This is a genomic window from Bradyrhizobium sp. RP6, assembly GCF_003837805.1.
Classification (GTDB): Bacteria; Pseudomonadota; Alphaproteobacteria; order Rhizobiales; family Xanthobacteraceae; genus Bradyrhizobium.
The window spans coordinates 1-114,929 of the sequence record NZ_RQIT01000019.1 but is presented as its reverse complement, the minus strand read 5'-3'; the positions used below and the strand labels follow the sequence as shown (position 1 = coordinate 114,929).

The following is a 114,929-nucleotide window of genomic DNA, read 5'->3' as shown; positions in this document are numbered from 1 at the left end:
AATTAGCAGCCTCCCGGCCGATCCCGAATAGAAGCTGCGCTGGCGCGTTTCGCGATGCCCTAGATTCCAATTTCTAAAGAGATCTGTGCCAAGTGATCGGCTGGCTTGCTCGTCAGCAAGACGAGAGCCAATCCAAAGCTGCGAGCACGCGGCTTCGCAATCCTTGCATTTCACTCGTATCCTCAGTTGGCGTCGGGCGTGGCAATTTCTTGCGGGAGTGATAGCTCGGAATAAAGTAATCGAATATGAGACGGTTCACATGCCGCAGTTCTCGGAGCTCCAATCCAGTAACAACTTCAAGGCGACAAGTATTGCAACGTCGCGCACCTGTGAGCGCGGCAGCGGGCAACGGCGCTCAGTCAGCCAAGCCGTCCAGCGTTCGCCGACATCAGGCTTATGCGTTCGCCGTATCTCGTGTGCGTCAACTTATGAAGCTCGGCCGCATCAATCGAAACGCACCGTGCCTTCCCGCCTCAGGCCGACCATTCCTCGCCACAGACCTGGACGACGTGGCCGGGCGACACTTCGCGATAGTGCCGGCGAGGCGGCTGGTAATCCGCTGCGCGAACCGGGCTTCTGATCTCGTCGTTCGAGGCCTCGCGCCGGACGGCGCGAAGTGACGGATCGGGCACCGGCACGGCGGCCATCAGCTTCTTGGTATAAGGATGCTGCGGATTGCCAAACAATGCGGCGCGCGGGCCGATCTCGACGATCTCGCCGAGATACATCACCGCGACGCGGTGGCTCATGCGCTCGACCACCGCGATATCGTGCGAAATAAAGAGATAGGCGAGGCCCATGCTGGCCTGGAGGTCGAGCATCAGGTTGACGACCTGCGCCTTCACCGAGACGTCGAGCGCTGAGACCGCTTCGTCGGCGACGATCAGCTTCGGCCCGAGCGCGAGCGCGCGCGCGATGCAGATGCGCTGGCGCTGTCCGCCGGAGAACTCATGCGGAAAGCGCGCCGCCGTGTCGGCGGGCAGGCCGACGCGGACGAGCAGGTCGGCGACCTTGTCGCGGGCCTGCGCTGCCGTGGCAACGCCGTTGGCGAGCAGCGGGGCCGCGATCGCCGTTCCCACCGACATGCGCGGATTGAGGCTCGCGAACGGGTCCTGGAACACGATCTGCATCTGCTTGCGAAAATCGCGTAAAGCTCGGCCGTTCATGGCCAGCACGTCCTGGCCGTCGACCAGGACCGTGCCGCTGTCCGGCTTGAGCAGCCTCAGGATGGAACGGCCCGTCGTCGACTTGCCGCAGCCGGATTCGCCGACCAGCGCCAGCGTCTCGCCGGCGCGCAAGGTGAAGGAGATGTTCTCGACCGCGTGGACGCGGCCCGAGACCTTGCCGAACAATCCGGAGCGGATCGGAAAGCGCGTGGTGAGGCCCGCGACTTCGAGCAGCGGCCGCTCGGCCGTCGAAACGGTGTCGGGCGTTTCCACCGGCTCGTCCGAGGTGCCCGTCACCTTGTCGACGATCGGAAAGCGCATCGGCCGCGCGCGTCCGTCCATCGAGCCGAGGCGCGGCACGGCGGCGAGCAGCGCGCGGGTATAGGGATGCGACGGTGCGGCGAAAACGCGCGTGGTCGCGTCCGTCTCCACCGCCTGCCCACCATACATCACCACGGTCCTATCAGCGATCTCGGCGACCACACCCATGTCGTGTGTGATGAAGAGGATCGACATCCCCTCCTCCTGCTGAAGCTCCTTCAACAGCTCGAGGATCTGGGCCTGGATGGTGACGTCGAGCGCCGTGGTCGGCTCGTCGGCGATCAACAGCTTCGGCTTGCAGGCCAGTGCCATCGCGATCATCACGCGCTGGCGCATGCCGCCGGAGAAACGATGCGGATGCTCGTGGAAGCGGGATTTCGCTGCGGGGATGCGGACGCGATCGAGCAGGCGGATGGTCTCCGCCTCGGCGGCTGCACGCGACAGGCCGCGATGCTGAATCAGCGCTTCCGCAATCTGGAAGCCGACCGTGAGCACCGGGTTGAGGCTCGTCATCGGCTCCTGGAAGATCATGGCAATGTCATTGCCGCGAATGTTGGTCATGCTCGCCTCGGGCAGCGCGAGCAGGTCGCGGCCGGCCAACATGACGCGGCCCTCGACGCGACCGATCTCCTGCGGAATCAGCCGCATGATCGAGAGCGCGGAGACGCTCTTGCCCGAGCCGGACTCGCCGACGATCGCCACGGTCTCGCGCGGCGCGATATCGAACGAGACGTTGCGGACGACGGGAATCCATCGCCGCTCGAGCATGAAGGAGGTGGTGAGGCCGGCGACGGACAGCACGGGAGATTGTGCGCTGGCGGTGGCTTGGTTCGACGTGTTTGCCACGATGCTCATGCGAGGCCCCCGCCACCTGCCGCGAACAAGGTGCGCTTCCTCCCCCGCTTGCCGGGGAGGGTTGGGGAGAGGGTGTCTCGACAACGAAGGCTCCCCCAGAGGAGAGAGCCCTCACCCGGCGCTACGCGCCGACCCCTCCCGCAAGCGGGAGAGGTAAGAGCAGTTCGTGGCAGCACTGATGTCACCATCACCATTCCGCCCTCAGTACCCCCGCTTACGATCGACGAGCCCCGGCAGCTCCTCGCCGCGGCGGTGACGGGCGATGACGTCGAGCACGAAATCGACGGCGGTGTCGGGCGTCGTCATGCTGGCATTGTGCGGCGTCAGCAGGATGCGCGGATGGCTCCAGAACGGATGTCCTGCAGGCAGCGGCTCGGGATCGGCGACGTCGAGCACCGCGCCTGATAGCGCGCCGCTGTCGAGGGCAGCAAGGAAGTCGGCCTCGACGAGATGCGGGCCACGACCGACATTGACGAGCCCTGCCCCGTGCGGCAACCGCGCGAAAAGGTCGGCATCGAGAATCCCGCGCGTCTGGTCCGTCAGCGGCAGCAGGCAGACGAGAATGTCGGTCTGCGCCAGAAACTCCGGCAAAGTATCCCCGCCCGCGTAACAGGTGACGCCTTCGATCTCGCGCGGCGAACGATTCCAGCCCGATAGCGGAAAGCTGAACACCTTCAGCCGCTCGAGCACGGCCTGGCCGAGCTGGCCGAGGCCCATCACGCCGACACGCCGCCGCTTCGCCGGCGTGATCCGGATCTCACGCCAGACCTGCTGCTTCTGCTGGCTGATGAAGTGAAGGAGATCGCGATGCAGGCCGAGCACGGCCATGGTGACATATTCGACCATGGTCTCGGCGATGCCGGGCTCCAGCATGCGGACCAGCGGAATGTGCGGTGGAACTTTCGTGGTATCGAACTGATCGACGCCCGCGCCGACGGAGAAGACCAGTTCAAGATTGGGAAAGGTCGTCGCGATGTCGTCCGGCGGCACCCACGCCACCAGATGGCGGATTTCGGCGGGATCGCCGATGTCGGGCCAGAGCCGGAACGGCACATCCGGCGCGCGCTCCGCGAAGAAGCGCGCCCACTCGGCACCGCGAACCATGTTGGCCTTGTAGAGAACCGTCATGCCGTCCTCAGAACGGGCTGACCGGTGCGAGCCGGCGGCCGTCGATCATGCGCTTGTGGCTGTAGGCGGCGGGATCGACCAGCGGAGTCGCGCCGGTCACGATGTCGGCGGCGAGCTTGCCGGCCGCGGGGCCGATGCCAAAACCGTGGCCGGAAAATCCGGTGGCGAGGAAGAAGCCCGGCAGCGCATCGATCGCCGAAATGACGGGTATCGTATCCGGCGTGCAGTCGATCGTGCCGCCCCAGGCTTCCGCGATCTCGATGTCCTCCAACTCGGGATTCGCCTTGATCAAGGAGGCCAGCGCGGCATTGACCAGCGACATGTCGGGTGCGGGGTCGCGCACGCGCTCGGCCTCGAACGGCGACGGCTTGTCGAAGCTCCAATTCGTGCCGCGCACGATCTGGTCGAAGAACGACTTGCCAAACGACAGCTTCAGGCCGTTCTTGCGATGCTGATAAGTCGGCCAGAAGGTCCAGGCGTAACGCAACAGGTCCGGCGACAGCTCGACCGTGCCGCGGTTGCGCAGCGCCAGCGTGAAGCCGCCGTCGAGGCGGCGACGGATGCAGTAGAAATCGGTGCCGAGCGCGCCCGACGTGATCTCCGGCCCTGGCGTGGTCCGGCAGGCGGTGGCGTTGACGAGACCGATCGGAAGCTCGATGCCATGGCGGCGGCAGAACAGCGACGACCACGCGCCGCCCGACAGCAACACGGCTTGCGTGCGGATGGTGCCCTTCTCGGTGACGACGGCGCTGACGCGGCCGCCAGTCGTCTCCAGCCCGCGCGCCGCGCAGCCCTGATGGATGGTGACACCGTGCTTGCGTGCCGCGGCGGCGAGCGCGGGCACGGCCATCGACGGCTCCGCACGGCCGTCGCTCGGCGTGTGCAAGCCGCCGACCCATTTGTCGGTATTTCCTGGCATGCGCTCGGCGACCTCGGCCGGCGTCAGCACGGTCGAGTGGACCTGCATCTCGCGTGCGACCGCGGCCCAGCGCTCCCAGCTCGCGAGCTCGTCCTTGCTCTTGGTCAGGAACAGAACGCCGGTGCGGCGGAAGCCGGCATCGACGCCGGCGTCGTTCTGCATGTCTTCCCACAGCCGCAGCGCTTCGCGGGCGAGCGGGATCTCCTCGCGCGCGCGGCCCTGCTGCCGGCACCAGCCCCAATTGCGGCTCGACTGCTCGCCGCCGACATGCCCCTTCTCGACCAGGGCGACCGAAAGGCCCTTCCTCGCCAGATGATAGGCCGAGGAGACGCCGATGACGCCGCCGCCGATGACGACGACGTCCACCTGCGCCGGCAGGCGTTCATCGCTGTTGATACGGTTGAGCGGCGGGGACATGGGACACTCCTGGACTTCAGTTCGGACGAGACCTGGCTCGTCATGGGATATTCATTCGCGGATCGAGCGCATCGCGCAGGCCGTCGCCGAGGAAGTTGAAGCTGGTGACAGCCAGCGTGATGGCGAGGCCCGGCGCGATCGCAAGCCACGGCGCGCTCGTGAGATAGATCTGCGCGTTATTGAGCATGTTGCCCCAGCTCGCCGCCGGCGGCTGGATGCCGTAGCCGAGATAGCTGACATAGGATTCGAGCAGGATCGCTTTCGCCACGTTCAGCGTCGCCGCCACGACGATCGGCGCGATCGCATTGGGCACGAGCTCGCGGAACATGATCCGCAGGTTCGACGAGCCGAAGGCGAGCGCGGCGACCGCAAACTCACGCTCCCGCAACGACCGCACCTGGGCCTCGACGACGCGAGCGACAGCCATCCAGGCCGTCGCCGCGATCAGCACGGTTGTGGTGACGAGGCCGGGCTCGGTGAGCGCGGCCAGCGCAAGCAGGAGAAAGATCGTCGGGAAGCACAAGACGGCATCGACAAGCCGCATCAGGACCGCACCGACCAGGCCACCATAGAAGCCGGCGAAGGCGCCGACGGCAATTCCGACCGCCATTGCGATCACCATCGCGACGATGCCGATCGAGAGCGAGACGCGGCCGCCCATCATCAGCCGCGCCAGCACGTCGCGGCCGAGCTCGTCGGTGCCGAGGATATGCGCGCCGGACAGCGGCGGCGCAAACCGCTTCATAATGTCGATATAGGTGTCGTCGAACGGCAGCAGATAAGGACCGAACGCCGACCCGAGGACGAGAACGAGGATGATCACGGCGCCCGCGAGCGCGAGCCGGTGGCGACGAAAACGACGCCACGCGGCCTGGCCGGGCGCGAGGTGAACGGTGGAGATGGTCGCAGCCGTCATCGCTAGCCCACCCGAATGCGCGGATCGACGACGGCATAGAGGATGTCGGCGAGCAGCGAGCCGATCAGCACCATCGTCGCCGAGAACATCAGGATGCCCATCACCACGGGATAGTCGCGATAGCCGATGGAATCGAGGAACAGCCGGCCCATGCCGGGCCAGGTGAACACGGTCTCGGCGACCAGTGCGCCGCCGAGCAGCGTCGGAAACTGCAGGCCGGCCACCGTGATCATCGGCAGCAGCGCGTTGCGTAGCGCATGGACAGTGAGGATGCGCCATTCGGGCATGCCCTTGGCGCGCGCGGTGCGGATGTAGTCCTGGTTGATGACTTCGAGCATGGAGGAGCGCATGAAGCGGCCCCACATCGCGGTTTCGACCAGCGCCAGTACCATTGCCGGCGCGATCAGATGATGCAGCAGATCGAGGAAGGAGCCGTCGCCGATGGTCTGCCTGTTGCCGGCCGGCAGCCAGCCGAGCTTCACCGAGAAGATGTAGATGGTGACGAGACCGAACCAGAACGTCGGAATCGACAGCGCGACCATGGCGCCGGCGGTGGCCAGCGTGTCGAACAGCGAATAGCGGCGCAGCGCGCCCATCACGCCGATCCAGCAGCCGAGCAGCACCGCGATGACCGTCGCCGTCGCCATCAGCTCCAGCGTGGCGCCGAGATGCGAGGAAATCACCGACAGCACCGCCTCGCCGTCGCGATAGGAGTGTCCCCAGTCGCCTCGTACCGTGCGGCCGAACCAGTCGAGATACTGGATCGGCAGCGGGCGATCGAGCCCGAGCTGCCTGGTGACGCGGTCGAGATCCTCCTGCGTCATCTGTCCGGAGACGGCGAACTGCGACAGCGGACCGCCGGGCGCCAGATGCAGGATGGCGAAGCCGATCGCCGAGACGATCACCAGCAGCATGATCGCCTGCGCCAGGCGGTTGACGACGTATCGGGCCATCTCAGGCGATCCAGCGGGCCTGAGACATCATGCCCAGTACCATTCGCGGATATTCCAGCAGTTGATGGAGGTGTTGATGTTAGGACGGAAACCTTGCAGCCCTTCCTTCACGCCCTCGGCGATGAAGCCCTGGAACAACGGCAGGATCGCAAGGTCGTTGCGGATCAGCTTCTGCAGGTCGCCATAGGTCGTCTTGCGCTGGGCGAGACCGAACTGCCTGGCGCCGTCGGCGAGCAGGCGATCGGCCTCCGGGTTCTTGTACTGATAGGTGTTGTAGCCGCGGCCGCCCTTGGCGGGAATGGCGCCGGAGCCGAAGCGCGGCGTCACGTCGGGGTCGCTGCCCAGCATGAAGTTGACGGAGACCAGCACCGAATTGAACTTCGACTGCTGCCAGAAGTCGCCCCAGATCACGGCCGCCGGCATGTTGTTGACTCGCATCGCAGCCCCGATCGCGCGCCAGTCCTGGATCAGCAGCTGCTGGGTCTGCTCGCGCACCGCATTGCCCGACGTCGTCGAATTCGTGAATTCGAGCTTGACGCCGCCCTTCTCGCGCACGCCACCGGAGCCGCGAGCCCATCCGGCCGCATCGAGCAGCGCGTTGGCCTTGGCGGGATCGTATTTGTGCTGCGGCAGGCCCTGCTGAAACGACCAGGCCTGCTGCGGTACGAAACTCTCGGTCTGCGTCGGCAGACCGTAATAGAGCGCATCGATGATCGCCTGCTTGTTGATGGCGAGGTAGAGCGCCTCGCGCACGGCGCGGTCGGCGAAGGGACCGAACTCCAGATTGGGCGCGATATGCTCCACCGAGGAGGTCGAGGAGACGAAGACCTTGCGGCCCTTCAGCGTCTTCGCCTCCTGCACGAAGTTCGGCAAGATGCCTTGCAGGCCGGTGTAGTCGACCTGGCCGGTGCGGAACTGGGTGTAGAGCACGGTGAGGTCGGGAATGTACTTGAAGACCACGCGTTCGACGTAAGGTCCCTTGCCGTGATAGCCGGCGTGGGCATTCAGCAATATGTGGTCGCCGGGCACCCGCTCGCCCCAGCGGAATGGCCCGGTGCCGACGGGCGCGTTGTGGAACGGCGAGGCGTTCGGATCGGACACCTTCTCCAGGATGTGCTTCGGCACGATGAAGGTCAGCGATCCCAGGATCGACATGTAGGGCGAATAGGGCGCTTCCATGCGCCAATGGATCTCGTCGGGCGCGACGACCTTGATGTCCTTCACAAGGCTGTGGCCGACACGGCTGCGCGCGCGGAAATTGGGATCGTTGATCAGGTCGAGCGAGAACTTCACGTCCTCGGCCGTGAACGGCGTGCCGTCATGCCATTTCACGTCGTTGCGCAGCTTGATCTTCCAGATCAGGCCGTCGGCCGACAGGCCGCCATTCTCGATGGTCGGCACTTCGCGGGCGAGGTCGGGAACGAAATTGCCGGCGGGATCGATGAACCAGAGCAGCGAGAACACCTGCCACCAGATGCCCTGATCGACCTCGATACCCGGCATCAGCGGATGGAAGACGGTCGGCTCCTGCGACAGCGCCGCGATCACCTGGCCGCGCGGCTTGTCAGGCGGATTGGTGGGACGTTCGGTCTGCGCAAAGGCGCTGCCTGACAGCGTCCACCCTGCCGCGGCCCCCGCGCCGAGCTGGAAGAATTGACGGCGATTCGGAATGCCGAGATGCAGTGCCCCAACGCCGAGCTTGCCGGTGTCGCCTGCCATGACCCACTCTCCGTTTCCGCACACGGCACCGTTCTCCCGCGCCCCCGAGACCCCGGCGAAGGGACAGGAGTGGGCTTTAGTGCTTCTAAATTTTTCAGCCAAAATTTCATCATGACTAAATACGGCTGTCAATCGCATTGCTAGTATGCGCAACCTTTTCAGTCGTACTGAAGCCACGAGACCGATGCGGTCCGAGGTGAGATGATGCATGGGAGAGCGACATGGATGGTCGCGGCGATACGAACGGCACAAAGGACGCTCCGGCGATCGAAGCTGACGATGCGGTCGATCAGCGCCTCGGTGAAACCGTGCGGCTGCTGCGGCAGCGCGCCGGCCTCTCGATTCAGGACGTCGCCAACAAGACCGGGCTCTCCACCGGCATGATCAGCCAGCTCGAACGCGCGCGAGCCATGCCGTCGATCCGCACGCTGCGCCTGCTCAGCATCGCGCTCGACGTTCCCATCTCCTATTTCTTCGAGAGCAGCGATCCCGCCGACGTGCAGCGCTATATCGTGCGCAAGACCAACCGGCGGCTGCTGCGGCTCACTGCCAGCGGTGTCGTCAAGGAAGCGCTGACCCCGGCAGGCAAAGGCCAGCTCGAGCTTTACGAGCTCACGCTCAATCCCGGCGCCTCCTCCGGCACCGACTTCCTGCAGCACACCGGCGAAAAAGCGGGCTACATCCTCTCGGGCAGCCTGCGGCTGTGGCTCGACAACCAGGCCCACCTGCTGGAAGCCGGCGACAGCTTTCGTTTTCCGAGCATCATGCCGCACATGTTCGACAATCCGACCCAGCAGGTGGCGCGCGCGATCTGGGTGACGACGCTGCGCGAAGACCGCGGGGCGAAGTCGCAAGATCGGTAAGTCAGCACATCCTTCGCCGCAGCGTTGCCGATGGCGTCTCGCCGAATTTTTCGCGGTAGGCGCCGGCCATGCGGCCGAGATGGGTGAAGCCGAGGTCGAAGGCGAGGTCGGTGATTGAGACGCCGGCGGAAGCCTGCGCGAGGCGGGCGTGGAGGCCAGCGAGCCGCATGTCGAGCAGCATCTGCGAGATGGACACGCCGAAGTGACGGCGGAAGCCCAGCTGGAGCGCGCGGATGCCGATGCCCGACACACAGGCGAGTTGCGCGAGATCGAGCGGGTCGCCGGCATTGTCCGCAAGATGGTCGCGCGCGGCGCGGAGCGCACGCGGCAGGCGCTCGGCCTGTCCTGAGAATGTCCTGATCGCATCCGACAGGCCATGCCGCTGCCCGTTGAGGAGATGATCGATCAGCAGCTCGCGCCAATCGGCCATCGCGACCGGCGAAAGCCTGCCTGATGGCCCGAGACGCTCGGCGAGCGTCATCAGCCCGGCAAGGCTGGCCTGCAAGGCCCGCCCGGACGGCGCGTCCAGGTCAATCGCGGGATCGAACTCGACCACCCCGGCCGCCCTGCCCGACAGCGCCGCAGCGCGTTGCTCGACCATGCGGCGGTCGAGCAGCAGGATCGCTTGCGCGCAGTCGGCCCAGATCATCCGGGTCGGGACGGTCGGCGACAGCAGCGACGCCGTCCGGTCCGGCGCGACGTCGAGCTCGCTGCCGCCGGCACGAATGCGGGCGGAGCCCGCAAGCGGGACCTGCACCAGGAAGAAGCGCTCGAGGCAGCCGGGATCGATGCTGACCGATCCGCCATATGCGACGTAGTTGATGGAGAAGCCGTCGAAATCAGCGCAATTATGCCGGGCGGAGAAGCCGTCCGCCCGCGTCTGCGCCGGCTTGAGATCGTGCGGGCAGAAAATGCGCCCGATCTGCTCGGCCGCCTCGTCGACATCATCCGTGGTGACGCGGGCGAAGGCCGCAAGCCGCTCGGCTGCGGGTGCTCTTGCGTTCGTCTCCAGCACGGCTGCGGACATCATCGACCACGCTTCGCGTCACGGAATTGTTTTAAGCCTATAATGGTTCGTCGGGCGCGAAAAGGGCCGCGCCATGAAATCGCCGTGCTGCATGGCAACAGCCGTATCCGGATTCGTTTAGCGGATAGACAGGCGGCCCCTGGCCGGTCGAAGCTCCGTCCCCGCCGGTATCCATGAGGAGGTGAGCATGACTGCACTCGAAAAGGGCATTACTGCAAACGGCACGGGCTATGGCGGCAAGAGCTGGAACATCCTGGGCCAGGTCTATTTCCCCAAGGCCGTCACCGACTCCACCTTCGCTTTCGAGACCAACAGCGATCCCGGCCAGTTCGTGCCGGTGCACATCCACCCGACCCAGGACGAGTTCATCCTGGTGCAGGAAGGCACGCTCGACCTCAAGCTCGACGGTCAATGGGTCAAGGCCCATGCCGGCGACCTCGTGCGCATGCCGCGCGGCATTCCGCACGGCTATTTCAACAAGTCCGACAAGCCGTGCCGCGCACTGTTCTGGGTCTCGCCGATGCAGAAGCTGGAGGCGCTGTTCGAACAGCTCCACAATCTGACCGACCCTGCCGAAGTCGTCCGTATCTCGGCGCTGCATGAGGTCGACTTCCTGCCGCCCGAGGCCAACGACTAGCCGTCGCCACTTCCTCCGCTTACATCTGCTTGCAGCCCCGCCGGCCGCGCCTTGCGGCCGAACGCGGCCGCTTGCGCGAAACACACTGATTGCGAGCCATCCCATGGTCAGCCCCAAGCAAGTCTGCGTGATCGGCGCCGGCGTCTCCGGCCTTGCCGCCGCCAAAGCGTTCTCCACCCGAGGCCACCGCGTCACCATAATCGAGCGCAGCGCCGATCTCGGCGGCGTCTGGGAGCTGGCGCGCTCCTATCCTGACGTGCAGACGCAGAGCCCGAAGGAGCTCTACCGCTACACCGATCGGGCCATGCCGGACGCCTATCCGGAATGGCCAACCGGACCGCAGGTCCATGCCTACCTCGCCGACTACGCCAGGAGTTTTGGCCTCGACCACATGCTGCGCCTGAACACGGAGATCACCGGCATGGCGCGCCGCGCCGACGGCAAGCCGGGCTGGACGCTTACCCTGAAAGACAAGGCCGGCACGAGCACGAGCGAGACTTTCGATTTCGTCGCGGTCTGCACCGGGCAGTTCAACGAGCCACGTGAGCTGCATTGTCCCGGCGAGGACGCATTCCTGGCACACGGGGGCCAGATCCTGCATTCGTCGAAATACGGCGATCAGACGCTGGCGAAAGGACGCCGCGTCGTCGTGCTCGGCGGCTCGAAGTCCGCGACCGACATCGCGGTGAACGCGGTGAAGTCGGGCGCGCGCGAAGTGACGATCGTGATGCGCGAGCCGGTGTGGCGCATTCCCTATTTCATCGGCGGCCTCGTGAACTTCAAGCGCATCCTCTACATCCGCGCGCAGGAGGAGATGTTCCCGGGATGGGGCGCGAGCGCGATGGCGCGGCTCGCACATCGCATCGCCGCCCCCCTGGTCTGGGCGAACTGGCGCGGGCTCGAGAGCCTGTTGAAGGCGCAGCTCAAGCTTGCCCGGTGCAAGATGGTGCCGAAGGAGCGGATCGAGGACGGCATCAACTGCTCGGTACCGATCGCGACGCCGGGCTTCTACCCGATGGTCGCCGACGGCCGCATCAAGGCGGTGTTCGGCACGTTCGACCATTATGAAGGCGACAGCATCGTGATGAGCGGCGGCGAGCGCGTCAGTGCCGACGTCGCGGTGCTCGCGATCGGCTACAAGCTCGGCGTGCCGTTCCTTCCCGAGGCCTACAGGCAGAAGCTGGTCGATGCCGACGGACAGTACCGGCTCTATCGCCTGATCGCCAGTCCCGACCTGCCTGACATGGGCTTTGTCGGCTTCAACTCGTCGTTCTGCACCGTGCTCTGCGCCGACCTCGCCGCCAACTGGCTGGTGCGCTATGCCGACGGCCAGCTCGCCAACCAGCCGACGGCGCAAGCGATGCGCGACAACATCGAGATGATGCTGCACTTCAAGCGCGTCGAGCGGCCGGCCGCGGGCGTCTATGGCGGCCTGTGCGTCGCGCCCTATCACTACCGCCATTTCGACGAGCTGATGGCCGACATCGGCGCGAAGAACCAGAAACGCGGCGGGCTCGCAGGCCGCTTCCTCCCTCCGGATGCGGATGACTACGCGAAGTTCCTGGCTTCCGCGCCGAAGTACCCGGTGACGGCGTGAAGGCTGGAGGGTTGACGCCAACCCGAACTCGCAGCTCGCCAGTCCAGCCCGTATTGCTTACGATTCCCGCTGCCGAATCGGCCGGCCCGGGAGCCTGCGATGGAACCAAGACGTCACGCCGCGGCGATTGTCGCCGTGCTTGCCCTGCTTCTCGCGGCGCCTGCCATGGGACAAAGCGCGCCGACGCCAAGACAAGCCGAGGCGCTCGCCACCTACGAGCGCGCGCTCGCCGATTTCAAATCCATCCTCGCCGAGCGGCGGCGCCAGATCGAGGCGAAGGAGCCGCTGCCGAACCTGCCGGGCCAGGCGCTCTATCTCGCGCGCGTCGCAGTGATCAGCAGCTACAAGGACCTCACCGACGCGATGCCGTCGCGGATCGGCCGTCCCAACAAGTTCGAGATTCCGCCGGCTTATTTCGATGCCGACATCGAGCCGCTGGTCGACGAATACGGAAAGCTGTTCGACATCATGGAGGCGCCGCCTGCCAGCGCGCAGTACTCGCCAACGCCCTTCAAGGACGTCGTCGATCTCGCCGTTGCGATTGCGCGCGTCAAGGGGCTTGCGTCTGAGCATGCCGAGACCGCGGGCCGCATCAGCCTCGGGCTGTTCTTTGCGGAGACCAATGGCAAGCAGAATGTCCGCAATGCGCGCTCGAACACCTATATGGGCAGCTTCCAGACCGGCCCCTCCGAAGACCGCAACGGCCGGAGAAAATGGGAAGCCATCAAGGGCGAGATCGCAGCGATCGATCCGGCGCTGAGTGCGCGCGACGACAGGGAAGAGGCGCGGGTCCGCGGCACCGATCCCCGATTCAACCATTGGACCAACGTGCGCGACGGCCTGATGAACGCGCACGCCGATCTGTTCCATGAGATACCTGGAATCGTGAAGACGCTGTCTGACCCGATCGATCAGATGAAGCTGTTCGAGCTGATCCAGATCGTGCCGACCCCGACGCGGTCCGCCCTGAAATCGGGCGATCTCCTGAACTACAGGGTGTCCAGCCCAACGATCATGAAGCACCTGCGCAACAACAGCATCTTTGCATTCGGGCGGGCCGACCGGGCGCGCAGCTCGGCAAGCTACCGCGAGATCCTCGCCGCCATGTGGCTGTTCAGCCGAAAGTTCGAGCGCGCGATGGCGAAGTTCGCGGAGATCAGGGGGCGCTGACGGATCGGTTGCAACCGCTACCGGACGTTGTAGTCTCGCGATCTCATCGGCGACACGGACCGTTACATGCGCGTTCTCATCCTCGGCGGCAGCCAGTTCCTCGGACGCGCGATCGCAAGCCATGCTTGCGCGACCGGTCATGACGTGACCTGCGCTGCCCGCGGCCTTGCGGGGCCGATTGCCACGGGCGCGCGGTTCGTTCGGATCGACCGCGACGTCGCCGACGGCCTTGTGCCGCTCGCAGACGAGACATTCGACGCCGTGGTCGATGTCTCGCGTCATCCCGGTCAGGTCAGCCGTGCGGTCGCCGCGCTGAAGCGTCCGGGCGTGCATTGGACCTTCGTGTCGACGATCAGCGTCTATGCTGACAACCGCATTCCGGGGCAACGCGCCGACACCGCGCCGCTGCGCGAGCCCAGTTCAGCGGAGATCGCGCACAGCACCGACGCGATCTACGGCGCCGCCAAGGTCGCCTGCGAACAAGCGGTCGGCAACGACGCCTTCATCTGCCGGGCCGGCCTCATCGCCGGGCCGGAAGACCCGACCGGGCGGTTCGCCTACTGGCCGGCGCGGCTGGCGCGCGGCGGGGAGGTGCTGGCGCCGGGATCTCCGGTGGATGCCATCCAGTTCATCGACGTGCGCGACCTCGCGCGATGGATCGTGCATGCGGCAGAGATTCGCCTCACCGGAATCTATGATGGGATCGGGCCAATTCGCACGCGCGGCGAATTCCTGGCCGAGTGCGCATCGGCGCTGAACGCATCCTGCACCTTCACCTGGGTCGATCGCGCCTTCCTCGAGGCGCATGACGTGCGGCGCTGGGCAGGTCCGCGGTCCCTGCCGATGTGGCTGCCCCTGCCCGACTTCGCCGGATTCCTGACACGCGACACCTCGCCGGCGCGCCAGGCCGGACTGATCTCGCGACCGCCGGCCGACACCGCGCGCGACACGCTTGATTGGCTCAACGCCAGCAACGGTCCGGTCATCGGGCTTGCCGCCGAAGAAGAGCGAGACGTACTTGCGGCCTGGCATGCGCGAGGGGCGGCTGCGACCCGGATCTAGCCCTATCGCGCTGACGTACCATTCCGTCCCGATCCGTGAGTCCTTCAGGCCACTGTCGGAGGTCTTGCGCAGCGTGCCGCCGGTCGGTGTCGCGCCGCCTTTGATGCAATTGTGGTCGATCGTGCACTCAGTGCGAGGCGGCTTGTCATGACAAATCTGTCAAAGGCCACATCGCTCCTTGCAGTGCAAGGCCGGTGACTGCCATGGCTATGGTGTTTCACGGCCGGGCATTTGTTGGTAGCCTGCCGCACCGACAGACAGCAACCGGGGGCCACCTCATGACGCACGCGAATCCCGCATCTCCCGCAGGAGGCAAGAAAGCGTGGAGACAGGTCGGGTGGGCGTTGGCGACGGCAACCGCGGTGATCGTGCTCGCCGGCTGCGAGGACAAGAACACGTTCGTGGCGCCGCCTCCCCCCAAGGTGGACGTCGCGACGCCGGTGCAGCGTTCCGTGACGCGTTACATCGAGGCCACCGGCAACACCGCTCCGATCAAGAGCGTCGATCTGGTCGCGCGCGTGCAGGGCTTTCTGCAAACGATCGACTATCAGGACGGCACTTTCGTGAAGCAAGGTACCCAGCTGTTCACGATCGAGCCTGAGACCTACAAGCTCAAGCTCGAGCAGGCGCAGGCGGCCGAGGCCGGCGCGCAGGCCTCGCTGCGGCAGGCGGAAGCCGATTACAAGCGGCAGGCCGAGCTGGTGCAGCGCCAGGCGGTCTCCCAGGCCACTCTCGACACATCGACCTCGAACCGCGACAACGCCCAAGCCAATCTCCAGCAGGCCCAGGCCAACACCAAGCTCGCGGAGGTCAATTACGGCTATACCAAGGTGACTGCGCCGTTCGACGGCATCGTCAGCGCCCATATGGTCTCGATCGGCGAGCTCGTCGGCGTCTCCTCGCCGACCCAGCTCGCCACCATCGTTGCGATGGACCCGATCTATGTGAACTTCACCGTCAACGAACAAGATGTCCTGCGCATTCGCGCCGAAGCGGCACGTCGCGGGATGACCGCCGCCAACCTCAAGCAGTTTCCGATCCAGATCGGGCTCCAGACCGAAACCGGCTATCCGCACGAAGGTCATCTCGACTACGTCGCGCCGACCCTGAACCAGTCGACAGGCACGCTGGCGGTTCGCGGCCTCGTTCCCAACGACAAGCGGGTGCTGCTGCCCGGCTATTTCGTCCGGGTCCGCGTGCCCTTCGACCAGGAGAAGAACGCCCTGCTCGTTCCCGACACCGCGCTCGGCAGCGACCAGGGCGGCCGCTATCTGCTGGTGGTCAACGGCGACAACATTGTCGAGCAGCGCAAGGTGCAGATCGGCCCCGTCGACAACGGCCTGCGCGTGATCGAGAGCGGCCTGAAGCCGGAGGATCGCGTGGTGATCGCTGGGCTCCTGCGCGTCATCCCGGGCCAGAAGATCGACCCGCAGGTGACGAGGATCGAGCAGCCGCAGGCGTCTGCCAAGTGAAGGGGCGCCCGACATGATCTCAAAATTCTTCATCGAGCGGCCGGTCCTCTCGAACGTCATTGCGCTTCTGATGATCCTGATCGGCGGCGTCGCGCTGTTCAACCTCGCCATCGCGCAATATCCCGACGTGGTGCCGCCGACCGTGCAGGTCACCACGCGCTATCCCGGCGCCAGCGCCAAGACCGTGATCGACACCGTCGCGCTGCCGATCGAGCAGCAGGTCAACGGCGTCGAGGACATGCTGTACATGCAGTCCTACAGCGGCTCCGACGGCACCTACACCCTGACCGTGACCTTCAAGATCGGCACCGACCTCAACTTCGCGCAGGTGCTGGTGCAGAACCGCGTCTCCAGCGCACTGTCACAATTGCCGCAGGCGGTACAGAACCAGGGCGTCACGGTGCAGAAGCGGTCGACCTCGATCCTGCTGTTCGTGACGCTGACCTCGCCGGATTCGCGATACGACAGCCTGTATCTGAGCAATTACGCCACCATCAACATTCGCGACGAGCTCTCCCGCCTGCCCGGCGTCGGCAACGTCACGGTGTTCGGCGCCGGCCAGTACTCGATGCGGATCTGGCTCGATCCCAACAAGCTGCAGGTCCGTGGCCTCGTGCCGCAGGACGTGATCCAGGCGATCCAGCAGCAGAGCCAGCAGGTCTCGGCCGGCCAGATCGGCGCGCCGCCGACACCGCCGGGACAGGCGTTCCAGTACACGCTGAACGTCAACGGACGGCTCGACGACGCCGGCCAGTTCGAGAACATCATCGTCAAGTCAGGCACCAACGGCGATGTCACGCGCGTGCGCGACGTCGGCTGGGTCGAGCTCGGCGCGCAGACCTACAGCCAGATCTTCTCGCTCAACAAGCAGCCGGCGGTCGGCATCGGCGTATTCCAGTCGCCCGGCGCCAATGCGCTCCAGGTCGAACAAGCCGTCGAGAAGAAGATGGCCGAGCTCGCCAAGCGCTTTCCGGAAGGCGTCAGGTACGACACGCCGTTCGACACCACCAAATTCGTGGAAGCCTCGGTGCACGAGGTCTACATGACCCTGATCGAGGCCGGCCTGCTCGTGCTGGTCGTGATCCTCGTGTTCCTGCAGGACTGGCGCGCGATGCTGGTGCCGGCGACCACCGTTCCGGTCACCATCATCGGCGCCTTCGCCGCGATGGCGGCGCTCGGCTTCACCGTCAACATGTCGACGCTGTTCGCGATCGTGCTCGCGATCGGCATCGTCGTCGACGACGCCATTGTCGTGGTCGAAGGCGCCGCGCACAACATCGAGCAGGGCATGAACGGCCACGACTCCGCGATCAAGGCGATGGACCAGCTGTTCGCGCCGATCGTCGGCATCACCCTGGTGCTGATCTCGGTGTTCCTGCCGGCCTCGTTCCTTGCAGGGCTCACCGGGCGCATCTATTCGCAATTCGCGCTGGTGATCGCCGCGACCGCGCTGTTGTCTGCCATCAACGCGGCGACGCTGAAGCCGACGCAATGCGCGCTCTGGCTGCGGCCGCCAGTTCCGCCGGAGCAGCGCAATTTCTTCTATCGCGGTTTCAATGCGGTCTATGCCCGCGTCGAGCGCGGCTATACAAGGCTGATCACGTTCCTCGTCAGGCACGCCACCATCTCGGTCGCGTTCGCGCTGCTGATCATCGGAGCCAGCGCCTACGGCCTGTCGCGGGTGCCGACCGGATTTCTGCCGATCGAGGACCAGGGCTATCTGATCGCCGCCGTGCAGCTGCCCGACGGCGCCGCGCTGGAGCGGACCCAGAAGGTGCTCGACAGAGCGAGCGAGCTGATCAAGGACACCCCTGGAGTCCAGCAGGTCATCACCATCGCGGGCATCTCGGCGCTCGACAACAGCGCGAGCCTCGCCAATGCCGGCGTCGCCTACATCATCCTGAAGGATTGGGACGCCCGCAAAGGGCCCGGCGAGGATCTGCGCTCGCTGGTCTTTGGCCTCAACGACAAACTCGCGACCATCATGGAGGCGCGCACGATCGTGCTGCCGCCGCCGCCGATCCAAGGCATCGGCAACGCCGCCGGCTTCTCGATGCAGGTCGAGCTGCGCGACGGCAACAGCGATTTCGCCAAGCTGCAGGCCATCACCGGCGCGATGGTCAGTAACGCCCAGAGCCAGAGCGCGCTGCAGCGCGTGCAATCCTCGTTCCGCTCGTCCGTTCCGCAATTCGACGTCGAGATCGACCGCGTCAAGACCCAGACGCTGCACGTGACCACCGATCAGGTGTTCTCGGCGCTTTCGACCTATCTCGGCTCGTCCTACGTCAACCAGTTCAACAAGTTCGGCCGCGTGTTCCAGGTCTACACCCAGGCCGATCCGGCGTTCCGCCTGACCGAGCGCGACATCGCCAACATGCAGGTGCGCAACTCGAATGGCGACATGATCCCGATCGGCACCGTCGCCAAGATCACGCCGGCGACGGGTCCGTCGCTGATCAGCCTCTACAACCTCTATCCGTCCTCGACCGTGATCGGACTGCCGGCGCAGGGCTATTCCTCCGGCCAGTCGCTGAAGCTGATGGAGGAGATCGCGGACAAGACGCTGCCGCCGGGCACCGGCTATGAATGGACGGCGATGTCGTATCAGGAGAAGGCGGTCTCGAACCAGATCTACTGGGTGTTCGGCCTCGCCATGCTGCTGGTCTATCTCGTGCTCGCCGGCCAGTACGAAAGCTGGTACGCGCCGATCTCGGTGATCCTCGCCGTGCCGCTGTCGCTGCTCGGGCCGATGCTGATCCTCTCCGGGCTCAAGATCGACAACAATCTCTATTGCCAGATCGGCCTGATCCTCCTGATCGCGCTGTCGGCCAAGAACGCGATCCTGATCGTCGAGGTCGGGCTCGAGCTGCACGGTCGCGAGGGCAAGCCGATCATGGAGTCCGCCATCGAAGCCGCGCGCGCCCGCTTCCGCCCGATCCTGATGACCTCGTTCGCCTTCATCCTCGGCGTGGTGCCGCTGGTGCTCGCGACCGGCGCCGGCGCCAGCGCACGCAAGTCGATCGGCATCACCGTGTTCTCAGGCATGCTGGCCTCGACCTGCCTCGCGGTGCTGTTCGTGCCGGCCTTCTTCGTGGTGGTGCAGCGCTTCGAGAACTGGCGGGCGTCGAAGAAGGCGCCGAAGGTGAAGACGGTGGCGGAGGTGAAGTAGACGGCGGCTATCGGCCACGATCGTCATCACGAGGAGCTCTTGCGACGAAGCAATCTAGAATCTTTCCGCAGAGGGAGTCTGGATTGCTTCGTCGCTTCGCTTCTCGCAATGACGGGGAGAGAGTGCGCGCTGTCGCTCAAGCCTTCTCCGCCGGAGTCCGTCGCGCTTCGCCGCTCGACACCAGCAACACTGACACCTTCGACCGCCGGAGCACGGCGTCGGCGACACCGCCGAAGGAGAGATGGTCGGCCTGGATGCGGTCCACGCCCATGACGACGAGGTCGACGTCGGTGGTGTCGATCTCGCGGAGGATCGCCGCCTCCGGCGCCCGGTTCACCCGCAGCGTGGTGGTGATGTCGACGTCGTAGCGGGCGGCGAGATCGCTGGCGTCCTTGAGGATGCCCGCCTCCTGGCTCAGTCCGCGGGAAGCGCCGCGCTGTGCGCCCTTGTCCCGCGTCGTCGCCACATAGATCACCCGGAGCGAGCCTGATCCCGCTTGTGCCAGCGCCACCGCCGTCTCGGCACCCCGCTTGGAGACGCCGCTGCCGGAAACCGGAACGAGGATGTTGAGCGCGTCGGGTATCGGCTGCTTCAGGTGCTTGCCTTTGGCCGCGACGATCGCGAGCGGTCCTTCGAACTCCGCCGCGATGTCGTCGATCCTCCGGTCGAAGCGGTCCGTGGTCGCGGTCAACTTGTCGATGCCGACGACCATGAGATCGAAGCCCTTGCGCGCTTCGCCGGCGATCGTCGCGCCGAGCTCCGCCTGCCTCGCGCGGGTGACGACATCGACCTCGCCGACGCCTCCACCACCGTCGACGGACACCGTCTCGGCGGCCTTCTTCACCACGGCTTCGTGGCTTTCCTCCTCGTCACGTCCCTTCTCCTGTTCCTTGGCGCGCTGGCCGATATGCAGCACGGTGATCGGCAGGCCGCGCATGCCGGCGATCAGGCCCGCGACGTGGGCGGCGAAGGTGGCGTTGACGCTTTCGTCCACCGCCAGCAGGGGGCGCTCGAGATTGGCGATGAAGCCGCGCTTCTCGAACTCTTCCCGCTCCAGCCGTTCCCTCTCCTCCTCGTTCATCGGCAGCCTGGCCAGCGCCGCGCGCAGCATCGGCGGCATCGCCATCGTTGTCACGATCGCCATGGTCACGATCATCGTGAACAGGTTCTGGCTCAGCACGCCGATGGAGAGGCCGATGGTGGCGATGATCACCTCGGTCGAGCCGCGCGCGTTCATCCCGCTGGCGAGCGCCAGCGACTCCCGATAGCTCAAGCCGCCTGCGGTGCCGCCGACAAAGGCGCCGCCGAACTTGCCGGCGCTGGCGATCACCACCAGCAGGCCGGTGAGCATCAGGAGATTGGGATCGCGCAGCACCGAAAGGTCGGCGCTGAGGCCGGCGAGGCCGAAGAACACCGGCATGAAGAAGCTCGAGATCAGCCCGCGCAGGCGCTCGTCGATCTGCCGCGTCAGGATCGGGGACTCGCCGACCAGGATGCCGGCGACGAAGGCACCGAGCACGGTGTGAACGCCGATCAGATGGGTGATCAACGCCATGACGCTCATCAACAGCAGGATCACGGTGATGACGGCAGCCGCGCTGAGAAGCGTGTCGTTGGCCCAGCGGATCAGCAGGAACACCAGGCGGCGGCCGATGGTGAAGCTGACGGCGAGGAAGGCGAGCGTGCCCAGCACGGCTTTTGCCACCGAGGCGATGTCGAGCGTGCCGTGCGAGGCCAGGCTGAAGATGACGGCGATGATGATCCAACCGATGGTGTCGTCGATGACGGCGGTCGCGACGATGATCTGCCCGACGTTGCGGCGCATGAAGTTCATCTCGCGCACCACCACGGCGACGATCTTCACCGAGGAGATCGACAGCGCCGTGCCCATGAACAGCGAGGCCACGAGGCGCTCCTGCGGATTGGGCAGCAGCGCGTCCGGCAGGAATTCACCCAGGACAAAGCCGCAGACGAAGGGCACGACGATGCCGGCGATCGAGATCGCGATCGCGGCCTTGCCGACCTTCCGGACCAGCTTGAGGTCGGTCTCCATGCCGGTGAGCAACAGCAGCAGCAAGATGCCCACTTGCGCGATGCCGTCGATCATCGCCTTCTGCTCGGGCGTCTTCGGGAAGATCGCGTGCTGCGCCTCGGGCCAGATCCAGCCCAACAGCGACGGCCCGAGAATGATGCCGGCGAGCAACTCGCCGATCACCGAGGGCTGGCCGATCCGCTGCATGATCTCGCCGAGCCCGCGGCCGACCGCGATCAGCAGCACGATCTGCACGATCAGGAGGAATTCTGACGGACCGGCCGATTTGCCCGCTTCGGCACAGGCCGCAATGGTGGTGAGGACAAGCGCCGCGGGGACGAGGCCGACGGGTCGGAGCAGGCGCCAAGGCATGCAGGTGTTCTTCCCCCTTCATCTGCCCCGGCGAGGTGCCGCGGCGACAGAGATAGAACCCGCCGGAGGCGAAGGGAGTTCCAAGCTCTCGCGGCGGGAGTGGGAGGATCGAAACGAAAAGTGCGAAAACAACCCCATGCACAGTAGAGATGGGCTTGAAAGGCCCCACAAATTTCGACCTTGCCGAATCAACTTGCTCCGTCGGGCAAAACACTGGCAGAATGGCATGATCGGCAGGCACCGGGGGGAGTAACACCGCAGGCCCTGCCGCCTGCCACATCCCCCGTCATTGCGAGCGCAGCAAAATAATCCAGACTGTCTCCGCGGAGGGCCTCTGGGTTGCTTCGCTGCGCTCGCAATGACGGGGCGGAGAGAGCGGCCTCCGGGTCCCGGCTCTGCGCCGCAACGCACCGGACGATGCTTCGCATCGCCGGGAGCGTTGCAGCGTGTCCGGGACACGAGACCGCCGCGCTCACACCGTCTGCGGCGTCCTGATCTCGCGCGGCAGGATCAGCGCGGCGGCGATCGCGAACAGGCATAGGGCGGCGAAGGCGTGCAGCATGGTGACGAAGCCGCCCTGCTCGTACAGCCATGCGACGAGCCCGACGGAGGCGCCGGCCGCGGTGAAGCCAACGAAATAGCGCACCGCGTAGGCGCGCGAGCGCCACTCCTCGGTGGTGTACTTGCCGACCATGGCATCGTTCACCGTGACCTGCCCGAACGCGCCCATGACGATGCCGATCGAGACCAGGATCAGCGGCAGATTGCTCAGGCTGGCGGCCAGATAGAGGAACGGCGCCAGCATGAAGGACAGCGGCAACGCCACCGTCTTCAGCGAGTAGCGGTCGAGCAGCCGGCCGATCGTGTACTGGGTCATCGCGCCGAACACGTAGACGCAGGCGGCGATGACGCCGAGCAGCGCCGGGCTCCTCGTGAGGTCCGCGAGCCGCTCCGCAAACAGTTTTGGCAGCGCCACGGTGACCGCGTTGAATGTCGTGGAGATCGCGATCACCACGATCAGCAGGGCCAGGACCACGCGCCACATGTCCTGCCTGGCGACGCGAGCCTGCGCTGCCGCCTGCTTCGAACCCTTGCGGTCCTCGTGCACGACCGTCATTGCGAACGCGATGCCGATCAGGATCGTGACGACACCGGGAACGATGAAGGCGGATCGCCAGCCGAGATACTGGCCGATCACGCCGGTGACCAACGCCGAGGAGGCGACGCCGAGATTGCCCCAGACGCCGTTCAGCCCCATCTCGCGGCCGAGCTTCTCGGCATAGGACACGATCATCGCCGTGCCGACGGGGTGATAGATCGAGGCGAAGATGCCGATCGCAAGCAGCGCCGCGCCGAGCTGCGCGGGCGTCTGCACGAAGCCGACCGCGATCATGGAGGCGCCGATGCCGACGAAGAAGATCAGCATCATGTGGCGGCGGCTCCAGCGGTCGCCGAGCCAGCCGGTCAGCAGCGAGCCCGCGCCGAAGGCGACGAAGCCCGGCGTCGCGTAAGGCAGGAGTTCCGAATAGGCCATGCCGAGCGCCGGCCCCATGATGATGACGGCGGCGGCGAAGATCAGCATCGAATAATGGTCGATGAAATGGCCTGCGTTGACGAAACCGATCACCCGGCTGGGGCTGTTCATTCCGAATCCTCTCCTGCTCCGAAATGAGTTATATGTCCTCCCCATGACGGGGTGCCGCCAATGACTGTCTTGGAAACGCCAATCCTGCGGGAGGTCCGCAGCAACCATCGCTCGCCCTCGGGCGTGCACCTGGTCGCGCGTGACTATCCCAAGGGCCTGCGGATCGACCCGCATTTGCACCGCGAGGCGCAGCTGATCTATGCGGCACGCGGCACCATGCAGGTGACGACGCCTGAGGGACGCTGGCTGGTGCCGCCGGACCGCGCGGTCTGGGTGCCGGCCGGGCTCGAGCATGCCCTCGACCTGCTTGCCGACATCGAGATGCGCACGCTGTATTTCGACCTCGCCTGGCTGAAGCGCGAGCAGCGCTATGAGGGGTTGACCAGGGAGTTCGTGGTGCGGGTGTCGCCGCTGCTGCACCAGGCGATCCTCGCGCTGTTCGACGCGCGCAACACCGAGGAGCGCACCGAACTATTGGTGCGCCTCGTGATGCTGGAATTGCACCAGGCCGAGGATTCCGCGACCTTCGTGCCGCTGCCGCGCGAGCCGCGCTGCCGCCGTGCCGCCATGATCGTGCTTGACGACCCCACCGGCCTGCACGACATCGACACCCTGGCGCGCGAGGTCGGCACCTCCGCGCGCACGCTGTCGCGGTTGTTTTCGAGCGAGACGCAGCTGAGCTTCAAGAGCTGGTGCCAGCGCGCCCGCATCGCCTCCGCGATCCAGCGGCTGTCGACGGATGCGAGCGTGTCGGTGAAGCAGCTCGCCACCCAGCTCGGCTATGCCAGCGTGCCGGCGTTCTCGGCCGCGTTCCGTCAGGTGACGGGACGCACGCCGACGGAGTTTGCGGGGAAGGGTTAGCTCGTCACACGCGGGCGTGTCCATCCCTTCGCAAAAGGCTTTGCAATTGGAATGGATGGCCGGTCAAGCCCTGCCATGACCAAAGAGACTGACGAGACGTGCCACACCATCAAAATGACGCTTGATTGTGATCGGCTTCCGCCTAAATCCCGTGTAAGCTTCGACAACGCACAAACCGGAATTGAAAAGTCCAGATGGCCAATGCCTTCTTCTCCGACCTGCTCGCCACCATCTCCGAGCGCGGCCGCACGCTGCTTCGCCGCGGGGACTCCGCCGACACCAAGCGGGATGCCGATGGGCTGATCGAGCTATGCGATGCGTTGCTGTCGGGCCGGGGCGAAGCCTCCGGCACCGCGATGGCGCGCGAGGTGCTCGACATCTACCGCGAGCTGGATGCGGCGGGACGCCGCGCCTTCTTCGAGGGACTGGTGCGCGATTTCGGCCCCGATCGGGAGCGCCTGTCCAAGGCGATCGAGCAATGGCGCGCCAAGCCGAGCGACGAGGATGCGAGCTCGTTGCACTTCGCTTCCGAGCCGCGGCGGCAGGAGCTGATCCGCCGTCTCAACCGCGCGCCGGGCGGCACCGGCGATCTCGTCAACATGCGCGCCGATTTGCTCGGCATGATGAACGGGCACACCGATCTCGCCGCGCTCGACCGCGACGTCTCGCACCTTCTCTCTTCGTGGTTCAACAGGGGGTTTCTCGTGCTGCGCAGGATCGACTGGTCGACCCCGGCCAACATCCTCGAAAAGATCATCCGCTACGAAGCCGTGCATGAGATCAGCGACTGGGACGACCTGCGGCGCCGCATCGATCCGGTCGACCGCCGCTGCTACGCCTTCTTCCATCCTGCGATGGTCGACGAACCCCTGATCTTCGTCGAGGTGGCGCTGACCGAGACGATGCCGGGCGCGATCGCGCCCTTGCTTGCGGTCGACCGCCAGCATCTGCCGATCGAGCGCGCGCGCACCGCCGTGTTCTATTCGATCTCCAACACCCAGCGCGGCCTTGGCGGCATCTCCTTCGGCAGCTTCCTGATCAAGCAGGTGGTGGAAGAGTTGCGCCGCGAACTGCCGAAGCTCGACACCTTCGTGACGCTGTCTCCGGTGCCCGGCTTCATGGCCTGGGTGAGGCAGGACAAGGACTTGCCGCTGTCGGACGAGGACCGCGAGGTGCTGAAGCGTCTCGACGAGCCCAAATGGTTCGAGAGCCCGGAGACGGCGGCGCTGCTGCGCAGCGTGCTGGAGCCCCTCGCCGCGCACTATTTCCTCAAGGCGCGCACGCCGAAGGGCCGGCTGATCGATTCCGTCGCCCGCTTCCATCTCGGCAACGGCGCAAGGCTCGAGCGCATCAACTGGTTAGGGGACCTCTCGCCGAAGGGCCTGCGCGAGTCGGCGGGCATCATGGTCAACTACCTCTACCGCCTCGACGACATCGAGAAGAACCACGAGGCCTATGCCAATGACGGCGAGGTGGTCGCGTCGAGCGCTGTGAAGAAGCTGCTGAAGAGCGAAGGACGAAGGCTGCTGGATATGCGATTGTCGTAGGGGGCACAGCTCGCACCCGACCGTCATTGCGAGGGGCCCTTGCGACGAAGCAATCCAGACTGCCGCCGCGGAAAGACTCTGGATTGCTTCGCTGCGCTCGCAATAACGGAATTTGTTGCCGGGCTACTCCGCCAGCGCCTTCATCTCCTTGTAGAGATCCGACTTGCCTTCGAAGCCGATGCCGGGAAGGTCGGGCATGGTGATGTGGCCGTTCTCGACACGCACACCGTCGGGGAAGCCGCCGTAGGGCTGGAACAGGTCGGGGTAGCTCTCGTTACCGCCGAGACCGAGGCCGGCGGCGATGTTGAGCGACATCTGGTGGCCGCCATGCGGGATGCAGCGGCTGGGTGACCAGCCGTGGGTCTTCAGGACTTCAAGCGTGCGCTGGTATTCGCACAGGCCATAGGACAGTGCGCAATCGAATTGCAACCAGTCGCGGTCGGGTCGCATTCCCCCGTAGCGGATGAGATTGCGGGCGTCCTGGTGGCTGAACAGGTTTTCGCCTGTCGCCATCGGGCCCGGATAGAATTCGGCGAGCGCGGCCTGCAGCGCGTAGTCGAGGGGATCGCCGGCCTCCTCATACCAGAACAGCGGATAGTCCCGCAGCATCTTGGCGTAGGCAATCGCCGTCTCCAAGTCGAAGCGGCCGTTGGCATCGACGGCGAGCTGCGCGTCCTTGCCGATCTCTTCCAGCACAGCCTCGATGCGCTTACGGTCTTCCTCGATCGGAGCGCCGCCGATCTTCATCTTCACGACGTTGTAGCCGCGATCGAGATAGCCGCGCATCTCGCCGCGCAGCATCGACAGGCCCTTGCCGGGATAGTAATAGCCGCCGGCGGCGTAGACGAAAACGCGCGGATCGGCGGTCACGCCGTGACGTTCGGCGAGCAGGCGAAACAGCGGCTTGCCCGCGATCTTGGCCACCGCATCCCACACCGCCATGTCGATGGTGCCGACCGCGACGGAGCGCTCGCCATGTCCACCCGGCTTCTCGTTGGCCATCATCGCGGCCCAGACCTTGTCGGGGTCGAGATTGTCGCCGGCGTCATCCAGCAGCGACTTCGGATCGGCTTCGAGGATGCGCGCGGCGAAGCGCTCGCGGATCAGGCCGCCCTGCCCGTAGCGGCCGTTGGAGTTGAAGCCGTAGCCGACGACGCGCTTGCCGTCGCGCATGACATCGGTGACGACGGCGACGAGGCTCGTCGTCATCTTCGTGAAGTCGATATAGGCATTGCGGATCGGCGATGAGATCGGCTTGGTGATCTCGCGGACGTCGACGATGCGGACGGACATGGGGTTGGGCTTTCGGTGGTTATTGTCGTCATTGCGAGGAGCGAAGCGACGAAGCAATCCAGACTGCCTCGGCGGAAAGATTCTGGATTGCGTCGCTTCGCTCGCAATGACGAGGAGAGAGAGGCGCGCGCTCAGCTCAAGCTATTTCTTATCCCTGAAATACGGCTCCACGGGTCCGTGCACCTTGATGGTCAGCGGGTTGCCGTGGCGGTCCTTGGCGTTGCCCGCGGTGACGCGGACCCAGCCTTCGCTGATGCAGTACTCCTCGACATTGGTCTTCTCGATGCCCTTGAAGCGGATGCCGACGTCGCGCGCCAGAATGTCGGCATTGTAGTAGGGGCTGTTCGGGTCGACCGACAGGCGGTCCGGAAATTCGTCGCTCATGATTGTCTCGCTCACAACAGGGTCTCGATTTGTCGTCGCAATCCTTCGGGCCGTGCGGTCGGCGCGTAGCGCGCGACCACCTTGCCGGCACGATCCACCAGGAATTTGGTGAAATTCCATTTGATGGAGGCGCCCAAGAGGCCGGATCGCTGACGTTTCAGGTACTCATAGAGAGGATGCGCATTGGCGCCGTTGACGTCGATCTTCTCGAACAGGGGAAAGGTGACGTCGTAATTGGTCGAGCAGAACTCCTGGATCTCGCTCGCCCGGCCCGGCTCCTGCGCCCCGAACTGATTGCAGGGAAAGCCGAGCACGGAAAAGCCGCGCGGCGAGAGATCGCGGTAGAGATCCTCGAGGCCGCGATATTGCGGCGTGAAGCCGCATTTGCTCGCGGTGTTGACGATCAGCAACACCCGCCCCTCGAAATGCCTCATCGGCACCTCCTCGCCGGCAAGCGAGTTGGCCTTGAAGTCGTAAATGGCGGTCATCGCTAGCCCACGGGATCGATCGGCGACGGCGGCACGCCGCCGGCCTCGATCGCTTCGCCCGCGAGCAGGCAGAGGTCTTCGCGGTAGCGGCCGGAGACGATGTGCACGCCGACCGGGGCCTTGCCGACGAGACCGGTGGAGACCACGAGACCCGGCAGGCCCATGAAGGGAATGGCGATCTGCGGCAGCTGCGCCTCCCAGACGCGCTTGAAGGATTCGTCATCCTTGCGGTCGAGATGGTCCGGGAACGGCAGCTCGCCGGAGACCGGCGTCAGCAGCACGGCGTACTTCTCGAAGAACAACATCCATTCGCGGGTCAGCGCGGCTCTTCGGGTCAGCGCCTTGGCGTAGTTCGCCTGGTCCATCGGGGTGACCCTGGCGCGGTTGCCGCGCAGGCAGGCCAGCGCACCGGGATCGCCCTCGCGCTCGGCCATTTCGAGCTGCGCCTCATAGCCGTCGCCGAGCCAGAGCTTGATCTGCCACTCCACCGCCTCGCGCATCGGCGGCGTGTCCTCGATCACATCGACGGTCCAACCGGCGCGTTCGAGCCGCTTGCCGGCGTCGCTGACCGCGGCCTTCACCTCCGGCGTGGTGGCAAGGCCGCCCGGGTTGAGGCAGAGCGCGGCGCGCTTGTCCCGTGCGGGGCCTTCCAGCGGCGCCGGCACGAACCAGGGATCGCGGATGTCGCGGGCTGACATCGCCTCGAGCGAGATCCTGATGTCGTTGACCGTGCGCGCCAGCGGTCCCGAGACCGCCATGATCTGCGGCCCGATCGGGCGCTCCGGCAGCGCCGGATTGAAGGCGGGGATACGGCCGAGCGTCGGACGCAGGCCGTGGACGCCGCAGGCATAGGCGGGATAGCGGATCGAGCCGGCGATGTCGGTGCCATGGGCAATGTGGCCGATGCCGGCCGCGACCGCCGAGCCGGCGCCGCCGGACGAGCCGCCCGGGGTCAGCGAGGAGTCGCGGGGATTCTTGGTGTCGCCGTGGATGAGGTTGGTGGTGAACCAGCGATAGGAGAAGGCCGGGCAATTGGTGCGGCCGAGCAGAATGGCGCCCGATTTACGAAAATTGGCGACCACCGGATTGTCCTCGCGCGCGATCACGTCGCGCTGCAGCTTTAGGCCGTTGGTGGTGGCAAAGCCTTCTTGGTCGACATTGGCCTTGATGGTGACGGGCACGCCGGCGAGGACACCGGGATCCTCCCCGCGCGCGATGGCGGCATCGACGGCATCAGCCTGTTTGAGGACGTCGTCCGGCCGGTGGTCGATCACCGCGTTGAGGCGGGGATTGACGGCATCCAGGCGCGCGAGGCCGGCCTGCGCAGCCTCCCTGGCGGAAACCTTCTTGGATTTGACGAGGGTAACGAGGTCGGCGGCCGACAGGCGCCAGAGATCTTGCATGGCTTGCTCCGTGTAATCGGCGTCTTTTAGCGCCGGGAACGCGGCAAAGCCATGCGGTTTTCGCGGAGGTGAAGGGATGTCAGTGCCGCACAGGTCTCACCACGGACACGCTGCAACCTTTCCCGCTTGCTTTGCGGGAGAGGGAGCACACCTTGCGCGCCTCTAATGCCTCGTCGCGGACTGATCCGGCATGTCCAGCAGGGCCTCCGTGAAGGGAAACTCCAGCACGATTTCCCCATCATCGTCGGTCACCTCGATGACCGCCTCGAGCAGCGCCGGCTGTGCACCCTCCGACTTCACCACCTCCAGGATCATCTGACGAGCGACCTCCCAGGCGCGGTCGGGGTTGCGCAGGTCCTCGCCGTCGGGATCCACGATCAATTCGTCGCCGATACGGGTGTTGAAGAAATATCTGGGCATGCCTGATCCATGGGGTCGCCTGTAGCCGAATAGAAGCCATTCCATACTCACAACTCGTTTATCCCGACAGGGATCACGACCTATCGGTTATTTTGCGTACGGCATTCGCTCAACTTTGCGGCCGCAATGCGCTCTCTTTGCAGTGCAGCAATTCTGCCGGCCTACTACCTAGGTCGGGAAAATTTCACTGGCGAAGTTCTCCGCCGGCATTAGTCTAACGAGCGGGCGGATACGTCCCGAATTCACGAATATGGAGAGCCGAAATGGCCTGGAAAGCCCCGAAGATCATCGAAGTGCCCTGCGGCATGGAAATCAACATGTATGTGAGCGCCACCCGCAAGTAAGCGGTTGGTGAGATTGCGCTCTGCGCAGGTGGATCTTTCGGTCCGACGTCTTTCGGTCACAATACGTTTCCGGAAGACAGGATTCGTGTCGGTCTGAGATCCACCTCGCGACGTTACCTCCAGGAGACGAATCATGCTTCGCGTCGTCGTCCTGGGCGCCGGGGCCGGCGGCGGAGTTCCGCAATGGAATTGCGGGTGCGAGGGGTGCCGGGCGGCCCGTAGCGGCGGCCACGAGCTTCAAAGGACGCAGGCCTCGGTGGCCTTCAGCGGCGACGGCGAGCACTGGTTCCTGATCAACGCCTCCCCCGACCTGCGGCAGCAATTGAATGCCACGCCACAGCTGCACCCCAAGGCGGGCGCGCTGCGTCACACGCCGATTGCAGGCGTGATCCTGACCAACGGCGAAGTGGATGCGGTGGCGGGCCTGCTCTCGATGCGCGAGAGCTCGCCGTTCACAATCTATGCGCATGAGAAAGTGCTGGCGATTCTGGACAGCAACAGCATCTTCAACGTGCTGAACGAGAAGCACGTGCGGCGTCAGCCGATCGGAATCGATGAGCCATTCGAGCCCCGCCTGCCGGATGGTGCGCGCTCCGGCCTGGAGGTGCTGCCCTTCGCAGTGCCGGGCAAGTCGGCCTGGTATCTGGAAGGCAAGGCGCATCCGGGCGGCGAGAGCGGCGAAGGCGATACGCTGGGCCTGAGGATCACCGACAAGGCCACCGGCAAGTGCTTCTACTTCATTGCGGCCTGCGCCGAGGTGACCGACGCGCTCAAGGCCGAGATCGACGGCGCGGCGCTGGTGTTCTTCGACGGCACGGTCTGGCGCGACGACGAGATGATCAAAGCCGGGCTCGGCCACAAGACCGGCAGGAGCATGGGACATGTCGCCATGTCCGGCGACGACGGCGCCATCGCGCGGCTGGCCGATCTCAATATCGACAGGAAGCTGTTTCTGCATATCAATAACTCGAATCCGGCGTTGCTGCCCGGCTCGCCCGAGCGCAAAGCCGCTGAGCAGGCGGGCTGGCAGATACCCGCGGATGGAACGGAGATCGTGCTGTGAACGCCGCATCACTGACTGGAATGACCGCGCTCTCGATCGGCAGGGATATCAGGCTCAATTCGGCGGAGGAGCTCGAGGCGGCGCTGCGCCATATCGGAGCGACGCGCTACCACAGCCTGCATCCGTTCCATAAGCTGCTGCACGGCGGCAAGCTGAACAAGGGCCAGGTGCAGGCCTGGGCGCTCAATCGCTACTATTACCAGAGCACGATCCCGATCAAGGACGCGGTGGTGATCTCGCGCTTCCGCGACCGCGCCACGCGGCTGGAATGGCGCCACCGCATCGAGGACCATGACGGCGACGTCGGCAGCGAAGGCGGCATCGAACGCTGGATCAAGCTGACCGAAGGACTCGGGCTCGACACCGCTTACGTGGAATCCACCGAAGGCATCCTGCCGGCGACGCGCTTCGCGGTGGAAGCCTATGTTCACTACTGCCGCGAGAAGAGCCCGCTGGAGGCGATCGCCTCATCGCTCACCGAGCTGTTCGCGCCGAGCATCCATGAGGAGCGCATCGCCGGCATGTTGCAGCATTACGATTTCGTCAATCCCGACATCATGAGCTACTTCAAGCGCCGCCTGACCCAGGCGCCGCGCGATGCCAATTTCGCGCTCGACTATGTCAAGACGCATGCGAGGTCTCCGGAGGAGCGCGCCTCCGTCTGCAATGCGCTGATCTTCAAGACCAACGTGCTGTGGGTGCAGCTGGATGCGCTCCAGCACGCCTATGTCGAGGGCCACATTCCGCCGGGCGCGTTTGTGCCCAAAGAAAACTAGGAAGGCGAGCTGAGGGACAAGAGCAATGGCCGGGCCGCGGAACATCAGCGTCAGCGAGGCAAGCCGCCCCGTGCTGCCCCGGCATGCCAAGCTGAAATATGACGAGACGCGACAGGTCTGGGTGATCCTGGCGCCGGAACGGGTGCTGGCGCCCGACGAGATCGCAGTCGAGGTCCTGCAGCTCTGCGACGGCCAGCGCAATGTCGGCGAAATCGCCGATCAGCTGGCCGCGAAATACTCCGCGCCGCGCGAGGCGATCCTCGCCGATGTCATCGCCATGCTGCAGGATCTCGCCGACAAGGGCTTTCTCACCGAGATCAGGGAGAAGACGTCATGAGCGACGTGACCATCCCACCCAGCGACAGCCTCGCGGTGCTGGAGAAACAGCGCTCGACGGCGGAGACGTTCGGCATTCCCCTCGCCGTGCTGCTCGAGATCACCCATCGCTGCCCGCTGCAATGCCCCTATTGCTCCAATCCCGTCGAGCTCGATCGCTCGGCCAAGGAGCTGACCTCGGACGAGTGGAAGAAGGTGCTGAGCGAGCTCGCCGAGATCGGCGTGCTCCAGGTGCACTTCTCCGGCGGCGAGCCGACCGCTCGCAAGGACCTGGTCGAGCTGGTGAAGCACGCCAGCGACGCCGGGCTCTATACCAATCTCATCACCTCGGCCGTGCTGCTGACGCGCGAGAAGCTCAGCGATCTCGCCGATGCCGGGCTCTGCCATGTGCAGATCTCCTTCCAGGGCATCGAGGAAGGCCTCGCCGATCGCGTCGGCGGCTACAAAGGCGGCCACCGCAAGAAGCTCGAGGTCGCAAAATGGACGCGCGAGCTCGATCTGCCGCTCACCGTGAACGCGGTGATGCATCGGCAGAACCTGCACCAGCTCCCCGAAATGATCCAGATGGCGCTCGATCTCGACGCCGACCGGCTCGAGGTCGCCAATGTGCAATATTACGGCTGGGCGCTGAAGAACCGCGCCGCCTTGATGCCGACGGTGGCGCAGCTCGATGAGTGCACCCGCCTCGTCGAGGAGGCGCGCGAGCGGCTCAAGGGTCGGCTGACGATCGACTACGTCGTGCCGGACTATTACGCGCTGCGGCCGAAGAAATGCATGGGCGGCTGGGGCCGGCAGTTCTTCAACATCTCGCCGGCCGGCAAGGTGCTGCCGTGCCATGCCGCCGAGAGCGTCACCGGGCTCGACTTCGAATCGGTGCGCTCCAACCATTCGATCGCCTGGATCTGGCAGAACTCGGAGGCCTTCAACCGCTATCGCGGCACCGGCTGGATGAAGGAGCCGTGCAAGTCTTGCGAATTCCGCGAGATCGACTTCGGCGGCTGCCGCTGCCAGGCCTTCGCGCTGACGGGCGATGCGGCCAATACCGATCCGGCCTGCGCGCTGTCGCCGCTGCACGAGACCATCTTCAAGCAGGCGGAAGCCGAGGCCGAAGGCGAGACCAGCCGTTTCCTGTATCGCAATTTCGCTGGCGGCACCCTGGAATCCGAGAACGATGCCTGACGCGGACGCGGCCAGTTCGGTCAGGCGCGCCGATCCGTTTGCGCCGCTGACCTCCGACATGCTCGATGTCGGCGACGGCCATGAGCTCTATGTCGAGAGTGTCGGCCGCGCCGACGGAATTCCTGCGGTCTATCTGCATGGCGGGCCCGGCAGCGGCTGCCAGCCCGATCATCGCCGGCTGTTCGACCCCGATCGTTTCTGCGCCGTATTGTTCGACCAGCGCGGCTGCGGCCGCAGCCGGCCAAAGGGATCGCGCGAGCACAACACCATTGCGCATCTGATCGCGGACATGGAGAAGATCCGCGAAAAGTTCGGCATCACACGCTGGATGGTGGTCGGCGGGTCCTGGGGCGCGACGCTGGCGCTCGCCTACGCCGAGGCGCATCCGGAGCGCGTCTCGGGCATTGCGCTGCGCGCGACGTTTCTCGGCACGCGGGCGGAGGTCGAGACGGCCTTCACCTCGCGCCTGTCGCAATTCCATCCGGCGCTGTACGAGGATTTCCTGAGCGTGCTGACGCCCGAGGAGCGCGACCAACCGGTGGGTGCCTATTGGCGCCGTATCCTCGATGCCGACCCTGCCGTGCATGGCCCGGCGGCGAAGGCCTGGCACGATACCGAGCGCACCTTGTCCGAGCACAAGCCCGCACGGACGCGGCTCGACCTCGCCGCGCTGAACGTCTGGCGCACATTGCCGGGGACCCCGTTCATGGAAGCGCATTATTTCATTAACGACAGCTTCATGACCGCCGACCAGCTGCTGCAGAATGCGGGGAGACTTGCCGGCATTCCCGGCATCATCGTGCAGGGTCGATATGACCTGCTGTGTCCTCCCGCGACATCCCAGGCCCTTGCGAAAGTCTGGCCCGGTTCCGAGCTTCGCATCGTGGAAGAAGCCGGCCATTCGCTCTATGATGGCGGCGTGAGGGACGCGGTCATGAAGTCGATCGCAGACCTCGCGTCGAAGATCGGGCGATGAGAGGACAGAAGAATGCCGCTCGCCGGAAAGGGCATGCTGCTGACGTCGATGAATGTCGATGCAGCCGACGAGGCCGATTTCAACCGCTGGTACGATCGCGAGCATCTGGAAGAGCGCGTCGCGATCGAGGGTTTCCTCGAAGCGCGGCGCTATGTCGCGCATGCCGCCAATCCCAAATATCTCTCGTTGTATTCGACCGCGGCGCTCGACGTGCTCGACAGCCCTGCCTACCGGGCGCGGCTTGCGAATCCGACCGACTGGTCGCGGCAGACCATGGCGCGTTTCAAGGACATGCTGCGCGTCGTCGCCCGCATCACCATCAGCAAGGGCACCGGACGCGGCGCTGCGCTCGGCCTGGTGCGGCTGCGGCCGACGCCCGGCAACGCCGGCGCGTGGCGTGATGCACTGCAAGAGAAGCTGGCGCCGGATCCGTACGACGGCATCATCTCCATGCATCTGCTCGAAAGCGAGCCGGAATTGTCGGGCGCAACGGCGGGAATTCCGGCGACGCGCAACGAGGGCGCACGCGACTGGTTCGTGCTGATCCACGGCACGCATGTCGGCGCGGTCTCCGCCGTCATTGCCGAGCGCTTCACCGGTCCCGCGGCGGCGCCCTTCCCGCTTCCGATCTCGGTCGGCACCTACTGCCTCATGTGGGACCTCGCGAAAAGCGATATCGCGCGCGGCTGAACCAGCATCCGCATCGCAACATGTTGCACCGCACGCGCATCGCGCGCGGTCATGAATGCCATGCGCGCGTGGCTCCCATGAAAGCGAGGACCTGCGCAAATTTGTCGTTGTACTTCGGAACGGTTCTAATAAGCTAACCCAATGACGTCATTCAGAAACCAGATTGAGACGCGTTAAGCGTCCGCCAAGCTCAAACAAAAAAGGCCGCGGGGTCTTTGAGCCTGCGCGGACAGGGTAGGAATGAAACCGACCGATATTGCGGCCCCCGACTACTTTCACAAAGTGGTCGATTGCCAATGGGCCTGTCCTGCGCACACCCCGGTTCCCGAATACATCCGACTGATCGCCCAAGGCCGCTACAGCGACGCCTATATGATCAATTGGAAGTCGAACGTGTTTCCCGGAATTCTGGGACGCACCTGCGACCGTCCCTGCGAGCCGGCATGCCGGCGCGGACGCGTCGAGGAGACTCCGGTGGCGATCTGCCGCCTCAAGCGCGTCGCCGCGGACTTCAAGGACGACATCAAACAAAGACTGCCAAGGCCTGCGCCGAAAAACGGCAAGCGTATTGCGCTGGTCGGCGGTGGCCCCGCGTCGTTGACGGTGGCGCGCGACCTCGCGCCGCTCGGCTATCACTGCACCGTGTTCGACGCCGACCCGGAAGCCGGCGGCATGATGCGCACGCAGATCCCGAAATTCCGCCTGCCCAATTCGGTGATCGACGAGGAGACCGGCTACATCCTGGGCCTCGGCGTCGACTTCAAGGGCGGCCATCGCATCGAGAGCATGAAGGCGCTGCTTTCGGAAAAATACGACGCGATCTTCGTCGGCTCCGGCGCGCCGCGCGGCCGCGAGCTCGATATTCCGGGCCGGAAAGAGGCCGCCGCCAACATCCATATCGGCATCGAGTGGCTGGCCAACGTGTCGTTCGGCCATGTCGACAGAATAGGCAAGCGCGTCATCGTGCTCGGCGGCGGCAACACCGCGATGGACTGCTGCCGCACCGCGCGCCGGCTCGGCGGCGAGAAAGTCACCGTGGTCGTGCGCTCCGGCTTCGACGAGATGAAGGCCTCGCCCTGGGAGAAGGAGGACGCGATCCACGAGGATATCCCGATCCTCAACTACATGGTCCCGGTGGCATTCAAGCACGTCGCCGGCAAGCTGATCGGCGTCACCTTCCAGCACGTCAAAGCCGAATACGACGCCAAAGGCCGCCGCAATCTGGTGCCTTCAGGCGATCCCGATCAGACCATTCCCTGCGACGACGTGCTGGTCGCGGTCGGCCAGGAGAATGCCTTCCCCTGGATCGAGCAGGATTGCGGCATCGAGTTCGACAAATGGCACATGCCGAAGGTCGATCCGAAGACCTTCGCCTCGACCAATCCAAAGGTGTTTTTCGGAGGCGACGCCGCGTTCGGCCCCAAAAACATCATCTGGGCGGTCGCGCATGGTCATGACGCCGCGCTGTCGATCCACAAGATGCTGTCGGGTGAGGATATCAGCGAGCGTCCGCTGCCGGAGGTGCAAATCTCCTCGCAGAAGATGGGCATCCACGAATGGAGCTATGACAACGACATCTCCGTCGACAAGCGCTACAAGGTGCCGCATCGCGACAAGGTCGTCGCGCTCAAGGACATCCGCGCCGAGGTCGAGCTCGGCTACGACGTCAAGCTCGCGCTGGGCGAAGCGCATCGCTGCCTGAACTGCGACGTGCAGACCGTGTTCTCGACCTCGCTCTGCATCGAGTGCGATGCCTGCGTCGACATCTGTCCGATGGATTGCATCACCTTTACGGGCAACGGCGAGGAAAGCGACCTGCGCCGGCGCCTGAAGGCGCCTTCACTGCATCCGGACCAGGACCTCTACGTGTCCAGCGATCTCAAGACCGGGCGGGTGATGGTCAAGGACGAGGACGTCTGCCTGCATTGCGGGCTGTGCGCCGAGCGTTGTCCCACCGGCGCCTGGGACATGCAGAAATATTTGATCGAGATGACCCACGCAGGTTCGACATGTCCGACAAAAAGCCGATCAGCAGCGTAAACGACTTCGTCGTCCGCTTCGCCAACGTCAACGGCTCGGGCTCGGCCAGCGCCAACGAGATGTTCGCGCGCGCGATCCTACGCCACGGCGTGCCGGTGTCCCCGCGCAACATCTTCCCCTCGAACATCCAGGGCCTGCCGACCTGGTACGAGGTGCGGGTGACGGAAGACGGCCATCTCGGCGCCCGCGGCGGCGTCGACATGATGGTGGCGATGAACCCGCAGACCTGGGACAAGGACGTCGCCGGCATCGAGCCCGGCGGCTATCTGTTCTACGATTCCACCAAGCCGATGCCGTCGACCAAATTCCGCGACGACATCACCGTGATCGGCGTGCCGCTGACCGCGATCACCAACTCGACCTACACCGATCCGCGCCAGCGCCAGCTGTTCAAGAACATCATCTATCTCGGCAGCCTCAGTGCGCTGCTCGACATGGACCCGAAACTGATCGAGCAGCTGATCGGGGAGCAATACAAGGGCAAGGAGAAATTACTCTCCTCCAACGTCCACGCGCTGCATCTCGGCCGCGACTGGGCGCTGCAGAACCTGAAATGCCCGATCGGGCTCAGGGTGAAGAAGTCCGACAAGGTCGGTGACCGCATCTTCATCGAAGGCAACAGCGCCGCCGCGCTCGGCGCAGTCTATGGCGGCGCCACCGTGTGCGCGTGGTATCCGATCACGCCGTCATCGTCGGTGGCGGAGGCTTTCACCGCCCATTGCAAGAAGTACCGGCACGACCCTGAAACCGGCAAGGCCAAGTACGCCATCGTGCAGGGCGAGGACGAGCTCGCCTCGATCGGTATTGTGATCGGCGCGTCCTGGAACGGGGCCCGCGCCTTCACCGCGACCTCCGGCCCCGGCATCTCCCTGATGACCGAGTTCATCGGCCTCTCATATTTCGCCGAGATCCCGGCCGTGATCATGAACATCCAGCGTGCCGGCCCCTCTACGGGCATGCCGACCCGCACCCAGCAATGCGACATCATCGCCTGCGCCTATGCCTCGCATGGCGACACCAAGCATGTGCTGCTGTTTCCGGAAGATCCCGCCGAAGCGTTCGAGTTCGCGGCCGCCGCCTTCGATCTCGCCGAGCGGCTCCAGACCACCATCTTCTTGATGCTCGATCTCGACATCGGCATGAACCACCGGCTCTCCCGTCCGCTGAAATGGGACGACGCCCGGCAGTACGACCGCGGCAAGATCATGACCGCGGAGATGCTTGAAGAGGGTCGCGACTTCGGCCGCTATCTCGACGTCGACGGCGACGGCATTCCCTACCGCACCTATCCCGGCACGCATCCGACCAAGGGCTCCTATTTCACCCGCGGCACCTCGCGTGATCGCTATGCGCGATACTCCGAGGAAGGCACGGTCTACGCCGACAACATGCAGCGCCTCGTTCGCAAGTTCGAGACGGCGCAGGACCTCGTACCGCGGCCGCTGCAGGCCAATGCGGAGCGTCCGACCAAGTATGGCGTGATCTATTTCGGCTCGACCTCGCCGGCGATGGACGAGGCGATCGGGTTGCTCGAGGCGCGCGGGCATCAGCTGGACCGCCTGCGCATCCGCGCCTTTCCGTTCCACTCGAGCGTGGCGAGCTTCCTCGCCGAGCACGACTTCGTCTACGTCGTCGAGCAGAACCGCGACAGCCAGCTGCGCCAGCTCATCGTCAACGAGAACGGCATAGATCCCGTCCGCCTGGTGCCCATCGTGCATTACGACGGCACGCCGATCACCGCCCGCTTCATCGCAAAAGCCATTGGCGACCACCAGGATCACCTCAAGGTGACCCCGCTCCGCAAGGCCGTGTCATGACCTATATCGCAAAGCCGAAATTCCACCATCCGGGCCTGAAGAAGAACGAGCTCGGCTACACCCACCGCGACTACGAGGGCAAGATCTCGACGCTGTGCGCGGGCTGCGGCCACGATTCGATCACGGCCTCGATCATCGAGGCCTGCTACGAGCTCTCGATCGAGCCGCACCGGGTGGCAAAGATCTCCGGCATCGGCTGCTCGTCGAAGACGCCGGACTATTTCCTCGGCAATTCGCACGGCTTCAATTCCGTGCACGGCCGCATGCCATCCGTGCTGACAGGCGCCAACCTCGCCAACCGCGACCTGATCTATCTCGGCGTCTCCGGCGACGGCGATTCCGCCTCGATCGGCTTCGGCCAGTTCGCGCATTCGATCCGGCGCGGCGTCAACATGACCTATATCGTCGAGAACAACGGCGTTTACGGCCTGACCAAGGGCCAGTTCTCGGCCACCGCCGACCGCGGCTCGAAGAGCAAGAAGGGTGTCACCAATACCGACAACGCGATCGACCTCGTCGCCATCGCGCTGCAGCTCGGGGCCACCTTCGTGGCGCGCTCGTTCTCCGGCGACAAGAGCCAGCTGGTGCCGCTGATCGCCGCCGCGATCGGCCACAAGGGCGCGTCCTTCATCGACGTCATCAGCCCCTGCATCGCCTTCAACAACCACGCCGGCTCGACCAAGAGCTTCGACTATGTCCGCGAGCACAACGACGCGGTGAACCGGCTCGACGTGCTGGTCGGCCGCGATCCGATCGCGGTCGATTACGCGCCGGGCACGGTGCAGGTGGTCGAGCAGCACGACGGCAGCAAGATCGCGCTGCGCAAGATCGACGCCGACTACGATCCGCATGACCGTCTGGGGGCGATGACCTTCCTGCAGAAGCATGCCGCCAAGGGCCAGATCGTCACCGGCCTGCTCTATGTCGACCCCGACGCCGAAGACCTGCACGAGCATCTCAACACGGTCGAGACGCCGCTCAACACGCTGGAGGCGGACACGCTGTGCCCGGGCTCGGCAGTACTGGACAAGATCAACGCCAGCCTGCGGTGATCATCGGCGCCGGACCGTACCTGGCTGCCTGACTCGCACGGTGATCTTGTCGGACACGACGGGCGGTTCGAACGGATAGTGCTTCGCATCGCCGAGCACCAGCTGCAGCGTGTGCGTGCCGGGCGGAAGCTCGAGAAAAGTCTCGGTTTGTCCTGCTCCGAAATGCAGATGGGACTTGTCCTGCGGGATCGGCTCCTTGGGATCGATGGTGTCCTTGACGTCGACCAGCAAATGATGATGACCAGCGTTCTGGTAATCATCGCCGGCATGCGTCACGCCCATGTTGCGCAGGCCGAACCGGACCCAGAACCCACCACGGATCTTCTGCCCGTCCTGCGGGGTGATGAAATAGAGTTTTGCGTCTTTGGGAGCGGCCTTGCCCTGAGAGTAGGCAGCGCCCGGCAGAAATGCGAGCGCCGCCGCCAGCGCGGCGCAGCAAATGACTTTCATCAAACCTACTCCAGCTCCAAGCGCGATGCGATCAGGATGATCGTCATCGCGCCTTCCGTTGTTGTTTGAGCATGATCCTTTCGGAAAACCGCTGCGCACTTTTCCGGATCATGCTTTAGGGACTGAGCGCGACACGGAATCCATGCGTGGGGTAACGGACATTGGTATCATAGCCATCGCGGTTGGACGGCCGCACGTATCTCGAATCGTTCTTCCAGGAGCCCGAGCGCAGGACGTGCGATGAGCAGTCGCCGCTCGTCCATGCCGAACCGTCGACCGGCGCTCCCTGATAGTTCTTGTGCCAGCAGTCCTCGACCCACTGGTCGATGCCGCCGCCCATGTCGTGGAGACCGAATGGATTGGGCTTGAAGCTGCCCACCTTCGCAGGCTGCTCGGCCGCGAGGTCGCCGCAATCCTTACATCCAGCCATGCCCGGCTGAAGCTTGTCGCCCCACCAATACTTGGTTTGCGTTCCGCCGCGGGCCGCGTATTCCCATTCGGCCTCGCTTGGAAGCCGGTACTGCTTTTTCGTCGCCTGTGACAGAAAGGCGGCATATTGCTGCGCGTCAGTCCAGCTCACGTTGCTGACCGGCGCATCGTCCTTGCCGTTCGCGGTGAAACCACACGCGCCCGCAGCCGCGCAGTCGTTCCACTCCCGCACCGTCACCGGATATTTTCCGATCGAGAACGGCTTGACCGTGACCTGGTGGACGGGACGCTCGGTCGGATCATCATTGCTTCCCATCGCGAAACTGCCGCCGCGAATCGCGATCATTTCGGGCTCGCGTATCGGCGTCGAGGACGGGCTCGGCGCCGGTGCGGGCGATGAAGGCGCCGAAGCCAATGAGGGAGACGGTTGCGGCGCCTGCGTCGCCGCATCGCGCGGCGGCACTGGCGGGACCGGAGATGGAGCAGGAGAAGCGGCCGGCATTGCGATCTGCTCGCCCACCCTGCCCTGAGGCTGTGCCAGCATATACCAGAGCGCGCCGGCGGCCATGACGAGCAGCGTGAGGCCTAGGAGAAAGATCAGCGTGTTCTCGCGCCGGCTTCTTGTCTTGCCGACTGCATCGGCATCCGGGAGCACGCGATAGACGCGCACGGGATCGGTGATGTTCTTGACCTTGCGGTCTCCGAGCGACTCATAGCCGCACACGACCTTGTGCTTGATCTGTTCGTAGATCGCACCGGAGATGTAGACCTGCCCCGGTTCCGCGATGCCCTCGATGCGCGTGGCGATGTTGACGCCGTCGCCATAGATGTCGTCCGGCTCGACGATGACATCGCCAAGATTGACGCCGATCCGATATTCGAGCCGGGAATGCTTGGGAAGCGAGGCATTCCGACCGATGAGATTCTGCTGGATGACGATGCTGCATCGGACAGCCTCCACGGGACTGTCGAAGATGGCGATGAAGCCGTCGCCGGTCGTCTTCACCAGGCTTCCATGGTGCTCGATGATGCTGGGCTGGATCAGATCCCGCTCGATCCGCTTGACGCGAACATGCGTGCCTTCCTCGTCGGCCTGCATCAACCGACTGTAGGAGGCGATGTCACCGACGATGATCGCGGCGAGTCGACGAGGCACTCCGCTGTGGGGCGGCGGCTCATCCTGATTTCCGGATCTGAAGTTGCGAATTTCGCCCATGCGGGGGACTCCAGAAACTTGCAAAGCAGCCCCAGCTTACGACTGCCAAACGCGGCCGTCTGTGAAAGCTATCACATTGACGAACCGAGACAATGTCGCAGCGATCGCCGGCGTCGGGTTCCGAAGAGCCAGGCAGCTGCGCCCATTGAACCTTCTTGATCGCAGCAGTGACTAAGGCCCGGCCAGTGGCCACCGGCCTTGATCCCTGCGCGATGCTCACGCGAATGACGTGCGAATGCTGAACGGCGTGCTTCTCGCCGGCGTCTAACGGACAGCCGTTCTGTTGTGCTGCTGTCACCCGCCCGAGGCCCTCATGAAGCTCCCCCTCATTGCTGCCCTAGCTTTCGCGGCCCTGACCGGCGTCGTCCACGCCGATGAGGCCGACAAGGTCCGGGAGACCACAAAGGCCGAAGTCGACGCCTTTAATGCGCGGCTCTATGCGGGGACGGCCAGCAACAAGTCCTATGCCTGTTTCGTCCGTCGCTACGATGCCGAGCATCTGGCGCGGCATCCCAAGCAGAAGGTGGCTTCCATGAAGCTGCTGATCTCGGCGGAAATCGACAACGAGGACAAGCAGCTGCACAACTCGTTCCGTCTGGGTTTTCGCTATCGCCATCGCTCCGGCGATTTCGACTCCAGCGGCTCGTGCGGCAGCCACGCGGTGCTTCTCAGTCAGGGCGACGAGGTCCGCCTGGGCTGCGGCGTGGACTGCGAAGGCGGCGGGATCGAGATGGCGCTGTCCAGGGACAGCAAGTCCGCGATCGTCCGCCTCGAGCGGATCAGGGTCTGGCAGAACAACAAGCCGGACGACGACGCCGAGCAATCGCTGGTCGCCGGCGCCGACGACAGGATTTTCCGTCTCGACCGTACCGACAACAGCGAGTGCGCCTCGCTCGTGACCGACCGCAAGGAACTCGCCGCATTGCGCCACAAGTGATATCTGTCGCGCGAACTCAGTCCAGCCGAAGGAGATCGCCATGAACCGGCGGAACATCTTGTGGAGCGCCGTCTCGGCCCTGGGTGCGGCGCTGGGCGCCTCCAGCGCGAAAGCTGCGACGGAAGCCGGCTCGGGCAACAAGCTGAAGGTCGTCTATCATCTCAGCGATGCCGAGAAGGTCAATTTCGTCCTCGGTAACATCCAGAACCACATTGATGGCGTCGGTGGTCCCGAGCACGTGACCCTGGCGCTGGTGATCCACGGCCCGGCGCTGAAGGCGTTTCACTCGGCACAGGCCAGTCCCGATGTCAGCAAGCGCGTCGGCGAGTTCTCCAGGGACGGCGTCGAGCTCGCCGCCTGCGGCAACACGATGAAAGCCCAGAACGTCACGCTGAAGGAGCTCCTGCCCGGCTTCGTCAGCGCGGAGAACGGCGGCGTGGTTCGGCTGGCCGAACTGCAGTCGCAGGGATATTTGTATCTGCGGCCGTAGGGTTTGCGGAAAACGGCGCCACATTCTCCGTCATTGCGAGCGCAGCGAAGCAATCCAGACTTTCTCCGCGGAGACAGACTGGATTGCTTCGTCGCAAGGGCTCCTCGCAATGACGCGGAGAGGGCTGCGCCAGCCATGGCCGTAGCCTCCTGTCGCACTTGACTCACCGATAACTCACCAGTTATGCATTTATCCATAACTTCCCAGTTATGGATTGCCCATGTCCGCCGCCCACGACCTCCTGTTCCGGACGCTTGCCGATCCGACCCGTCGGGCGATCTTCGAGCGGCTGTGCCGCGAGGGGGAGCAGACGGTCGGGGCGCTGACGGCACGATCCGGGGTGTCGCAGCCGGCGGTGTCGAAACATCTCGGGGCCCTGAAGCAGGCTGGCCTCGTGCGCGACCGGCACGAGGGACGCCAGACCCATTACAGCGCGCGGCCCGGTGCGCTCAATCCACTGATCGACTGGACCGGCGAGATGGCTTCCTTCTGGCAGATCCGGCTCGACGCGCTCGACGATCTCCTGAAGAGGATGGACCAATGACCGAAACCGCGACCCAGAAGCGTTCAGTCGTCATCGAGCGCGAATTTGCCGTTCCGGCTGAACGGATCTGGCGCGCGCTGACGCAGCCGCATCTGATCGAGGAATGGCTGATGAAGAACGACTTCAAGCCGGTCGTCGGCCACCGCTTCAACCTGCGCGGCGAATGGGGCGGCGTGCTGGACTGCGAGGTGCTCACCATCGAGCCGCAGAAGACGCTCGCCTACACCTGGAATTTCTCGCATGAGGACGCCGCGTTCGACCTGAAGAGCGTGGTGACCTTCACGCTGACGCCGACGAACGCCGGTACGCATCTTCGCGTCGAGCAGGCGGGCTTCAGCCCGACGCAGAAGCAGGCTTTTGGCGGCGCGCATGCGGGCTGGAAGCAGTTTCTGGCCAAGCTGGACGAGGTGCTGGCGCGGGCAGGCTAGCTCCGCCGGCGCCAGCTTTAATAAGTTTCGAAGGAGGACCCAATGAGCACGCATATGTGGATTCGGCAGATTCATCGCTGGCTGTCGATGGCCTTCACGCTTGCGGTTAGCGCCAACATCGTGGCGATGATCATGCAGGTCCAGGCCGTGTGGATCGGGTTTCTGGCGCTGGTGCCGCTGATCCCGCTGCTTGCGACCGGGCTCTATCTGTTCGCGCTGCCCTATATCCGCCGCGGCACCCGCGTGAACGAGGCGTGATGATGAAGACGGCGAGAAAGACTGGCGCGAAGGACGCGAGTGCGGCTTCGCCTTCCAAGATGATCGACGGCCGGATCAAGGAACTCGGCGACTGGCGCGGCGAGATGCTGGGACGTATCCGCGGCCTGATCAGGGAGGCCGATCCAGATGTGGTCGAAGAGTGGAAATGGCGCGGCGTTCCCGTGTGGGAGCACGACGGCATCATCTGCACCGGCGAGACCTACAAGGAGGTGGTGAAGCTGACCTTCGCCAAGGGCGCGGCGCTGGAGGATCCGGCCGGGCTGTTCAATTCCAGCCTCGACGGCAACGTGCGGCGCGCGATCGATATTCGCGAGGGCGATGAGATCAACGAGAAGGCGTTGAAGGCGCTGATCCGCGCCGCTGTGGAGCTGAATGGGTCGAAGAAGAAGCCGGCCAAGAAGCGGTCGGCCTAGAACAGCCACACATCAACGCGCATCTCGCGTAGTGCTCCACGCAGCCAGCCCCCGTCACGCCACCGCCGCCGGGATCGGGCGCGGGCTCACGACGTATTCGCGCAGGACCTTGTCGTTGGCATCGACCTCGATCAGCGCCACGTCGTAGGTCCAGAGATCGGCGAGGTGCTGGAGCACGCGCTTGGCGTCGGTCTCGTTGAGCTGAGAGCCCTTGATGACGTGGTGATGCAGGATCAGCCGGCGGTCGCCGGAAAGATCGACGTCGACCACCTCGATGTTGGCGTCGATGAAGCCGACATCATGCTGCCGCGCCAGTTCGCGGCGAACGCGGCGGAAACCGCGCTCGTCATGGATGGCATCGACGCGGATGCCGGCGCGCTCCTCGGGATCGTCGTGCAGATGGAACATGCGGAAGTGCCGCATCAATTTGGGACTCAGGAACTGGCCGATGAAGCTCTCGTCGCGGTAATTGGCCCAGACGTCACGCAGCACGCCCATGACGTCGCCCTTGCCGGCGATGTCCGGAAACCATTCGCGGTCCTCGTCCTCCGGCCTGGTGACGATGCGCTCGATGTCCTGCATCACGGCGAAGCCGAGCGCATAGGGGTTGAAGCCCGAGAAGCGCGGATCGTCGAACTCGGGCTGGAACACGACGTTGGTGTGCGATCCCAGGAATTCGAGGAAGTTGCCGTCGGTAATGCGGCCCTGCTGATGCAGCTGGGTCATGATGCGGTAGTGAACGTAGGTGGCTGTCCCCTCGTTCATCACCTTGGTCTGGCTCTGCGGATAGAAATACTGCGCGATGTGGCGGACGATGCGGAGCAACTCGCGCTGCCAGGGCGCCAGCCGCGGCGCGCTCTTCTCCAGGAAATAGAGCAAATTCTCCTGCGGCAGGCCGAGCAGCTTGCGGCGGCGCTCGATGCTCAGCGTGGACCGGCTCTTGGCGACGCCCTTGGGCACCGTGCGCCAGAGATCGTTGAAGACCTCCTCCTCGTGCTGGCGGCGGCGCCCTGCCCGCTTCTCCTCGGCGCGCAGGTCGAGCTTCTTCTTGCCGGGATAGCGGTCGATGCCGTGCGACATCAGCGCGTGCGCGGCATCGAGCGTGCGCTCGACCTCGATGCGGCCGTAGCGGTCCTCGCACTGCATGACGTAGTTCTTGGCGAAGTCGAGATAATCGAGGATACCGTCGGCATCGGTCCACTGCTTGAACAGATAATTGTTCTTGAAGAAATGGTTGTGGCCGAAGGCCGCGTGCGCGATCACCAGCGTCTGCATCGTCGCCGTGTTCTCCTCCATCAGATAGGAGATGCAGGGCGAGGAGTTGATCACGATCTCATAGGCGAGCCCCATCAGGCCCTTGCGATAGGACGCCTCATGGAAGGCAAAGTGCTTGCCGAACGACCAATGCTTGTAGAACAAGGGCATGCCGACCGAGGAATAGGCGTCCAGCATCTGCTCGGCCGTGATGACCTCGATCTGGTTCGGATAGACGTCGAGCCCGAGATCCTTCAACGCCACCTCCTCGCAGGCATCGGTGATGCGCTGCAAGGTGCGGAAATCCCAATCGGCGCCTTCGAACAATCGTTCCGTCATGGAGCGGTCTTCTCCTGGGCAGTTTCGCGGCGCTGGAACAGGTCGTGGAACACCGGAAAGATCTCGCTGCGCTCCGAGACCTTGCGCATCGAGAGCGGAGCGCCGCTGTTGCGCAGGCGCTCGTAGAGCGTCCACAGCGAAGAGTCGGAGAGATCGAAGGCGCTGCCGCCTGCTTCCCCGACCTCGAGGTAGGCGAAGAACTGGCAGACCGGCAGGATCTTCTCCGTCAGCAGGAGCCCCGTGAGCTCGCCGTCGGAATAGGAATTGTCGCCGTCGGAGGCTTGCGCGGCGTAGATGTTCCAGTCCGACGGGTTGAAGCGCTCGCGCACGATCTCGTGCATCGCCTGGAGCGCGCTGGAGACCAGCGTGCCGCCCGAGGCCGGGCCGTAGAAGAAGGTCTGCTCGTCCACCTCCTCGGCGCGATCGGTGTGGCGGATGAAGACGATCTCGACATGCTTGTAGCGGCGCTTCAGGAACACGTAGAGCAGCATGTAGAAGCGCTTGGCCAGATCCTTCATGTGTTCGGACATCGAGCCGGAGACGTCCATCAGGCAGAACATCACGGCCTGCGCGACGGGCTTCGGCACCGTCTCGAAGCGCCGGTAGCGGATATCGAGCGGATCGATGAAGGGGATGCGCTTGGACTTCGCCTTCAGCCTCTCGAGCTCAGCGACCAGCTCCGTGCGCTCGGCCTCGTCCGTGCATGCGGCGATCGCCGCTTCCAGCTCTTCGATCTCGTCCTTGCGGGGACGCTTGAGCGCAATGCGGCGCGCGAGCGCGAGCTTCACCGTCCGGCTCACCGAGATGTTGGCGGGCGAGCCCGACATGGTGTAGCCGGCGCGCTGGATGCCCTCGCTCTCGGTCTGCGCGATCTTGCGCTTGGCGAGATCTGGAAGCTCGAGATCGTCGAGGAACAGATCGACGAACTCGTCGCGGCTGAGCACGAAGCGGAAGGCATCCTCGCTGTCGCCTTCGCCGGGGCCGGAATCCTTGGCGCTGCCCTGGCCGGAGCGCTGCAGATAGTCGCCTTCGACGAACTTCTTGTTGCCGGGCAGGACCATGTCCCGCGTTCCGCCTTCACGGCGGAAACGCGGCTCGTGCATGCCGTCGAGCGGAATCGTGACCTCACCACCCTCCAGGACGTCCTTGATGTCGCGTTCCTGCGAGGTCTTCTTGACGGCGCCCTGCACCAGGGACTTGGCCCGACGCAAGAACCGCTGGCGGTTCTCAAGACTCTTGCCGCCTGGATTCAGGCGCCTGTCAATAATGTGGATGGGCACTTTTCCATTCGCCTCCCAGGCGCCTCAACCGGCCTGCTTCACGCGCATGTACCATTCGACGAGCCGGCGAACCTGACGCTCGGTGTAGCCGCGCTCCACCATGCGTGCGACGAACTCGCCGTGCTTCTTCTCCGTCTCGCCGTCCTTCTTCGACCCGAAGGAGATGACCGGAAGCAGGTCCTCGACCTGGGAGAATATCCGCTTTTCGATCACATCGCGAATCTTCTCATAGGAGGTCCAGGTCGGATTCTTGCCGCCGTTCTGGGCCCGCGACCGTAACGAGAATTTGACCACCTCGTTGCGGAAGTCCTTCGGGTTGGCGATACCCGCCGGCTTCTCGATTTTCGTCAGCTCCTGGTTCAAAAGCTCGCGATCGAGCAGCTGGCCGGTGTCGGGATCCTTGAAGTCCTGGTCCTCGATCCAGGCGTCGGCATAGTCGACGTAGCGATCGAACAGGTTCTGGCCATAATCCGAGTAGGATTCGAGATAGGCCTTCTGGATCTCGTTACCGATGAACTCGGCATATCGCGGCGCCAGCTCCGCCTTGATGAATTCGAGATAGCGCTTCTCGGTCTCCTCCGGCAGCTGTTCGCGGCGGATCGCCTGCTCCAGCGCGTACATCAGATGCACGGCGTCGGCGGCGACCTCCTGCGGATCGTGGTTGAAGGTCGCGGCCAGGATCTTGAAGGCGAAGCGGGTCGAGACGCCGTCCATGCCCTCGTCGACGCCGGCGGCGTCGCGGTATTCCTGGACGCTGCGCGCCTTCGGATCGGACTCCTTCAGGCTCTCGCCGTCATAGACCCGCATCTTGGCGAACAGGGTGGAGTTCTCGTGCTTGCGCAGGCGCGACATCACCGAGAACCGCGCCAGCGTCTCCAGCGTCGACGGTGCACAAGGAGCCGACGCGAGCTCGGATCCCTGGATCAGCTTCTCGTAGATCTTCTGCTCCTCGGTGACCCTCAGGCAATAGGGCACCTTGATCACGCAGATACGGTCGATGAAGGCCTCGTTGTTCTTGTTGGCCTTGAAGCTCGCCCACTCCGCTTCATTGGAGTGCGCGAGGATCACGCCCGTGAATGGAATCGCCCCGATATTCTCGGTGCCGATGTAGTTGCCTTCCTGCGTCGCCGTCAGCAGGGGGTGCAGCATCTTGATCGGCGCCTTGAACATCTCGACGAACTCGAGCACGCCCTGGTTGGCGCGGTTGAGGCCGCCGGAATAGCTGTAGGCGTCGGGATCGTTCTGGGCGTAGGTCTCGAGCTTGCGGATGTCGACCTTGCCGACCAGCGAGGAGATGTCTTGGTTGTTCTCGTCACCGGGTTCGGTCTTGGCGATCGCGATCTGGCGCAGCCGCGATGGCTGAATCTTGGCGACGCGGAACTGCGAGATGTCGCCGCCGAAGGCCTCGAGCCGCTTGTAGCACCACGGGCTCATCAGGCCGGTGAGACGACGGCGCGGAATGCCGTACTTCTCCTCCAGCATCGGACCGAGCTGATCGGGATCGAACAGGCTGAGCGGGCTCTCGAACACGGGCGAGAGCTCGTCGCCGGCCTTGAGCACGTAGATCGGCTGCACTTCCATCAGCGACTTCAGCCGCTCGGCGAGCGAGGACTTGCCGCCGCCGACCGGGCCGAGCAAATAGAGGATCTGCTTGCGCTCTTCGAGACCTTGCGCCGCGTGGCGAAAGAAACCGACGATGCGCTCGATGGTTTCTTCCATGCCGTAGAAGCCGGCGAAGGCCGGATAGGTGCGGATGGTGCGGTTCAAAAAAATACGGCCAAGGCGTGGGTCCTTGGCCGTGTCAATCGTCTGGGGCTCACCGATCGCCGCTAGCAGTCGTTCGGCCGCGTTCGCGTATTTCATGGGATCGCTTCGACACGATTCCAGATATTCCGCCATCGACATGTCGTGCTGGCTTCTCGCCTCGAACGACCGAGCGAAAGCGTTGAATAGAGAATCGTTGTACATGATCCCTCTCCGCGTGAGTTCCGCCACAAGCTGAAACGAAAGCAGTTACCGGACCGTTCCTCAGGCCGTTTCGAATCAGCGTGAGCACATGACGATCATTGGACACCCGGGTGCCAACTCGACGCAACGCACAACGTAGGCACTCCATGAGTTACGAACAGGCACATGCCTGTAATTTGTGCGAATCTTTGTCTATATTGGCTCATTTCCAGAAAATGTCACTCGGTCGCAACATCCGGGCATTCCCGGGGGTCGGCTCATCCGGCAATGCAGCATAGCGATCCCGGAGCGGCGATCTTATGACACTTGTACGGCGAAGCCTTGTACGGCGACGCCTGCACCTCGAAGCCTTGGGGACCGCGTTCATCTTCCTGCTGCAATGCAGTGCGCGGGCTTCTGGCCGCGTGACAGTCGCGGCAAGCGTGCAGCAGTGTATCAAAATCGGTCGCCAGGCGCTCCGACCGGATGACGATGCGATCATCCTGCGGCTGCTGCATTCTTCAACCGAAATGTTGGCGCGATGCCGACATAGTCATCGTCGTCTCGCCGTCGCCGAGACCATCCCGGCAGTCGATGGCGAGGCTTGCGCTGAGCAAGATCATGGCAAGGCCCGCCGCGACCAGCAGCCGCAGTCGCATCGACTGGAATTTGGAGATCGTGCGATGCGTCGACGCTGACCGCACACGCAAACCGTTGCTGGCTGTCGGCGACGGCCAGCGCCAAATCTTCACGACGGACGCGCGTGTGTTTCCCAGCATGGCCATTTGCGGCCACACAACATCACAACCGCCCGCCTGGATCGCCATGATCGCGACGGAGTTACACCGGAGAGTATGACCCTCATACCCTTGATTGGTTCCCTCCCGGGAGCATGTAAGCTACAGGATAGCGCGTCAGGACCGGCGCGGAAACCCCTCGTCCGCAGGCTTGGAGATAAATAGGCATCATGAATCCCGTCAAAGAACTGGAAAAGCACGGACAAGCGGTCTGGCTGGACTTCCTGGCCCGTGGCTTCATCGCCAAGGGCGACCTGAAGCGGCTGATCGACACCGACGGCGTCAAGGGTGTCACCTCCAATCCGTCGATTTTCGAGAAGGCGATCGGCAGCTCCGACGAATACGATGCTCCGATCGGCAAGGCGCTGAAGCGCGGCGACCGGAGCGTGGCCGACCTGTTCGAGGCGGTCGCGGTCGAAGACATCCAGAACGCCGCCGATGTGCTCCGCCCCGTCTATGACCGCCTCGAGGGCGGCGACGGCTATGTCAGCCTGGAGGTCTCGCCCTATCTCGCGATGGACACCGCCGGCACGGTCACTGAAGCGCGGCGGCTCTGGAAGGACGTTGGTCGCAAGAACCTGATGGTGAAGGTGCCGGCAACGCCGGAGGGCCTCCCGGCGATCGAGCAGCTGATCGGCGACGGCATCAGCATCAACATCACGCTGCTGTTCTCCAAGGCGGTGTACCTCGAGGTGGCTGAAGCCTACATCGCCGGTCTCGAAAAATACGTCGCGGGCGGCGGTGACCCCTCGCATGTCGCGAGCGTGGCAAGCTTCTTCGTCAGCCGCATCGACTCGGTTGTCGACAAGCAGCTCGACGAGAAGATCGCGCGCGCCAACGATCCATCCGAGAAGGAACGGCTCGCCGCGCTCAAGGGCAAGGTCGCGATCGCCAATGCCAAGCTCGCTTATCAGGACTACAAGCGCCTGTTCTCGGGGCCGCGCTGGGAGAAGCTCGCCGCCAAGGGCGCCAAGCCGCAGCGCATGCTGTGGGCCTCGACCGGCACCAAGAACAAGGACTACAGCGACGTCCTCTATGTCGAGGAGCTGATCGGCCCCAACACCATCAACACGGTGCCACCGGCGACGCTTGATGCGTTCCGCGACCATGGCAAGCCGCGCGACAGCCTGGAAGAGAACATCGACGACGCAACGCGCGTGCTGGAGGAGCTGGAGCGCTCCGGCATCTCGCTCGAGGCGATCACCGAGGAGCTGGTCAAGGACGGCGTCAAGCTGTTCGCGGATGCCGCCGACAAGCTCTACGGCGCCGTCGCCCACAAGCGCGCGGTCGTGCTCGGGCCCGCACTCGACCGCCAGGAGCTCTCGCTCGGCGACGGGCTCGGCAAGGCCCTGGCTGAGAGCACCGAGAACTGGCGCGCCTCGGCCAAGATCCGCAGACTATGGCAGCGTGACAAGTCGGTCTGGACCGGCGCAGACGAGGACAAATGGCTGGGCTGGCTCGACAGCGCGGCCAAGGCCGACATTGCCGATTACGTGGACTATGCAGGCCGCGTGAAGGGTCAGAAATTCTCCGATGCCGTGGTGCTCGGCATGGGCGGATCGAGTCTCGGGCCCGAGGTGCTGGCCGAGACCTTCGGCAAGAAGCCCGGCTTCCCGAAACTGCATGTGCTTGACTCCACCGACCCCGCGCAGGTGCGGGCGATGGAGGCGAGGATCGACATCGCCAACACCGTGTTCATCGTCTCCAGCAAATCCGGCGGCACCACCGAGCCGAATGCGATGAAGGACTATTTCCACGCGCGCGTCGCGCAGGCGGTCGGGCCGAAGGTGAAGACCGGCCATCGCTTCATCGCCGTGACCGATCCCGGCTCGTCGCTGGAGAAGGCGGCGAAGAAGCTGAGCTATGCGCGCATCTTCCACGGCGAGCCCTCGATCGGCGGCCGCTATTCGGTGCTCTCGCCCTTCGGCCTGGTGCCGGCGGCGACCGCGGGCGTCGATGTCAAGACCTTCATCAAGCATGCGCTTGCGATGGCCCGCTCCTGCGGCCCGGACGTGCCGCCAGCCGAGAACCCGGGGGTGCAGCTCGGCCTCGCCATGGGCCTCGCAGGCCTCGAGGGCCGCGACAAGGTGACGATCCTGGCCTCGAAGAAGATCGCCGATTTCGGCGCCTGGGCCGAGCAGCTCATCGCGGAGTCCACCGGCAAGGAGGGCAAGGGCCTGATCCCGATCGAGGGTGAGCCGCTCGGCGAGCCCGGCGTCTATGGCAACGACCGGTTCTTCATCGACATCCGTGTCGACGGCGAAGCGGACGCCGCCCATGATTCCAAGCTTGCCGCGATCGAGGCGGCTGGTCATCCCGTGGTGCGCATCGTCATGAAGTCGATCGACCATCTCGGCCAGGAGTTCTTCCGCTTCGAGATGGCGACGGCGGTTGCAGGCGCGATCCTCGGCATCAACCCGTTCGACCAGCCGGACGTGGAAGCGGCCAAGATCAAGACCCGCGAGCTCACTGCTGCGTTCGAGAAGACCGGTGCGCTGCCGGAAGAGCAGCCGGTGGTCAGCACGGACGAGGCAGACCTCTACACCGACGAGGCCAACGCCACGGCGCTGCGCGCGGCCGGCGCCAATGGCGATCTCACCTCCTGGCTGAAGGCGCATCTCTCCCGCTCGAACCACGGCGACTATGTCGCCCTGCTCGGCTACATCGCGCGCGACAAGGCGACGATCGACGCGCTCCAGGCCATGCGGTTGGAGGTGCGCGAGAAGCGGCAGGTCGCGACCTGCGCCGAGTTCGGGCCGCGCTTCCTGCACTCCACCGGGCAGGCCTACAAGGGTGGTCCCGACAGCGGCGTGTTCCTCCAGATCACGGCGGACGATGCCAAGGATCTGCCGGTGCCGGGTCAGAAGGCCAGCTTTGGTGTCATCAAGACGGCGCAGGCGCGCGGCGATTTCGACGTGCTCACCGAGCGCGGCCGGCGTGCGCTGCGCGTGCACCTGAAGGGCGGGCTCAAGAAAGGCCTCGCGGCGCTCAATGCGGCGCTCAACGACGCGCTGAACTAAGGGAACAGTGCACATGCAACTCGGCATGATCGGCCTCGGCCGGATGGGCGGCAACATCGTTCGCCGCCTGATGCGCCAGGGACATTCGACCGTGGTCTACGACAAGGACGCCAAGGCCGTCGCGGGCCTAGCGGCCGACGGAGCGGTGGGCTCGGCGACGCTGGAAGAATTCGTCGCGAAACTCGAGCGGCCGCGCGCGGCCTGGGTGATGCTGCCCGCAGGACGCATCACCGAGACGACGATCGAGACGATCGCGGGCGTGATGCAGGCAGGCGATGTCATCATCGACGGCGGCAACACCTTCTGGCAGGACGACGTCCGCCGCGGCAAGGCTCTGAAGGAGCGCGGCATCCACTATGTCGACGTCGGCACCTCGGGCGGCGTCTGGGGCCTCAACCGCGGCTATTGCATGATGATCGGCGGCGAGAAGCAGGTGGTCGACCGGCTCGATCCAATTTTCGCCGCGCTCGCGCCCGGCGCCGGCGACATTCCGCGCACGGAAGGACGCGAGGGCCGCGATCCCCGCATCGAGCAGGGCTACATCCATGCCGGCCCAGTGGGCGCCGGGCACTTCGTCAAGATGATCCACAACGGCATCGAATACGGCCTGATGCAGGCCTATGCCGAAGGTTTCGACATTCTCAAGAATGCCAACATCGAGGCTTTGCCGGTGGATCACCGCTACGATTTCGATCTCGCCGACATCGCCGAAGTGTGGCGGCGCGGCAGCGTGATTCCGTCCTGGCTGCTCGACCTCACCTCGACGGCACTCGCCGACAGCCCCCAGCTGTCGGAGTACTCGGGCTTCGTCGAAGATTCCGGTGAAGGTCGCTGGACCGTGAATGCCGCGATCGACGAGGCAGTGCCTGCCGAAGTCTTGACTGCGGCGCTCTACACACGTTTCCGTTCCCGCAAGGAACACACCTTCGCCGAAAAAATTCTCTCTGCGATGCGTGCAGGGTTCGGCGGTCACAAGGAGCCGAAACAGTCGGGCGCAGCGAAGCCCAAATGAGATCAAGCGAGACGTAACAAGCGAAGGCCGACAATTCGTGACAAAAGACCCGCAAGCGAAGCGCAAGCCGGAAAATTGCGCCTTCGTCATCTTTGGCGTGACCGGCGACCTCACCCATCGGCTGGTGATGCCATCGCTGTACAATCTGGCGGCCGAGCACCTGTTGCCGGAAAAATTCTGTGTCGTCGGCGTCGCCCGCAGGAGCCAGTCGGATGATGAGCTGCGCGACAGCCTGCTGAAGGGACTGCGTCAGTTCGCGACGCGGCCCGTGGACGACGACATCGCCAAGAAGCTGCTGGAATGCGTGACCTTCGTCGAGGCCGACGCAAAGGATCCGCCCTCCTTCGACCGCCTGCGCGAGCATCTGGATTCGCTGGAATGCGCGCAGGAGACCGGCGGCAACCGGCTGTTCTATCTCGCCACCCCGCCCGCCGCCTTCGCGCCGACCGCGCGCGAGCTCGGCCGCGCCGGCATGACGAAGGAGAACGGCACCTGGCGGCGCCTGGTCATCGAAAAACCGTTCGGCACCGATCTCGCCTCGGCCCGCGCGCTCAACGCCGAGCTCCTGAAGATCATGGACGAACACCAGATCTACCGGATCGATCACTATCTCGGCAAGGAGACGGTCCAGAACATCCTGGTTCTTCGCTTCGCCAACGGCATGTTCGAGCCGATCTGGAATCGCAACCACATCGACCACATCCAGATCACCGTGGAGGAGAAGCTCGGCGTCGGCCATCGCGGCGGCTTCTATGATGCCACCGGCGCGTTGCGCGACATGGTGCCGAACCATCTGTTCCAGCTGATGTCCCTCGTCGCGATGGAGCCCCCGACGCGCTTCGATGCCCATTCGGTCCGTTCAGAGAAGGCCGAGGTGCTCACGGCGATCCAGCGGCCGAGCCGGGAGGAAGCGCTGAGGAGCTCGGTGCGCGCGCAGTATCTCGCCGGCCGCATCGGCGACGAGGAGATTCCGGACTATCGCAAGACCGCGGACGTCAAGCCCGGCAGCACCACCGAGACCTATGTCGCGCTCAAGCTGATGATCGACAATTGGCGCTGGGCCGGCGTGCCGTTCTATCTGCGCACCGGCAAGGCGCTGGCGCACAAGCGCACGGAAGTCGCGATCAAGTTCAAGCAGGCGCCGCTGTCGATGTTCTCGGGCACGGCGGTCGACCGCCTGTCGCAGAATTTCCTCACCATCGGCATCGCGCCCACCGAGACTATCGAACTTCAGTTCAACGCCAAGATCCCCGGGCCGAGCGTCACCATCGACGGCGTCGAGATGAAATTCCGCTACGGCGACTATTTCCAGGCCGATCCCTCGACCGGCTACGAGACGCTGATCTACGACTGCATGATCGGCGACAACATCCTGTTCCAGCGCGCCGACGGCGTCGAAGCCGGCTGGCAGGCGGTGCAGCCGTTCCTGGACGCCTGGACAAGCGCCGGCAGCAACGGCATCGAAACCTACGAAGCCGGCAGCGACGGCCCCGCCTGCGCCGACGAGCTGCTGCGGCGCGACGGGCGAAGCTGGCGGAAGTACTCGTGATGGCGGCGGCCGACCAGCCGAAGCTGATCGTCGAAGCTGATGCCGAAGCTCTTGCCCGCGCCGCGGCCGAACGGGTGATGGCGCGGCTCGCGGCGAATCCCGGGCGGATCGCGATCTGCCTCACCGGCGGCTCCAGCCCGAAGAAGCTCTACCAATTGATCGGCAGCGACGCGTGGCGCGGCAGGATTCCGTGGGACCGCGTGCACTGGTTCATCGGCGACGAAAGGTTCGTGCCCGAGAGCGATCCCCTCAACAACATGGCCGTCGCGCGCGCGATCTTTCTCGATCGCAATGCGCCAGCCGGCCATATCCACCCGATTCCGACCGCGGCCGGGAATCCGGATGCCGGCGCTGACGCTTACGCACGCGAGCTGCAGGCCTTCTATGGCGCAGACCAGCTCGATCCGGAGCGCCCACTGTTCGATCTCGTGCTGATGGGCGCCGGGCCCGACGGCCATACCGCCTCGCTATTTCCGGGGTATCCCGAAATTGAAGAGACCCGACGCTGGGTCGTCGGTGTCGCCAAGGCCAATGTCGCGCCCTTCGTGCCGCGGGTCTCGCTCACCCTGCCCGTTCTGGCCTCCTGCCGCGAGATGCTGTTCGAGATTGCCGGGCACGACAAGCAACCGATCTTGACGCGCCTCCTCAACGGCGAGAATCTGCCGGCCTTGCGCGCGCGCTCGAATGGCGAGACCGTCTGGCTGGTCGACAGGGCCGCGCTTCCGGAGGAAATTCGTGGGCCGCGCTGAAGCACCTTGTGCATTGATCGTGATGGGCGTGTCGGGTTCGGGCAAGAGCACGGTTGCGAAGGCGCTCGGCGAACGGCTCGGCTGGCGTTTCGAGGACGGCGACAGCTTTCATCCCGCCAGCAATGTCGAGAAGATGCGGGCCGGCCACCCGCTCACCGACGAAGACCGCTGGCCCTGGCTCAATGCCATCGCCGACGAGATCGCGCTGGTGTGCGAACGCGGCGAGCACGTCATCATCGCCTGCTCGGCGCTGAAGCATACCTATCGCGACGTGCTGCTGCGTGGTCGCGACGACGTGCGCTTCGTCTTCCTGAAGGGCACGAAGGAGCTGATCGCCGAGCGGCTGGCGCACCGCAAGGGCCACTTCATGCCGCCCGAGTTGCTGACGAGCCAATTCAACACGCTGGAACCGCCGGAGGCGAGCGAGCACGTCGTCACCGTCTCGATCGACGAATCCGTCGAAGCGATCGTGGACGGCGTGGTGCGGCAATTGAAGCTGGGCGGCGCGATACCGAAGGTCCTGCCATGACGCAAATCTCACTCGTGGTCTCCGATGTCGACGGCACGCTGCTGACCAAGGACAAGACGCTGACCGAACGCGCGAGGAGCGCGGTGCAGCGGCTGCATCGGGCCGGCATCGGCTTCACCATCACCTCCAGCCGCCCCGCCATCGGCATGCGCTTCCTGATCGAGCCGCTGGCGCTGTGGCTCCCGGTCGGCCCGTTCAACGGCTCCTCGATCATCGATCCCGAGATGAGGCCGGTCGAGCAGCACCTGATTCCCGCAAGCGCGGCCGAGCGGTCCTTGCGGATCCTCCGCGAATTCGGCGCCGACATCTGGCTGTTCACCACCGACAAATGGCTGATCGACAATCCCAGCGGCAGCTACGTCGCCCACGAACAGCACACGATCCGTGCCGACCCCACCATCGTGTCCGATTTCTCGCCCTATCTTGCGAGCGCCTGCAAGATCGTCGGCGCCAGTGGCGATGCCGCGGGGCTCGCGGCTTGCGAGAAAGCGATGCAGGAGGCGCTCGGCCGCGAAGCCACCGCGGTGCGCTCGCAGACCTACTATCTCGACATCACCCCGCCCGGCTTCGACAAGGGTACTTTCGTCCAGGCCATGGCAAAGCGCCTCGGCATTGCCACCGAAGCGGTCGCCACCATCGGCGACATGCAGAACGATCTCGCCATGTTCCGCGTCAGCGGCACCTCGATCGCCATGGGCAACGCCGCCGACAACGTCAAGGACGAGGCGACGCATGTCACTGCAAGCAACGAGCAGGACGGTTTTGCCGAGGCGATGGAGATGATCCTGACGCGGAATGGGGTGAGCTGAGCGCGCCGCGGGTTCTCTTCACCTCTCCCGCTTGCGGGAGAGGTCGGCGCGTCCCGGGCGATGCGCAGCATCGTCCCGCGCGCCGGGTGAGGGCTTTCTCCACTTGGGGACTGTCCCATTGCGGAAGCACCCTCTCCCCAACCCTCTCCCGCAAGCGGGAGAGGGGGCGCACCTCCTTCGTTGCAGCCATCAAGCCTCGTTTAATCCCACTGTTGCGCGCTCGCCTTACTTCGACCGCTGCATCGCCGGCTTCTCGCTCTTCTGCCGTGCTGCCGACAGATTGTGTGCCGTGTTGATCAGCGCGATGTGGGTCAGTGCCTGCGGGAAGTTGCCGGTTTGGCGGCGGGCCACGGAGTCGTATTCCTCGGCGAGCAGCCCGACATCGTTCGCGACACCGACCACGCGATCGAACAATCCCTGCGCCTTGTCGATATCGCCCGACAGCACATAGGCATCGGCGAGCCAGAGGCTGCAGGCCAGAAACGCGCCTTCGAGCGGCGGCTGGTCCACCGCCAGCTCGCGCGGATCGTGCCGCAGCACGAATCCGTCGCGCATCAGGCATTTCTCGACGGCCGCGATGGTGCCGCGGATGCGCGGATCGGAGGCCGGCAGGAAGCCGACGGCCGGCAACAACAGCACGCTGGCATCGAGCAGCTTCGAGCCGTAGGATTCGACGAAGGCATTTTCCTCCGCGTCGAAGCCCCTGTTGCAGACGTCGCGATGAATGGCATCGCGCAACGTGCGCCAGTGCAGGAGCGGGGCCTTGAAGCCGAAGATTTCGGCGCTCTTGATGCCGCGGTCGAAGGCGACCCAGGTCATCACTTTCGAGAAGACGTAGTGCTTGGGCTGTCCGCGCCGCTCCCAGATGCCGTGATCGGGCCGGTCCCAGACCTCGGCCAGATGATTGAGCACGGCGCATTCCAGCGCCCAGGTCTCGTCGTCGAGCTGGAGCTTGGCCATGCGTGACTGGTGGAATGCGTCGATCAACTCGCCATAGACGTCGAGCTGGAGCTGCGCATGAGCCGCGTTGCCGACGCGCACCGGCTGCGCGCCCTCGTAACCAGCGAGCCAGCCCGCCTCCCATTCCAGCAGCCGCCGCTGGCCCCAGATGCCATACATGATCTGCATGTTCGCCGGCGAACCCGCGGCCGCACGCAGCAGCCAATTGTGCCAGGCCAGGGCTTCCTCGGTGTAGCCCGAATTCATCAGTGCCAGCAGCGTGAAGGTGGCGTCGCGCAGCCAGCAAAAGCGGTAATCCCAGTTCCTGCTGCCCCCGAGCTTTTCCGGCAAGGAGGTGGTGGGTGCCGCGACGATGCCGCCGGTCGGCGCGAAGGTCAGCGCCTTCAGCGTGATCAGCGAGCGCAGGACGAGATCCTGATAGTCGCCGTCGCGGGTGCAGCGGCCGCACCAGTCCTGCCAGAATTTCTCGGTCTCCTGGAGAGCGAGCTCCGGATCGATCGACGCGGGCGGCTCGAGATGCGAGGGGCCGTAGGTCAGCACGAAGGGCACCGTCTCGCCTTCCCTCACCTCGAAATCCGAGACGGTGGTCAGGTCCTCGCCGCGGGTCTCGGCCGGCGTGCGCAGCACCGTCATGTCCTGGCCGGCGATGGCCATCAAGGAATGGTCGATCCGCCGCACCCAGGGAATGTCGGCGCCGAAGCCGAAGCGGATGACGAGCTCCATCCGCATCTTCACTGTGCCACGGATGCCGCGGACCAGCCGCACGATGTCGGACGCCTTGCCGCGCGGCGGCATGAAGTCGATCAGTGCGACGGTGCCGTCTTTCGTCTCAAAACGCGTTTCAAGGATGAGGGTGTTGCCGCGATAGCGCCGCGAGATGGAGACCACTTCCTCGCTCGGCGCGATCAGCCAGCGGCCGTTCTTGTGCGTGCCGAGGATCGCGGCAAAGCAGGCGTCGGAATCGAAGGCCGGCCAGCACAGCCAGTCGATCGAGCCGTTGCGCCCGACCAGCGCCGCGGTCTCGCAATCGCCGATCAGCGCATAGTCCTCGATCCTCTGAGACAATGTCGTGCGAGCCTAGAAATCCCCGGCCGTTCAACTCCCGCCGGGCAATGAACGTTCCCGCGTCGCGGCCTTCAAAGCCGCCAGATCGATCCTGGACGCGATCTTGTCGAGCGCAACAGGAAGGCGCTGGCGCCAGTTCGGGTGCTCGTCGATCGTGCCGGGAATGTTGGGCTGGTCGATCACGCCCAGCAGATCTTCCATCGACACCGCGAGCAGCCGGGACGGCGTGCGCGACAGGAAGGCGAGCACCGAATAGAGATCATTCGCTCGAATGCCGTTCTGGCGCAGGATCTCGTCGAGCCTGCCGAGCGCATCCCAGCGCGCCTGGTCGTTCTCGCCGGGATCGAGCCCGAGCGAGCGCTTCATCTTGAGGTCGCTGAAGGAGCGCCAGCCGGCATAGGTCGACAGGTCATGCGTGTTCAGCGTGACCAGCGCGTTGGGCCGGTAATGGTCGACATTGCGGAAATGGCCGGCATCGTCGCGCTCGAACATCATGACGAGATAGGACCAGATGCCGAAATCCTGCATCATCTCGCGAAAAGCTTCCGGCACGGTGCCTAGGTCCTCGCCGATCACAATGCATTTGTGGGCCGCGCTCTCGCGCGCCACGGCTGCCAGCAGCGCCTCGAACGGCATCTGCACATAGGCGCCGTTGTCGGGTTTGAAGCCGCGCGGCACCAGATAAAGCCGTTTCAGGCCGAGCACGTGATCGAGCCTGATGGCGCCGGCATGACGCATCGAGGCCGCGAGCATGTCCGCGAACGGGACGAAGGACTGCGCCTCGAGCCCACCGGCGTTGAAGCCGGCGAGACCCCAGTCCTGGCCGATGGTGTTGAGCACGTCGGGCGGCGCGCCGACGGCGAGATGGCGGGAAATCGCCGTCTGCTCGTTCCAGGCATCGAAGCCGTTGGACTGCACGCCGACGGCAACATCGAGATAAAGGCCGACCCGCATGCCGAGCTGGCTGGCGAGCTCCTTGGCGGCATGCAGCTGGCTATCGGCGGTCCATTGCACGAACTCGACGAACTCGACCTCGCGCTTGGCCGGGCCATTGCGCAGCTCGGCGCATTTCACCTGATCCGGCTGCTGCCATTCCGACGGCCACTCCCACCAGGGGGCGGCGAAGCGATGGCGCAGCACCTCAAAGCAGGCAAAGCGGGACAATAGCGGCGCGCGAGCGGCCCGGAAGGCGTCAAACGCCTTGCGGCGCGCCTCGCTCGCGCTTGTCACGAAGCTGTCAAAGGCGGCGCGAAGACCCAGCCATTTCAACGCCGCCATGTCGGCATAGGGGACGCGATCACCTTCGCGCAGACGGGCGGCCGTTGCGGCCGCGTCGGGCACGAGGTCTGCCGAGAATTCGGGAATTGCCTCAACGTCGATATAGAGCGGATTGAGGAAAAGCCGGCTGTTCGGCGAATAGGGGCTGCAATCGGCCGGATGGTCGTCGAACAGGACATGCAGCGGATTGAGCCCCACACCGTCGGCCCCGAGCTGCTTGGCAAGCCGGACCAGGCCTGCGAGGTCGGTGAAGTCGCCGATGCCCCAATTGCGGTCCGAACGGACGCTGTAGAGCTGGACGGCAAGCAGCCAGCCACGGTCGAAATCGCCGCCGAAGGCGCGCTCGGGCGCCACGATCATCGGCACCTCTTCCGTCACGCCTTCGGCATCGGTCAGTGTCAATCTGTGATACCCGAGCGCCAGGCCGGCGGGCCAGGCGATGACGGGCTCGCGCGTCTCGCCTGTCGCGATCACATTGCCGTTGCCGTGGATTTTCCATTGCAGCGGCGGCGCACCGATGGCCGCCAATTCCGTGCGCGGATGCCCCAATGCGCGGACCACGACCGGACCGCTGACGAAGCGGTAGACGCGCCTCTCCGGCAGGGCGTCGAGGATGGATTTGAGCGCCTCGGGCGCGGTGACCCGCAGCTTGCCGAGGGCGTCAACGAATTCGGACTGAACGCCCTTGATCCGGGCTTGAGCTAAAAGATCCATTCGGCACGCAGCTTGCAGGCCATTGTTTGGCCAAGGGCATCGATTTTAACGAGGTCGCGGAAGAGGTTAGTCAGGGGTAACTCGCAAACTGCGCTTGCCGTTCCCCAGGGAACCAATGACACACAAGCGGCTTTCTATAATGGTACCAAGCGTCGGCTCCCGGCAAGGGAAACGGGCTCCTGCTTTCTTGTCAATGGCATCACCGTGAACAAGACAATTCAAACTGTCGAAAGTGCCGCAGCCGGCAGCGCTTTCCTGATCGAGGACGTCTATCCCTCGATCGACGGCGGCCGCTTCGCTGTGAAGCGGATCCTGGGCGAACCGGTCGAGGTCTGGGCCGACATCTATCGCGACGGCGACGCCGTGACATCAGCCGCGCTGATCTGGCGCCGCGAGCAGGAGCGCGAATGGCGGAGTGAGCCGATGACCCATCACGGCAATGACCGCTGGTCCGGTGCGTTCACGCCCGTTGAGCCCGGCCAATATGTCTACGCGATCGAAGCCTGGACCGATGAGTTCGCCACCTGGTCTCACGCAGTCGCGCGCAAGCGGCGCACCGGGGCCGATGTCAGCCTCGATGCGATCGAGGGCGCCGGACTCCTGACCAAGGCGCATGGCGCGCGACAGAACGCGGCAGCGGTCATCATCAGGCAGTGCGAGGATTATCTCAGGAACGGCGACGTCACTTCGCTGCTCGCAACTGAGCTCGGCAAAGCCATGGCCGAAAGCCAGTCGCGGCCCGACCTGACGCGCTCGCCACTCTTCCCGCTGACCATAGACCGCGACAAGGCGCGCTTTGGCGCCTGGTACCAGATGATGCCGCGCAGCCAGAGCGCATTGCCGGGCCGGCATGGCACGCTGCGCGACTGCATCGCGCGCGTGCCTGACATCGCCGCCATGGGCTTTGACGTGCTCTACTTCACGCCGATCCACCCCATCGGCCACACAAGCCGCAAGGGCCGCAACAATGCGCCGGTGGCGCGTGAGGGCGATCCCGGCTCGCCTTATGCGATCGGCTCGGCCGAGGGCGGCCACGATGCGCTGCATCCCGAGCTCGGCACGATCGAGGATTTCCGCGCGCTGGTTGCGACCTGCCTGGAATACGGTCTCGAGCTTGCACTCGACTTCGCCGTGCAGTGCTCGCCGGACCATCCCTGGCTGACGCAGCATCCGGAATGGTTCAAATGGCGGCCGGACCGCTCGATCCGGACGGCGGACGGCCCTTATTCCGACATCGTCATCCCCGATTTCGCCTCGGTGGATCGCGTCGGCCTGTGGAACGCGTTTCGCGATGCCATGCTGTTCTGGATCGACCATGGCGTCACCATATTCGCCATCGACAATCACGACACTGCGCCGCTTCCGTTCTGGGAGTGGCTGATCCGCGACATCCGCCACCGTCATCCCGAGGTAATCCTGTTCTCCAAGACCTACGCACGGCCGAAGCTGATGAAGGGCCTCGCCAAGCTCGGCTTTGCGCAGTCCTTTACCTATTTCCCCTGGCGCACCTCGCGGTGGGAGCTGGAGCAATATCTCGGCGAGCTGACGCGCTATCCCGAACGTGATTTCTATCGTCCGCACATGTTCGCCAACACGCCCGACCTGCTGCCCTATCACCTCCAGAGCGGAGAGCCCTGGGCATTCAAGTCGCGCGTCGCACTGGCGGCGACGCTCTCAGGCAATTACGGCATCCATAGCGGCTTCGAGCTGCTGGAGCATGAAGCGATTCCCGGCCGAGAAGAATATCTCGATTCCGAGAAGTACCAGATCAGGCAGCGCGACTGGGACAGGCCCGGCAACATCAAATCCTACATTGCCGGGCTCAATCGCGCCCGCAACGAGAACGCGGCGCTGCAGCAGACGACGAATTTGCGCTTCCTCGGTATCGAGCACGGCGAGACGATCGCCTTCGCCAAGGAGGCGGCCGATCCGGCCAATACCGTCGTCATCGTGATCGCGCTCTCGCGCCACGCGCGTGAATGCTGGCTGCCGCTCGGCGATGTCACCGTTGACGCCGATGGACAGCGCCACCAAGTGAGGGCACTCGAAAACCTTGTCACCGGCGAACGGTCCCGCGTCGAATGGGGCGGGATCAGGTTGCGTATCGATCCCGACCGCGATCCGGCGCTCCTGTTCCGCTGCCTGGCGTAAGGGTTCACGCCATGAATGTCCTGTCTTCCGTCGACACCAAGAAGGCTGAGGCTGCCGAGGTCGTGGATGAGCTCTGGTACAAGGATGCCGTCATCTACCAGCTCCACGTCAAGGCCTTCGCCGACAGCAACAATGACGGCATCGGCGACTTCGCCGGATTGACCGAGAAGCTGCCCTATCTCCAGGAGCTCGGCGTTACCGCGCTGTGGCTGCTGCCGTTCTATCCCTCGCCCGGCCGCGACGACGGCTACGATATCGCCGATTACGGCGCGGTCAATCCCGATTTCGGGACGATGAAGGACTTCAAGCGCTTCATCCAGGAGGCGCAGAAGCGCGGCTTGCGCGTCATCACCGAGCTCGTCGTCAACCACACCTCGGACCAGCACAAATGGTTCAAGCGCGCCCGGCGCAGCCACCCGGGCTCCAGTGCGCGCAACTGGTATGTCTGGAGCGACACCGACCAGAAGTACCAGGGCACGCGCATCATCTTCACCGACACGGAGAAATCGAACTGGACCTGGGACCCGGAGGCCGGCGCGTTCTACTGGCACCGCTTCTTCTCGCACCAGCCGGACCTCAATTTCGACAATCCGCGCGTGGTCAGCGCCATCATCCAGGTGATGAAGCGCTGGCTCGATGCCGGCGTCGACGGCTTCCGGCTCGATGCCATTCCCTATCTGTGCGAGCGCGAGGGCACCTCGAACGAGAACCTGCCTGAGACGCATGCGATCATCAAGCGGCTGCGCCAGGAGCTCGACGCGTATTCGAAGGGCAAGCTGCTGCTGGCCGAGGCCAATCAATGGCCGGAGGACGTGCAGGAATATTTCGGCCGTGGCGACGAATGCCACATGGCCTACCATTTCCCGCTGATGCCGCGCATCTACATGGCGATCGCGCAGGAGGACCGCTTCCCGATCACCGACATCCTGCGCCAGACGCCCGACATTCCCGCAAGCTGCCAATGGGCGCTGTTCCTGCGCAACCACGACGAGCTGACGCTGGAGATGGTCACCGACGTCGAGCGCGACTATCTCTGGACCACCTACGCCAACGATCCGCGCGCGCGCATCAATGTCGGCATCCGCCGGCGCCTCGCGCCGCTGATGGACAACGACCGCCGCAAGATCGAGCTGATGAACTCGCTGCTGTTGTCGTTCCCGGGAACGCCGATCATCTATTACGGCGACGAGATCGGGATGGGCGACAACATCTATCTCGGCGACCGCAACGGCGTGCGCACGCCGATGCAGTGGAGCCCGGACCGCAACGGCGGCTTCTCGCGCTGCGACCCGGCCCGCCTCTACGCGCCCCCGATCATGGATCCCGTCTACGGGTACCAATCCGTGAACGTGGAGGCGCAGTCGCGCAGCCTGTCGTCCCTGCTCAGCGCCACCAAACGGCTGATCTCTGTGCGGAAGTCGACGCTCGCCTTCGGCCGCGGCACCATGACGTTCATCCGACCGGCCAACCGCGCCGTGCTCGCCTACGTCCGGCAGTACCGCGACGAGGTGATCCTGTGCGTCGCCAATCTCTCGCGTGCCGCGCAGGCGACGGAGCTCGACCTGTCGCCATGGAAGGACCGTATCCCCCAGGAGATGCTCGGCCGCACGCGCTTCCCCGCGATCGGCGAGCTGCCCTACATGATCACGCTGGGGCCGTACGGCTTCTACTGGTTCCAGCTTAAGGAGCGCGACAAGTCCGAGCCGGTGACGCCGCGCGCAGTGCCGGAGTTCGAGACGCTGGTGGTGCCGGTGAACTCGAACTGGGTGTCGCTCGCCCGCGAGCGCGGCGTGTTCGAGCGCGACGTGCTGCCGGGATTCCTGGCGCGGACGCGCTGGTATCCCGAGAACGATCCCAAGCACATCCGAACCACGCTGACCTCGGCGGTACCGTTCAGCGACATCGGCGACAACAGACCCTGGATCGCGTTTTTCGAGACGACCCGGGACGAGGTGACGACGCGGTATGTGATGCCCATGCAGATCGAATGGGTGCGCTTCGACCGCGAGCGCTTCAACCCCAGGGCGCTCGCCGCCGTGCGCCAGGGTGCGCGCGAAGGCACGCTGCTCGACGTCGCGACCGACCAGATCTTCATCGGTCTGTTCTTGCGAGGTCTGTCGCAAAACCTGGTCGTGGACGAGAACAATCTGCGGCTGGAGTTCAAGGCGACCAGTCGTTTCGCCGACTACACCATCAAGGAGCCCGAACGCATCCGCGCGATCGAGCAGTCGAACAGCACCGCGCTGGTCGACAACAAATACGTCGCCAAGATCTATCGGCGGCTCGAAAGCGGCATCAGCCCCGAGATCGAGATCGGTCACTATCTCACGGAAGTCGCCCGCTTTGCCAACACGCCGGCACTGCTCGGCAGCGTCGAGCTGGTCGACGGGAGCCAACGCAGCGCGCTTGGCGTGCTGCATGCCTATGTCGAGAACCAGGGCGACGGCTGGACCGTGACCACGGGATATCTCGACCGCTATATCGACGAGCAGCGCGTGGCACCGGCCGATGAGATGCCGCGCGAAACCCAGGAGCAGGCGCCCTATCTGCATTTCATCGCGCAGATCGGCCGGCGGCTCGCCGAGCTGCATGTCGCTCTCGCCGCGGCAGAGCCCGCCGATCTCGCACCGGCGCCAATCGGCTCCGCCCAGATCAGGGCCGCGCTGACCGATCTCAAGGCGCGTGCCGAGCGGGTTCTCGAGCTGCTGGCCGACAGCCGCGACGGACAGCGGGAGACGGACCGGCCGCTGATCGACCGGCTCATCGCCGCACGCGCGGAACTGTCCGACCGCCTGAATGCGCTCTTGCCATCCGACATCGGCGGGTTGAACATCCGTCATCACGGCGATTTCCGGCTCGGGCAAACTCTGATCGTGAAGGACGATATCTTCATCATCGACTTCGACGGCGACCCACGCAGGCCGCTGGCCAATAAGCGGCGCAAGGCGCCGGCCGCCCGCGACGTCGCCGGCCTGATCCACTCGATTGACCTTTCAGTCCACGCGGCGCTGAGCCGCGCGCGCACGGGCGCTTCGGACGAGCAAGACCGCATCGTGGCCGCGCTCGACGAATGGCGTGAGCGCGCCACCGCGACCTTCCTGTCCGCCTACCGCGAAGCCATGACCGACCGCAGGCTATGGCCGAAGGATCGGTCGTCTGCCGACGGCCTGTTGAGATTTTACCTGCTTGATCAAGTGTTCGATGAACTAGAGTACGAGCTGTCCCACCGGCCTGAGGGGCTCCATGCGCCGCTGACCGGACTGCTTCGCATTCTGTCCAGTGCCGAGAGCGAAGCCCATGCCTAAATTGCCTGCCGAGGCCTATGCGATCATCGAGGGCCGCCACTCCGATCCCTTCCACTATCTCGGGCTGCATCCCGAGGGTGGTCGAAGCGTGGTGCGCGCGTTTTTGCCCGAGGCCGTGAATGTCGAGGCAGTCGGCGAACATGGCGAGGTCGCCCCGCTCGACCGCGTCCACGACGCCGGTCTGTTCATCGGCGCCCTGCCCAATGGCTCGAAGCACTACCAGCTCCGCGCAAAGTTCGGCAACGACGTCGTCGAGTTCGAGGATGCCTACCGTTTTCCACCGATCCTGACCGATTTTGATCTCTATCTGCTCGGCGAAGGCACCCATCAGCGCATCTACGACAAGCTCGGCGCGCATCCGATGCAGCTCGAGGGCGTCGACGGCATCGGCTTCGTGGTGCTGGCGCCGAATGCGCGCCGCGTCTCCGTGGTCGGCGACTTCAACTTCTGGGACGGTCGGCGCCATCCGATGCGGGTGCGTGGCAGCGGCTATTGGGAACTGTTCATCCCGCATGCGAAGTCCGGCGATCACTACAAGTTCGAGATCATCGGCCCGCATGGTCATCTGCTTCCGTTGAAATCCGATCCGCTGGCATTCGCGAGCGAGGTGCGGCCGAAGACGGCGTCCATCGTATTCGACGAAGCGCACCTGCCGCGGCCGCGGCCGGCGCCCGACGGCATCAATTCACTGTCGGCGCCGATGTCGATCTACGAGGTCCATCTCGGCTCGTGGCGGCGCAAGAACGACAATGAGTGGCTGACCTATCGCGAGCTGGCCGAGCAGTTGCCGGCCTATGCCCGCGACATGGGCTTCACCCATCTCGAATTTCTTCCCGTGAGCGAGCATCCCTTCGACGGCTCGTGGGGCTACCAGCCGACCGGCCTCTATGCGCCAACCAGCCGCTTCGGCACACCCGACGAGTTTGCGATACTGGTCGATGCCTGCCACCGCGAAGGAATCGGCGTGCTGCTCGACTGGGTGCCCGGTCATTTCCCTGATGATCCGCACGGGCTTGGCCATTTCGACGGCACCTCGCTTTACGAGCATGCCAATCCGCTGCAGGGGCGCCACCTCGACTGGGGCACGCTGATCTACAATTACGGCCGCACCGAAGTGACGAACTTCCTGGTGTCGAATGCGCTGTTCTGGCTGGAGCGTTATGCGATCGACGGCCTGCGCGTCGATGCGGTCGCGTCCATGCTCTATCTCGACTACAGCCGGCCGCCCGGCGCGTGGATTCCGAACCAGTACGGCGGGCGGGAGAACATCGAGGCGATCAACTTCCTGCGCCGCTTCAACACGGAAGTGTTTGCCCGCTTCCCACAGGCGACCACGGCCGCTGAAGAGTCCACCGCTTGGCCGCAGGTCTCGCGCCCGGTCGAATTCGGCGGGCTCGGCTTCGGATACAAGTGGAACATGGGATGGATGCACGACACGCTGAGCTACATCAGCAAGGATCCGATTTACCGCAAGCACCACCACGGCGAGATCCTGTTCGGCCTGCACTACGCGTTCTCGGAAAACTTCATCCTGCCGCTGTCGCATGACGAGGTCGTGCACGGCAAACGCTCGATCCTCGGCCGCATGCCCGGCGACGAGTGGCAGCGCTTCGCCAATTTGCGCGCCTATTACAGCTTCATGTTCGGCCATCCCGGCAAGAAGCTGCTGTTCATGGGCGCGGAAATCGCGCAGAGCCGGGAATGGAATCACGACCAGTCGCTCGACTGGCATCTGCTCGAATACAAGTACCATTCCGGCGTCCAGGCGCTGATCCGCGACCTCAACCGGCTCTATCGCGCGGTACCGGCGCTGCACCAGATGGATTGCGACCAGGGCGGTTTCGAATGGCTGATCACCGATGACGCCAACCGCAACGTGTTCGCCTGGCTTCGAAAGGGATTTGACGAGCACGCGCGATGCCTCGTCATCGTCAACTTCTCACCCAACGTCTATCGCAACTATCCCATCCGCGTACCCTTTGGCGGCAAGTGGAAGGAAGTGCTCAACTCGGATTCCGCTCATTATGGCGGCAGCAATGTCGGGAATATCGGCGAAGTTCATGCCGATGAGGGCGGCGAGCTCCGTCTCACTATTCCACCGCTCGCCGCAACCTTCCTCGTTCCGGAAAGCTGACTGATGCGCCTGACTGCTGGATCGCCCGCACGCCTCGGCGCAAGCTGGGACGGACGCGGCACCAATTTCGCGCTGTTCTCCGCCAACGCGCAGAAGGTCGAGCTCTGCTTGTTCGACGCACACGGCCGCCGCGAACTCGAGCGCGTCGAATTGCCAGAGAAGACCGAGGATGTCTGGCACGGCTATCTCAACGACGTCTCCCCCGGCCAGCTCTACGGCTACCGCGTGCACGGCCCGTACGAGCCCGAGCACGGCCATCGCTTCAACGCCAACAAGCTGGTACTCGACCCCTATGCCAAGCGGCTTGCCGGACGCCTGGTCTGGAGCGATGCGCATTTTGCCTACCGCACCGGAAGCCCGCGCGAGGACCTGTCTTTCGACCGGCGGGACAATGCGCGGGGCATGCCGAAGGCCGTCGTGGTCGACGAGACCTTCAACTGGGGCCGCCGCGAGATCCGCCCCAACATCCCCTGGGAAGACACCATCATCTACGAGGCCCACGTCAAGGGCCTGACGCAGAAGCGCGACGACGTACCGCCGAATTTGCGCGGCACCTATGGCGGCCTGTCCTCGCCGGCGATGATCGAGCACCTGAAGAAGCTCGGCGTCACCACGGTCGAGCTGTTGCCGATCCACAGCTTCGTCGACGACCGCATCCTCGTGGAAAAGAAGCTCGCCAACTACTGGGGCTACAACACGCTGTCCTTCTTCGCGCCCGAGCCGCGCTACGCCCAGGACAACTCACTCGATTCCTTCCGCACCACGGTGGCGCGGCTGCACGACGCCGGCATCGAGGTGATGCTCGACGTCGTCTACAACCACACCGCCGAAGGCAATCACCTCGGCCCGACGCTGTGCTATCGCGGCATCGACAATGCCTCCTATTACTGGCTGAACCGCGAGAACCCGCGCTACTACGACGACTTCACCGGCTGCGGCTCATCCGTGAACCTCACCCATCCGCGCGTGCTGCAGATGGTGATGGATTCACTTCGCTACTGGGTCGAAGTCTGCCACGTCGACGGCTTCCGTTTCGATCTCGCCACCACGCTGGCGCGCGGGCCGAACGGATTCGATCGCGGCAGCTCGTTCCTGACCGCGGTCCGGCAGGATCCCGTGCTGGCGACCGTCAAGCTCGTCGCCGAGCCGTGGGACCTCGGCCTCGGCGGCTACCAGGTGGGAGCCTTTCCCTCGCAATGGTCGGAATGGAACGACCGCTATCGCAGCGCCATGCGCCGCTACTGGAGCGGGGAAGGCAGCCTGATCGGCGACATCTCCAGCCGCATGACCGCGTCGTCCGACCTGTTCAACCACGACGGACGGCGGCCGCGCGCCAGCATCAACCACATCACCGTCCATGACGGCTTCACGCTCGCCGACCTCTTCAGCTACAACGAGAAGCACAACGAGGCCAACGGCGAGGACAATCGCGACGGCTCCAACGACAATCACAGCAACAATTGCGGCATCGAGGGTCCGACCGACGATCCGAACATCATCAGCCTGCGCCGGCAGCTGCGCAAGAACGTGCTGGCCTGCCTGATGCTGGCGCAGGGCGTTCCGCTGATCCTCGCCGGCGACGAGGTCGGCAACTCGCAATCCGGCAACAACAACGCCTATTGCCAGGACAACGAAGTCGGCTGGGTCGGCTGGGACAATCTCGGCAAGGAGGGCGACGACATGGTCGACTTCGTCGCCCATCTCGCCGATATCCGCCGCCGGTTCTCACAGCTGCGCAGCCATCGCTGGCTCGATGGCCGCCCCAAGGACGGCATCTCCTACGGCGCACTGTGGCTGACGCCCGCCGGCCACGAGATGACGGAAAATGACTGGAAATTCCCGGAAGGCAGGTTCCTCTCCTATGTGATGGGGCCGATGGAACCGGGTGGGGCTGCGATCTTTATCGTACTGAACGCCGCTCCCGAAGAGATCGCATTCAAATTGCCCCAAATGACCGAATACAAGAGCTGGCAGCAGATCCTGAACACGACCGATGCCATGCTGAATACGATCGACTTCCTGCCCGGGAGCGACAGCAAGGCGCCGCCGCGCTCCGTGCTCGCCTTCGCGGGGGCGCCATGAGGCCGTCCTTCGGGGCGAGGCCGACGAAGGACGGCGTGTCATTCCGCCTATGGGCGCCCGCCGCGCGCCGCGTCGACCTCCTGCTCGACCGCAGGCACGCGATGCAGCGCCGACAGGATGGCTGGTACGTCGCTGATATTGCCGGCCTCGCCGCCGGCAGTCCCTACAAATTCAGGATCGACGACGAGATCGACGTGCCGGATCCTGCTTCGGCTTTCCAGCCCGAGGACGTGTTCGGCCCGAGCGAGGTGATCGATCACGACGCCTTCGTCTGGCGCGCGCGCGAATGGCGCGGCCGTCCCTGGGAAGAGACCGTGCTGATCGAGACCCATGTCGGCACCTTCACGCCCGAGGGCACCTACCGCGCCATGATCGACAAGCTCGATCATCTCGCAGCGACCGGCATCACCGCGCTGGAATTGATGCCGCTCGCCGATTTCGCGGGACGCCGCGGCTGGGGCTATGACGGCGTGCTGTGGTATGCGCCCGACAGCGCCTATGGCCGGCCCGAGGACCTGAAGACGCTGATCGACGAGGCACATCTGCGCGGGCTGATGGTGTTTCTCGACGTGGTCTACAATCATTTCGGCCCGGAAGGAAACTACCTCGGCCGCTATGCGCCGACCTTCTTCACCGATGCGCACACGCCGTGGGGCAGTGCGATCGATTATCGCGTGCCGCAGGCGCGAGCCTTTGCCGTCGAGAACGCGCTGTCCTGGCTCAGCGACTACCGCTTCGACGGCCTGAGGCTGGATGCCGCCAACCACATCATGGCGATCCCCGGCGAGCAATCGATGCTGCAGGACCTGAGCGTTGCCGCCGGCGAGCTCGCCAAGGCCACGGGACGCCACATCCATCTCGTGCTGGAGAACGGCGACAACCGCGCCAGCCTGCTCGACGCCGCGCAGGAGCCGCCGAACGGCAAGTATCGCGCACAGTGGAACGACGATTATCATCACGTCTGGCACGTGATGCTGACCGGCGAGCATGCCGGCTACTATGGCGACTACCAGACGCCGCGCATGGATCTCGCGCGCGCGCTCGTCTCGGGCTTCGTCTATCAGGGCGAGATCTCGGAGTTCTGGGGCAAGAGGCCGCGCGGCGAGCCGAGCGGAGAGCTGCCGCCGGCGACTTTCGTCAATTTCCTGCAGAACCACGACCAGATCGGCAATCGTGCGCTGGGCGAGCGGCTGGAAAGCCTGGCATCGCCAAAGCAGATCGAGACTGCGCTCGCAGTGACCCTGCTCGCGCCGATGGTGCCGATGCTGTTTCAGGGCGAGGAATGGGGCTCGACAGTCGCCTTCCCGTTCTTCTGCGATTTCCAAGGTGGACTTGCCGAGGCCGTGCGCAAGGGTCGCAAGCAGGAATATGCCTGGGCTTACGAAAAATACGGCGACGAGGTGCCCGACCCGCTCGATCCGGCAACGCTGCAATCCGCCGTGCTCGACTGGACCGGCCGCACCCCGCAACAGGATGCGCGGCTCGCCCTGGTGAAAGACCTGCTCGCGCTGCGTCACAAGGAGATCATCCCCCGGCTCAAGGGCGCAAGCTTCGGCGACGCCGAGGCCGCCGATGACGGCCTGCTCACCGCGCATTGGCGGATGGGCGACGGCACGACGTTGCGCCTTGTCGCCAATCTGTCGGATCACGAGATCACCTCCTCCCTCAGCGCGGGCACGCCGATCTGGGGCGGCGCCGGCGAGCGGCTCCCGCCCTGGTCGGTGGTCTGGCGTCTCGGAGGTTGAGATGCCTCCTGCCATTCCGCTCGCAACCTACCGGCTTCAGCTCACCGCGGACTTCGACTTCGACAAGGCCGCTGCGGTCGTCCCCTATCTCAAGGCGCTGGGGATCACGCATCTCTACGCCTCGCCGGTGATGAAGGCGCGCAAGGGCTCGACCCATGGCTATGACACCGTCGATCACAGCCAGTTCAATCCCGAGCTCGGTGGCGAGGCCGGCTTCGCACGCCTGAGCGAGGCGCTGATCAAGCACGACCTCGGGCTCATCATCGATTTCGTGCCCAACCATGTCGGCGTGCATTTCGCCGACAATCCCTGGTGGCTCGACGTGCTGGAATGGGGCCAGGCCTCGCCACACGCCGCTTCCTTCGACATCGACTGGGATCAACTGGCCTTTCGTGCCCGCGGCGGCGTGCTGCTGCCGATCCTCGGCTCGTCCTACGGCGAGGCGCTGGAGCGCGGCGACATCGAGCTGCGCTACGATCCCGATGAGGGAAGCCTTTCGGCCTGGTATTTCGAGCATCGCCTGCCAATCGCACCGGAGCGTTATGGCGAAGTTCTGCGCGTGATCGTCAAGGAGGCGGACGCGGCGGAAACGCCGGCCGGCAAGCGCCTGCTGTCACTCGCGACCCGCTACACGGGGCTGCGCCGTCCCAATCGCAAGGAAGCTCCCGGCTTCAAGGCCGAGCTCAAGGAGATCGCCGGCGCCGCCGACATCATCGGTCGCGGTCTCGCCGCCTATCGTGCCGGCAAGGACCGCCCGGCGCAGACGCTGACGCTGCATCATCTCCTGGAGCGCCAGCACTACAAGCTCGGGCACTGGCGGCTTGCCTCCAGCGACATCAACTATCGCCGCTTCTTCGATGTCAACGGGCTCGCGGGACTGCGCGTCGAGGACGCGAGCACATTTGCCGCCACGCACCGGCTGGTGAAGCAGCTCATCGCCGACGGTAAGTTACAGGGAATCCGGCTCGATCACATCGACGGCCTGCGTGACCCCGCACAATATTGCCAGCGACTGCGCCGGCTGGTGCGCGACGCCCAAAGCAATATCGTCCAAGGCAACACAAAGCCATTCTATACGGTCATCGAAAAGATCCTGTGCGAGCACGAGCGCCTACCGAAGTTCGCCGGCGTCCAGGGCACCACGGGCTACGAATGGATGAACGTCATCACCCATGTGCTGGTCGATCCCAAGGGCCTCGAAGCGCTGGACGAGACCTGGCGGCAGATCAGCAACCGGCCGCCGCGGCTTGCGCCTTACGTCAAGGACGCCAAGCGGCGGGTGCTGGAGACGTTGCTCGCCAGCGAATTCACCGTGCTGTCGCGTCTGCTCGCGCGTATCGCCAACGGGCATTATTCGACACGGGACTTCTCGGCCGGCAGCCTGCGGCAGGCGCTCGAGCTCTATGTGCTGCATTTCCCGGTCTATCGCACCTACCTGACGCACAGCGGCCCGACGGCACCGGACCGCAAGCTGATCGAGGACACCATCGAGCGCGCCCGCGGCGAGTGGTTTGCCGCCGACGAAGGCATCTTCGACTTCCTGCGCGATGCCCTCACCATGGACCTGCTCAAGCCCGGCCGTCCCCCGCACAGCGCCCCGCGCGTGCGCCGCTTCGCGCTGAAGGTGCAGCAATTCACCGGGCCGATGATGGCGAAGTCGCTCGAGGACACCGCATTCTATCAATTCCACCGGCTGCTTGCGCTGAACGAGGTCGGCGGCGATCCCGCGAGCACCGGCCTCGGCATTCCCGCCTTCCACCAGACCATGCAAGCCCGCGCCAGGGAATGGCCGCAAGGCATGACGGCAACCGCCACCCACGACACCAAGCGTGGTGAGGATGCGCGCACACGCATCGCGGCGCTCAGCGAAATCCCCGGTGAATGGGCCAGCGCGGTGGCGCGATGGAAGGTGCTGAACGCGCCGCATCTCACGCTGCACGGCAATTTCCGCGCGCCGTCGGCGACGTTCGAATACATGCTCTACCAGACCCTGCTCGGCGCCTGGCCGCTTCAAGCGCCGGCCGATGCCGCTTTCGCCGAGCGCATCCAGGCCTATGCCCTCAAGGCCGCGCGCGAGGGCAAGGAGGAGACGAGCTGGCTCAACCCGCATGAAGCCTATGAGAGCGGCATCCGAGACTTCATCGAGAAGATCCTCGACCCCGCCCGGTCCACTGAATTCCTGGAGGCATTGCAAACGCTGGCTCGCCGCGTCGCACTGCTCGGCACGTTGAATTCGCTGAGCCAGCTCACGCTCAAGGCGACGCTGCCGGGCGTGCCGGACTTCTATCAAGGTACCGAGTTCTGGAACCTGTCGCTGGTCGACCCCGACAACCGCCGTCCGGTCGACTTTGCCGCACGCCACGCGGCACTGACCTCACTGGAAGCTCCGGACTGGAGTGGCCTGATCAAGTCCTGGCCGGACGGCCAGCTCAAGCTGGCCTGGACGCGGCATCTCCTCAAGCTGCGCAATGAGCTTGCCGACGTCTTCACGCAGGGCGACTACCAGCCGCTGGGCGTCCGGGGCGCACATGCCGACCATGTCATCGCCTTTGCGCGCCGTCATGGCCGCGCGGTCGCGATCGTCGTGGTCGGGCGTCATTTCGCGCCATTCACCCAGGCCGGCCGGGAATGGCCCGCGCCGGAGAACCTGGACGCGACTATCGACGTCACGGGCTACACCGTGCCCGGCCTTGCCGGAACCGACTTGCCGCTCGCGCAGGCGTTCCGCGATTGTCCCGCCTCGGTCATCGAGGCCCAAATCGCAAACGCCATCAGACCATCGCGACGGCGCGTACGCGCCTGAGCTTACTTTCCCTCGTCTTTGGTCAGCAGCAATTGGCCGCGCTTCCTGATCGCCGCCTGCGCCATCTCGGCGAAGCGCTGCAACAGCCAAGGCAGCACCACCTCGACCTTCACATGGTCGTCGGCGACGTCGACCTGGCCCGTCGCGATCTGCCCGAGCGCGCGGATGCGGAAATTCATGCTGTCGCCGCTCCAGCGTTCCTCCTCGACCTGCATCACCGGAATGCTTGCAGCGGCGCGGCCAAGCCCCGTCTTGAGCCGGCGTACCGCCTCCTCGCGGCCGAGACGGTGTGGGATGGAAACGACAAGCGGTGCTGACATGATCTCTGTCCAGTGATGGCTCATCAACATAGTCATGGCCGCCGGGCCTACAAAGGTTCCATGCAGGTTGGACCGTCGGCCTTGTTTCAACGTGGGAACTTTACAACCTGCGGCAAGTTGCACCCGCAGGACGGGATAGATGCAAACAACCCTTTCGACAAAGGGCTGAGGAGATTCGCATGTCAATCGGCACAATCATTCTGATCATCCTGATCATCGCCCTGCTCGGCGGCTTCAGCGGCATCGGCGGCGGACCGTTCTACGGCACCGGCTATTACGGCGGCGGCGGCCTTGGGCTTGTCATCGTCATTCTGCTGATCCTGCTGCTGATGGGACGGATATAGTGAGGCGGTCATTCCGGGGCGCGCGCAAGCGCGAACCCGGAATCTCGCGCCGCAAACCTCTGGATTCCGGGTCTGCGCATCGCGCAGCCCGGAATGACGTTTTGGAAAGCGGCCTCTACTTCACTTTCGCCGCCAGCTTCTTCATCGCCGCCTTGATCGAAGCGGCGGCATCGTCATATCCCTCCCATGCTTTCGATCGCGGCAACAGCGCCGGCACGGTACGCAGCGTGTAGCGCTTGGGATCGAGATCGCTCTTCACCTGCGCCCAGGTCAGCGGCATCGATACCGTGGCCCCGGCGCGCGCCCGCGGCGACAAGGGAGCGACCGCGGTCGACATGCGGTCGTTGCGCAGATAATCCAGGAAGATCTTTCCCTTGCGCAGCTTCTTCGACATGTTGAGCAGGTAGCGTTCGGGATCGTCGTCGGCCATCCACTGGCAGACGCCTTGTGCAAACGCCTTGGCCTCCTTCCAGCTCACCTTGTCGCGCGCACCGTGGAGCAGCGGCACCACGACGTGCAGGCCCTTGCCGCCCGTGGTCTTGCAGAAGCTGTCCATGCCGATGTCGGCGAGCCGCTGCCGCATCTCCTTAGCCGCGTCGACCACGTCGGCGAACTCGACGTCGGGCGCGGGATCGAGATCGAACACCAGCCGGCCCGGCGTGTCATAGGCATAAGGCGCGCAATTCCAGGGATGCAGCTCGACGCCGCCGATCTGCGCCACGGCGGCGAGCCCCTCGATCCGGTCGATCTGAAGGTAGGGCTTGCGATCGCCGGAAACTCTTGCGAGCTCCAGAAGGTTCGACGTCCCCTGCATCGCATGGCGCTGGAAGAAGCATTCGCCCTTGATGCCGTCCGGCGCGCGGATCAGCGAACACGGCCGGCCCTTGAGATGCACGATCATCCATTCGCCGACGGCTTCGAGATAGCGGGCAAGGTCCAGCTTCGTGACGACGCCGCCATCGCCGTCGTCGGGCCAGAGCTCCTTGTCCGGCTTGGAGATGACGACGCCCATGACCTCGGCATTTTGAGCGGTCTGCTTCGGTTGCCGGCCCGCCTTCGTGCGCGCCGCCTTCCTGGCGGAGGGCTTGGCGAGCTCGGTATCGACAGGCGTCTCCGCCTCGACCTCCTCGGCCGGCTTGTCCTGCCGCAATCCCTTGAACGCCGCCTGGCGAATATTGCCGTCGGCGGTGAAGCCGGCGAACTCGATCTCGGCGACGAGCTCCGGCTTCAGCCAGTGCACGTCCCGGGTCTTCTTCGGCGCATTCTTGCCGCCGAAGGGGCTTTCACTGGCCGTCATGGCTTTCAACGCAGGCATGATGCGCTTGACCTTGTCCGCGCCAAAGCCGGTGCCGACCATGCCGACAAAGGCGAGATGATCGCCGCGCTGCACGCCGGCCATCAGCGAGCGAAACTTGCCGCTCGTGGTCTTGTAGCCGCCGATCACCACCTCGTGGCCGGCGCGGCATTTCGACTTGACCCAGCTCTCGGTGCGCCCCGAACGATAGGGCGCGTTCAGCTTCTTCGAGACCACGCCCTCGAGCTCGAGCTTGCAGGCCGATTGCAGCACGGCATCGCCGCCGCTCTCGAAATGCTCGACATAGCGGAGCTGGCTCGCTTTCCGCTTGCGCGATTCCAGCAGCTTCTTCAGCTGCGCCTTGCGCTCCTCGAGCGGCAGCCGGCGGTAGTCCTGGCCTTCCGCGAACAGAAGGTCGAAGGCAAAGAAGATCAGCTCGTCGGTCTTGCCGTCGGACAACGCAGCCTGCAGCGAGGAGAAGTTCGGCGCGCCATTGTGGTCGAGCGCGACGATCTCTCCGTCGATCATCACGTCCGGCAGCGCGGCTGCTTCCTTGGCAATGGAGCCGAACTTCTCGGTCCAGTCGAGACCTTTGCGCGTCTTCAGCGTCGCCTCGCCGTCCTCGACCCGCAGCTGCACGCGATAACCGTCGAACTTGATCTCGTGGCACCAGCCCTCGTCGGCCGGCGGCCGCTCGACCAGCGTGCAGAGCTGCGGCGCCACGAAATCCGGCATCGCCGAGACCTTCCTGGCGTTGGTCGCGGTCGTGGCACTTTTTTTCGCCGCTTTGCCGCGCTTCAACGCGGTGCGCGGCGCCGGCTTCACCGTGCGTCCTTTCGTCTCCTCGGCACGGTTGGACTGCCAGACCGCGTCGGCCTTGCCCTTGGTGCCCTTGGCCAGCATGAACGGCTTCGGCGCGCGGCCCTTGCCTTCGGCGATCTGCTCCATCGCGCGGCCGGAGGCGACGGACTTGTCCTGATCGAGAACGTCGTTGTCCGCGCCTTCGCGGACATATTCGTCGCGATGCTTGATCAGGAGCCAATTGGTGCGCTTCTCGCCGCCCCGGTTGCGCATGCGCACCAGCACCCAGCTTCCATGCAGCTTCTCGCCGTGCAACGTGAACTTCAGGTCGCCCTTCTTGAAGCCGGCTTCCGGGTCGTCCGACTCCCACGTGCCGCGGTCCCACAGCATCACCGTGCCGCCGCCATATTGCCCTTCCGGAATCGTGCCCTCGAAGTCGCCATAGTCGAGCGGATGGTCTTCCACCTCGACTGCCAGCCGCTTGTCGTGCGGATCGAGCGATGGCCCCTTCGTCACCGCCCAGGACTTGAACACGCCATCGAATTCGAGCCTGAGGTCGTAATGCAGCCGGCTCGCGTCGTGCTTCTGGATCACGAAGCGCCGCTGCTTCGATGGCGCGACTGCTGTTTTGCCCGATGGCTCGGGCGTCTTCTCGAAATCCCGCTTCTGTCGGTAAGTGGAGAGTTTTTGCAGCACGACCGGTCCCGCTTCTCTTTCGGCATTAAGCCTATCACGGCGAAAGTCCCGCCCGGAACCAAAACCCTATGGGACGGTTGGGGTTCCAAAACGCCTTGAAAACGCTGGAGAATGGAATGGCACCGCGCGCCTATTGGAAGGGAACGTTGAAGCTGTCGCTGGTCAGCTGCCCGGTCGTGCTCTATCCGGCGACGACGGCGGCCGAGAAGACGCGGTTTCACCTGATCAACCGCGAGACCGGGAACCGGCTCAAGCAGCAGATGATCGATTCCGAGACCGGTGACGTCGTCGAGAGCGACCAGAAGGGGCGCGGCTACGAGCTGCGCAAGGGCAAATATGTGGAGATCGAGCCGGAGGAGCTCGAGGCGGTCCAGATCGAGAGCAATCACACCATCGACATCGAGAGCTTCGTGCCGCGCGATGAGATCGACCAGCGCTATCTCAACCATCCCTACTACATTGCGCCCGACGGCAAGGCCGCGGTCGACGCCTTCGCGGTGATCCGCGACGCCATGAAGGACGAGGAACGCGTCGCGCTCGCCAAGATCGTGCTGACCAACCGCGAGCACGTGATGGCGATCGAGCCGCTCGGCAAGGGCCTGCTCGGCACCACTCTGCGTTTCCCCTACGAGCTGCGCGAGGAGGACCAGTTCTTCGACGACATCAAGAGCCCCAAGATCACCAAGGACATGGTCGAGCTCGCCGGCCATATCCTGCGCACCAAGGCGGCGCATTTCGACCCCGGCAAGTTCAAGGACGAATACGAGGACGCGCTGAAGGCCCTGGTGAAGCGCAAGGCGAGCGGCAAGAAGATCGAGCTGCCGGAGCCCGAGGAACGACCCAGCAACGTCGTCAGCCTGATGGATGCGCTCAAGCAGAGCCTGAAGGGACGCGGCGGCAAGAAGACAGCGACGAAGTCACATCCGCGGCGTGCGACCGGACGGCATCGCGCCGCCAAGAAGACGCACCGGACAGCGGCGAGGCACCGGAAGGCGGGTTAATCCGTCATTGCGGAAGCAGGCGTGCGCCACAACCTCGGTCGTCATGGCCGGGCTTGACCCGGGCATCCATCCTCGCATGCCGATAGACGTGGATGGCCGGGTCAAGCCCGGCCATGAGGAGTTTGCCTCGAGCCAGCACCCGATGCCGCCGAGCTACGCTCAATCCCCCGCCTTCAGCCGGTATCCGATTCCTGTCTCCGTCAGCACATATTGCGGCCGTTCCGGGTCGGATTCGATCTTCTGCCGAAGTTGGCGGACATAGACGCGCAGATACTGCGCATCGGTCAGCTCGTCCCAGAGCTCATTGAGCAGGAAGCGGTGGGTGAGCACCTTGCCGGCATGCTGCACCAGCACGCGCAACAGGTCATACTCCTTCGGCGAGAGCTTCACCTCGCGCTCGCCGACCTTGACGATGCGGCGGACGAGATCGACCGAGAGATCGCCGGCGCGGAACACAGGGCGCTCGCCCTTGACCTGAAGCTGGTGGCGCAGCGCGGCGCGCAGCCGCGCCAAAAGCTCCTCCATGCCGAACGGCTTGGTCAGATAATCGTCGGCGCCGAGATCGAGCGCCTGCACCTTGCCGGCCTCATCGCCGCGGCTCGACAGCACCACGATCGGCACGGCTTCGTTGCGCGCGCGAATGGTGCGGAGCAGTTCGTGCCCCTGAACGTCGGGCAGGCCGAGATCGAGGATGATCAACGCCGGCCCTTCGTCGAGCTTCTCCAGCGCAGTCCTGCCGTTCGACGCCTCCAGGATCTCATAGCCCTGCGTGCTCAATCCCATCCGCAGCAATTTGCGGATCGGCGGCTCGTCGTCGATGACCAGGACCTTGATCGGAGCAGCGCTCATGCGGCGGTATCCAATGCGTGGCTCGCTGCCGGGATGGGCAGGCGAATGGTGAGGATCGCGCCACTCCGCTCGCTGCGATTGGCAGCGGAGATCGTACCGCGCATCGCCTCGACGAAGCCACGGGAGATGGCGAGCCCGAGCCCGGTGCCGGGACGGACGTGATCGCCTTTCTGCACGCGATAGAACTTGTCGAACACGCTCTCGAGCTCGTCGGGCGGAATGCCGGCTCCCTCGTCGGCGATCGCGAGCACGACATGCCCGCTCTCGCACCGGCCGCGGATCGAGATCGTGGTGTCGGGTGGCGCGTATTTGGCGGCATTGTCGAGCAGATTGAACAGCACCTGCTCGAACAGCACGGCATCGAGCTGGAGCATCGGCAGATCGGGAGCCAGCACCAGCTCGACCTTGTGGCGGTTGAGTATCTTGCTGGCGCGCCGCAGCGCGCTGCCGACGATCTCGCCGAGATCGTGCAGCGCCGTGTTGGGCACGATGGCGCCGGATTCGAGCTTGGTCATGTCGAGCAGATTGGCAATGAAGCGGTTGAGCCGCTCGGATTCGTCGATCACGGTGGCGAGCAGGTCGCGTTTCTCGGTGTCGGAAAGGGCGCCGGCGAGATCGCGCATGGTGGAGGCCGCCCCCAAGACAGATGCGAGCGGCGTCTTCAGATCATGCGAGATCGAGGTCAACAGCGCCGAGCGCAGCCGTTCGGATTCGACGGTGCGCTTAACGCGGTCCATGTCCTCGACCAGCAGCACGCGCTCGATCGCGAGCGCGCCCTGGTCGACCAGTGCATCGAGCAGCCGGCGCTGGTCCGGCGTCAGCAGCGGGCCGGTACGGTCGTTGTCGATGCCGATGACGCCGATCGGGCCACGTCCCGTGCGCATCGGCAGGAACAGCCGCTTGGCGCCCGGCAACGTGTCCGAGCCGCGGCCGGCGGGGCGATCGTTGCTCCAGGCCCAGTTGGCCGCAGCGAGGTCGGCCTGATCGAGCTCATCCTCCGGCGGATAGCCGGACTTCACGGTGAGCAGGCCCTCTTCCGGCAACAGCAGCACCACGCGCACCTTCAGCATCAACGCGATCTGGTAGGCGGTCGCCCACAGCACGTCGTCGAGCGTGGCGGTGCCGGCGAGCTTGCGGCTGAAGGCATGGAGCTGCTCGGTCATTCTGATCCGGCCGATGGCGGTATCGGCCTGGATGCGCACGCGCGCGGCGACATTGGAGACGATCATCGCGACCACCAGGAACAGCAGGAAGGCGGCGACATTGGTCGGGTCTGTGATCGTGAAGGTGTAGAGTGGTGGCAGGAAGAAGAAATTATAGCACAGGGAAGCCGCGACGGTCGCCAGCAGCGACGGCCATAAGCCATAGCGCACGGCAACCGTGACCACCGCCGTCAGCAGCACGAGATCGACGTTCTCGATGCCGAAATGGGGCTGGATCAGCTCCGCGGCGCCGAGGCCGATCAGCACGATCCCGAGCGCCTTCAGATAGGGCAGCGGGTTGAACGGCTCCGAGCGCGCAGCGGTCTGCACCGCGGTCTTGGGCGCGGCCTCGCCCGGCAGCTCGTCACCGGCGATGACGTGGACCGTGATGTTACCGGCGCGGCGCACCAGGTCGTGCACGACGGAGCCACGCGTCATCTCGAACCAGCGCGAACGCGTCGACTTGCCGATCACGATCTGGGTGACGTTGTTGCCTTGCGCGAAATTGACGACGTCGTCGGCAATACGCCGGCCGACGGCGGGAATGGTCAGCGCTTCGCCCCCAAGAGCTTCCGCCAGCCGCAACGTGTCGGCCAGCCGATCGCGCTCCTCGTCGGACAATTGCAGGGATCGCCGCGTCTCGATCGAGATCGCGGTGAACGGCGCATGCAGCCGGTCGGCCAGCCGCTTGGTGTAGCGCACGAGGCCGGCGGCGCGTGCATCCTCGCTGATGCAGACGAGGATGCGCTCGCCCGCGGCCCAAGGCCCGGAAATCGCATTCGCCTGCATGTGATTGAGAAGCTGCTCGTCGACCCGCTCGGCGGTACGCCGCAGTGCGAGCTCACGCAGCGCGGTGAGATTGCCCGGCGAGAAATAATGCTCCAGCGCCCGCTCGGCCTGCTTGGGCACATAGACCTTGCCCTCCTTCAGCCGCTGGATCAGATCGTCGGGCGTGAGATCGATCAGCTCGATCGCATCGGCGCGGTCGAACACCGAATCCGGCACGGTCTCGCGCACCCGGACATGGGTGATCTGGGCAACGACGTCGTTCAGGCTCTCGATGTGCTGAATGTTGACGGCGGTGTAGACGTCGATGCCGTGGGAGAGCAGCTCCTCCACGTCCAGGTACCGCTTGGGATGGCGGCTGCCTGCCGCATTGGTGTGGGCGAGCTCGTCGACCAGCGCAATCTGCGGCCGCCGCGCGATCACCGCGTCGAGATCCATCTCCTCGACGATCTGGCCGCGGTAGTCCAGCCTCTTGCGCGGGACCACTTCGAGGCCGCGCACCAGCGCCTCGGTCTCGGCGCGGCCATGAGTCTCGACGAACCCGACCACGACATCGATGCCGGCCTTGCGCTTGGCATGGGCGCTTTGCAGCATCTCGTAGGTCTTGCCGACGCCGGGAGCGGCGCCGACGAAGATCTTCAGCTTGCCGCTCGCGCTTTCCTCCCGGCGCGCCGCTTGCAGCAGTGCCTCCGGGGATGGACGTTGTTCGGGGTCGCGGCGCTCTCGGGCCATCAGGACGGCTTGTCTATCCGTTATTTTCTCCGCCTGTCATTTCGCCTCTCCCCGCAAGCGGGGAGAGCGAGAGGAAGGCTTCGCCATCGAATATAATCATCCGCGCGCCGCGAGCCTAGACTGCTACTTCGCGGCGATGCGATCGAGCGCGAGATTCAGCGCCAGAACGTTAACCCTGGGTTCGCCGAGCAGGCCGAGCAGGCGGCCTTCGGTGTTGGCGGTCACAAGCTGTTTGAGCTGATCCTCAGGCAGATTCCGCGCCTTCGCCACGCGGGGCACCTGGAATTGCGCCGCCTCCGGCGAAATGTTCGGGTCGAGGCCGCTCGCCGAAGTCGTCACCAGGTCGACCGGCACGGAAGCGTTCGGATTCTCGCTCCTGAGCCCGTCCACATCTTCCTTCAGCCGGTCGGCCAGCGCCTTGCTGGTCGGGCCGAGGTTGGAGCCGCCCGAATTGGCGGCGTTGTAGGGGGCCGACACCGTCTTGGTCGAATCATTCGGGTCTGGCGCAACGGTCGCCGAGAGGCGGCCGTGGAAGTATTTGTCGTCCTTGAACTCCTGCCCAATCAGGGCGGAGCCGATCACCTTGCCGTCCTTTTCGATGAGGCTGCCCTGCGCCTGCACGGGAAACAACGTCCCGGCAATGGCGGTCATCGCGAGCGGATAGGCAAGACCGGTGATGGCGGTGAGCGCCAGCAAGAGGACGATGGCGGGGCGGATTTCTCTGAGCATGTGCTTTCTCCGATTTTTCCCGTCATTGCGAGGAGCGAAGCGACGAAGCAATCCAGACTATCAACCGCGGAGGCATTTCTGGATTGCTTCGCTTCGCTCGCAATGACGAATTCAAGCCAGGTGCAAGGCGGTCACGACGAGATCGATCGCCTTGATGCCGATGAAGGGAATGACGATGCCGCCAAGCCCGTAGATCAAGAGGTTGCGCCGGAGCAGCGCGCCGGCACCGACCGCGCGATAGGCGACGCCCTTCAGCGCGAGCGGGATCAGCGCAATAATGACAAGCGCGTTGAAGATGATCGCCGACAGGATGGCGCTCTGCGGGCTCGACAGGTTCATGACGTTGAGCACGTTGAGCTGGGGGTAGAACGCCAGGAACATCGCCGGGATGATCGCGAAATATTTGGCGACGTCGTTGGCGATCGAGAACGTCGTCAGCGCACCGCGCGTCATCAAGAGCTGCTTGCCGATCTCGACCACTTCGATCAGCTTGGTCGGGTTGGAATCGAGGTCGACCATGTTGCCGGCCTCGCGGGCGGCCTGGGTGCCGGTGTTCATGGCAACACCGACATCGGCCTGGGCGAGCGCCGGCGCGTCGTTGGTGCCGTCGCCGCACATGGCGACCAGCTTGCCCTTGGCCTGCTCGTCGCGGATCAGCTTGAGCTTGTCCTCGGGGGTTGCCTGCGCCAGGAAGTCGTCGACGCCCGCCTCGGCCGCGATGGCCGCGGCCGTCATCGGGTTGTCGCCGGTGATCATGATGGTGCGGATACCCATGCGGCGCAGCTCGGCGAAGCGCTCGCGAATGCCGCCCTTGACGATGTCCTTGAGCTGGACGATCCCGAGCAGCCTGCCGTCCTTGGCGACAGCCAGCGGCGTGCCGCCGGACTTCGACACGTCGTCGGCGATCGCCTGGATCTCGCGGCCGAGCTCGGAAAGCGCGGCAGACTGCATCGACCGCGCCGTGTTGCCGGAAGCGACTGCGGTCGGAGCACCGCCGCCGACATAGTTCAGCATGGCATCGACCGCACCCTTGCGCACCGACGAGCCGCCGGCATCGACGCCGCTCATGCGGGTCTGCGCCGTGAACGGGATGAAGGTGGCCCCGAGCTCCGCCATGTCGCGGCCGCGGATGCCGGACTTCTCCTTCGCCAGCACGACGATGGAGCGGCCTTCCGGGGTCTCGTCGGCGAGCGAGGCGAGCTGGGCTGCGTCCGCCAGCTCCTGCTCGGTCACTCCGCGGACGGGGAGGAACGCGGTCGCCTGCCGGTTGCCGAGCGTGATGGTGCCGGTCTTGTCGAGCAGCAGCGTGTCGACGTCTCCGGCGGCCTCGACCGCGCGGCCCGACATCGCCAGCACGTTGAAGCGGACCAGGCGGTCCATGCCGGCGATGCCGATCGCCGACAGCAGCGCGCCGATGGTGGTCGGGATCAGCGTCACGAACAGCGCCACCAGCACGATCACCGAGATCGAGCCGCCGGCATAGGCCGCATAGCTCGGGATCGTCACGGTCGCGAACACGAAGATCATGGTGAGGCCGGCGAGCAGAATGTTGAGCGCGATCTCGTTCGGCGTCTTCTGCCGCTCTGCGCCCTCGACCAGCTTGATCATGCGGTCGATGAAGGTCGAGCCCTGGGCTGCCGTGATGCGGACGCGGATCCAGTCCGACAGCACCTGCGTGCCGCCGGTCACCGCCGAACGGTCGCCGCCGGATTCGCGGATCACGGGCGCCGATTCTCCGGTGATGGCGGCTTCGTTGACGGAGGCGACGCCCTCGATCACTTCACCGTCCGAGGGAATCGTGTCGCCCGCCTCGACCAGCACGAGATCGCCGACCTTGAGGCTCGTGCCCGGCACGAGCCTGTAGTCGCGGCCTGCGCCGCTCAGCAGCTTGGCCTGGCTCTCGGTTCGCGTCTTGCGCAGCGTCTCGGCCTGCGCCTTGCCGCGCCCCTCGGCCACTGCTTCAGCAAGGTTGGCGAACAGCACGGTGAACCACAGCCAGAGAATGATCTGGAAGGTGAAACCGAGATTTTCCCCGCCGGTCAGGAGATCGCGCAGGAAGATCACCGTGGTGAGAGCGGCGACGATCTCGACCACGAACATGACCGGGTTCTTGATCATGGCGCGCGGGTCGAGCTTGGCGAAGGCCGCGCCGATCGCGGGCATCACGATCCTGGGATCCAGCATCGCCGAGACTGGCATGCGCTTGTTGGGTTTATGGACAGATTCCATGGAGGTCACTCCGAAAAAGCTGGATCAGAACAGGTTGCCGGCGTTCATCGCCAGATGTTCGACGATCGGGCCGAGCGCGAGCGCCGGGAAGAAGGTCAGGCCGCCCATGATCAGGATGAGGCCGACGACGAGGCCGACGAACAGGCCTCCGGTGGTCGGGAACGTGCCCATCGAGGGCGGGATCGATTTCTTGGCCGCGAGCGATCCCGCGATGGCCATCGCCGGCACGATCATGAAGAAGCGGCCGACGAACATCGCGCTGGCGAGCGTAAGATTGTAGAAGAAGGTGTTGCCGGTGAGGCCCGCGAAGGCCGATCCGTTGTTAGCCGTCCCCGAGGTGAAGGCGTACAGCACTTCGGTGAAGCCGTGCGGTCCGGCATTCGCCATGGAGGCGACTGCCGCCGGATAGACCACGCCGACGGCGGTCCAGCCGAGGATCATCAGGGGCAGGACGAGAATGGCGAGCATCGCCATCTTGACCTCGCGCGCCTCGATCTTCTTGCCGACATATTCCGGCGTACGGCCGACCATCAGGCCTGCGACGAAGATCGCGAGGATGACGAACAGCAGCATGCCGTACATGCCGGCGCCGACGCCGCCGACGATGATCTCGCCGAGCTGCATGTTGATCAGCGGAATCATGCCGCCGAGCGCGGTGAAGCTGTCGTGCATGGCATTGACGGCACCGCAGGAGGCGGCCGTCGTGATCACGGCGAACAGCGAGGACGCGACGATGCCGAAGCGGACCTCCTTGCCTTCCATGTTGCCGCCGGTCAGGCCCAGCGCATGCATGGTGGCGGTGCCGGTGGCTTCCGCCCAATAGCAGACGCCCACGCCGGCGACGAACAGCACGCCCATCACCGCGAGGATCGCCCAGCCCTGGCGCTGGTTGCCGACCATGCGGCCGAACACATTGGTGAGCGCCGCGCCGAGCGCGAAGATCGACAGCATCTGCACGAAGTTCGACAGTGCGGTCGGATTCTCGAAGGGATGCGCGGCGTTGGCATTGAAGAAGCCGCCGCCATTGGTGCCGAGCATCTTGATCGCGACCTGCGAGGCGACAGGACCGACCGCAATGGTCTGCTTGGCGCCTTCGAGCGTGGTCGCCTCGACATAGGGCCCGAGCGTCTGCGGCATGCCCTGCCAGACCAGGAACAGCGCGTAGACGATGCAGATCGGCAGCAGGACATAGAGCGTGCAGCGGGTCACATCGACCCAGAAATTGCCGACGGTGCGAGCAGAGGCGCGGGCAAAGCCGCGGATCAGCGCGACAGCGAGCACGATGCCGGTCGCAGCAGACAGGAAATTCTGGTGCGTGAGGCCGACCATCTGGGTCAGATAGGACAACGTGCTCTCGCCGCCGTAGTTCTGCCAGTTGGTGTTGGTGATGAAGGAGATCGCGGTGTTGAACGATAGGTCTTCGGCGATCGCGGACTGCCCGGCCGGATTGAACGGCAGCACGGCCTGCAGTCGCATCAGGCCGTAGATGATCAGGAAGCCGCCGACATGGAACAGCAGCATGGCGAACGTGTAGGTCAACCAATGCTGCTCGCGCTTCTCGTCGACGCCGGAGATCCAGTAGATGCCGGCCTCGATCGGGCGCAGGACGGGCGACAGGAAGGTGCGCTCGCCGTCGAATACGCGCGTCATGTACCAGCCGAGCGGCTTCGTCAGCGCGACGATAATCGCACAGTAAAGAATGATCTGGAACCAACCGATGACAGTCATGGCATTAGCCCTTCAGGCTTTGGGTCCGGCGCAAGAGCGGCAGGAGCAGCGCAAGCAGGCCCGCGACGAGCGCAGCGTCGGCCAGCAGCAATTCGACAAGCAGCAGCACGGCCTCAAAACCGCTCGGGACGCAGCAGCGCGTAGGTGAGATAGATCAGGAGGCCGAACGAGACGGCGCCGGCGAGGGCATAATCGAAAATCATGATCCGCTCCCTCACAGCCGTTCGCAGGCGTAGGTGTAGCCGATCGCGAGGGCAAAGAAGACCAAGCCCAGCGCCAGCATCAGAAGGTCCATCATGGCGATACTCCTCAATTAAGACGTTCCGGCATATCCCGTCTGGATTCCGGCGGGCCGCTTGCTGCGATCGAACGCGCACGTCCGGGAACTTCACCGCGCTGACGTGCCACCGCGCGCATAGGTTTTCGAGATGAGGCCTATGGCGACGTTATAGGAATCTCATAAAGGCCGGCACGCCATGGCCGCCGGCGACGTGACGCCGGCCATACATTCCGGATGGTCTTCCGGGCCGGCAGCACAGCGGCGCGGCCCACCATCGCTCTCGCAACCGTGGTTACAGCAAGCCGCAGCCAAGGTCCTTTAAAAGAGCCCTGCTCGCATAAGCCGCCACCTTCGGCGGAGATGACGGTCGAGGATCCGATGCGCCCGCACGAAAGACTCTGTGCGCCTATGAAATCCCTATATCTCTCGCCCGATCCCTATCTCGTTTTCAAATGCCCTCCGGGCCATCTTGGTGAGGCCGGCCGACTGACCGACGCCAACTCCAGGAGGCCTGACATGACCGCCGCTCTCCGACGCTACGATCCGCCATCACTCGGCGACCGATTGCGCAATGCGCATGCGATGACGCGGCCGTTGATGCTCGACATCATTGGTCACGTCTGCCGGCGCATTCCCGCGCTCGGACAGAGCGGGCACACCGCACGCCTCGCGCGCCTGATCGACGCCGAGGCATGGGCCGATGCGGCGCTGGCGCTGATGGAGCTGGAGCTGCCGATGTGGCAGGTCCGCCGCATCGCCTATGACGAGGGCGAGTGGCATTGCGCGCTGTCACGCGAGCGCGCGCTGCCGGACTGGCTGGACGCCGCGGTCGAGGCGCGCCATGTCGACCTCGCGCTCGCGCTGCTGTCGGCGTTCCTCGAGGTGCGGGCGCTGGCGGTCGATCTGACGCGGCCGAGCGTTCCTTCCGTCCGCCCTTTGCCGGATCCGCTTTGCGAGCCGGTCGCCTGCGACCATTACGGCTAGACGTATCTGAAAGGACACGAGAAATGCCGACGCCGATTCTCGGCTTTGAACGACCCCATCTGAGGACTGAACAGCAATTGCGCATATCGAAGCTGCGCAAAGCTCGACTCGAGCGTATCGCCCTGCATGGGCTGGCCATGCTGTCGATGGGCAGCGTGCTCACCGCGCTGATCGCGCTGAGGACAGCAATCCTGTGCCTTGCGAGGTAACGACATGGTCGAGCTCAAGCTCGTCATCCTGGACGCCTTGATCAGCGCATTGCTGCTCGGCATGCGCGTGACCGCGAACCCGGCCTCGGGGTCTAGCTCCCCCGCTCCGCTTCGATCAGCCGTGCCAGCTCCGCCGCGGTGACCTCGATCGGCCGGCCGCTGCGCTCCACGCGGGCCTGGATCAGCGCGCCCTGAAGCGCCGAGGTGCAGAGCACGGCCAGCGCCTCCGCCCGGGGTCTGGCAAAGCCGTCCGCGAGAAGCTTGTCACGCAGGATGGATAATCGCACCGCATAGGCTTTGCGACCAGCATCGGACACGGCGCGCTCGCGCGGTGCAAGCTCGAGCAGCACGGTCGTAATCGGGCAGCCGTTGCGAAAGCCGGAGCCCTGCATCCAGCCTGCCAGCAGCCTTGCGTGCGCGCACAGGAGCTCGCCGGTCGAGCCGCACTCTTTCGCGAGCTTGGCGACTGTCGCCGCGACGCGGCGTCCCGCCTCCTCTACCGCCGCCACCGCGATCGAGGATTTTCCGTCCGGAAAATAATGGTAGAGCGAGCCCTTCGGTGCACCGCTGACGTCGACGATGTCGTTGAGGCCGGTGCGGGCAAATCCCTGCCGCCGGAACAGGGGCACCGCTGCGTTGATGATGGGCTGACGGTGCTTTGGCACGGCCGGCATGGCACTCTCCTCCGGTCAAAAACTATATTGATTGGTCTACATCAGCCTCCGACAGTCAAGACGTGTGACGATGACAGGGAGAGGCAGATGCCTGAGAGAGTGACCTATGAGCTGAACGGCGGCGTGGCGCGGATCGGACTCGACGACGGCAAGGTCAATGCGATGTCGGCCGCGATGCTGGGCGAGATTGCAGCCGCCTTCGCCCGTGCCGAGACGGAGGCGGAGATCGTGGTGCTGCGCTCGGCGCGGCCGGGCGTCTTTTCCGCCGGCTTCGATCTGAAAGTGTTCGCCTCGGGCGATGCCGCCAGGAGCCTCGAGATGGTTCGGGCCGGCGCGGAGCTGGCGCTGCGGCTGATGTCGTTTCCGCATCCGACCATCGGCGTGATGGAGGGCCATGCTTATCCGATGGGGACGTTCCTGCTGCTCGCCTGCGACGTCAGGCTCGGCGCACGCGGACCGCACCGCATGGGACTGAACGAGGTCGCCATCGGCATCGCACCACCCAGTTTCGCCATCGAGCTCGCGCGCAGCCGCCTGCATCCCGCCTGGCTCAGCCGTACCGCCACGCTGGGCGAGATGTTCGAGCCGGAGGTGGCGTTGACCGCTGGCCTTCTCGATCGCGTGGTTGCGCCGGAGATGGTCGACACCACGCTCGAGGAGATCATCGCTGGCTTGCGCGCCATCCACAAGCCATCGCATGCAGCTGCGAAGAGGCGCCTGCGCCAGCCGGCCATGGACGCCATGCGCATGGCGATCGACCGCGAACTGACCATGGCTGCCTACGAGGCGAGCAACCGAGCGCGCAGCGCGGTCGCGATGCCCCGTTGAAGCCGCGTCGTCCACGGAAAAGACCCGCGCGATCTGGCGCAATTTCATGGAACGGTGTAGAGCGGTTTCATGAGCATTGGCAGCGTCAACGTCGTCACCCATCCTCTGGTCCAGCACAAGCTCTCCCTGATGCGGGAGAAGGACCGCTCGACCAAGAGCTTTCGCGAGATCCTGAACGAGATCGGGATGCTGCTCTGCTACGAGGTGACGCGTGACCTGCCGCTGGAGCTGGTCGAGATCGAGACGCCGATCGCGCCGATGCGGGCGCCGAAGATCGCCGGCAAGAAGCTCACGCTGGCACCGATCCTGCGCGCCGGCGTCGGCTTCCTCGACGGCATGCTCGCCCTGATGCCGTCGGCGCGCATCGCCCATATCGGGCTCTACCGCGACCCCGAGACATTGCAGGCCGTGGAATATTACTTCAAGGCGCCGCAGGACCTGTCCGACCGCACCGTGATCCTGATGGATCCGATGCTGGCAACCGGCAACTCGGCCTGCGCCGGCGCCTCCCTGCTCAAGGCGCGCGGCGCCCGCGACATCCGTTTCGTTTGCCTTCTGGCCGCGCCCGAGGGCATCGCCCAGTTTCAGAGCGAGCATGGCGACGTGCCGATCTGGACCGCCGCGATCGACGAGCGGCTCAACGACCACGGCTACATCGTGCCGGGCCTGGGCGATGCCGGCGACCGGATGTTCGGCACCAAGTAGACAGCTCGGCACGATCGGGTTACTTCGGTTGCCATGAGCCCCAATGATTTCTCGCTGCAATCGCTGATCCGGATCGAGGCCGCCGATCCCGCCCTGGTATTCGACGGCAGAGCTGTCTCTCGCGCGGAATTCTCGACGAAGGTCGAGCAGACCGCCGCCTGGCTTGCGGCCCAGGGCATCGGCCAGGGCGACGTCGTCGCGGTCTGGCTGGTCAACCGCCTCGAATGGCTGGCACTGCTGTTCGCCGCCGCACGGCTGGGTGTGGTCGTCGCGGCCGTCAATACACGTTACCGCAGCGCGGAGGTCGCGCATCTGCTTAAGCTGTCCGGCGCGAAGCTCATAATCGCCGAGGCGGGATTCCGCACGATCGACTTTGCCGCCATCCTTGCGGGCATCGCCAAGGACGAGGTGCCGGCGCTGCAACGGCTCGCGGTGGTCGGCGCGGATACCATCTCGGCACACTGGCCCTGCGTGCGGTTCGATGCGTTCGACGCGCCCTACCCGCCGGCACAGCATGTTCAAGGCGACGTCGACCTGCCCATGCTGCTCTACACCACGTCGGGCACGACCAAGGGGCCGAAGCTCGTTGCGCATTCGCAGCGGACGCTGGCGACGCACGCCGTCTCCGTTGCCCGCGCGCTCCAGCTCGATCCGCAACGCCATTCGCTGCTGGCGATGCTGCCGTTCTGCGGCACGTTCGGCATGACGAGCCTGCTCGGCTTCGTCGCAGCTGGCGCGACCGTCCATGTGCTCGACGCCTTCGAGGCGGCGCCGGCCGTGAAGATCCTTCGGGACTGCAGGATCACGCACTCTTTCGGCTCCGACGAGATGTTCCGCCGCATCCTCGCGCTCTCGGATGAGCCACGTCCGTTCCCGCATCTCGAAGTCTGCGGCTTCGCCGCGTTCCAGCCCGGCTGGCGCGAACTGGCCGCGGAGGCTGAAACGCGCGGCATGAAGCTGTTCGGCCTGTACGGCTCGAGCGAGGTGCAGGCGCTGTTTTCCATCGCCCGTGGTAGCGATGCGTTCGCCGATCGCATCGAGGGTGGCGGCTGGCCGATGTCGCCGAGCGCGAGAGTGCGCGTGCGCGACACCGAGACCGGCGAGCTTGCGACGAGTGGCGTGTCCGGCGAGATCGAGATCAGCGCGCCCTCGCGCTTCCTCGGCTATTTCAACAACCCCGAAGCGACGCGCGATGCGATCACCGCAGACGGGTTCTTCCGCACCGGCGACATCGGCCGGCTGCGCGGCGACGGCTCCTTCGCCTACGAAACCCGCGCCGGCGATGCGATGCGGCTCGGCGGCTTTCTGGTCGCGCCCGGCGAGATCGAGGACGAGCTCAAATCGTGCACCGGCGTTGCCGACGCCCAGGTGGTTGCCGTGGATCTGAAGGGCCAGGCGCGCTGCGTCGCCTTCGTGATCCCGGCAAAGCAGCCGCCAATGCAGGAAACGCTGGTCGCGCGCCTGCGCGAGCGGCTCGCCGGCTACAAGGTACCGGCGCGGATCTATCTCGTGGACGCCTTCCCCATCACCGACAGCGCCAACGGCGTCAAGATCCAGCGCGCCAGGCTTCGTGCAATGGCGATGGAGCGGATCGCCGCCGAATAGGCGGCTTGCGCCACACAAGGCGCGTTCAGTACGACTTCGCGAGTCCCAGCACCTTTTCCGCGATGAAGCTGAGCGCAAGCTGCGGGCTGACCGGCGCGATGCGCGGGATCAGCACTTCGCGCAAGTATCGCTCGACGTGGAATTCCTTGGCATAGCCGAAGCCGCCATGGGTCATCACCGCCTGCTCGCAGGCCGAGAAGCCCGCTTCGCCTGCGAGATATTTCGCGGCATTGGCCGCGGCGCCGCACGGCATGCCCTTGTCGTATTGCCACGCCGCCGACATCACCATCAGCCAGGCGGCCTCGAGCTCGACCCAGTTCACTGCAAGCGGGTGCTGGATGCCCTGGTTCTTGCCGATCGGGCGATTGAACACGACGCGCGTCTTCGCGTATTCGGTCGCGCGCGAAAGCGCGAGCTTGCCGAGGCCGACAGCCTCCGCTGCAATCAGGATGCGCTCGGGGTTCATGCCTTCGAGGATGTACTCGAAGCCCTTGCCCTCTTCGCCGATCCGATCCTCCATCGGAATCTCGAAATCCTCGAAGAACAGCTCGTTGGAATCGACGATCTTGCGTCCCATCTTCTCGATCTCGTGGACCTTGATCCTGTTGCGGTCGAAATCGGTATAGAACAGGCTGAGGCCGTGGGTGGGCGAGCGCACCTCTTCCAGCGGCGTGGTGCGAGCCAGCAGCAGGATCTTGTGCGCGACCTGCGCGGTCGAGATCCACACCTTCTGGCCGTTGACGATGTAGCGGTCGTTCTTGGCGACCGCACGGGTCTTGAGCTGCGTGGTGTTGAGGCCGGTGTTGGGCTCGGTGACGGCGAAGCACGCCTTCTCGCGGCCCTCGACCATCGGCGGCAGCATCCGTTTGCGCTGCTCCTCGGTGCCGAACACGACGACGGGATTGAGGCCGAACACGTTGATGTGCACCGCGGAGGCGCCGGACATGCCGGCACCCGATTCCGCGATGGTGCGCATCATGATCGCAGCTTCGGTGATGCCGAGGCCGGAGCCGCCGTATTCCTCGGGCACGCAGATGCCGAGCCAGCCGGCGTCCGCCAGCGCCTTGTGGAAGTCGTGCGGGAAGCCGCCGTCGTGGTCTTTCTTCAGCCAGTAGGCGTCCGGAAAGCCTTCGCAGATCTTGGCGATGGCATCGCGAATGGCTTCCTGCTGATCGGTGAGCGCGAAATCCATGGTCTTGACCTCCCTTCGCCAAGCGTTCTTTAGCTCGAAAAACCACATGCAGATACGTGAATTTGCCCGCGAAGTGTGTCTACCATGCATAGGGTCATGCGGCGCGACGCTATGAGCGCGCCGTTATTTCGTGAGGAGGAAACCGCGATGGCCGGACTCTATTTCGAGGACTTTTCCGTGGGCCAGGAGTTCAGGCATCCGCTGACCCGGACCGTCACGGAGATGGACAACACCATGTTCAGCCTGCTGACGCTCAATCCGCAGCCGCTGCACATCGACGCGCATTTCGCCGAAAAGACCGAGTTCGGCCAGCGCATCTTCAACAGCCTTTACACCCTCGGCATCATGATCGGCATGACGGTCTATGATACGACCCTGGGCACCACCGTCGCCAATCTCGGCATGACCGAGGTCACGTTTCCAAAGCCGGTCTTCCATGGCGACACGTTGCGGGCTACGACGAAGGTGCTGTCGGTGCGGGACTCCAAGTCGCGGCCCAGGGCCGGCATCGTCGAGTTCGAGCACCACGCGTACAACCAAAGCGACGAGGTCGTCGGCAAATGCCGCCGCATGGCGATGATGCACAAGAGGCCGGTCTGATGCGTTCGATGCTGTTCGTGCCGGGCGACACCCCGCGCAAGTTCGAGAAGGCGAGCGAAGGCAAGGCCGACGCGCTGATCATCGATCTCGAGGACTCCGTCGTCGCGGAGAAGAAAGCGGAGGCGCGCGGGTTGACGCTTGCGATGCTGAAAAGTCGCAGCAAGCCACATCAGCTCTACGTCCGCGTCAACGCGCTCGACACCGGCATGACGCTCGCCGATCTTGCCGCGGTGATTCCGGGCAGGCCCGACGGCATCGTGCTGCCGAAATCGCAGGGCGGCGACGACGTGCGACAGGTCGCGACCTGGCTCGAAGCCCTGGAAGCGGCAGCCGGCATCGCGATCGGCACGACCCGTGTCGTCTGCGTCGCCACGGAGACCGCCGGCTCGATCTTCGGGCTCGGCAGCTACAAGGGCTGCTCCGCTCGCCTTGCCGGTCTGATGTGGGGCGCGGAGGATCTCTCCGCCTCGCTCGGCGCCACCGAGAAGGCGAGCGGCGGCGTGTTCCACAGCCCATACCGCCTGGCACGCGATCTCTGCCTCATGGCCGCGGCGGCGGCCGAGGTCGCAGCCATCGACACGGTCTACACCGACATCGACAATCTCGCGGGACTCGAAGCCGAAACGCGCGCCGCGCGGCGCGACGGCTTTTCGGCCAAGGCGCTGATCCATCCCAAGCACGTCGACATCGTCAACGCGGCCTTCGCGCCGACGGACGCCGAGCGCAAATGGGCGGAAAAGGTGATTGCGGCGTTCGCGAGCAATCCCGATTCCGGCACGCTGCGGCTCGATGGCCAGATGATCGACAAGCCGCACCTTCGCGCCGCGAAGAGGATTCTCGGCAAGCCCTAGCGCGGGACGCAAGCTTCGGCATGATCGTCACGGTGGCTGCGCTGATGGCGCGGACGGGCGATTGATGGCCGCCGAAGGCGGACGGCCTAATGCCGGGACCTCAGTCGAATCCCTGAACGGGCGGCGTCGCGGCTTGCGCCGGAACAGCAGGCGCAGCCTGGACGGGGGCGGTCTGGACGGGGGCGGCCTGAACCGGCGGCGGATTGCCAGCAGCTGGCATCTGGCCATTGGCATTCATCGCCTCGCGCGTACGCGGTGGGACGCGGGTCGTGGCCGCGCGTCGCGGCGGCTGCCGGTGTCTTGCCGATTGCGAGCCCCTCAGGCCCCAGGACCGGGCAATCGAGGGTCCGGCGGTGTAGCCGACCAAGGCTCCGGCGACGGCTCCGACCGGGCCCAGCACGACCGCGCCTGACAAGGCACCGAGCGCTGCCGAGCCCGCGCGCTCCTGCGCAAGCGCACCCGCCGGCACACAAGCCAGCATTGCAATGGCGGTGATCAGAGCCTTGGTCATCGGAGTGCCTCCCTCAGGGAAGATCACTCCTGCTCAAATATGGCCGCACGAGGTTCGCTTGCTGGCCGACAAAAGGCAATCGCTGGCGGAACCCAGCTATAGAACTCCTTGTGGGCCATCCTTCGAGACGCGCGCTCAAGGTCAGCCCCAAGAGTCAGATGCGATTGCTCTGCCGCGAGTGGGGAGAGGCGAATGCGGCTTCGACCATCTTGACACCGGTCACCCGCTGCATATTTTTTTTCGCCGAGAAGAGACTTTCTCACCCTCGACATCAAAAGGAATTAACGCGACCGTCTGGAGAGACGATCATGCTCGATGAGAATCTGGCCCGCATTCGTGCGCACCGCAACAACATCCACCGCTATCGGCGTCTGCTGAAGACCAGGCTGTCGGATCTGGAGCGCCATTTCGTCGAGAGGCGCCTCGCGGAAGAGCAATCGGCGCTCGATGGCCTGACCGCGGTGACCTTCCCGGTCGGCTTCCGCGCTTCCGGAGCGCCGGCCAATGCGGCGGGGATGGCGCAATGAACAGTCAGCGAGACCTGCTCATTCGAGGCAGCGAGAAGGTCATCGGCCATTACGAGCTGCTTCTTGCAAGCGCGAAGACCGAGCATGAGCGCGAGCTCTATCGTCAACGCATCGAACGCGAGCGGCGGCTGATCCGGGACCTGCAAGGCGAATGGGATCACCGCGCGGCCTGAGCTGGAGATCGTCGCAGGGGCCGAACCGCCCTTCCTTCCGCGGTTCGTCCCCGCATTCGTTTCAGCGAACGAGTCGATTGGGGCCTGCGAGCGCGCTGCTGGGCTCAGCCGCCGGCGCCACTCTCACGGTAGCGGTGAGCGGCGCGCCATTGCGCAACAAGGTCAGCCTCACATCCTCGCCGATGCGCGCAAGGCCGATCGTGTTGCGGAGCTGGGCGGCGGTGCGGATCGGGCGGCCGTCGGCTCCGGTGACGATATCACCCCTGCGCAGACCGGCCTTTTCCGCGGGCGAATCCGCAGCGATCTCGGCGATGACGGCGCCTTGATTCAGTCCCCTATTGACCGACGGATGCAGGTCCTTCAGCGAAACGCCGATGCGGCCGCGCTCGACGCGGCCATTGGCGATGATCTGCTCCATCACCTTGCGCGCCATGTTGACCGGTATGGCAAAGCCGATGCCGACATTGCCGCCCGCGGGCGAGATGATCGCAGAGTTGATGCCGACGAGTTCGCCGCGCAGGCTGACCAGCGCGCCGCCGGAATTGCCGGGATTGATCGCCGCATCGGTCTGGATGAAATCTTCATAGCCCTGCTTGCCGATGCCGGTGCGGCCCAGGGCGCTGACGAGCCCTGATGTCACGGTCTGGCCGAGGCCGAAGGGATTGCCGATCGCAAGGACGAAATCACCGACCTCGAGCCCGTCGCTGTCGCCGAAGGGAAGCGCCTTGAGCCCGGCCGGGTTCTGGACCTGGAGCACCGCGACATCGGTGGGCGGATCGCGGCCGATGACCTTGGCGGAAAACTGGCGGCCGTCCTTGGTCGTGATCTGAACGGCGGAGGTGCCTTCGACAACATGATTGTTGGTCAGCACATAGCCGCGCTGGGCGTCGACGATGACGCCGGAGCCGGTCGCATTGACCTCCTTCTCGATCTGCCTGGGAACATCGAAGAATTCGCGGAAGAGCGGGTCGCGATAAAGCGGGTTGTCCTCGCGCACGCGGCCGTGCACGGAGATGTTGACGACGGCGGGCGTCACCTGGCGCACCAGCGGCGCCAGCGTCGGCACCGGGCCGCCGGTCTTCAGATCCGGAATCTGGCCGGCGGCAGGCTGCGATGCCGTGAGCGTCAGCATGAGCAAGGCGAGGAACAGCAGACGCACAGCAGTCATCATCGTCACCCTGCCGCTTGTGTTGTGGGGATGGTCGGAATCTTGGTGCTTCAGCCTTCGTCGCCTGATGCGACGATCCAGCCCTGCAAGGCCAGAAACGGGACGGTCCAGGCGGCCGCGGCCTGGCCGAGCAGCACGAGCCCGAGGACGGTGGGCGTGAACATCATGCCGCCTGCCCTTCGGCGGCGGCCCATGGCCGCCGCAACCGCATCGGCACGCCGCCGCCCCGCGGCGGGTCGTCATTGTCGTTGTCGCCATCGAGCTTGCGCAAGGCGGCCAGAATGTCGGCGAGCCGGACCGTGTGGCTCATGCCGGGAATCTCGCGCAAGGCGGGACAGGATTCGACCGCGTACATGTCCGATGCCCAGGACGACAGGATGACGCGCTTCTCGGGCGACGAGAGCTCCTCGGCATTCAGGACGTCGGCAGGCGAGTCGTAGTGGGCGGCGGGATGAAACAGCGGATTGAGAGTGCCGGAATTGGTATTCACGTTGGTCATCGGTGGGTCTCCCACATGCTCCTTTCCAGGGGGACGGCTTGTTGACGAGGAGACGGCGGCGCCACATCGCCGCCGCCCCGCTTGACACTAGTGCGTGTTGATCGCGATGCGCTTGACGCCTTCGCGCGCCTTCTCCGATTTCGGCAACGACACGGTCAGGACGCCGTTCTTGAACGAGGCCTCGGCCTTGTCTTCCTCGACACCCTCCAGCGGGATCTGCCGCTCGAAGGCACCGTAATAGCGCTCGGTGAAGTACCTGCCTTCGCCGTTGCGCTCCGCCTTCTTCTCGCCGCGGACGGTCAGGACGCCATTGGCGATCTCGACCTGCACGTCCTTCTCGGTGAGGCCGGGAAGCTCGGCGGAGACGGTCAGCGCGTTGTCGGTCTCGCTGAGCTCGACCTTCGGCCAGCCGAAGCGGCCTTCCATCAGCGGCGACAGGCCGGGCCCGCCGAAGCCACGGAAGACGTCGTCGAACAGACGGTTCATCTCGCGGTGAAGCGTCAGGAACGGATCGAAATTGTCGCGCGCTGGCGCAAGCTCCTGGTTTCTCGACCAGGGAATGAGATCACGAAAAGCCATGGTTCTCTCCTTCATGCATCGGGAGCGCGGCCCGCGCATCCGCGCGCCGCGTTCCGCCATTCGATCGAGCGCTCAGGCTGCTTTCTTCTGCTCGATCTGCGATGCCGCAGAAGCGCCGCCCGCGATCGGAATGCGGCGCGGCTTCATGGCTTCCGGAACCTCGCGGACGAGGTCGATGATCAGGAGCCCGTCCTGGAACGAGGCCTGCTTCACCTGGACGTAGTCGGCGAGATTGAACACGCGCCGGAACGGACGCGCGGCGATGCCCTGGTATAGATATTCGCGCGCAGCAGTCTCGGGCTTCCTGCCCTCGATGGTGAGCGCGTTCTGCTCGGCCGTCACGGTGATATCGCTGGCCCCGAAGCCCGCTACCGCAAGGCTGATCCGGTAATGGTCTTCGCCGGAACGCTCGATGTTGTAGGGGGGATAATTGTCCTCGGTCGCCTGGCGCAGCGTGCTGTCGACGAGGTCGGCCAGGTGGTCGAAGCCGATGGTGGAGCGCCACAGGGGCGCGAAGTCGAAACTGGTCCTCATAACCAAGTCCTCCAAAGAGCAAGATGGATACGAAGGAGCGCAAGGCGGGATTTCAGACGGGTCCGAAAGGCCAGCCCGGCGCCCGTGCCGGACCCGATCCTGGCATCCGGCACACCGCTCTCGCGGCGAAAAACGACTTAGAAAGCCGGAAACCGGCTTCAAGGGGGGCTGGAAGATTTTTTTCGTCCCGATCCATTTGGTCGGCCGCCGGGCCGTCCCCCTTCGCTCCTGCGGAAGCCAGCTCCCGGGCCCGCCAATGGGGGAGCCCCGAAGCTCTCGGCGGCACGGCGAGGTAAAATGGAGATAGAATTGTGGTTACAGGCAAGGCCAGATTGCCTCTTGTGCATCTGGCCCGGGCATCGCGCATGAACCAGGCGGCAGCAAGCGACAGGCCAGGGTCCCGACCGCGTCCAGCCGGTCGTGCGGCAGTCGCGATGACGATCGCCCTGCTCGCCGCCGCAACGGCGTGTGCTGCGCACGCCGACGCCATCTCACCTGCCGGACTGAAAGCGATCGGAACGATCGACGTGCGCTTTCAATCCTACAACATCGAGATGGTGGAGGTCACCGGCGGACGGTTCTGGAAGCCTTACCCGCGCACGGCACGCGCCTTCGACGAACGGAATCGCTACAGCGCGAGACCACCGACCGATCTTGCCAATGCGCGCCTGCGCCTGCTCGCCGCGGCGTTGTCGCCGGCCTATCTGCGCGTGAGCGGCACCTGGGCCAATGCAACGTTCTTTGCCGAGACGCCGGGAGAGCCGCCGCCGGGATTCAACTCCCTGCTCAGCCGAGCGCAGTGGCGCGGCGTCGTGGAGTTCGCGCGCGCGGTCGATGCGGAGATCGTCACCTCCTTTGCGATCAGTCCCGGCAGCCGCGATGCCATTGGTGTGTGGAGACCGGATCAGGCACAGCAGCTGATCGACACCACGCGCGCGCTGGGCGGTCGCATCGCCGCCGCCGAATTCATGAACGAGCCGACGCTCGCAGCAAAGAATGGTACACCGGCAGGATATGATGCGATCGCCTATGGCCGCGACTTCAAGGTCTTCCGCGATTGGATGCGGCGCGCCGCGCCGGACACGCTAATCCTCGGCCCAGGCTCGGTCGGCGATGCACCATTCCGATCCGGCTCGGGCATCACCACGCGCGAGCTGCTTGCCGCATCCGGTCCCGGCGTCGATCGCTTCTCCTATCACCATTACAACACGATCTCGCCGCGCTGTAGCGGTCACGACGATCCGGCGCAGGCGCTCTCGGAACATTGGCTGGCCCGTCCGGAGGCGACACTCAGGACCTACCAGGCCCTGCGGGACGCATTCGAGCCGGGCAAGCCGATCTGGCTGACCGAGACGGCTGATGCGGCCTGCGGCGGCAGCCGATGGGACCAAACCTTTCTCGACACGTTCCGCTATCTCGACCAGCTCGGACGCCTGGCGCGGGCCGGCGTCCAGGTGGTGATGCACAACACGCTGGCCGCCAGCGATTACGGCCTGCTCGACGAAACAACGTTCCGGCCGCGGCCGAGCTATTGGGCCGCGCTGCTCTGGCACCGGCTGATGGGAACGATCGTACTGGACGCAGGCAAGGCTGCTCCGCGCGATCTCCATCTCTATGCGCATTGCCATCCGGCCATGGCAGGCGCGGTGTCGCTGCTCGCAATCAACACTTCGCGCCGCACATCACGTGCGCTGACGCTCTCGGATTCCGCCGAACGGTACACACTGCACGCGGCGCGGTTGCAGGGCACGATGGTGCAGTTGAATGGCAAGAGGCTCGCGCTGACCGCCGATGGCCGGCTCCCCCGGCTCGAGGCACGGGCAACACCAGCGGGAGCAGTTCAGCTCGCGCCGACGACCATCACCTTCCTGGTGTTTCCGAACGCTGCAAATCCCGCTTGCTTGCCCCGACGCTCAGCACTCTAGCGAGTCCCGCCCCGTCTCCGGCGCCACCAGCGCGGCGACGAAGAGTGCATCCGCGGAGACATTCTGGATTGCTTCCCTTCGCTCGTGATGACGATGCCGAAGCAGCCGCGTCCCTGTTGTCGCCAAGGAGGAACCGGCCCTTTCACCCAATCATTCGCCATTGACAAACTCATTTGTCACTATCTAATTGGCTGCAGAATACCCGCCGCCCCAAGCGGCCAAGAAAGAGAGGGAACGACGATGAAGGGGTTTCTGGCCTGCGCCATGCTCGCGGCCATGACGTCTGCTGCTTCTGCTCAAGTCTCCGACGATGTGGTGCGGATCGGCGTGCTGACGGATCTGTCCAGCTGGGGCCGCGACAACAGCGGGCCGGGCTCCGTCGAAGCCGCGAAGATGGCGGTGGAGGAGTTCGGGCCGACCGTGCTCGGCAAGCCGATCGAGATCATCGGCGCCGATCATCAGATGAAGACCGACGTCGGCGTGCAGATCGTGCGCGGCTGGTTCGACAACGGCAAGGTCGACGCCGTCGTCGACATCCCCAATTCCGGCATCGCGATCGCCGTGCACAACATGGTGCGCGAGCGGGGCAAGGTCGCGCTGCTGTCCGGTCCCGGCGCGAGCTCGCTGACCGACGAGCTGTGCAGCCCGAACACCGTGCACTTCACTTATGACACCTACGCGCTGTCGAAGGTGACGGCCTCGGCCGTCATCAAGGAAGGCGGAAAGTCCTGGTACTTCATCACCGCCGACTACGCCTTCGGCCAGCAGCTCGAGAAGGACGCCACGCGCTTCATCAACGAGATGGGCGGCAAGGTGCTCGGCGGCGTGAAGCATCCGACCAACACCGCCGACTTCTCCTCCTTCGCGCTCCAGGCGCAGAGCTCGAAATCCGACGTTGTCGCCTTCGCCAATGCAGGCCAGGACACCGACAATGCCATCAAGCAGTCCGGCGAGTTCGGCCTCGTCCAGGGCGGCCAGAAGCTGGTCGGCCTTCTGATGTTCGACACCGACGTACACGCGATCGGTCTGAAAGCTGCGCAGGGCACCTACATGACCACGGCGTCCTACTGGGCCATGAACGAGGCCACCCGCGCCTGGTCGAAGAAGTTCTACGAGCGCACCAAGGTGATGCCGACCATGATCCAGACCGGCGTCTACGGTTCGGTGCTGCATTACCTGAAGGCAATCAAGGCCGCCGGCACCGACGATTCCGCCAAGGTGATGGCCAAGATGCGCGAGCTGCCGATCGAGGATATCTTCGTCCATGGTGGCAAACTGCGCGAGGACGGCCGCGTCATCCGCGACATGTATCTCGCCAAGGTGAAGACGCCCGAGCAATCGAAGGAGCCGTGGGACTACCTGGAGATCGTCAAGACCGTGAAGGGCGAAGACGCCTTCCGCCCGGTCTCCGAGTCCAAATGTCCGCTCCTGAAGAAGTGAGGTGAGACATGACCGGCAGCGAGCATAGCGCAATTGAGACTTACGAGTGCGATGTGCTCGTGGCCGGATCGGGTTGCTCCGGCATGTCGGCCGCGATCACCGCGCGCTATCGCGGCCTGGACGTGCTGATTGTGGAAAAGGAGCCGCGCTTCGGCGGCACCACCGCCCGCTCCGGCGGCTGGCTCTGGATTCCCGGCACCTCGCTGGCGAAGGCCTACGGCATCGAGGAAACGCCGGAGCAGGCCCGCACCTATCTGCGGCACGAGGCCGGCAACAATTACGACGCGGCACGCGTCGATGCTTTCCTGAGCGCCGGTCCCGAGGCGGTCGATTTCTTCACCTCCAAGACCGCGCTGCGCTTCGACATGCCGCTGGTGTTTCCGGACTATCACGCCGAGGCCCCCGGCGGCGCCCAGGGCGGCCGCTCCATGGTGACGCGCCCGTTCGACGGCCGCGAGCTCGGCGACCTCATCAAGTCCTTGGGCATGCCGCTGCCGGAGCTCACCGTGTTCGGCATGATGCTGGGCTCCGGCAAGGAGATCATCCATTTCATGCGGGTGACGAAGTCGCTGACCTCAGCCGCTTATGTCGCCAAGCGGCTGTCGCGGCATCTGATGGACGTGCTGCGCTACGGCCGCGGCATGACGCTCACCAACGGCAACGCGCTCGCCGGGCGCCTGGCAAAGTCTGCGCTCGACCTGAAGATTCCGATGTGGCTGTCCTCGCCGGTGCGCGAGCTGACGGTCGAGAATGGCGCCGTAACCGGCGCTATCGTCTCGCACGAGGGACGCGAGGTGCGCGTTCGTGCCCGCCGGGGCGTCGTGCTCGCCTGCGGCGGTTTCCCGCACGACGTGGCACGCCGCAGAAAAATGTTTCCGCACGCGCCGACCGGCAATGAGCATTATTCGCCCGGGCCGACCGGCAACACCGGGGATGGACTGCGCCTGGCGGAAGGCGCCGGCGGTCGCATCGAGGATCGCCTGCCGAACGCGGCGGCCTGGGTGCCGGTGTCGCTGTCCACGCGCAAGGACGGATCGAAGGGCGTGATGCCGCATTTCATCGACCGCGCCAAGCCCGGCGTGATCGCGGTGATGCGCGACGGCAGGCGTTTCGCCAATGAAGGCAATTCCTATCACGACTTCGTCCAGGCCATGGTCAAGGCGGCCAGGCCCGGCGAGGAGATCGCCGCCTTCCTTGTCTGCGATCACAAGACGCTGCGCAAATACGGCCTCGGCTGCGTGCCGCCCTTCCCGATGCCGCTGGGCCATCATTTGAAGACGGGCTATCTCATGCGCGGCGACACGCTGGAGGCGCTGGCAGCGAAAGCCGGGATCGACGCCAAGGCGTTCGCCGAGACGGTCAGGCACTTCAATGCGACCGCGCCACTGGGTCACGATGCCGCCTTCGGCAAGGGCTCGAAGGCCTATAACCGCTACCAGGGCGACGCACTGCACGGCCCGAACCCCTGCGTCGCGCCGATCGAGAACGGACCGTTCTACGCCATCAAGATGGTGATCGGCGATCTCGGCACCTATGCTGGCATCGTCACCGACGAGAACGCGCGGGCGCTCGACGCCGAAGGCCGCGTGATTCCCGGCCTCTATGCCGCCGGCAACGACATGGCGAGCATCATGGGCGGCAATTATCCCGGCGCCGGCATCACCCTTGGGCCGGCGCTGACCTTCGGCTACATTGCCGGACGACATCTTGCCGACAGCGCCGCCAAGCGCGACGCAGCGTAGGCCACCCGCCAGGAGGCGCATGAAGAGGGAAAGCCGCGGCATCCAGTCGATCGAGGTCGGCGGAGAATTGCTCCGCGCGCTCGCAAGATGCGGCGAGCCGATGATGCTGCGCGATCTTGCCCGCGAGGCCGGCATGACGCCGGCCAAGGCGCATCCCTATCTCGCCAGCTTCTCCCGCATCGGCCTGATCGAGCAGGACGAGACCACCGGCCGCTACGAGATCGGCGCGCTGGCGCTCGAGCTCGGCCTGATCAGCCTGCGCCGCCTCTCGGGCGTGCGCATCGCGCGGCCGAAGATCGCGGGCCTGGCCAGCCAGATCGGTCACGCGGTCTCGCTCGCGGTCTGGGGCACGCACGGCCCGACCGTGGTGCAGCTCGAAGAGCCGGCCCAACCGGTGCACATCGTGATGCGCGTCGGCTCGGTGATGGCGCTGCTGGAGACCGCGACTGGCCGCGCGTTTGCGGCGTTCCTGCCGGAGAAGACGATCAGCGCCGCGCTCGAAAGCGGTCTCGACCGTCATGGCGTCGGCTACAATCCGAAGCGCGCCGTGAAAGGCGCCAAGCTCACCGAGATGCTCGCCGAAGTTCGCAAGCACGGCGTCGCCCGTGCGCTCGGCGATCCCCTGCCCGGCGTCAACGCGTTCTCCGCGCCGGTGTTCGATCATTCCGGCCATGTCGCGCTGGTCATCACCGCGATGGGACCGGAAGGCACCTTCGATGCCCGCTGGGACAGCCCGATCGCGCACGCGCTGCGCGACTGCGCCGGGAGCATTTCGAAGCGGCTGGGTTACGGGATCACCGTTGCGGCGGAGTGAGCCCTACTTCTCCTTCACCGGCACCGTGTAGTTCAGGATCAGCCGGCCGCCGTCCGGATAGATCGTCTGCCCGGTGATGTAGGACGCATCGTCGCTGGCAAGGAACGCCACGACCGACGCCACCTCACTCGGCTCGCCGCCGCGGCCCGCCGGCGTGCGTGACATCACGGTCCTGCGGGCATCTTCCGAGGTGTAGATGGACGAGGCCACCATGTCGGTCAGGATCGTGCCGGGGCCGACCGCCACGACACGAATGTTGTGCGGAGCCAGCGCAACGGCGGCGACCGAGGTGAGCTGCTTCATGCCGCCCTTGGAGATGGCGTAGGTCGCAAGCGTCGGGATCGCCAGCAGCGCATTCACCGAGGACATGTTGATGATGACCCCGCCGCCGCCTTGCCCGATCATCTGCCTGGCGGCCGCCTGCACGCCGAAGAATGCGCCTTTCAAGTTGATGCCGATGATCTCGTCGAACTCCTCTTCGGTAATCTCGAGAATGTCGCGGTTGCGGGCGACACCGGCATTGTTGACCATGATGTCGAGCCGGCCGAACTCCTTCGCGGCTGTCGCGACCAGCTGATCCACGTCCGCGCGCTTGGCGACGTTGCCAACGACAGTGCGCAGGGCGTCCGGCCGCCCGAGCTCGGCGGCCGTCGCGGCGAGGCCGTCTGCATCGACATCGGAGATGACGACCTTGACGCCATCGTCCAGGAATCTCTTCGCGCAGGCCTTGCCGATACCGCGCGCCGCACCGGTGATGGCGGCGACCTTGCCGGATAGTTTCATGGGTTCGCTCCAGGACTAGTGACGATCTCGCGGACGCGTTCACGCAAAGACGCGCGGGCGCAGTCCAGCATGAAACCAGGTGATCATGGAATAGATGTCGTAGACCGGCAGCCCGACTTCGGCCTGAAGCGCTGCGGCATAAGGCGGCATGTTGGTGCATTCGAGCACGATGGCGCCGACATCCGGATTCCTTGCGACGAGCTCTTTACCAGCCTCGACCACGTCGCGCTCGGCTTGCGCCACGTCCATGTCATCCTTCTCGGCCTTGATCAGGACACGGAAAAACTCCTTGCCGTTCTCGGTGCCGACCAGCGGCGTGTCGAGCGGCACGCCGGCGCCTTCGAGATGAGCCGGGGTCAGGGTCGCGCCCGATACCGTGACGAGGCCGACGCGCTTGCCCGGCGGCAAGGTCGCCTGCACCCAGGGCACCTGCATCAATGACGAGGTCGCGACGGGAACGCCGACGGCGGCCGCGATCTCCTTCTGGAACAGCGAGAGGAAGCCGCAATTGGTGGTGATGGCCTCGGCGCCCAGCCGCACCAGATCCTTGGCCGCGTCGATGAAGTCGGGCAACAGGCCGGCCGCGCCCTTCAGCACCACCTTCTCCGGCGAAGCCCCGCTCACCACGCGATACAGAACTGGGAACGGCCAGGTCGTGCCGTTGCCCATGTCGCCGGGAATCCGGGGGAAGCGCGCCTCTAGCATCAGGATGCCGAGGGGCGCGCCATAGATGGCCTTGCCACCACGGGCGATGCGGGAGGTCGAGCTGGCAGAATAGGTCATGGTGCGCTCTCAGAGGAAACGATCAGGCGCGAAGGGGCCGAGCGGAATCTCAGGCGCCTTGCCGCTCACGAGCTGGGCGACGAGACGGCCGGTGCGGGCCGAGCCGACCAGGCCGACATGGCCGTGGCCGAACGCATAGACGACGTCGCGGGAGGCGCGCGCATAGCCGATGCAAGGACGTCCGTCCGGCATGCTCGGGCGATGGCCGAACCAGGTCTTGACGCGCGAGGCCGGAATGTCCTTCGGCAATTTCGGGAACATGCCGATGAGGTGGTTGCGCAGGATCTCGGCGCGCTTCCAGTTCGGTGCGGCTTCGAGACCGGCAAACTCCACCGTGCCGGCGGCGCGCAGGCCCTTGTTGGTCCAGTTCACCACCATCTTGGCGTCGGACGCCATCATCGAGCTACGGGGACCGACTTCCGGATTCTCGATCACGACATGATAGCCGCGCTCGCTCTCGAGCGGCAGGGGATCGCCCACCGACGCGGTGAGCTGCTTCGACCTCGCGCCGGCGGCGATCACAGCGGCATCGCAGGCGATCTCGCCGGTCTCGGTGATGACGGCGACGAGCTTGTTGCCGGAGAGCTTGAGCCCCGTCGCCTTGGCGCGCACCTGTCTGGCGCCGCTCGCCAGCGCATGCGCGGCGAGCGCGGCGACATAGGCGCCGGGATCGCGGCAGCGCCCGGCCTCCTCCACCACCACGCCAAAGGTGTAGCGCGGATGCAGCTCCGGCTCGCGCTGGCGCATCTCATCGGCATTGAGCTCCAGCCATTGGACGCCGACCTTCTTGCGCAGGCGCCAGCCGAGATCATTGTCGAAATTGCCGCGCGAGGGAAAGACATGCATCACGCCGTTGCGCTCGATCAATTCAGGGACGCCGGCCTCTTCCGCGAGCTTCCGGTGCAGCAACGGCGCGTCCTTCAGGAGATCGCGCAGCGCGAACGCCGTGGTCTCGACCCGCGCCGCGGTCCAGCCCGAGAGCAGGTACTTGACCAGCCAGGGCAACGCCTTCGGCAAGTAGGACCAGCGGATCGCGAGCGGGCCGAGCGGGTCCAAGAGATATCCCGGCACCTTCCTCCAGATGCCCGGCTCGGCCGGCGGAATCACCGAATGCGACGACAGCCAGCCGGCATTGCCGTAGCTCGCCGCCTGTTCGCCACCGGGCTCGCCCGGATCGATCAGCGTGACGCGATGGCCCTCGCGCAGGGCCTCGATCGCGCTGATCACGCCGATCGCACCGGCACCGATGATGGCGACGTGACGGCAGGCCGGCATCGCCTTAAGCCTTCACTGCGGGCACAAAATCCTTGCCGACCGAGATCGCGCGCGGATCGATGATGCAGTGGAGGATCGCCGGCTTCCCCGAGGCGAGCGCGCGCTCGAAGGCCGGCGCGAACTCTTCGGTGCGCTCGACGCGCTCGCCATGACCACCGAATGCCTTCGCGTACATCGCGAAATCCGGATTCTTGAGCTGGGTGCCGACGACACGGCCGGGATAGTCGCGCTCCTGGTGCATGCGAATGGTGCCGTATTGCGAATTGTCGACGACGATCACGATCAACGGCGCGTCATACTGCACGGCCGTCGCAAATTCCTGGCCGTTCATCAGGAAGCAGCCGTCGCCGGCGAACGCGACGACGACGCGATCCGGATATTGCCGCTTGGCGAGCACGCCCGCCGGCACGCCGTAGCCCATCGAGCCCGAGGTCGGCGCGAGCTGGGCGGCGAAGCTGTGGAAACGGTGATGGCGATGGATCCAGCCGGCATAATTGCCGGCGCCGTTGCAGACGATGGCGTCCTTGGGCAGGCGGTCGCGCAGCCAGGTCATCACCTGGCCGTACTGGAACGTGCCCGGCAGCTCGCGCGCCTTCCCGGTCCAGGCGAGATAATCGGCGTGCGCCTTGGCGGCCTCGCCCTTCCAGGCGACCGTGCCGGCGGGCTTCAGCGTCTCGACGGCCGCCGCGAACGCAGCCGGCGTCGCCTGGATCGCGAGCGCCGGCTGATAGACGCGGCCGAGCTCTTCCGAGCCCGGATGCACATGGATCAGCTTTTGCTGCGGGGTCGGAATGTCGAGCAGCGTGTAGGACGAGGACGGCATCTCCGACATGCGGCCGCCGATGAGCAGAATGACATCGGCGCCCTCGATACGCGCCTTCAGGCCCGGGCTCGGCCCGATGCCGAGATCGCCGGCATAGTGCGAATGGTCGGCGTCGATCAGCGAGGCCCGGCGGAACGAGGTCGCGACCGGCAGGTCGAACCGCTCGGCAAACCGTGCAATGCTCTTGGTCGCCTCATCCGTCCAGCGCGAACCGCCGAGAATGACGAGCGGCGCCTTGGCGCTCGCAAGCATCGCACCAACGCGTTCGATATCGGCAGGCGCCGGCCAGCTCACGGCGGGCTCGATGCGCATGGCATCGGCAACGGCTGCGGTCTCGGTCAGCATGTTCTCCGGCAGCGCGATCACCACGGGACCGGGGCGGCCCTGCATGGCGACGCGGAAGGCGCGCGCGACCAGCTCCGGAATGCGATCGGGGCGATCGATCTCGACCGCCCATTTCGCCATGGAGCCGAACACCGCCTTGTAGTCGAGCTCCTGGAACGCCTCGCGCTCCCGCATGCCGGTGTCGACCTGGCCTACGAACAGGATCATCGGCGTCGAATCCTGCATCGCGACGTGGACGCCGTGGCTGGCATTGGTCGCGCCCGGCCCGCGGGTGACGAAGCAGATTCCGGGCCGTCCCGTGAGCTTGCCATAGGCCTCCGCCATCATCGCCGCGCCGCCTTCGGCCCGGCAGATCACGACGTCGATCGGGCTGTCATGCAGCGCATCGAGCGCCGCCAGATAGCTCTCCCCCGGCACGCAGGTGACGCGCTCGACGCCTTGCGCGACGAGCTGATCGATCAGGATCTGGCCCCCCGTACGGGTGTTGCGAATGGTCATGTCGGCTCCCTCAAGACTTCGGCGATGCCCCTGACCGCCTCGCATGAATTTCGTTCGGACGTGGCGTAGGACAGGCCGACAGGACGCGCAAGATCGAAAGGCTTTTTGCACCCTGCGCGGGCGGCATGCCCGTCCCTGCCCGTTGCACGACGGCCCGTGCCGCTGCCGCCGGAGCAGATCCGTGAGCAGATACCGGAGGACTTCAAGGTCCGCGGCGTCAGCGCGAACCAGGGGTGGTTCTGACCGGCGCCGGCCTAATGGCGCTCCGGCCGAACCCAACCGGTTGCAATCGCGCTCGCCCAGGTGAGCATGCCCCTGCTGCACGCCAGCGCGGCCATGGCCGCGCTATCGTAGGGCACATAGCGGATCGTCGCGGTCCAGGCGGGTCCGGAGTGCTCCAATATGGCGTAGCACGCGTGGGGCGTGCCGACCTCAACCACGTAAGGCACAGGCAACTTCCCGTCGTAACCGGGCAGCCCGACGCTGCCGGGGTTTACGACCAGCCGTCCATCCCTCAGACGAACGACCCTCGGAATATGAGTGTGCCCGCACAGGATGATTTCGGCCGCGATCCCCTCGGCTTCGGACTCGATCACCTCGATCGGACTGGCCCGCACGCCGCCGTCACCGGCTATATGATCGAGCCAGAAGGCGGCGTCGTTCCCAGGCGACGCATGGCACAGGAACACCCGGTCTCTGTACATCAGCGTGGGTGGCATGCTTGCCATCCAGTCGAAATGCTTGCGCCCGAGTTGCTGGAAGTCGCTGCGCGCCGAAGTGCCCGCCTGCCGGAGCTCCAGGAGGATTCGGTCCTGATCGCCCCGCACCGAGGGAAAGCCCCGCTCGATGAGCAGGTCTGCAGTTCTGGCCGCCTCGAGCGGTCCGCTGACGTGGTCCCCGAGATTCACGACGTCGTCGATACCGAGCGCGGCAATGTCCGCAAGGACGGCATCCAGCGCCGGTCGATTCCCGTGCACGTCCGCGATCGCAGCAAATTTCATCTGGCCCTCCCGGTCGAGATGGCCGACGATTTCACACAATGCGGGACGATGCAGGGCTAGCGGTTCTCTTTAGCTGCATTTGTAGAAGCGCCCGCAAGCTGAGGATCAAATCGGCGCGGGCGGAACCATGGCACGATCAACGCGCCGCGATCAAGCGATTTGCTACCGCGCTCCGACGTCTTCGCCTGCGATCGGCCGAACCGAACGCCGGGATCCCCGGACGGGCGCCATCTTCACCCGCTCCGCGTCTGCCGCGTGCTCGCCAGCAGCACCAGCATGAAGGAGGCCGCAGTCATCAGCGTCGAGATCGCGGCGATGGTTGGGTCGATCTCGTCGCGCAGCGCGGTGAACATGCGCTTGGTCAGCGGCTGGTACTGGCCGCCGGAGATGAACAGCGCGACGATCGTCTCGTCCATCGCCGAGATGAAAGCGAAGATGCCGCCGGCGACGACACTGGACTTGATCTGCGGCAGCGTCACCGCGAAGAAGCTGCGCAGGCGGTTCATGCCGAGACTGCGCGCCACCATCTCCTGCGCCGGATCGAAGCTCTGCAGGCCCGCGAGCACGGAGATGACAACGTAAGGCAATCCCAGCATCACATTCGCCAGAACGAGGCCGGGCAGGGTCGCGACCAGACCGACCCGGGCATAGACGAAGAAGATGCCGACCGCGGTGATGATGATCGGCACCACCAGCGGCAGAAGCAGCGCCATGTGGATAACGCGCATGATACGCAGCCTGGATTGGCTGACGGCGTAGGCGGCGGCAACGCCGCACGGCGTCGCGATCAGGACGGTCAGGAATGCGACCGTCAGCGTCACCCGCGTCGCCTGCATCCAGGCGGGATTTGAGAAATATTGCTCGTACCAGCGCAGCGAGAAGGACGGCGGCGGGAACGTCAGGAAACGCGCGCTGGAGAACGAGATCGGCACGATGATCAGCACGGGAAGGATCAGATAGACCAGCACCAGCACGCTGATCACGTACACGACAATCCAGGCGGGCGAGGCGCGCATCATTTCTGTCCCAGCACGCGATCGAGCGAGATGAAGCGGCTGACCGCGAAGAAGATCACGAGCACGCCGAGGAGCAGCACCACTGCGACCGCGCTCGCGGCCCCGAACTGGTTGTAGAGCTCGACATTGCGGCTCACCAGCATCGACACCATCACGGTACGGCCGCCGCCGAGCAATTCCGGCGTGATGTAGAAGCCGAGGCAGAGCACGAACACCATCGTGCAGCCTGCCAGCACGCCCGGCAGCGACAGCGGCAGGAAGACCCGGAAGAACGTCAGCGACGGGCTCGCGCCCAGGCTGGCGCCGGCCTGCATCAGATCGTTCGGGATCTTCTGCATGGTGGCATAAAGCGGCAGCACCATGAAGGGCAACAGGATGTGCACGGTGGCAACCACCGTGCCGAAGGTGTTGTGGACCAGCGCGAGCGGCTCGGAGATCAATTCGAGATGGCGCAGGAACTGGTTGATCACGCCACCACGCTGAAGCAGCACCAGCCAGGCATAGGCGCGAACCAGCACGCTGGTACAGAACGGCAGCACGACCAAGGCCAGGATGAAAATGCTCCACCCTTTCGGCAACGAATTGGCGAGATAGGCCAGGGGATAGCCGAGCAGCAGCGCAATCAACGTGACCGCGAGGCTGATCTCGAAGGTCAGCGCGAAGCTGCGCCAGTAGATGTCCTCGGTGAAGACACGGCGATAGTTCTCCAGCGTGAAGCCGTCATGATAGATCGACTGCCAGGCCAGCCAGCCGACCGGCAGTACGATCAGCGCCAGGATTACCAGCAGCGCCGGCGACACCAATGCCAGCATCAGGCCGTGCTCACGGCGCTGGTGCTTTTGGGAGGGATCGGACACGGATGTCGTCAACGCTGCCTCGTCAAGGTCAGTTGTTGCACCTCTCCCGCTTGCGAGGGCTTTGCTTAATCGGGCGTGCGGGAGCAGTTCCCGATATGAGACTTTTTTGCGAGGCGTCGATCGGCGCGCGGCGTCGAACGATTGCGTTTTCGCGGCCGATCGAGGGCGTTGGGCTGCGGC

97 protein-coding genes are annotated in these 114,929 nt (G+C 65.0%); 52 read left to right on the top strand and 45 right to left on the bottom strand.

Annotated features, from left to right (window positions below; genetic code table 11):
* Positions 1 to 473: 473 nt before the first annotated feature.
* From EHH60_RS27775 to EHH60_RS27750, 6 genes are all read right to left on the bottom strand, one after another.
* The gene (locus EHH60_RS27775) at positions 474 to 2,342 is read right to left on the bottom strand and encodes an ABC transporter ATP-binding protein (RefSeq protein WP_124162569.1); all 1,869 of its coding nucleotides are present in this window, start codon (positions 2,340 to 2,342) and stop codon (positions 474 to 476) included.
* A 201-nt stretch (positions 2,343 to 2,543) separates the two neighbouring features.
* Entirely contained in the window at positions 2,544 to 3,470 is a 927-nt protein-coding gene (locus EHH60_RS27770; protein ID WP_124162568.1) for a 2-hydroxyacid dehydrogenase, read from the bottom strand.
* A 7-nt stretch (positions 3,471 to 3,477) separates the two neighbouring features.
* Positions 3,478 to 4,806, bottom strand: a complete 1,329-nt coding sequence (locus EHH60_RS27765) for an NAD(P)/FAD-dependent oxidoreductase (RefSeq protein WP_124162567.1) — start codon at positions 4,804 to 4,806, stop codon at positions 3,478 to 3,480.
* Between the two features lie 40 nt (positions 4,807 to 4,846).
* Positions 4,847 to 5,722 (bottom strand): ABC transporter permease, encoded by an 876-nt coding sequence (locus EHH60_RS27760; RefSeq protein ID WP_124162566.1) that lies wholly within the window; start codon positions 5,720 to 5,722, stop codon positions 4,847 to 4,849.
* Positions 5,723 to 5,724: 2 nt separating this feature from the next.
* On the bottom strand, positions 5,725 to 6,675 hold the full coding sequence (locus EHH60_RS27755; RefSeq protein WP_124162565.1) for an ABC transporter permease: 951 nt from the start codon (positions 6,673 to 6,675) through the stop codon (positions 5,725 to 5,727).
* Between the two features lie 27 nt (positions 6,676 to 6,702).
* The gene (locus EHH60_RS27750) at positions 6,703 to 8,394 is read right to left on the bottom strand and encodes a peptide ABC transporter substrate-binding protein (RefSeq protein WP_199752082.1); all 1,692 of its coding nucleotides are present in this window, start codon (positions 8,392 to 8,394) and stop codon (positions 6,703 to 6,705) included.
* A gap of 221 nt (positions 8,395 to 8,615) precedes the next feature.
* Between EHH60_RS27750 and EHH60_RS27745 the strand changes: the two genes are divergently transcribed.
* On the top strand, positions 8,616 to 9,257 hold the full coding sequence (locus EHH60_RS27745; RefSeq protein WP_124162563.1) for a cupin domain-containing protein: 642 nt from the start codon (positions 8,616 to 8,618) through the stop codon (positions 9,255 to 9,257).
* A gap of 1 nt (position 9,258) precedes the next feature.
* Here EHH60_RS27745 and EHH60_RS27740 read toward each other — a convergent pair whose 3' ends face one another.
* On the bottom strand, positions 9,259 to 10,284 hold the full coding sequence (locus EHH60_RS27740) for an AraC family transcriptional regulator (protein ID WP_124162601.1): 1,026 nt from the start codon (positions 10,282 to 10,284) through the stop codon (positions 9,259 to 9,261).
* Between the two features lie 187 nt (positions 10,285 to 10,471).
* On the opposite strand from EHH60_RS27740, the gene EHH60_RS27735 reads away from it, so the two are divergent.
* From EHH60_RS27735 to EHH60_RS27710, 6 genes are all read left to right on the top strand, one after another.
* On the top strand, positions 10,472 to 10,921 hold the full coding sequence (locus tag EHH60_RS27735) for a cupin domain-containing protein (RefSeq protein WP_061027189.1): 450 nt from the start codon (positions 10,472 to 10,474) through the stop codon (positions 10,919 to 10,921).
* Between the two features lie 103 nt (positions 10,922 to 11,024).
* Complete coding sequence (locus EHH60_RS27730) at positions 11,025 to 12,518, top strand: flavin-containing monooxygenase (RefSeq protein WP_124162562.1); 1,494 nt, start codon at positions 11,025 to 11,027, stop codon at positions 12,516 to 12,518.
* A 99-nt stretch (positions 12,519 to 12,617) separates the two neighbouring features.
* Positions 12,618 to 13,688 (top strand): hypothetical protein, encoded by a 1,071-nt coding sequence (locus tag EHH60_RS27725; RefSeq protein WP_124162561.1) that lies wholly within the window; start codon positions 12,618 to 12,620, stop codon positions 13,686 to 13,688.
* 66 nt (positions 13,689 to 13,754) lie between these two features.
* Positions 13,755 to 14,750 (top strand): NAD-dependent epimerase/dehydratase family protein, encoded by a 996-nt coding sequence (locus EHH60_RS27720; protein ID WP_124162560.1) that lies wholly within the window; start codon positions 13,755 to 13,757, stop codon positions 14,748 to 14,750.
* 278 nt (positions 14,751 to 15,028) lie between these two features.
* Positions 15,029 to 16,222, top strand: a complete 1,194-nt coding sequence (locus EHH60_RS27715; protein ID WP_199752080.1) for an efflux RND transporter periplasmic adaptor subunit — start codon at positions 15,029 to 15,031, stop codon at positions 16,220 to 16,222.
* Between the two features lie 13 nt (positions 16,223 to 16,235).
* Positions 16,236 to 19,391 carry an efflux RND transporter permease subunit gene (locus EHH60_RS27710; protein WP_124162559.1) on the top strand — a complete coding sequence of 1,052 codons (3,156 nt, stop codon included), beginning with the start codon at positions 16,236 to 16,238 and terminating at the stop codon, positions 19,389 to 19,391.
* A gap of 136 nt (positions 19,392 to 19,527) precedes the next feature.
* Here the strand turns inward: EHH60_RS27710 and EHH60_RS27705 are convergent, their stop codons facing one another.
* On the bottom strand, positions 19,528 to 21,795 hold the full coding sequence (locus tag EHH60_RS27705; protein ID WP_124162558.1) for a cation:proton antiporter domain-containing protein: 2,268 nt from the start codon (positions 21,793 to 21,795) through the stop codon (positions 19,528 to 19,530).
* A gap of 472 nt (positions 21,796 to 22,267) precedes the next feature.
* Complete coding sequence (locus EHH60_RS27700) at positions 22,268 to 23,440, bottom strand: MFS transporter (RefSeq protein WP_124162557.1); 1,173 nt, start codon at positions 23,438 to 23,440, stop codon at positions 22,268 to 22,270.
* A gap of 60 nt (positions 23,441 to 23,500) precedes the next feature.
* Here EHH60_RS27700 and EHH60_RS27695 point away from each other — a divergent pair, with 60 nt between their 5' ends.
* Both EHH60_RS27695 and EHH60_RS27690 read left to right on the top strand, forming a co-directional pair.
* Positions 23,501 to 24,301, top strand: a complete 801-nt coding sequence (locus EHH60_RS27695; protein WP_199752078.1) for an AraC family transcriptional regulator — start codon at positions 23,501 to 23,503, stop codon at positions 24,299 to 24,301.
* A 194-nt stretch (positions 24,302 to 24,495) separates the two neighbouring features.
* Entirely contained in the window at positions 24,496 to 25,848 is a 1,353-nt protein-coding gene (locus EHH60_RS27690; RefSeq protein WP_124162555.1) for a malonyl-CoA decarboxylase, read from the top strand.
* Between the two features lie 123 nt (positions 25,849 to 25,971).
* On the opposite strand, the gene tarD is transcribed toward EHH60_RS27690, so the two are convergent.
* The 5 genes from tarD to EHH60_RS27665 form a co-directional block, all read right to left on the bottom strand.
* Positions 25,972 to 27,141 carry a D(-)-tartrate dehydratase gene (gene tarD / locus EHH60_RS27685; protein WP_124162554.1) on the bottom strand — a complete coding sequence of 390 codons (1,170 nt, stop codon included), beginning with the start codon at positions 27,139 to 27,141 and terminating at the stop codon, positions 25,972 to 25,974.
* A gap of 141 nt (positions 27,142 to 27,282) precedes the next feature.
* Complete coding sequence (locus EHH60_RS27680; RefSeq protein WP_029674077.1) at positions 27,283 to 27,525, bottom strand: DUF3297 family protein; 243 nt, start codon at positions 27,523 to 27,525, stop codon at positions 27,283 to 27,285.
* A gap of 11 nt (positions 27,526 to 27,536) precedes the next feature.
* Positions 27,537 to 28,013 (bottom strand): glutathione peroxidase, encoded by a 477-nt coding sequence (locus EHH60_RS27675; RefSeq protein ID WP_124162553.1) that lies wholly within the window; start codon positions 28,011 to 28,013, stop codon positions 27,537 to 27,539.
* Positions 28,014 to 28,015: 2 nt separating this feature from the next.
* Positions 28,016 to 29,416: an amidase family protein gene (locus EHH60_RS27670; RefSeq protein ID WP_124162552.1), complete on the bottom strand. Its 1,401-nt coding sequence runs from the start codon at positions 29,414 to 29,416 to the stop codon at positions 28,016 to 28,018.
* 162 nt (positions 29,417 to 29,578) lie between these two features.
* Complete coding sequence (locus tag EHH60_RS27665) at positions 29,579 to 29,836, bottom strand: DUF6894 family protein (RefSeq protein ID WP_124162551.1); 258 nt, start codon at positions 29,834 to 29,836, stop codon at positions 29,579 to 29,581.
* A 263-nt stretch (positions 29,837 to 30,099) separates the two neighbouring features.
* On the opposite strand from EHH60_RS27665, the gene pqqA reads away from it, so the two are divergent.
* The 10 genes from pqqA to EHH60_RS27615 all read left to right on the top strand — a co-directional run bounded on the left by pqqA (position 30,100) and on the right by EHH60_RS27615 (position 40,109).
* Positions 30,100 to 30,180, top strand: a complete 81-nt coding sequence (pqqA, locus tag EHH60_RS27660; protein ID WP_124162599.1) for a pyrroloquinoline quinone precursor peptide PqqA — start codon at positions 30,100 to 30,102, stop codon at positions 30,178 to 30,180.
* A 133-nt stretch (positions 30,181 to 30,313) separates the two neighbouring features.
* Positions 30,314 to 31,243 (top strand): pyrroloquinoline quinone biosynthesis protein PqqB, encoded by a 930-nt coding sequence (gene pqqB, locus EHH60_RS27655; protein WP_124162550.1) that lies wholly within the window; start codon positions 30,314 to 30,316, stop codon positions 31,241 to 31,243.
* Between the two features lie 20 nt (positions 31,244 to 31,263).
* A complete protein-coding gene (gene pqqC, locus EHH60_RS27650; RefSeq protein WP_502697427.1) occupies positions 31,264 to 32,019 on the top strand; it encodes a pyrroloquinoline-quinone synthase PqqC in 756 nt (251 codons plus the stop codon).
* Positions 32,020 to 32,044: 25 nt separating this feature from the next.
* A complete protein-coding gene (pqqD, locus tag EHH60_RS27645; protein ID WP_124162548.1) occupies positions 32,045 to 32,356 on the top strand; it encodes a pyrroloquinoline quinone biosynthesis peptide chaperone PqqD in 312 nt (103 codons plus the stop codon).
* Positions 32,353 to 33,534: a pyrroloquinoline quinone biosynthesis protein PqqE gene (pqqE, locus tag EHH60_RS27640; protein WP_124162547.1), complete on the top strand. Its 1,182-nt coding sequence runs from the start codon at positions 32,353 to 32,355 to the stop codon at positions 33,532 to 33,534. Before pqqD ends, pqqE begins: the two co-directional genes overlap by 4 nt.
* Positions 33,527 to 34,510, top strand: coding sequence for a prolyl aminopeptidase (gene pip / locus EHH60_RS27635; protein WP_124162546.1), 984 nt, complete (start codon positions 33,527 to 33,529; stop codon positions 34,508 to 34,510). Before pqqE ends, pip begins: the two co-directional genes overlap by 8 nt.
* Before the next feature lie 12 nt (positions 34,511 to 34,522).
* A complete protein-coding gene (locus EHH60_RS27630) occupies positions 34,523 to 35,200 on the top strand; it encodes a DUF4286 family protein (protein WP_124162545.1) in 678 nt (225 codons plus the stop codon).
* A 240-nt stretch (positions 35,201 to 35,440) separates the two neighbouring features.
* Entirely contained in the window at positions 35,441 to 37,240 is a 1,800-nt protein-coding gene (locus tag EHH60_RS27625) for an FAD-dependent oxidoreductase (RefSeq protein ID WP_124162544.1), read from the top strand.
* Positions 37,210 to 39,057 carry a 2-oxoacid:acceptor oxidoreductase subunit alpha gene (locus tag EHH60_RS27620; protein WP_199752077.1) on the top strand — a complete coding sequence of 616 codons (1,848 nt, stop codon included), beginning with the start codon at positions 37,210 to 37,212 and terminating at the stop codon, positions 39,055 to 39,057. Before EHH60_RS27625 ends, EHH60_RS27620 begins: the two co-directional genes overlap by 31 nt.
* Positions 39,054 to 40,109, top strand: coding sequence for a 2-oxoacid:ferredoxin oxidoreductase subunit beta (locus EHH60_RS27615; RefSeq protein ID WP_124162542.1), 1,056 nt, complete (start codon positions 39,054 to 39,056; stop codon positions 40,107 to 40,109). Before EHH60_RS27620 ends, EHH60_RS27615 begins: the two co-directional genes overlap by 4 nt.
* On the opposite strand, the gene EHH60_RS27610 is transcribed toward EHH60_RS27615, so the two are convergent.
* Complete coding sequence (locus EHH60_RS27610) at positions 40,110 to 40,559, bottom strand: DUF4399 domain-containing protein (RefSeq protein ID WP_124162598.1); 450 nt, start codon at positions 40,557 to 40,559, stop codon at positions 40,110 to 40,112.
* Positions 40,560 to 40,674: 115 nt separating this feature from the next.
* Positions 40,675 to 42,204 (bottom strand): SUMF1/EgtB/PvdO family nonheme iron enzyme, encoded by a 1,530-nt coding sequence (locus EHH60_RS27605; RefSeq protein ID WP_124162541.1) that lies wholly within the window; start codon positions 42,202 to 42,204, stop codon positions 40,675 to 40,677.
* Between the two features lie 313 nt (positions 42,205 to 42,517).
* Between EHH60_RS27605 and EHH60_RS27600 the strand changes: the two genes are divergently transcribed.
* From EHH60_RS27600 to EHH60_RS27575, 6 genes are all read left to right on the top strand, one after another.
* Positions 42,518 to 43,141 (top strand): hypothetical protein, encoded by a 624-nt coding sequence (locus EHH60_RS27600; protein WP_124162540.1) that lies wholly within the window; start codon positions 42,518 to 42,520, stop codon positions 43,139 to 43,141.
* 40 nt (positions 43,142 to 43,181) lie between these two features.
* Positions 43,182 to 43,631, top strand: coding sequence for a DsrE family protein (locus tag EHH60_RS27595; RefSeq protein WP_124162539.1), 450 nt, complete (start codon positions 43,182 to 43,184; stop codon positions 43,629 to 43,631).
* Between the two features lie 220 nt (positions 43,632 to 43,851).
* Positions 43,852 to 44,175 (top strand): ArsR/SmtB family transcription factor, encoded by a 324-nt coding sequence (locus EHH60_RS27590; protein ID WP_124162538.1) that lies wholly within the window; start codon positions 43,852 to 43,854, stop codon positions 44,173 to 44,175.
* On the top strand, positions 44,172 to 44,603 hold the full coding sequence (locus tag EHH60_RS27585) for an SRPBCC family protein (protein ID WP_124162537.1): 432 nt from the start codon (positions 44,172 to 44,174) through the stop codon (positions 44,601 to 44,603). Before EHH60_RS27590 ends, EHH60_RS27585 begins: the two co-directional genes overlap by 4 nt.
* Positions 44,604 to 44,645: 42 nt before the next feature.
* On the top strand, positions 44,646 to 44,861 hold the full coding sequence (locus EHH60_RS27580) for a hypothetical protein (protein WP_199752076.1): 216 nt from the start codon (positions 44,646 to 44,648) through the stop codon (positions 44,859 to 44,861).
* Between the two features lie 2 nt (positions 44,862 to 44,863).
* On the top strand, positions 44,864 to 45,295 hold the full coding sequence (locus EHH60_RS27575; RefSeq protein WP_245454604.1) for a DUF1801 domain-containing protein: 432 nt from the start codon (positions 44,864 to 44,866) through the stop codon (positions 45,293 to 45,295).
* A gap of 54 nt (positions 45,296 to 45,349) precedes the next feature.
* Here the strand turns inward: EHH60_RS27575 and EHH60_RS27570 are convergent, their stop codons facing one another.
* From EHH60_RS27570 to EHH60_RS38705, 5 genes are all read right to left on the bottom strand, one after another.
* Complete coding sequence (locus EHH60_RS27570; RefSeq protein ID WP_124162535.1) at positions 45,350 to 46,888, bottom strand: SpoVR family protein; 1,539 nt, start codon at positions 46,886 to 46,888, stop codon at positions 45,350 to 45,352.
* Positions 46,885 to 48,162 (bottom strand): YeaH/YhbH family protein, encoded by a 1,278-nt coding sequence (locus EHH60_RS27565; RefSeq protein WP_199752088.1) that lies wholly within the window; start codon positions 48,160 to 48,162, stop codon positions 46,885 to 46,887. Before EHH60_RS27565 ends, EHH60_RS27570 begins: the two co-directional genes overlap by 4 nt.
* Before the next feature lie 30 nt (positions 48,163 to 48,192).
* A complete protein-coding gene (locus EHH60_RS27560; protein WP_124162533.1) occupies positions 48,193 to 50,136 on the bottom strand; it encodes a PrkA family serine protein kinase in 1,944 nt (647 codons plus the stop codon).
* Between the two features lie 257 nt (positions 50,137 to 50,393).
* Positions 50,394 to 50,633 carry a hypothetical protein gene (locus EHH60_RS38710; RefSeq protein ID WP_349629084.1) on the bottom strand — a complete coding sequence of 80 codons (240 nt, stop codon included), beginning with the start codon at positions 50,631 to 50,633 and terminating at the stop codon, positions 50,394 to 50,396.
* Between the two features lie 3 nt (positions 50,634 to 50,636).
* Entirely contained in the window at positions 50,637 to 50,942 is a 306-nt protein-coding gene (locus EHH60_RS38705) for a hypothetical protein (protein ID WP_349629083.1), read from the bottom strand.
* Between the two features lie 140 nt (positions 50,943 to 51,082).
* On the opposite strand from EHH60_RS38705, the gene EHH60_RS27550 reads away from it, so the two are divergent.
* The 6 genes from EHH60_RS27550 to EHH60_RS27525 are packed head-to-tail and all read left to right on the top strand — an operon-like array spanning position 51,083 to position 58,580.
* Positions 51,083 to 53,932, top strand: coding sequence for a bifunctional transaldolase/phosoglucose isomerase (locus EHH60_RS27550; protein WP_124162532.1), 2,850 nt, complete (start codon positions 51,083 to 51,085; stop codon positions 53,930 to 53,932).
* Between the two features lie 13 nt (positions 53,933 to 53,945).
* Positions 53,946 to 54,944 carry a phosphogluconate dehydrogenase (NAD(+)-dependent, decarboxylating) gene (gnd, locus tag EHH60_RS27545; protein WP_124162531.1) on the top strand — a complete coding sequence of 333 codons (999 nt, stop codon included), beginning with the start codon at positions 53,946 to 53,948 and terminating at the stop codon, positions 54,942 to 54,944.
* A 37-nt stretch (positions 54,945 to 54,981) separates the two neighbouring features.
* Positions 54,982 to 56,493, top strand: coding sequence for a glucose-6-phosphate dehydrogenase (gene zwf / locus EHH60_RS27540; RefSeq protein ID WP_124162530.1), 1,512 nt, complete (start codon positions 54,982 to 54,984; stop codon positions 56,491 to 56,493).
* The gene (gene pgl / locus EHH60_RS27535; protein WP_199752075.1) at positions 56,493 to 57,242 is read left to right on the top strand and encodes a 6-phosphogluconolactonase; all 750 of its coding nucleotides are present in this window, start codon (positions 56,493 to 56,495) and stop codon (positions 57,240 to 57,242) included. The genes zwf and pgl overlap by 1 nt, the downstream gene beginning before the upstream one ends.
* The gene (locus EHH60_RS27530) at positions 57,229 to 57,771 is read left to right on the top strand and encodes a gluconokinase (protein ID WP_124162528.1); all 543 of its coding nucleotides are present in this window, start codon (positions 57,229 to 57,231) and stop codon (positions 57,769 to 57,771) included. Before pgl ends, EHH60_RS27530 begins: the two co-directional genes overlap by 14 nt.
* Entirely contained in the window at positions 57,768 to 58,580 is an 813-nt protein-coding gene (locus EHH60_RS27525; protein ID WP_124162527.1) for an HAD family hydrolase, read from the top strand. Before EHH60_RS27530 ends, EHH60_RS27525 begins: the two co-directional genes overlap by 4 nt.
* Positions 58,581 to 58,805: 225 nt before the next feature.
* Here the strand turns inward: EHH60_RS27525 and EHH60_RS27520 are convergent, their stop codons facing one another.
* Together EHH60_RS27520 and malQ are read right to left on the bottom strand one after the other, a co-directional pair.
* Positions 58,806 to 60,605, bottom strand: a complete 1,800-nt coding sequence (locus tag EHH60_RS27520; RefSeq protein WP_124162526.1) for a glycoside hydrolase family 15 protein — start codon at positions 60,603 to 60,605, stop codon at positions 58,806 to 58,808.
* A gap of 30 nt (positions 60,606 to 60,635) precedes the next feature.
* Positions 60,636 to 62,597 carry a 4-alpha-glucanotransferase gene (malQ, locus tag EHH60_RS27515; RefSeq protein WP_124162525.1) on the bottom strand — a complete coding sequence of 654 codons (1,962 nt, stop codon included), beginning with the start codon at positions 62,595 to 62,597 and terminating at the stop codon, positions 60,636 to 60,638.
* Positions 62,598 to 62,801: 204 nt separating this feature from the next.
* Here malQ and EHH60_RS27510 point away from each other — a divergent pair, with 204 nt between their 5' ends.
* The 6 genes from EHH60_RS27510 to treY are packed head-to-tail and all read left to right on the top strand — an operon-like array spanning position 62,802 to position 76,817.
* Positions 62,802 to 64,748, top strand: a complete 1,947-nt coding sequence (locus tag EHH60_RS27510; RefSeq protein WP_124162524.1) for a maltotransferase domain-containing protein — start codon at positions 62,802 to 62,804, stop codon at positions 64,746 to 64,748.
* Positions 64,749 to 64,759: 11 nt separating this feature from the next.
* Positions 64,760 to 68,053 (top strand): maltose alpha-D-glucosyltransferase, encoded by a 3,294-nt coding sequence (gene treS, locus EHH60_RS27505; protein WP_124162523.1) that lies wholly within the window; start codon positions 64,760 to 64,762, stop codon positions 68,051 to 68,053.
* Complete coding sequence (glgB, locus tag EHH60_RS27500) at positions 68,046 to 70,187, top strand: 1,4-alpha-glucan branching protein GlgB (protein WP_199752074.1); 2,142 nt, start codon at positions 68,046 to 68,048, stop codon at positions 70,185 to 70,187. The genes treS and glgB overlap by 8 nt, the downstream gene beginning before the upstream one ends.
* 3 nt (positions 70,188 to 70,190) lie before the next feature.
* On the top strand, positions 70,191 to 72,269 hold the full coding sequence (gene glgX / locus EHH60_RS27495) for a glycogen debranching protein GlgX (protein ID WP_124162521.1): 2,079 nt from the start codon (positions 70,191 to 70,193) through the stop codon (positions 72,267 to 72,269).
* Entirely contained in the window at positions 72,266 to 74,014 is a 1,749-nt protein-coding gene (treZ, locus tag EHH60_RS27490; RefSeq protein ID WP_124162520.1) for a malto-oligosyltrehalose trehalohydrolase, read from the top strand. The genes glgX and treZ overlap by 4 nt, the downstream gene beginning before the upstream one ends.
* A 1-nt stretch (position 74,015) precedes the next feature.
* Entirely contained in the window at positions 74,016 to 76,817 is a 2,802-nt protein-coding gene (treY, locus tag EHH60_RS27485) for a malto-oligosyltrehalose synthase (RefSeq protein WP_124162519.1), read from the top strand.
* A 2-nt stretch (positions 76,818 to 76,819) separates the two neighbouring features.
* On the opposite strand, the gene EHH60_RS27480 is transcribed toward treY, so the two are convergent.
* Positions 76,820 to 77,137, bottom strand: a complete 318-nt coding sequence (locus EHH60_RS27480; RefSeq protein WP_124162518.1) for a polyhydroxyalkanoic acid system family protein — start codon at positions 77,135 to 77,137, stop codon at positions 76,820 to 76,822.
* A 179-nt stretch (positions 77,138 to 77,316) separates the two neighbouring features.
* On the opposite strand from EHH60_RS27480, the gene EHH60_RS27475 reads away from it, so the two are divergent.
* Positions 77,317 to 77,481, top strand: coding sequence for a DUF3309 family protein (locus tag EHH60_RS27475; RefSeq protein ID WP_008560028.1), 165 nt, complete (start codon positions 77,317 to 77,319; stop codon positions 77,479 to 77,481).
* A gap of 115 nt (positions 77,482 to 77,596) precedes the next feature.
* On the opposite strand, the gene ligD is transcribed toward EHH60_RS27475, so the two are convergent.
* Entirely contained in the window at positions 77,597 to 80,272 is a 2,676-nt protein-coding gene (gene ligD, locus EHH60_RS27470) for a DNA ligase D (RefSeq protein WP_124162517.1), read from the bottom strand.
* Positions 80,273 to 80,388: 116 nt separating this feature from the next.
* On the opposite strand from ligD, the gene ku reads away from it, so the two are divergent.
* Positions 80,389 to 81,273, top strand: a complete 885-nt coding sequence (gene ku / locus EHH60_RS27465; protein ID WP_124162516.1) for a non-homologous end joining protein Ku — start codon at positions 80,389 to 80,391, stop codon at positions 81,271 to 81,273.
* A gap of 159 nt (positions 81,274 to 81,432) precedes the next feature.
* Here the strand turns inward: ku and EHH60_RS27455 are convergent, their stop codons facing one another.
* The 6 genes from EHH60_RS27455 to EHH60_RS27430 all read right to left on the bottom strand — a co-directional run bounded on the left by EHH60_RS27455 (position 81,433) and on the right by EHH60_RS27430 (position 89,731).
* Positions 81,433 to 82,122, bottom strand: a complete 690-nt coding sequence (locus EHH60_RS27455; protein WP_124162514.1) for a response regulator — start codon at positions 82,120 to 82,122, stop codon at positions 81,433 to 81,435.
* Positions 82,119 to 84,842 carry a DUF4118 domain-containing protein gene (locus tag EHH60_RS27450; protein ID WP_124162513.1) on the bottom strand — a complete coding sequence of 908 codons (2,724 nt, stop codon included), beginning with the start codon at positions 84,840 to 84,842 and terminating at the stop codon, positions 82,119 to 82,121. Before EHH60_RS27450 ends, EHH60_RS27455 begins: the two co-directional genes overlap by 4 nt.
* A gap of 123 nt (positions 84,843 to 84,965) precedes the next feature.
* Positions 84,966 to 85,571, bottom strand: coding sequence for a K(+)-transporting ATPase subunit C (locus EHH60_RS27445; protein ID WP_124162512.1), 606 nt, complete (start codon positions 85,569 to 85,571; stop codon positions 84,966 to 84,968).
* Between the two features lie 111 nt (positions 85,572 to 85,682).
* Positions 85,683 to 87,800: a potassium-transporting ATPase subunit KdpB gene (kdpB, locus tag EHH60_RS27440; protein ID WP_124162511.1), complete on the bottom strand. Its 2,118-nt coding sequence runs from the start codon at positions 87,798 to 87,800 to the stop codon at positions 85,683 to 85,685.
* 24 nt (positions 87,801 to 87,824) lie between these two features.
* Positions 87,825 to 89,528, bottom strand: a complete 1,704-nt coding sequence (gene kdpA / locus EHH60_RS27435; protein ID WP_124162510.1) for a potassium-transporting ATPase subunit KdpA — start codon at positions 89,526 to 89,528, stop codon at positions 87,825 to 87,827.
* 113 nt (positions 89,529 to 89,641) lie between these two features.
* Positions 89,642 to 89,731 (bottom strand): K(+)-transporting ATPase subunit F, encoded by a 90-nt coding sequence (locus EHH60_RS27430; protein WP_035698142.1) that lies wholly within the window; start codon positions 89,729 to 89,731, stop codon positions 89,642 to 89,644.
* 593 nt (positions 89,732 to 90,324) lie between these two features.
* Here EHH60_RS27430 and EHH60_RS27420 point away from each other — a divergent pair.
* Both EHH60_RS27420 and EHH60_RS27415 read left to right on the top strand, forming a co-directional pair.
* On the top strand, positions 90,325 to 90,792 hold the full coding sequence (locus EHH60_RS27420) for a hypothetical protein (RefSeq protein WP_199752073.1): 468 nt from the start codon (positions 90,325 to 90,327) through the stop codon (positions 90,790 to 90,792).
* 23 nt (positions 90,793 to 90,815) lie between these two features.
* Positions 90,816 to 91,001: a hypothetical protein gene (locus tag EHH60_RS27415; protein ID WP_124162508.1), complete on the top strand. Its 186-nt coding sequence runs from the start codon at positions 90,816 to 90,818 to the stop codon at positions 90,999 to 91,001.
* Positions 91,002 to 91,093: 92 nt separating this feature from the next.
* Here EHH60_RS27415 and EHH60_RS27410 read toward each other — a convergent pair whose 3' ends face one another.
* Positions 91,094 to 91,675, bottom strand: coding sequence for a TetR/AcrR family transcriptional regulator (locus EHH60_RS27410; protein WP_124162507.1), 582 nt, complete (start codon positions 91,673 to 91,675; stop codon positions 91,094 to 91,096).
* A gap of 87 nt (positions 91,676 to 91,762) precedes the next feature.
* Between EHH60_RS27410 and EHH60_RS27405 the strand changes: the two genes are divergently transcribed.
* From EHH60_RS27405 to EHH60_RS27395, 3 genes are all read left to right on the top strand, one after another.
* Positions 91,763 to 92,503 carry a crotonase/enoyl-CoA hydratase family protein gene (locus EHH60_RS27405; RefSeq protein ID WP_124162506.1) on the top strand — a complete coding sequence of 247 codons (741 nt, stop codon included), beginning with the start codon at positions 91,763 to 91,765 and terminating at the stop codon, positions 92,501 to 92,503.
* 69 nt (positions 92,504 to 92,572) lie between these two features.
* Positions 92,573 to 93,208, top strand: coding sequence for a uracil phosphoribosyltransferase (gene upp / locus EHH60_RS27400; RefSeq protein ID WP_124162505.1), 636 nt, complete (start codon positions 92,573 to 92,575; stop codon positions 93,206 to 93,208).
* Between the two features lie 33 nt (positions 93,209 to 93,241).
* Entirely contained in the window at positions 93,242 to 94,813 is a 1,572-nt protein-coding gene (locus EHH60_RS27395; RefSeq protein WP_124162504.1) for an AMP-binding protein, read from the top strand.
* 25 nt (positions 94,814 to 94,838) lie between these two features.
* On the opposite strand, the gene EHH60_RS27390 is transcribed toward EHH60_RS27395, so the two are convergent.
* On the bottom strand, positions 94,839 to 96,005 hold the full coding sequence (locus EHH60_RS27390; RefSeq protein ID WP_124162503.1) for an acyl-CoA dehydrogenase family protein: 1,167 nt from the start codon (positions 96,003 to 96,005) through the stop codon (positions 94,839 to 94,841).
* Between the two features lie 147 nt (positions 96,006 to 96,152).
* On the opposite strand from EHH60_RS27390, the gene EHH60_RS27385 reads away from it, so the two are divergent.
* Together EHH60_RS27385 and EHH60_RS27380 are read left to right on the top strand one after the other, a co-directional pair.
* On the top strand, positions 96,153 to 96,605 hold the full coding sequence (locus EHH60_RS27385) for a MaoC family dehydratase (protein WP_124162502.1): 453 nt from the start codon (positions 96,153 to 96,155) through the stop codon (positions 96,603 to 96,605).
* The gene (locus EHH60_RS27380) at positions 96,605 to 97,456 is read left to right on the top strand and encodes an HpcH/HpaI aldolase/citrate lyase family protein (protein WP_199752072.1); all 852 of its coding nucleotides are present in this window, start codon (positions 96,605 to 96,607) and stop codon (positions 97,454 to 97,456) included. Before EHH60_RS27385 ends, EHH60_RS27380 begins: the two co-directional genes overlap by 1 nt.
* Positions 97,457 to 97,556: 100 nt before the next feature.
* Here the strand turns inward: EHH60_RS27380 and EHH60_RS27375 are convergent, their stop codons facing one another.
* Positions 97,557 to 97,967 carry a hypothetical protein gene (locus EHH60_RS27375; RefSeq protein WP_124162500.1) on the bottom strand — a complete coding sequence of 137 codons (411 nt, stop codon included), beginning with the start codon at positions 97,965 to 97,967 and terminating at the stop codon, positions 97,557 to 97,559.
* 308 nt (positions 97,968 to 98,275) lie between these two features.
* On the opposite strand from EHH60_RS27375, the gene EHH60_RS27370 reads away from it, so the two are divergent.
* The gene (locus EHH60_RS27370) at positions 98,276 to 98,494 is read left to right on the top strand and encodes a hypothetical protein (RefSeq protein ID WP_124162499.1); all 219 of its coding nucleotides are present in this window, start codon (positions 98,276 to 98,278) and stop codon (positions 98,492 to 98,494) included.
* On the top strand, positions 98,491 to 98,667 hold the full coding sequence (locus EHH60_RS37705; protein WP_199752071.1) for a hypothetical protein: 177 nt from the start codon (positions 98,491 to 98,493) through the stop codon (positions 98,665 to 98,667). The genes EHH60_RS27370 and EHH60_RS37705 overlap by 4 nt, the downstream gene beginning before the upstream one ends.
* Positions 98,668 to 98,728: 61 nt before the next feature.
* Here EHH60_RS37705 and EHH60_RS27365 read toward each other — a convergent pair whose 3' ends face one another.
* The 4 genes from EHH60_RS27365 to EHH60_RS27350 all read right to left on the bottom strand — a co-directional run bounded on the left by EHH60_RS27365 (position 98,729) and on the right by EHH60_RS27350 (position 101,447).
* Entirely contained in the window at positions 98,729 to 99,835 is a 1,107-nt protein-coding gene (locus EHH60_RS27365; protein ID WP_502697426.1) for a trypsin-like peptidase domain-containing protein, read from the bottom strand.
* Positions 99,836 to 99,998: 163 nt separating this feature from the next.
* Positions 99,999 to 100,334, bottom strand: a complete 336-nt coding sequence (locus tag EHH60_RS27360; protein ID WP_124162497.1) for a hypothetical protein — start codon at positions 100,332 to 100,334, stop codon at positions 99,999 to 100,001.
* An 87-nt stretch (positions 100,335 to 100,421) separates the two neighbouring features.
* Complete coding sequence (locus tag EHH60_RS27355; RefSeq protein WP_124162496.1) at positions 100,422 to 100,913, bottom strand: Hsp20/alpha crystallin family protein; 492 nt, start codon at positions 100,911 to 100,913, stop codon at positions 100,422 to 100,424.
* A 72-nt stretch (positions 100,914 to 100,985) separates the two neighbouring features.
* Positions 100,986 to 101,447, bottom strand: a complete 462-nt coding sequence (locus tag EHH60_RS27350; protein ID WP_124162495.1) for an Hsp20 family protein — start codon at positions 101,445 to 101,447, stop codon at positions 100,986 to 100,988.
* 434 nt (positions 101,448 to 101,881) lie between these two features.
* Here EHH60_RS27350 and EHH60_RS27345 point away from each other — a divergent pair, with 434 nt between their 5' ends.
* From EHH60_RS27345 to EHH60_RS27330, 4 genes are all read left to right on the top strand, one after another.
* Positions 101,882 to 103,372 (top strand): glycosyl hydrolase family 79 N-terminal domain-containing protein, encoded by a 1,491-nt coding sequence (locus EHH60_RS27345; protein WP_199752070.1) that lies wholly within the window; start codon positions 101,882 to 101,884, stop codon positions 103,370 to 103,372.
* A gap of 240 nt (positions 103,373 to 103,612) precedes the next feature.
* Complete coding sequence (locus EHH60_RS27340) at positions 103,613 to 104,812, top strand: ABC transporter substrate-binding protein (RefSeq protein WP_124162493.1); 1,200 nt, start codon at positions 103,613 to 103,615, stop codon at positions 104,810 to 104,812.
* Between the two features lie 8 nt (positions 104,813 to 104,820).
* Positions 104,821 to 106,554 (top strand): FAD-dependent oxidoreductase, encoded by a 1,734-nt coding sequence (locus EHH60_RS27335; protein WP_124162492.1) that lies wholly within the window; start codon positions 104,821 to 104,823, stop codon positions 106,552 to 106,554.
* 19 nt (positions 106,555 to 106,573) lie between these two features.
* A complete protein-coding gene (locus EHH60_RS27330; RefSeq protein ID WP_124162491.1) occupies positions 106,574 to 107,368 on the top strand; it encodes an IclR family transcriptional regulator in 795 nt (264 codons plus the stop codon).
* 3 nt (positions 107,369 to 107,371) lie between these two features.
* On the opposite strand, the gene EHH60_RS27325 is transcribed toward EHH60_RS27330, so the two are convergent.
* From EHH60_RS27325 to EHH60_RS27295, 7 genes are all read right to left on the bottom strand, one after another.
* Complete coding sequence (locus EHH60_RS27325) at positions 107,372 to 108,151, bottom strand: SDR family NAD(P)-dependent oxidoreductase (protein WP_124162490.1); 780 nt, start codon at positions 108,149 to 108,151, stop codon at positions 107,372 to 107,374.
* A gap of 39 nt (positions 108,152 to 108,190) precedes the next feature.
* Positions 108,191 to 108,934, bottom strand: a complete 744-nt coding sequence (locus EHH60_RS27320) for an aspartate/glutamate racemase family protein (RefSeq protein ID WP_124162489.1) — start codon at positions 108,932 to 108,934, stop codon at positions 108,191 to 108,193.
* Positions 108,935 to 108,943: 9 nt separating this feature from the next.
* On the bottom strand, positions 108,944 to 110,209 hold the full coding sequence (locus EHH60_RS27315; RefSeq protein ID WP_124162488.1) for an NAD(P)/FAD-dependent oxidoreductase: 1,266 nt from the start codon (positions 110,207 to 110,209) through the stop codon (positions 108,944 to 108,946).
* A 4-nt stretch (positions 110,210 to 110,213) separates the two neighbouring features.
* Positions 110,214 to 111,875: a thiamine pyrophosphate-binding protein gene (locus tag EHH60_RS27310; protein WP_124162487.1), complete on the bottom strand. Its 1,662-nt coding sequence runs from the start codon at positions 111,873 to 111,875 to the stop codon at positions 110,214 to 110,216.
* Positions 111,876 to 112,129: 254 nt separating this feature from the next.
* On the bottom strand, positions 112,130 to 112,876 hold the full coding sequence (locus EHH60_RS27305; protein WP_124162486.1) for a metallophosphoesterase family protein: 747 nt from the start codon (positions 112,874 to 112,876) through the stop codon (positions 112,130 to 112,132).
* Between the two features lie 233 nt (positions 112,877 to 113,109).
* Positions 113,110 to 113,895 carry an ABC transporter permease gene (locus tag EHH60_RS27300; RefSeq protein WP_124162485.1) on the bottom strand — a complete coding sequence of 262 codons (786 nt, stop codon included), beginning with the start codon at positions 113,893 to 113,895 and terminating at the stop codon, positions 113,110 to 113,112.
* Positions 113,892 to 114,704 carry an ABC transporter permease gene (locus EHH60_RS27295; protein WP_124162596.1) on the bottom strand — a complete coding sequence of 271 codons (813 nt, stop codon included), beginning with the start codon at positions 114,702 to 114,704 and terminating at the stop codon, positions 113,892 to 113,894. The genes EHH60_RS27300 and EHH60_RS27295 overlap by 4 nt, the downstream gene beginning before the upstream one ends.
* Positions 114,705 to 114,929: the final 225 nt, after the last annotated feature.

Excerpts from the sequence above, each read along its gene's own strand:
- EHH60_RS27395 (WP_124162504.1), top strand. The coding sequence starts at position 93,242 with ATGAGCCCCAATGATTTCTCGCTGCAATCGCTGATCCGGATCGAGGCC.
- EHH60_RS27345 (WP_199752070.1), top strand. The coding sequence starts at position 101,882 with ATGACGATCGCCCTGCTCGCCGCCGCAACGGCGTGTGCTGCGCACGCC.
- EHH60_RS27590 (WP_124162538.1), top strand. The coding sequence starts at position 43,852 with ATGTCCGCCGCCCACGACCTCCTGTTCCGGACGCTTGCCGATCCGACC.
- EHH60_RS27595 (WP_124162539.1), top strand. The coding sequence starts at position 43,182 with ATGAACCGGCGGAACATCTTGTGGAGCGCCGTCTCGGCCCTGGGTGCG.
- EHH60_RS27365 (WP_502697426.1), bottom strand. The coding sequence starts at position 99,835 with ATGACTGCTGTGCGTCTGCTGTTCCTCGCCTTGCTCATGCTGACGCTC.
- upp (WP_124162505.1), top strand. The coding sequence starts at position 92,573 with ATGAGCATTGGCAGCGTCAACGTCGTCACCCATCCTCTGGTCCAGCAC.
- EHH60_RS38705 (WP_349629083.1), bottom strand. The coding sequence starts at position 50,942 with ATGGCGATCCAGGCGGGCGGTTGTGATGTTGTGTGGCCGCAAATGGCC.
- EHH60_RS27385 (WP_124162502.1), top strand. The coding sequence starts at position 96,153 with ATGGCCGGACTCTATTTCGAGGACTTTTCCGTGGGCCAGGAGTTCAGG.
- EHH60_RS27665 (WP_124162551.1), bottom strand. The coding sequence starts at position 29,836 with ATGCCCAGATATTTCTTCAACACCCGTATCGGCGACGAATTGATCGTG.
- tarD (WP_124162554.1), bottom strand. The coding sequence starts at position 27,141 with ATGTCCGTCCGCATCGTCGACGTCCGCGAGATCACCAAGCCGATCTCA.
- pqqC (WP_502697427.1), top strand. The coding sequence starts at position 31,264 with ATGACCGCGCTCTCGATCGGCAGGGATATCAGGCTCAATTCGGCGGAG.
- EHH60_RS27675 (WP_124162553.1), bottom strand. The coding sequence starts at position 28,013 with ATGACCGCCATTTACGACTTCAAGGCCAACTCGCTTGCCGGCGAGGAG.
- EHH60_RS38710 (WP_349629084.1), bottom strand. The coding sequence starts at position 50,633 with ATGCAGCAGCCGCAGGATGATCGCATCGTCATCCGGTCGGAGCGCCTG.
- EHH60_RS27750 (WP_199752082.1), bottom strand. The coding sequence starts at position 8,394 with ATGGCAGGCGACACCGGCAAGCTCGGCGTTGGGGCACTGCATCTCGGC.
- EHH60_RS27740 (WP_124162601.1), bottom strand. The coding sequence starts at position 10,284 with ATGTCCGCAGCCGTGCTGGAGACGAACGCAAGAGCACCCGCAGCCGAG.
- EHH60_RS27415 (WP_124162508.1), top strand. The coding sequence starts at position 90,816 with ATGCCGACGCCGATTCTCGGCTTTGAACGACCCCATCTGAGGACTGAA.
- treS (WP_124162523.1), top strand. The coding sequence starts at position 64,760 with ATGAATGTCCTGTCTTCCGTCGACACCAAGAAGGCTGAGGCTGCCGAG.
- EHH60_RS27725 (WP_124162561.1), top strand. The coding sequence starts at position 12,618 with ATGGAACCAAGACGTCACGCCGCGGCGATTGTCGCCGTGCTTGCCCTG.
- EHH60_RS27480 (WP_124162518.1), bottom strand. The coding sequence starts at position 77,137 with ATGTCAGCACCGCTTGTCGTTTCCATCCCACACCGTCTCGGCCGCGAG.
- EHH60_RS27605 (WP_124162541.1), bottom strand. The coding sequence starts at position 42,204 with ATGGGCGAAATTCGCAACTTCAGATCCGGAAATCAGGATGAGCCGCCG.
- EHH60_RS27355 (WP_124162496.1), bottom strand. The coding sequence starts at position 100,913 with ATGGCTTTTCGTGATCTCATTCCCTGGTCGAGAAACCAGGAGCTTGCG.
- EHH60_RS27585 (WP_124162537.1), top strand. The coding sequence starts at position 44,172 with ATGACCGAAACCGCGACCCAGAAGCGTTCAGTCGTCATCGAGCGCGAA.
- EHH60_RS27410 (WP_124162507.1), bottom strand. The coding sequence starts at position 91,675 with ATGCCGGCCGTGCCAAAGCACCGTCAGCCCATCATCAACGCAGCGGTG.
- EHH60_RS27475 (WP_008560028.1), top strand. The coding sequence starts at position 77,317 with ATGTCAATCGGCACAATCATTCTGATCATCCTGATCATCGCCCTGCTC.
- pgl (WP_199752075.1), top strand. The coding sequence starts at position 56,493 with ATGGCGGCGGCCGACCAGCCGAAGCTGATCGTCGAAGCTGATGCCGAA.
- EHH60_RS27670 (WP_124162552.1), bottom strand. The coding sequence starts at position 29,416 with ATGCAAGATCTCTGGCGCCTGTCGGCCGCCGACCTCGTTACCCTCGTC.
- EHH60_RS27430 (WP_035698142.1), bottom strand. The coding sequence starts at position 89,731 with ATGATTTTCGATTATGCCCTCGCCGGCGCCGTCTCGTTCGGCCTCCTG.
- EHH60_RS27325 (WP_124162490.1), bottom strand. The coding sequence starts at position 108,151 with ATGAAACTATCCGGCAAGGTCGCCGCCATCACCGGTGCGGCGCGCGGT.
- EHH60_RS27315 (WP_124162488.1), bottom strand. The coding sequence starts at position 110,209 with ATGCCGGCCTGCCGTCACGTCGCCATCATCGGTGCCGGTGCGATCGGC.
- gnd (WP_124162531.1), top strand. The coding sequence starts at position 53,946 with ATGCAACTCGGCATGATCGGCCTCGGCCGGATGGGCGGCAACATCGTT.
- EHH60_RS27730 (WP_124162562.1), top strand. The coding sequence starts at position 11,025 with ATGGTCAGCCCCAAGCAAGTCTGCGTGATCGGCGCCGGCGTCTCCGGC.
- treY (WP_124162519.1), top strand. The coding sequence starts at position 74,016 with ATGCCTCCTGCCATTCCGCTCGCAACCTACCGGCTTCAGCTCACCGCG.
- kdpA (WP_124162510.1), bottom strand. The coding sequence starts at position 89,528 with ATGACTGTCATCGGTTGGTTCCAGATCATTCTTTACTGTGCGATTATC.
- EHH60_RS27295 (WP_124162596.1), bottom strand. The coding sequence starts at position 114,704 with ATGCTGGCATTGGTGTCGCCGGCGCTGCTGGTAATCCTGGCGCTGATC.
- EHH60_RS27420 (WP_199752073.1), top strand. The coding sequence starts at position 90,325 with ATGACCGCCGCTCTCCGACGCTACGATCCGCCATCACTCGGCGACCGA.
- EHH60_RS27580 (WP_199752076.1), top strand. The coding sequence starts at position 44,646 with ATGAGCACGCATATGTGGATTCGGCAGATTCATCGCTGGCTGTCGATG.
- EHH60_RS27720 (WP_124162560.1), top strand. The coding sequence starts at position 13,755 with ATGCGCGTTCTCATCCTCGGCGGCAGCCAGTTCCTCGGACGCGCGATC.
- pqqA (WP_124162599.1), top strand. The coding sequence starts at position 30,100 with ATGGCCTGGAAAGCCCCGAAGATCATCGAAGTGCCCTGCGGCATGGAA.
- EHH60_RS27310 (WP_124162487.1), bottom strand. The coding sequence starts at position 111,875 with ATGACCATTCGCAACACCCGTACGGGGGGCCAGATCCTGATCGATCAG.
- EHH60_RS27735 (WP_061027189.1), top strand. The coding sequence starts at position 10,472 with ATGACTGCACTCGAAAAGGGCATTACTGCAAACGGCACGGGCTATGGC.
- EHH60_RS27620 (WP_199752077.1), top strand. The coding sequence starts at position 37,210 with ATGTCCGACAAAAAGCCGATCAGCAGCGTAAACGACTTCGTCGTCCGC.
- EHH60_RS27335 (WP_124162492.1), top strand. The coding sequence starts at position 104,821 with ATGACCGGCAGCGAGCATAGCGCAATTGAGACTTACGAGTGCGATGTG.
- EHH60_RS27360 (WP_124162497.1), bottom strand. The coding sequence starts at position 100,334 with ATGACCAACGTGAATACCAATTCCGGCACTCTCAATCCGCTGTTTCAT.
- EHH60_RS27455 (WP_124162514.1), bottom strand. The coding sequence starts at position 82,122 with ATGAGCGCTGCTCCGATCAAGGTCCTGGTCATCGACGACGAGCCGCCG.
- EHH60_RS27630 (WP_124162545.1), top strand. The coding sequence starts at position 34,523 with ATGCCGCTCGCCGGAAAGGGCATGCTGCTGACGTCGATGAATGTCGAT.
- ku (WP_124162516.1), top strand. The coding sequence starts at position 80,389 with ATGGCACCGCGCGCCTATTGGAAGGGAACGTTGAAGCTGTCGCTGGTC.
- pqqD (WP_124162548.1), top strand. The coding sequence starts at position 32,045 with ATGGCCGGGCCGCGGAACATCAGCGTCAGCGAGGCAAGCCGCCCCGTG.
- EHH60_RS27405 (WP_124162506.1), top strand. The coding sequence starts at position 91,763 with ATGCCTGAGAGAGTGACCTATGAGCTGAACGGCGGCGTGGCGCGGATC.
- EHH60_RS27600 (WP_124162540.1), top strand. The coding sequence starts at position 42,518 with ATGAAGCTCCCCCTCATTGCTGCCCTAGCTTTCGCGGCCCTGACCGGC.
- EHH60_RS27390 (WP_124162503.1), bottom strand. The coding sequence starts at position 96,005 with ATGGATTTCGCGCTCACCGATCAGCAGGAAGCCATTCGCGATGCCATC.
- EHH60_RS27760 (WP_124162566.1), bottom strand. The coding sequence starts at position 5,722 with ATGACGGCTGCGACCATCTCCACCGTTCACCTCGCGCCCGGCCAGGCC.
- EHH60_RS27710 (WP_124162559.1), top strand. The coding sequence starts at position 16,236 with ATGATCTCAAAATTCTTCATCGAGCGGCCGGTCCTCTCGAACGTCATT.
- EHH60_RS27695 (WP_199752078.1), top strand. The coding sequence starts at position 23,501 with ATGACTGTCTTGGAAACGCCAATCCTGCGGGAGGTCCGCAGCAACCAT.
- EHH60_RS27575 (WP_245454604.1), top strand. The coding sequence starts at position 44,864 with ATGAAGACGGCGAGAAAGACTGGCGCGAAGGACGCGAGTGCGGCTTCG.
- EHH60_RS27755 (WP_124162565.1), bottom strand. The coding sequence starts at position 6,675 with ATGGCCCGATACGTCGTCAACCGCCTGGCGCAGGCGATCATGCTGCTG.
- EHH60_RS27350 (WP_124162495.1), bottom strand. The coding sequence starts at position 101,447 with ATGAGGACCAGTTTCGACTTCGCGCCCCTGTGGCGCTCCACCATCGGC.
- glgB (WP_199752074.1), top strand. The coding sequence starts at position 68,046 with ATGCCTAAATTGCCTGCCGAGGCCTATGCGATCATCGAGGGCCGCCAC.
- EHH60_RS27705 (WP_124162558.1), bottom strand. The coding sequence starts at position 21,795 with ATGCCTTGGCGCCTGCTCCGACCCGTCGGCCTCGTCCCCGCGGCGCTT.
- EHH60_RS27375 (WP_124162500.1), bottom strand. The coding sequence starts at position 97,967 with ATGACCAAGGCTCTGATCACCGCCATTGCAATGCTGGCTTGTGTGCCG.
- EHH60_RS27305 (WP_124162486.1), bottom strand. The coding sequence starts at position 112,876 with ATGAAATTTGCTGCGATCGCGGACGTGCACGGGAATCGACCGGCGCTG.
- treZ (WP_124162520.1), top strand. The coding sequence starts at position 72,266 with ATGAGGCCGTCCTTCGGGGCGAGGCCGACGAAGGACGGCGTGTCATTC.
- EHH60_RS27445 (WP_124162512.1), bottom strand. The coding sequence starts at position 85,571 with ATGCTCAGAGAAATCCGCCCCGCCATCGTCCTCTTGCTGGCGCTCACC.
- EHH60_RS27745 (WP_124162563.1), top strand. The coding sequence starts at position 8,616 with ATGGATGGTCGCGGCGATACGAACGGCACAAAGGACGCTCCGGCGATC.
- EHH60_RS27380 (WP_199752072.1), top strand. The coding sequence starts at position 96,605 with ATGCGTTCGATGCTGTTCGTGCCGGGCGACACCCCGCGCAAGTTCGAG.
- EHH60_RS27700 (WP_124162557.1), bottom strand. The coding sequence starts at position 23,440 with ATGAACAGCCCCAGCCGGGTGATCGGTTTCGTCAACGCAGGCCATTTC.
- EHH60_RS27340 (WP_124162493.1), top strand. The coding sequence starts at position 103,613 with ATGAAGGGGTTTCTGGCCTGCGCCATGCTCGCGGCCATGACGTCTGCT.
- EHH60_RS27770 (WP_124162568.1), bottom strand. The coding sequence starts at position 3,470 with ATGACGGTTCTCTACAAGGCCAACATGGTTCGCGGTGCCGAGTGGGCG.
- pip (WP_124162546.1), top strand. The coding sequence starts at position 33,527 with ATGCCTGACGCGGACGCGGCCAGTTCGGTCAGGCGCGCCGATCCGTTT.
- EHH60_RS27680 (WP_029674077.1), bottom strand. The coding sequence starts at position 27,525 with ATGAGCGACGAATTTCCGGACCGCCTGTCGGTCGACCCGAACAGCCCC.
- EHH60_RS27560 (WP_124162533.1), bottom strand. The coding sequence starts at position 50,136 with ATGTACAACGATTCTCTATTCAACGCTTTCGCTCGGTCGTTCGAGGCG.
- EHH60_RS27715 (WP_199752080.1), top strand. The coding sequence starts at position 15,029 with ATGACGCACGCGAATCCCGCATCTCCCGCAGGAGGCAAGAAAGCGTGG.
- EHH60_RS27370 (WP_124162499.1), top strand. The coding sequence starts at position 98,276 with ATGCTCGATGAGAATCTGGCCCGCATTCGTGCGCACCGCAACAACATC.
- EHH60_RS27570 (WP_124162535.1), bottom strand. The coding sequence starts at position 46,888 with ATGACGGAACGATTGTTCGAAGGCGCCGATTGGGATTTCCGCACCTTG.
- EHH60_RS37705 (WP_199752071.1), top strand. The coding sequence starts at position 98,491 with ATGAACAGTCAGCGAGACCTGCTCATTCGAGGCAGCGAGAAGGTCATC.
- EHH60_RS27300 (WP_124162485.1), bottom strand. The coding sequence starts at position 113,895 with ATGATGCGCGCCTCGCCCGCCTGGATTGTCGTGTACGTGATCAGCGTG.
- EHH60_RS27450 (WP_124162513.1), bottom strand. The coding sequence starts at position 84,842 with ATGGCCCGAGAGCGCCGCGACCCCGAACAACGTCCATCCCCGGAGGCA.
- EHH60_RS27615 (WP_124162542.1), top strand. The coding sequence starts at position 39,054 with ATGACCTATATCGCAAAGCCGAAATTCCACCATCCGGGCCTGAAGAAG.
- glgX (WP_124162521.1), top strand. The coding sequence starts at position 70,191 with ATGCGCCTGACTGCTGGATCGCCCGCACGCCTCGGCGCAAGCTGGGAC.
- EHH60_RS27625 (WP_124162544.1), top strand. The coding sequence starts at position 35,441 with ATGAAACCGACCGATATTGCGGCCCCCGACTACTTTCACAAAGTGGTC.
- EHH60_RS27320 (WP_124162489.1), bottom strand. The coding sequence starts at position 108,934 with ATGACCTATTCTGCCAGCTCGACCTCCCGCATCGCCCGTGGTGGCAAG.
- EHH60_RS27690 (WP_124162555.1), top strand. The coding sequence starts at position 24,496 with ATGGCCAATGCCTTCTTCTCCGACCTGCTCGCCACCATCTCCGAGCGC.
- EHH60_RS27330 (WP_124162491.1), top strand. The coding sequence starts at position 106,574 with ATGAAGAGGGAAAGCCGCGGCATCCAGTCGATCGAGGTCGGCGGAGAA.
- EHH60_RS27775 (WP_124162569.1), bottom strand. The coding sequence starts at position 2,342 with ATGAGCATCGTGGCAAACACGTCGAACCAAGCCACCGCCAGCGCACAA.
- malQ (WP_124162525.1), bottom strand. The coding sequence starts at position 62,597 with ATGGATCTTTTAGCTCAAGCCCGGATCAAGGGCGTTCAGTCCGAATTC.
- EHH60_RS27765 (WP_124162567.1), bottom strand. The coding sequence starts at position 4,806 with ATGTCCCCGCCGCTCAACCGTATCAACAGCGATGAACGCCTGCCGGCG.
- EHH60_RS27525 (WP_124162527.1), top strand. The coding sequence starts at position 57,768 with ATGACGCAAATCTCACTCGTGGTCTCCGATGTCGACGGCACGCTGCTG.
- EHH60_RS27610 (WP_124162598.1), bottom strand. The coding sequence starts at position 40,559 with ATGAAAGTCATTTGCTGCGCCGCGCTGGCGGCGGCGCTCGCATTTCTG.
- pqqE (WP_124162547.1), top strand. The coding sequence starts at position 32,353 with ATGAGCGACGTGACCATCCCACCCAGCGACAGCCTCGCGGTGCTGGAG.
- EHH60_RS27550 (WP_124162532.1), top strand. The coding sequence starts at position 51,083 with ATGAATCCCGTCAAAGAACTGGAAAAGCACGGACAAGCGGTCTGGCTG.
- pqqB (WP_124162550.1), top strand. The coding sequence starts at position 30,314 with ATGCTTCGCGTCGTCGTCCTGGGCGCCGGGGCCGGCGGCGGAGTTCCG.
- kdpB (WP_124162511.1), bottom strand. The coding sequence starts at position 87,800 with ATGGAATCTGTCCATAAACCCAACAAGCGCATGCCAGTCTCGGCGATG.